Annotated in this window: 68 protein-coding genes (1 of these 68 running past the window's edge); 41 read left to right on the top strand and 27 right to left on the bottom strand. The window is 73.9% G+C overall.

Annotated elements, in window-relative coordinates:
- A protein-coding gene (locus ACIO5D_RS29205; protein ID WP_363604972.1) for a hypothetical protein crosses the window boundary here: on the bottom strand, positions 1-196 show its 5' portion. Its footprint begins 38 nt before the window's first position; 196 of the gene's 234 nt are visible here — the first part of the coding sequence; the start codon lies at positions 194-196; its stop codon lies beyond the left edge, outside the window.
- 139 nt (positions 197-335) lie between these two features.
- On the opposite strand from ACIO5D_RS29205, the gene ACIO5D_RS29200 reads away from it, so the two are divergent.
- Together ACIO5D_RS29200 and ACIO5D_RS29195 are read left to right on the top strand one after the other, a co-directional pair.
- Positions 336-1331, top strand: a complete 996-nt coding sequence (locus tag ACIO5D_RS29200) for a Ku protein (protein WP_400650454.1) — start codon at positions 336-338, stop codon at positions 1329-1331.
- A gap of 42 nt (positions 1332-1373) precedes the next feature.
- Positions 1374-1655 (top strand): hypothetical protein, encoded by a 282-nt coding sequence (locus tag ACIO5D_RS29195; RefSeq protein WP_363604970.1) that lies wholly within the window; start codon positions 1374-1376, stop codon positions 1653-1655.
- A gap of 61 nt (positions 1656-1716) precedes the next feature.
- Here the strand turns inward: ACIO5D_RS29195 and ACIO5D_RS29190 are convergent, their stop codons facing one another.
- Together ACIO5D_RS29190 and ACIO5D_RS29185 are read right to left on the bottom strand one after the other, a co-directional pair.
- On the bottom strand, positions 1717-3105 hold the full coding sequence (locus ACIO5D_RS29190; RefSeq protein ID WP_400650451.1) for an NADP-dependent succinic semialdehyde dehydrogenase: 1389 nt from the start codon (positions 3103-3105) through the stop codon (positions 1717-1719).
- Positions 3106-3232: 127 nt separating this feature from the next.
- Positions 3233-3514: a DUF6158 family protein gene (locus tag ACIO5D_RS29185; RefSeq protein ID WP_363604966.1), complete on the bottom strand. Its 282-nt coding sequence runs from the start codon at positions 3512-3514 to the stop codon at positions 3233-3235.
- A 182-nt stretch (positions 3515-3696) separates the two neighbouring features.
- On the opposite strand from ACIO5D_RS29185, the gene ACIO5D_RS29180 reads away from it, so the two are divergent.
- Entirely contained in the window at positions 3697-4695 is a 999-nt protein-coding gene (locus tag ACIO5D_RS29180; RefSeq protein ID WP_363604965.1) for an adenosine deaminase, read from the top strand.
- A gap of 82 nt (positions 4696-4777) precedes the next feature.
- On the opposite strand, the gene ACIO5D_RS29175 is transcribed toward ACIO5D_RS29180, so the two are convergent.
- The 4 genes from ACIO5D_RS29175 to ACIO5D_RS29160 form a co-directional block, all read right to left on the bottom strand.
- A complete protein-coding gene (locus ACIO5D_RS29175) occupies positions 4778-5401 on the bottom strand; it encodes a vitamin K epoxide reductase family protein (protein ID WP_400650447.1) in 624 nt (207 codons plus the stop codon).
- Positions 5398-6231, bottom strand: coding sequence for a thioredoxin domain-containing protein (locus ACIO5D_RS29170; RefSeq protein WP_363604962.1), 834 nt, complete (start codon positions 6229-6231; stop codon positions 5398-5400). The genes ACIO5D_RS29175 and ACIO5D_RS29170 overlap by 4 nt, the downstream gene beginning before the upstream one ends.
- A gap of 92 nt (positions 6232-6323) precedes the next feature.
- On the bottom strand, positions 6324-6983 hold the full coding sequence (locus ACIO5D_RS29165; RefSeq protein ID WP_400798867.1) for a hypothetical protein: 660 nt from the start codon (positions 6981-6983) through the stop codon (positions 6324-6326).
- An 87-nt stretch (positions 6984-7070) separates the two neighbouring features.
- Entirely contained in the window at positions 7071-7511 is a 441-nt protein-coding gene (locus tag ACIO5D_RS29160) for an SRPBCC family protein (RefSeq protein ID WP_400798865.1), read from the bottom strand.
- 100 nt (positions 7512-7611) lie between these two features.
- Between ACIO5D_RS29160 and ACIO5D_RS29155 the strand changes: the two genes are divergently transcribed.
- Positions 7612-8481: a DNA-formamidopyrimidine glycosylase family protein gene (locus ACIO5D_RS29155; protein ID WP_363604957.1), complete on the top strand. Its 870-nt coding sequence runs from the start codon at positions 7612-7614 to the stop codon at positions 8479-8481.
- Between the two features lie 70 nt (positions 8482-8551).
- Here the strand turns inward: ACIO5D_RS29155 and ACIO5D_RS29150 are convergent, their stop codons facing one another.
- Positions 8552-9406, bottom strand: a complete 855-nt coding sequence (locus tag ACIO5D_RS29150) for an SAM-dependent methyltransferase (RefSeq protein ID WP_363604955.1) — start codon at positions 9404-9406, stop codon at positions 8552-8554.
- 228 nt (positions 9407-9634) lie between these two features.
- Between ACIO5D_RS29150 and ACIO5D_RS29145 the strand changes: the two genes are divergently transcribed.
- From ACIO5D_RS29145 to ACIO5D_RS29125, 5 genes are all read left to right on the top strand, one after another.
- Positions 9635-10486: a polysaccharide deacetylase family protein gene (locus ACIO5D_RS29145; RefSeq protein ID WP_400798862.1), complete on the top strand. Its 852-nt coding sequence runs from the start codon at positions 9635-9637 to the stop codon at positions 10484-10486.
- A gap of 179 nt (positions 10487-10665) precedes the next feature.
- Positions 10666-11001, top strand: a complete 336-nt coding sequence (locus ACIO5D_RS29140; RefSeq protein ID WP_363604953.1) for a hypothetical protein — start codon at positions 10666-10668, stop codon at positions 10999-11001.
- A gap of 139 nt (positions 11002-11140) precedes the next feature.
- On the top strand, positions 11141-12865 hold the full coding sequence (locus ACIO5D_RS29135; RefSeq protein WP_400798857.1) for a family 20 glycosylhydrolase: 1725 nt from the start codon (positions 11141-11143) through the stop codon (positions 12863-12865).
- Between the two features lie 149 nt (positions 12866-13014).
- On the top strand, positions 13015-13887 hold the full coding sequence (locus ACIO5D_RS29130; RefSeq protein WP_363604949.1) for a sulfurtransferase: 873 nt from the start codon (positions 13015-13017) through the stop codon (positions 13885-13887).
- A gap of 160 nt (positions 13888-14047) precedes the next feature.
- Complete coding sequence (locus ACIO5D_RS29125; protein ID WP_400798854.1) at positions 14048-15580, top strand: M1 family metallopeptidase; 1533 nt, start codon at positions 14048-14050, stop codon at positions 15578-15580.
- 94 nt (positions 15581-15674) lie between these two features.
- Here the strand turns inward: ACIO5D_RS29125 and ACIO5D_RS29120 are convergent, their stop codons facing one another.
- Positions 15675-16625, bottom strand: coding sequence for an NAD-dependent epimerase/dehydratase family protein (locus ACIO5D_RS29120; RefSeq protein WP_400798851.1), 951 nt, complete (start codon positions 16623-16625; stop codon positions 15675-15677).
- A gap of 165 nt (positions 16626-16790) precedes the next feature.
- Here ACIO5D_RS29120 and ACIO5D_RS29115 point away from each other — a divergent pair, with 165 nt between their 5' ends.
- The 5 genes from ACIO5D_RS29115 (at position 16791) to ACIO5D_RS29095 (ending at position 21576) form a co-directional block, all read left to right on the top strand.
- A complete protein-coding gene (locus tag ACIO5D_RS29115; protein ID WP_400650429.1) occupies positions 16791-17786 on the top strand; it encodes a DUF4129 domain-containing protein in 996 nt (331 codons plus the stop codon).
- Positions 17783-18334, top strand: a complete 552-nt coding sequence (locus tag ACIO5D_RS29110; protein WP_400798848.1) for a hypothetical protein — start codon at positions 17783-17785, stop codon at positions 18332-18334. The genes ACIO5D_RS29115 and ACIO5D_RS29110 overlap by 4 nt, the downstream gene beginning before the upstream one ends.
- 64 nt (positions 18335-18398) lie before the next feature.
- On the top strand, positions 18399-19484 hold the full coding sequence (locus ACIO5D_RS29105; protein WP_363604933.1) for a MoxR family ATPase: 1086 nt from the start codon (positions 18399-18401) through the stop codon (positions 19482-19484).
- Complete coding sequence (locus tag ACIO5D_RS29100; RefSeq protein WP_400798845.1) at positions 19481-20989, top strand: DUF58 domain-containing protein; 1509 nt, start codon at positions 19481-19483, stop codon at positions 20987-20989. The genes ACIO5D_RS29105 and ACIO5D_RS29100 overlap by 4 nt, the downstream gene beginning before the upstream one ends.
- On the top strand, positions 20986-21576 hold the full coding sequence (locus ACIO5D_RS29095; protein ID WP_363604931.1) for a hypothetical protein: 591 nt from the start codon (positions 20986-20988) through the stop codon (positions 21574-21576). Before ACIO5D_RS29100 ends, ACIO5D_RS29095 begins: the two co-directional genes overlap by 4 nt.
- Positions 21577-21659: 83 nt before the next feature.
- Here the strand turns inward: ACIO5D_RS29095 and ACIO5D_RS29090 are convergent, their stop codons facing one another.
- Both ACIO5D_RS29090 and ACIO5D_RS29085 read right to left on the bottom strand, forming a co-directional pair.
- Complete coding sequence (locus ACIO5D_RS29090; protein WP_400650420.1) at positions 21660-23042, bottom strand: condensation domain-containing protein; 1383 nt, start codon at positions 23040-23042, stop codon at positions 21660-21662.
- A gap of 207 nt (positions 23043-23249) precedes the next feature.
- Positions 23250-24059, bottom strand: a complete 810-nt coding sequence (locus tag ACIO5D_RS29085) for a class I SAM-dependent methyltransferase (protein WP_363604928.1) — start codon at positions 24057-24059, stop codon at positions 23250-23252.
- A gap of 408 nt (positions 24060-24467) precedes the next feature.
- Here ACIO5D_RS29085 and ACIO5D_RS29080 point away from each other — a divergent pair, with 408 nt between their 5' ends.
- The 3 genes from ACIO5D_RS29080 (at position 24468) to ACIO5D_RS29070 (ending at position 26476) form a co-directional block, all read left to right on the top strand.
- On the top strand, positions 24468-25685 hold the full coding sequence (locus ACIO5D_RS29080) for a cytochrome P450 (RefSeq protein ID WP_400798842.1): 1218 nt from the start codon (positions 24468-24470) through the stop codon (positions 25683-25685).
- 7 nt (positions 25686-25692) lie between these two features.
- The gene (locus tag ACIO5D_RS29075) at positions 25693-25899 is read left to right on the top strand and encodes a ferredoxin (protein ID WP_400650417.1); all 207 of its coding nucleotides are present in this window, start codon (positions 25693-25695) and stop codon (positions 25897-25899) included.
- Between the two features lie 139 nt (positions 25900-26038).
- The gene (locus tag ACIO5D_RS29070; RefSeq protein WP_400798839.1) at positions 26039-26476 is read left to right on the top strand and encodes a hypothetical protein; all 438 of its coding nucleotides are present in this window, start codon (positions 26039-26041) and stop codon (positions 26474-26476) included.
- Here the strand turns inward: ACIO5D_RS29070 and ACIO5D_RS29065 are convergent.
- The gene (locus tag ACIO5D_RS29065; RefSeq protein WP_400798836.1) at positions 26465-29239 is read right to left on the bottom strand and encodes a BTAD domain-containing putative transcriptional regulator; all 2775 of its coding nucleotides are present in this window, start codon (positions 29237-29239) and stop codon (positions 26465-26467) included. The genes ACIO5D_RS29070 and ACIO5D_RS29065 overlap by 12 nt on opposite strands.
- Before the next feature lie 311 nt (positions 29240-29550).
- Entirely contained in the window at positions 29551-29784 is a 234-nt protein-coding gene (locus ACIO5D_RS29060; RefSeq protein WP_363604922.1) for a hypothetical protein, read from the bottom strand.
- Positions 29785-30265: 481 nt separating this feature from the next.
- Here ACIO5D_RS29060 and ACIO5D_RS29055 point away from each other — a divergent pair, with 481 nt between their 5' ends.
- Positions 30266-31039, top strand: a complete 774-nt coding sequence (locus ACIO5D_RS29055; protein ID WP_400798834.1) for a hypothetical protein — start codon at positions 30266-30268, stop codon at positions 31037-31039.
- Positions 31040-31136: 97 nt separating this feature from the next.
- Here ACIO5D_RS29055 and ACIO5D_RS29050 read toward each other — a convergent pair whose 3' ends face one another.
- Entirely contained in the window at positions 31137-33956 is a 2820-nt protein-coding gene (locus ACIO5D_RS29050) for an AfsR/SARP family transcriptional regulator (RefSeq protein WP_400757100.1), read from the bottom strand.
- Positions 33957-34342: 386 nt separating this feature from the next.
- Between ACIO5D_RS29050 and ACIO5D_RS29045 the strand changes: the two genes are divergently transcribed.
- On the top strand, positions 34343-34912 hold the full coding sequence (locus tag ACIO5D_RS29045) for a hypothetical protein (protein WP_400650409.1): 570 nt from the start codon (positions 34343-34345) through the stop codon (positions 34910-34912).
- Between the two features lie 46 nt (positions 34913-34958).
- Here ACIO5D_RS29045 and ACIO5D_RS29040 read toward each other — a convergent pair whose 3' ends face one another.
- The 3 genes from ACIO5D_RS29040 to eccCa form a co-directional block, all read right to left on the bottom strand.
- Positions 34959-35945 (bottom strand): chitosanase, encoded by a 987-nt coding sequence (locus tag ACIO5D_RS29040; RefSeq protein WP_363604916.1) that lies wholly within the window; start codon positions 35943-35945, stop codon positions 34959-34961.
- Positions 35946-36056: 111 nt separating this feature from the next.
- Positions 36057-39179 carry a hypothetical protein gene (locus ACIO5D_RS29035; protein WP_400798831.1) on the bottom strand — a complete coding sequence of 1041 codons (3123 nt, stop codon included), beginning with the start codon at positions 39177-39179 and terminating at the stop codon, positions 36057-36059.
- Between the two features lie 34 nt (positions 39180-39213).
- Positions 39214-43299 (bottom strand): type VII secretion protein EccCa, encoded by a 4086-nt coding sequence (gene eccCa / locus ACIO5D_RS29030; RefSeq protein WP_400757231.1) that lies wholly within the window; start codon positions 43297-43299, stop codon positions 39214-39216.
- A 282-nt stretch (positions 43300-43581) separates the two neighbouring features.
- On the opposite strand from eccCa, the gene eccD reads away from it, so the two are divergent.
- From eccD to ACIO5D_RS28960, 14 genes are all read left to right on the top strand, one after another.
- Positions 43582-44955 (top strand): type VII secretion integral membrane protein EccD, encoded by a 1374-nt coding sequence (gene eccD, locus ACIO5D_RS29025; protein ID WP_400798829.1) that lies wholly within the window; start codon positions 43582-43584, stop codon positions 44953-44955.
- Between the two features lie 80 nt (positions 44956-45035).
- Positions 45036-46490, top strand: a complete 1455-nt coding sequence (gene eccB, locus ACIO5D_RS29020; protein ID WP_400798826.1) for a type VII secretion protein EccB — start codon at positions 45036-45038, stop codon at positions 46488-46490.
- A 132-nt stretch (positions 46491-46622) separates the two neighbouring features.
- A complete protein-coding gene (locus tag ACIO5D_RS29015; protein ID WP_363611122.1) occupies positions 46623-46967 on the top strand; it encodes a hypothetical protein in 345 nt (114 codons plus the stop codon).
- Positions 46968-47064: 97 nt separating this feature from the next.
- Positions 47065-47358 carry a hypothetical protein gene (locus tag ACIO5D_RS29010; RefSeq protein WP_363611120.1) on the top strand — a complete coding sequence of 98 codons (294 nt, stop codon included), beginning with the start codon at positions 47065-47067 and terminating at the stop codon, positions 47356-47358.
- Between the two features lie 6 nt (positions 47359-47364).
- A complete protein-coding gene (locus ACIO5D_RS29005) occupies positions 47365-47772 on the top strand; it encodes a hypothetical protein (protein ID WP_400798823.1) in 408 nt (135 codons plus the stop codon).
- Positions 47773-47868: 96 nt separating this feature from the next.
- Positions 47869-50004: a hypothetical protein gene (locus ACIO5D_RS29000; protein ID WP_400798821.1), complete on the top strand. Its 2136-nt coding sequence runs from the start codon at positions 47869-47871 to the stop codon at positions 50002-50004.
- Between the two features lie 75 nt (positions 50005-50079).
- On the top strand, positions 50080-50520 hold the full coding sequence (locus tag ACIO5D_RS28995; RefSeq protein ID WP_363611114.1) for a YbaB/EbfC family nucleoid-associated protein: 441 nt from the start codon (positions 50080-50082) through the stop codon (positions 50518-50520).
- Entirely contained in the window at positions 50513-50827 is a 315-nt protein-coding gene (locus tag ACIO5D_RS28990) for a hypothetical protein (RefSeq protein ID WP_363611112.1), read from the top strand. The genes ACIO5D_RS28995 and ACIO5D_RS28990 overlap by 8 nt, the downstream gene beginning before the upstream one ends.
- Before the next feature lie 204 nt (positions 50828-51031).
- On the top strand, positions 51032-86671 hold the full coding sequence (locus tag ACIO5D_RS28985; protein WP_400798818.1) for an EndoU domain-containing protein: 35640 nt from the start codon (positions 51032-51034) through the stop codon (positions 86669-86671).
- 145 nt (positions 86672-86816) lie between these two features.
- Positions 86817-88271, top strand: a complete 1455-nt coding sequence (locus ACIO5D_RS28980; protein WP_400757090.1) for a hypothetical protein — start codon at positions 86817-86819, stop codon at positions 88269-88271.
- Between the two features lie 91 nt (positions 88272-88362).
- Positions 88363-91797 (top strand): right-handed parallel beta-helix repeat-containing protein, encoded by a 3435-nt coding sequence (locus ACIO5D_RS28975; protein WP_363611106.1) that lies wholly within the window; start codon positions 88363-88365, stop codon positions 91795-91797.
- Positions 91798-91832: 35 nt separating this feature from the next.
- Complete coding sequence (locus ACIO5D_RS28970) at positions 91833-93035, top strand: S8 family serine peptidase (protein WP_400798815.1); 1203 nt, start codon at positions 91833-91835, stop codon at positions 93033-93035.
- A 226-nt stretch (positions 93036-93261) separates the two neighbouring features.
- A complete protein-coding gene (locus ACIO5D_RS28965) occupies positions 93262-93840 on the top strand; it encodes a sigma-70 family RNA polymerase sigma factor (RefSeq protein WP_363611102.1) in 579 nt (192 codons plus the stop codon).
- Positions 93841-94256: 416 nt separating this feature from the next.
- Entirely contained in the window at positions 94257-95861 is a 1605-nt protein-coding gene (locus ACIO5D_RS28960; protein ID WP_400798812.1) for a glycosyl hydrolase family 18 protein, read from the top strand.
- 58 nt (positions 95862-95919) lie between these two features.
- Here the strand turns inward: ACIO5D_RS28960 and ACIO5D_RS28955 are convergent, their stop codons facing one another.
- Both ACIO5D_RS28955 and ACIO5D_RS28950 read right to left on the bottom strand, forming a co-directional pair.
- A complete protein-coding gene (locus ACIO5D_RS28955; protein WP_400798809.1) occupies positions 95920-96420 on the bottom strand; it encodes a hypothetical protein in 501 nt (166 codons plus the stop codon).
- Positions 96421-96554: 134 nt separating this feature from the next.
- Complete coding sequence (locus ACIO5D_RS28950) at positions 96555-98162, bottom strand: CehA/McbA family metallohydrolase (protein WP_400798806.1); 1608 nt, start codon at positions 98160-98162, stop codon at positions 96555-96557.
- A 239-nt stretch (positions 98163-98401) separates the two neighbouring features.
- Here ACIO5D_RS28950 and ACIO5D_RS28945 point away from each other — a divergent pair, with 239 nt between their 5' ends.
- The 3 genes from ACIO5D_RS28945 to ACIO5D_RS28935 all read left to right on the top strand — a co-directional run bounded on the left by ACIO5D_RS28945 (position 98402) and on the right by ACIO5D_RS28935 (position 101610).
- Positions 98402-98911 (top strand): GNAT family N-acetyltransferase, encoded by a 510-nt coding sequence (locus tag ACIO5D_RS28945; RefSeq protein WP_400798803.1) that lies wholly within the window; start codon positions 98402-98404, stop codon positions 98909-98911.
- A 3-nt stretch (positions 98912-98914) separates the two neighbouring features.
- Positions 98915-100348, top strand: coding sequence for a serine hydrolase domain-containing protein (locus tag ACIO5D_RS28940; protein WP_400798801.1), 1434 nt, complete (start codon positions 98915-98917; stop codon positions 100346-100348).
- 335 nt (positions 100349-100683) lie between these two features.
- Positions 100684-101610, top strand: a complete 927-nt coding sequence (locus ACIO5D_RS28935) for a polysaccharide deacetylase family protein (protein ID WP_400798799.1) — start codon at positions 100684-100686, stop codon at positions 101608-101610.
- A gap of 274 nt (positions 101611-101884) precedes the next feature.
- Here the strand turns inward: ACIO5D_RS28935 and ACIO5D_RS28930 are convergent, their stop codons facing one another.
- From ACIO5D_RS28930 to ACIO5D_RS28905, 6 genes are all read right to left on the bottom strand, one after another.
- Positions 101885-103240 (bottom strand): serine hydrolase domain-containing protein, encoded by a 1356-nt coding sequence (locus ACIO5D_RS28930; RefSeq protein WP_363611082.1) that lies wholly within the window; start codon positions 103238-103240, stop codon positions 101885-101887.
- 81 nt (positions 103241-103321) lie between these two features.
- Positions 103322-104233: an ABC transporter permease gene (locus tag ACIO5D_RS28925; RefSeq protein ID WP_363611080.1), complete on the bottom strand. Its 912-nt coding sequence runs from the start codon at positions 104231-104233 to the stop codon at positions 103322-103324.
- A gap of 15 nt (positions 104234-104248) precedes the next feature.
- On the bottom strand, positions 104249-105196 hold the full coding sequence (locus tag ACIO5D_RS28920) for an ABC transporter permease (RefSeq protein ID WP_400798796.1): 948 nt from the start codon (positions 105194-105196) through the stop codon (positions 104249-104251).
- Positions 105193-106236, bottom strand: a complete 1044-nt coding sequence (locus ACIO5D_RS28915) for an oligopeptide/dipeptide ABC transporter ATP-binding protein (RefSeq protein WP_400798793.1) — start codon at positions 106234-106236, stop codon at positions 105193-105195. Before ACIO5D_RS28915 ends, ACIO5D_RS28920 begins: the two co-directional genes overlap by 4 nt.
- Positions 106233-107108 (bottom strand): ABC transporter ATP-binding protein, encoded by an 876-nt coding sequence (locus tag ACIO5D_RS28910; protein ID WP_400798791.1) that lies wholly within the window; start codon positions 107106-107108, stop codon positions 106233-106235. The genes ACIO5D_RS28915 and ACIO5D_RS28910 overlap by 4 nt, the downstream gene beginning before the upstream one ends.
- Positions 107101-108630 carry an ABC transporter substrate-binding protein gene (locus ACIO5D_RS28905; protein ID WP_400798788.1) on the bottom strand — a complete coding sequence of 510 codons (1530 nt, stop codon included), beginning with the start codon at positions 108628-108630 and terminating at the stop codon, positions 107101-107103. The genes ACIO5D_RS28910 and ACIO5D_RS28905 overlap by 8 nt, the downstream gene beginning before the upstream one ends.
- A gap of 628 nt (positions 108631-109258) precedes the next feature.
- On the opposite strand from ACIO5D_RS28905, the gene ACIO5D_RS28900 reads away from it, so the two are divergent.
- From ACIO5D_RS28900 to ACIO5D_RS28885, 4 genes are all read left to right on the top strand, one after another.
- Positions 109259-110050 carry an IclR family transcriptional regulator gene (locus ACIO5D_RS28900; RefSeq protein ID WP_363611069.1) on the top strand — a complete coding sequence of 264 codons (792 nt, stop codon included), beginning with the start codon at positions 109259-109261 and terminating at the stop codon, positions 110048-110050.
- 606 nt (positions 110051-110656) lie between these two features.
- The gene (locus ACIO5D_RS28895; protein WP_366695747.1) at positions 110657-111010 is read left to right on the top strand and encodes a metalloregulator ArsR/SmtB family transcription factor; all 354 of its coding nucleotides are present in this window, start codon (positions 110657-110659) and stop codon (positions 111008-111010) included.
- On the top strand, positions 111007-111468 hold the full coding sequence (locus ACIO5D_RS28890; protein WP_400650364.1) for an SRPBCC family protein: 462 nt from the start codon (positions 111007-111009) through the stop codon (positions 111466-111468). Before ACIO5D_RS28895 ends, ACIO5D_RS28890 begins: the two co-directional genes overlap by 4 nt.
- Positions 111468-112931 carry an MFS transporter gene (locus ACIO5D_RS28885; protein ID WP_400798785.1) on the top strand — a complete coding sequence of 488 codons (1464 nt, stop codon included), beginning with the start codon at positions 111468-111470 and terminating at the stop codon, positions 112929-112931. The genes ACIO5D_RS28890 and ACIO5D_RS28885 overlap by 1 nt, the downstream gene beginning before the upstream one ends.
- Here ACIO5D_RS28885 and ACIO5D_RS28880 read toward each other — a convergent pair.
- The gene (locus ACIO5D_RS28880) at positions 112923-113195 is read right to left on the bottom strand and encodes a hypothetical protein (protein ID WP_400798916.1); all 273 of its coding nucleotides are present in this window, start codon (positions 113193-113195) and stop codon (positions 112923-112925) included. The two genes, ACIO5D_RS28885 and ACIO5D_RS28880, sit on opposite strands and share 9 nt — an antisense overlap.
- 179 nt (positions 113196-113374) lie before the next feature.
- Positions 113375-114040 (bottom strand): 4'-phosphopantetheinyl transferase superfamily protein, encoded by a 666-nt coding sequence (locus ACIO5D_RS28875; protein ID WP_363615059.1) that lies wholly within the window; start codon positions 114038-114040, stop codon positions 113375-113377.
- 508 nt (positions 114041-114548) lie between these two features.
- On the opposite strand from ACIO5D_RS28875, the gene ACIO5D_RS28870 reads away from it, so the two are divergent.
- On the top strand, positions 114549-114992 hold the full coding sequence (locus tag ACIO5D_RS28870; protein WP_363615056.1) for a hypothetical protein: 444 nt from the start codon (positions 114549-114551) through the stop codon (positions 114990-114992).
- Positions 114993-115343: the final 351 nt, after the last annotated feature.

Below are 115343 nucleotides of genomic sequence, written 5' to 3'. Positions count from 1 at the left end.
CGTCCGCCGGCCGCCCGGTGAGACGGGCGGCCAGGATCCGCGGGATGTCGCGCTCCTGCGAGTACCCGGGCAGCACGGTGACGTCCGCCCGCCGCACCCCGGCCCGGCCGGCCACCGTGTACGTCACGCGGTAGACCGTCCGCTCCGGTGGCGGGGGCGGGCAGCCGGGCCGCTCCACGCCGCGCACCGCGTCCACCTCCTCGCGCCGCCGCCCATTCTCCGCCCGGACGGGCCCGGCGGCGATCCTGTGGCCGATCGGGGTAAAGGCGGGCAGAGTGGGAATCTCCGGAGCGGGATGCTCCGATGAGCGGGAACCTCCGGGAAGGGGCGACCCCATGCAGACCACCTGGAAGGGGACGATCAGCTTCGGGCTGGTCAGCATCCCCGTTCACCTGTACTCCGCCACCCAGGAGCACGACGTCCCGCTGCACCAGGTGCACGCCAGGGACGGGGGCCGGGTGCGGATGAAGCGGTACTGCGAGCGGGAGGAGAAGGAGGTCCCGTACGCGGAGATCGCCAAGGGCTACGAGTCGCCCGACGGGCGGACCGTCACGCTCACCGACGAGGACCTCGCCGACCTGCCGCTGCCCAGCAAGAAGATCATCGACGTGCTGGCCTTCGTCGACGCCGCCGAGATCGACCCGCTGATGTTCTCCAAGGCGTACTACGTCGGCGTCGCCGACCAGGCCGCCGCCAAGCCGTACGCCCTGCTGCGCGACGCGCTCACCGAGTCCGGTCGGATCGCGGTCACCAAGATCGCGCTGCGGACCAGGGAGTCGCCGGCCGTCCTGCGGGTGCACGACGGGACACTGGTGCTCCAGACCTGCATCTGGCCCGACGAGGTCCGCTCGGCGGCCGGCATCGCCCCCGAGGAGGACATCGCCGTCCGGCCGCAGGAGCTCAGGATGGCGCGCTCGCTGATGGACACCCTCTCCGAGGGCTTCGACCTCTCCCAGCTCCACGACGACTACCAGCAGGCGCTCCAGCAGGTCGTCGAGGCCCGGATCCAGGGGGTGGAGGTGCCGCACGAGGAGGAGCCGGGCGAGGCGCCGGACAACGTCATCGACCTGATGGAGGCGTTGCGCAGCAGCCTCCGGCAGGCCAGGGGCGGGCACCGGGGGCGGGCAGCCGAGGCGCCGCCCGACGCGGAGGCGGCAGCCGGGGAGCCGGAGTCGGAGGCGGCGGCGCCACGCAAGCGCGCCCCCGCGAAGAAGCCCGCCGCCGGGACCCGGACCGCGAAGGAGGCGTCCGTGAAGAGCGCGTCAGTGAAGAGCACAACCGCGAAGAAGACCACCACCAGGAAGTCCGCAGCTCCCCGCAAGGCCTCGTGAGCTGCTCACCGGCAGTCCCCCCGACGTCCGGAGGCGATCCAGATGGACCTGTTGACCTACAAGGAACTCGACACCGGCCCCGAAGCCCCGCAGCATCCGAGCCGGGCGCACCGGGCCTGGCACGCCCTGCTCGGCCTCAGCCCGACAGCGGTCGTGTTCATGGTCGCGCTCTCGCTCGGGCTCGGCGCGATCGGAGCGCAGGTGAGCTGGCTCCCGATGCTGGTGATCTTCAGCATCGTGTGGGGCCTGACCCTGATCGCGCTGGGCGGCGTGGTCGCGCGCTGGCTGACGCCCGGCCGGGGCAGGCACCGCATGGCGGGCTGACCCGGCCGGGGACGCCGACCGGAGGGGCGGGTCGGGGGCCGGTCGGCGGGTGTGCCGGGGTTCAGGCGAGCCACACCGTGGTGACGTTGCAGAACTCCCGGATCCCGTGCCCGGACAGCTCCCGCCCGAACCCCGAGCGCTTGACGCCGCCGAACGGCAGCGCCGGGTGCGAGGCCGTCATGCCGTTGAAGAACACCCCACCCGCCTGGATGTCCCGGACGAAGCGCTCCTGCTCGGCCGGGTCGTCGGTCCAGACGTTGGAGCTGAGCCCGAACGGCGTGTCGTTGGCCAGGGCCACCGCCTCGTCCAGGTCCGCCGCCCGGTAGACGGTGGCGACCGGCCCGAAGGTCTCCTCCTGGTGGACGCGCATCGCCGGGGTGATGCCGGTCAGGACGGTCGGCTCGTAGAACCAGCCGTCGTCCCACCCCTCGGGGCGACGGCCGCCGCACTCCACCCGGGCGCCGTGCGCGCGGGCGTCCTCGACCAGTTCCTCCAGGTCGGCGCGGCCCTGGCGGCTGGCCAGCGGGCCGACGTCCGTCGCCTCGTCCAGCGGGTCGCCGACCGTCAGCGCCCGCATCGCCTCGGTGAACGCGGCGGTGAACCGCTCGTAGACGTCCGTGTGCACGATGAAGCGCTTGGCGGCGATGCAGGACTGCCCGTTGTTCTGCGCCCGGGCGCGGACGGCGGTGCGCACGGCGGCGTCCAGGTCGGCGCTCGGCAGCACCACGAACGGGTCGCTGCCGCCCAGCTCCAGCACGGCCTTCTTCACCTCGTCCGCGGCCGTCGCGGCGACCGCCCGCCCGGCCGGCTCGCTGCCGGTGAGCGTGACCGCGGCCACCCGGCGGTCGCGGATCACGTCTTCGACGGCGTCCGAGCCGATCAGCAGCGTCTGGAAGCAGCCCTCGGGGAAGCCGGCCCGGCGGAACAGCTCCTCCAGGGCCAGCGCGGTGCGGGGCACGTTGGACGCGTGCTTGAGCAGGCCGACATTGCCCGCCATCAGCGCGGGCGCGGCGAACCGGACGACCTGCCAGAGGGGGAAGTTCCAGGGCATCACGGCCAGCACCACGCCGAGCGGACGGTAGCGGACGTAGGCGCGGGCGGCGCCGGAGTCGGCGACGTCGGCCTGGTCCGGGTGCTCGTCGGCGAGCAGTTCCTCGGCGTGCTCGGCGTACCAGCGCATCGCCTTGGCGCACTTGGCGGTCTCGGCGCGGGCGGCCGTCAGCGGTTTGCCCATCTCCTCGGTCATCGTGCGGGAGACGGCCTCCTGGTCCTCGTCCAGCAGGTCGGCGGCGCGGCGCAGCAGTTCGGCGCGGTGGGCGAAGGAGGTGAGGCGGTGGGCGCCGAAGGCGGCCTCGGCGCGGGCCAGCCGCTGCTCGACACCGGCGGCGTCGAGCGGTTCGAAGGTCTCCAGGGTCTTGCCGGTCGCGGGGTTGACGCTGGCGATGGGCATCGGGGGCTCCCAGAGGGTCGCGGTCCGTGGGGTCTGATCCTCCACCCTCGCCGACGTCCCACCCCGGGCCCGCCACCGCCGCCCGGCGTGTCCCGCCGGGCGGCGGCCGGTCCGGCGCAGCCCGCCCCTACTCCGGCAGCGACTCCACCCGGGCCGCCGCCTCCCGGGCCCGGGCCCCGGCCCTGGTCCGGGCCGCGGTGACCTGCCGGTTGGGGAACCGGCGCAGGAACTCCGCCTCCAGCTCACCGGTTCGCAGGGTGTGCCGGTTCAGCGCCTCCTCCGAGCCGTACAGGAAGGTCTCGTGGCGGGTGCGGTGCAGCTGCTCCAGCTCGTGCAGCAGCGTGTCGTTCCCCAGGGCGTGCGCGGAGATGCCCGCGGGTCTGGGGTGCGGAGCGTCGGGGTGCCGCATGTCCGTTTACCTCCTCGGCGGAGCCGCGCAGGACCAACCCCCTCTGGCGTTACTCGTTCCCCGCCCGGCGCCCGGGATAACTCGATCGGATCATAGGATGGTTCTTTACGCCTGTTTGTCCCTCTGTACGTCCCGCCGCGCCCTCCTTCGATCCCCTCCCCGTCGACCGAAACGAATCACGCATGCCCCTCCCCAAGGCCGAACTCCACCTGCACATCGAAGGCACCCTGGAGCCCGAGCTCGCCTTCGCCCTCGCCGCCCGCAACGGCATCACCCTCCCGTACGCGGACACCGAGGAGCTGCGCCGCGCGTACTCCTTCAGCGACCTGCAGTCCTTCCTCGACCTGTACTACGCGCTGATGGCCGTCCTGCGGACCGAGGACGACTTCGCCGACCTCGCCGACGCCTACCTGGCCAGGGCCGCCGAGCAGGGTGTCCGGCACGCCGAGATCTTCTTCGACCCGCAGGCGCACACGGCACGCGGCGTCCCGCTCGGCACCGTGGTCCAGGGGCTCACCCGCGCCCTCGCCCGCGCCGAGGAGCGGTACGGCATCAGCACCCGGCTGATCATGTGCTTCCTGCGCGACCAGTCCGCCGAGTCGGCCCTGGAGACCTTCGAGGCCGCCCGCCCCTACTTCGACCGGATCTCCGGCATCGGCCTGGACTCGGCCGAGGTCGGCAACCCGCCGGCCAAGTTCCGCGAGGTCTACCGCCGTGCCGCCGAGGCCGGGCTGCGCCGCGTCGCCCACGCCGGCGAGGAGGGCCCGGCCGGCTACATCACCGAGGCCCTGGACGTCCTCGGCGTCGAGCGCATCGACCACGGTCTGCGCTGCCTGGAGGACGCCGACCTGGTCGACCGCCTCGTCCGCGAGCAGATCCCGCTCACCCTCTGCCCGCTCTCCAACGTCCGGCTGCGCTGCATCGACACCCTCGCCGACCACCCGCTGCGCACCATGCTCGCGGCCGGCCTGCTGGTCACCGTCAACTCCGACGACCCGGCGTACTTCGGCGGCTACGTCGACGACAACTTCCGCGCCGTCGAGGCCGCGCTCGACCTCGACCCCGAGACGCTGCGCCTGCTGGCCGCGAACTCCTTCCGCGCGTCCTTCCTGGACGACGAGCGCCGCGCCCTCCTGCTCGCCGAGGTCGCCGCGTACGAGTTCGGGCGCACCGTGGCCTGACGCCCGTCAGGAGACCGGGGTCCTCCCGTCCGTCCAGGCCCCGCGGTGGTCCGGGGCGGGCGGGAGGACGCGGCCGGGGGACTCAGAGCAGAGTGCTCCAGTAGTACCAGAACCGGTTGAGGATCAGCAGCGCGATCACCGCGTACCAGAGCGCCGGCACCACCCAGTGGTAGCGGGCGGCCTCCCGGACCACCGGGCGCAGCGCGCGCGGGGCCGGGATGACACCGGACCGCAGGTTGTGCAGGGTGGTGTACCAGAACAGCGGGATCATCGCCGCCCAGACCACCATGCAGTACGGGCAGAGCGCGCCGATCCGGTACAGCGCCTGGTACATCAGCCAGGTCACGAAGCCGATGCCGAAGACCGTCCCGGCCTGGAGGCCGAGCCAGAACCAGCGGCGGTACGTCGCCCCGGCCAGCAGACCGGCGCCGATCGCGATGACGACGGCGAAGCCGATCAGGCCGAGCAGCGAGTTGGGGAAGCCGAAGGCCTCGGCCTGGTCGCTGCGCATGACCGAGCCGCAGCTGATGATCGGGTTGATGTTGCAGTTGGGGACGTACGACGGGTCCTCGAGGAGCCGGATCTTGTCCAGGGTGAGGACGGCGGAGGCGAACAGCCCGATCGCCCCGCCGATCAGCAGCAGCAACGCGAAGGGCCGGCCCGCGCCGTACGTCCGGGGGGCGGTGGCGGGGGTGGCGGCCGTCATCCGGTCACCTGCTTGACCATGGCGGTGAACTGCTCGGGGCCGACCGGCCCGTTGCCTCCGAAGACCTCCAGCTTCCTGCCGTCCAGCTTGACCGTCGGGGTGCCGGTGACGCCGCTCTTGTCGAACGACTTGTTCACCTCGTTGGCCCACGGTGCGTAGGTGCCGTCCTGGACGGCCTTCACGAAGGCGTCCGTCTTCAGCCCCGGCACCTGGCCGGCCAGGTCGAGCAGGTGGTTGACGTCGGCGAAGGCGTCCTGGCGCTCGTCCGGCTGGTTGGCGTAGAGCACGTCGTGGAACTGCTTGAACTTGTCCACGCCCTCGTTCAGCGCGGCGCCGGCGGCGGCCAGCGCGGTGCGCGAGCCCTTGCCGCCCAGGCCCTTGTCCAGAAACGTCGCCAGGTGGTACTCGATCTTGTACGTACCGTCGTCGGCGAGCTGCTGGATGGTCTTGCCGTTGGTGGTCTCCAACTGCTCGCAGTACGGGCAGCGGAAGTCCTCGTAGATCTCCAGGGTGTGCGGGGCGTCGGCCTTGCCGTAGGTGATCACGGTGCCGTCGGCGCCGCTCGCGTTGGCGGGGGTGACCAGCGGGCCGTTCGCCGCCGCGTCGCCGGGGCCGGAGGAGCCGCCGACGGCGAAGGCCACGCCCGCGGCCAGGGCGAGCACCGCGGCGGAGGCGGCGCCGACGATCGTCCGGCGGCGGATCTTCGCGGACCGCTCGGCGCGCAGGCGCTCCTCGCGCATCCGCTCGGTGGCGGCTCGGCGGGCGGCGGCCTTGGCGCCCCCGGCGTTCTGCGGGCGGGCGTTCTGCGGCTTCTTCGGGGTGTTGCTCATGGCGGGGTGTCGTCCTGTGCTCTCGGTCGGGAGGGATGCGGGCGCGCGAGGGCGCGGCGAGAGACCGGCGGAGGACCGCGGAAGGGAGGTGCTCAGCAGGCCGGGGCGAGCGCCGGCGGACCACGCCGGACGGCCGGGCGGGCCACCACGTCCTCGACCGGGACACGGACCCGGCTGGCATGCGGGAACGGCACCCGGGCCACCGGCCGGGCCGGGACGGGCGCGGCGAGCAGCAGCCGCCAGTGGGCGGCCGCCGGGAGGAAGTGCCGCAGGAAGTCGCCCAGCGTCCGGGCGGCCTGCGCCAGCCCGGTCAGCGCGGCGTCGGCACGGCGCAGCCAGAAGGCGCCGGTCAGCGCGATCGCGGTGTGCAGCAGAAGGAGCAGCGGCACCCCGGCCGACTCCGGGACGCCGTGGCCCAGCAGGAAGCCGCCGAGCGAGCCGCCGCCGCAGAGCAGCGGCTCGAAGCCGCGTGCGGTGCCGGGCGGCAGCGAGGGACAGGTGGTCTGGGCGAGGCCGAACAGGGCGCTCAGGCCCAGTTGCAGCGGCAGGAAGACCGCCGCGATCGCCGGGTAGCGGCGCTCGGAGCCGGCCAGGGCGAACGCCACCGCGAAGACGGCGACGCCGGCCGGTGCCAGCGTGCCCAGCGGCAGCGGACGGCCGGTGACCAGCACCTGACCGAGCCCGGCGAGCAGCACGACCAGCGCGGCGAAGACCGCCGCGCGGAGCGTCCTGGAGACCGGGCTGATGTCCATGGCATCCGAGTCTGCCACAGGTTGAAACGTGGACCACCGGGCCGAAGGTCCGCTGTGAAGATCCTCACCGCCCGTTCTGAGCTGGGCTTATGCGGCCCCTACCCGGGCTTCGACCAGATCGCGGAACAGCTTCAGGTCGGTCCGCACCGCCCGTTCGATCGCCCCGGCCTGGGCGAAGCCGTGCGGACCGCCGAACGCCTCGTGCACCGCCTCCGGGTCGTACTCGACGCGGATCTGCAGCCGGGTGTGGCCCGGGTCGAGCGGGAGCAGTGCGAAGGCGCCCCGCAACGGCAGGCCGGCCAGCGTCCGCCAGGACATCACCCGGCCCCGGCCCCGGTCGGTGATCTCGGTCTCCACGTCCTGTTCGGCGCCGTCGATCTCCACCCCGAGATGGGCCAGGTTCCGGCCGTGCGGGGAGGCGCTGCGCACCCCGGCGACGAACCGCGGATAGTCGTGGACCCGGTGCAGCTGCTCCCAGGCGGCCAGTACCGGGGCGTCGATGTCGATCTCTTCCTCGAGCATGCTCATGCGGGGCGGACCTCCTTCTGCCCGGCCCTCCGGGCACCTCCAGCCTGCGCCCGTCGGCCGCCGGCGGGCAATGCGGGCGCGGCCGCGCGAGACTGGGCCCATGCCGGAGCTGCCCGAGGTCGAGGCCCTCAGCGCCTTTCTGTCCGAGCGACTGACCGGGCGCGTCGTCGCCCGGGTGCAGCCGGTGGCGATCAGCGTCCTCAAGACCTACGACCCGCCGGTGACGGCGCTGGAGGGGCGGACGGTCGGCCCGGTGACCCGGCACGGCAAGTTCCTGGACATCGAGGCGGGCGGCCTGCACCTGGTGGTCCACCTCGCCCGGGCCGGCTGGCTGCGCTGGAAGGACAGCCTGCCCGCCGAGCCCCCGCGCCCCGGCCCGAAGAACCCGCTCGCCCTGCGGGTCCGCCTGGCCGGACCGGCCGGCGACGGCTTCGACCTCACCGAGGCGGGCACCAGGAAGGGCCTGGCGGTGTACGTGGTGCAGGACCCGGCCGAGGTGCCCGGTGTCGCCCGGCTCGGCCCGGACCCGCTGGACCTGGCCTTCACCCTGGAGGCCTTCACGGCCCTGCTGAGCGGCGAGCGGCGCCGGCTCAAGGGCGTCCTGCGCGACCAGAGCGTGCTGGCGGGCGTGGGCAACGCCTACTCGGACGAGGTGCTGCACGCGGCACGGATGTCGCCGTACAAACTGGCGTCGAGCCTGACGCCGGAGGAGACGGCCCGGCTGTACGAGGCGCTCGGGTCGACCCTGCGCGAGGCGGTGGAGCGGTCGCGCGGGCTGGCGGCGGGGGAGCTGAAGGCGGAGAAGAAACTCGGCCTGCGGGTGCACGGCCGGGCCGGTCAGCCCTGCCCGGTCTGCGGGGACACCGTGCGCGAGGTGTCGTTCGCCGACTCCGCACTGCAGTACTGCCCGACCTGCCAGACCGGCGGCAGACCGCTCGCGGACCGGCGGCTGTCGCGGCTGCTGAAGTAGCGGGCCGGGCGGGCGGCGGGCCGGGGTGGGCCCGGCGCAGGCGGGGTGCCTGGGCCGGGCCGGACGCGCCCTACCTCTTCCGGGCGACCCCGCCCCAGTAGTAGGCGGCGGTCGGGTCGGCCGGCGGCTCGCCGTCCGGGCGCCAGGCCATGACGGGGGCGACGCCGGGCTCGATCAGCTCCCAGCCGTCGAAGAACCGGGCGACCTCGTCGCGGGTGCGCGGGACGAGGGTCATGCCGCCCTGGCGGGCCGCGGCGGCGACCTTGGCCACGCTCTCCGGGTCGAAGTCCTGGGTGGGGTGGGTGAGCGCGAGGCAGCTGCCGGACGGCAGGGCGTCGCGCAGCTCGGCGACCTTGCCCCACGGGTCGTCCTCGTCGGCGACCAGCATCAGGACGGCGATCATCAGCAGCCCGACCGGCTGGTCGAGGTCCAGCGTCGCGGTCAGCGCCGAGTCGGCGAACAGCTCGGTGGGCTTGCCCAGGTCGGCGTGGATGTACGTGGTGCGGCTGGCCGGGGTGCTGACCATCAGCGCCCGGGCGTGGGCCAGCACGATCGGGTCGTTGTCGACGTAGACCACACGGGTGCCGGGGCTGACCGACTCGGCGATCTCGTGGGTGTTGGGCGAGGTGGGGATGCCCGTCCCGAGGTCGAGGAACTGGCGGATGCCCTGCTCCCGGGCCAGGTAGCGGACGGCGCGGCCCTGAAAGGCCCGGTTCTCCTTGGCCATCGCCTTGACGCTCGGAACCGCCTGCTCGATGGCCTGGCCCATGGCGCGGTCCGGCGGGAAGTTGGTCTTGCCGCCCAGCCAGTAGTCGTAGACGCGTGCGGAGTGCGGGGCGTTGGTGTCGACGCCGAAACGTTCCCACTGGCTCAGCTCGGCGGGGTCATTGTCGCGCTGGTCGGAGAAGTCCTGACTTGTCGTCATGGCCACGTCCTCTGAAGACAGATCATCACACTGGGAGAGGTCAGCGTAGCGGTCCCGATGTGCCCGGGGTCACGCGGTCTGCGGATCGGTACGCGCTTGGGCCGTCGGGGTGGTGCTGAGGGCCGTCGGGGTTGCCCGTGGGAGGTGGGGCGGTTCGCGGGGGAAGCATTCAGCATGTTGTCTGATCGTCATACTATTTCGCGCAGATTGTTACTGGCCGCGGCGGGAATGTCGCTGGTCGAGGTCGCCGGCTGCCGTGGCCCGCTGGACGGCGACGGGGCCGCCGCGCCGAGTACCGGGGCCGCCGGGGCGGCCGCTCCTCCCGCGCGGGTGGCCGGGGTGGGCGGGGCGCCGGGCGCGTCCCCGCCGCCCACCGGTGCTCCACCCGACGGGGGTTCGGCCGCCCTCGCCCCGCCCGAGCTCGCCCCGCCCGGACTCGTCCCACCCGCCCTCGCCCCGGCCGCCGGACAGGTGCTCACGGCGGCGGAACAGCGGCCGGTGTTCGAACTCGGCCCGGAGCGGAGGGTGGTCGCCCTCACCATCGACGACGGCCCGCACCCGCGCCACACGCCGGCCGTGCTGGCGCTGCTGCAGCAGTACGGGATCAGGGCCACGTTCTTCCTGATCGGCGAGAACGCGGCGGAAAACCCCGGACTGGTACAGGAGACCGTCGCCCGGGGTCACCACATCGGCAACCACACCTGGACCCACCCCGACCTGCGGCACCTGTCGGAGGAGAAGGTGCGCGACGAGTTGGGGCGCACCTCCGACCTGATCCACCGGATCACCGGCAAGGCGCCGACCTGGTTCCGCGCCCCCGGCGGGGACTGGGCGCCGGTCACGCTCAAGGTCAGTGCGGAACTGGGGATGCGGTCGATGGCCTGGACCGTGGACCCGACGGACTGGGCCGAGCCGGGAGCGGACGTGATCACCAGCCGGGTGCTGAAGGGTGTCCGGCCGGGCGCGATCGTGCTCAACCACGACGGTGGCGGGGACCGTTCGCAGACGGTGGCGGCGCTGAAGGCGTATCTGCCGGCGCTGATCGACTCCGGGTACTCCTTCACCGCACCGGCGGGCTGAGGTGCGGTTTCTCGTCGGAATGGGGTGCGAGTACGGAGACGCCCAGTAGCGGCTTTTGGGCTTGAACCACCCGAAAGAGTGGATAGGCAGGATCGTTTCCGCAGTTTTTGGGCCCCTAGGGTGATAACGCATCAATTCCCCAGGTACCGCCGAGTACCGCCCTGAAAGGGCCACCCCACATGCGTCTCCGCAACGCCGTGCTCGCCGCCGCCAGCGCGCTCGCCCTCGTTCTCGCCGTCCCCGTCTCCGCCGACGCCGCGGGCGGCGAGTTCCGCTACAAGTACCGGAACGCCCTGGGCGAGCAGCTCGGCGCGCTGTTCGACCCGCGCAGCGGCGAGTGCGTCAAGGTGCCGGAGGCCACCGAGGAGGAGGCGGCGTACACGCCCAGCAACCGCACCAACGCGGCGGCGACCGTCTACGCCGGCTTCGACTGCCGGGGTGGCGAATCGTACGTTCTGCGGCCGGGCGGGCAGGCGGGGAGCCGGCTGCTGGTCCGCTCGGTCAGGTTCTCGTAAGCGGCGCCGGCGATCGCCGGATCCGTCGGGTCGTCAATTCGTACGAAGCTCACGACAATGCGGCGATTGGTTGAGACCATTCCGGTGAACCGCCCGTGAACGCGGGCAGGTCGCGTGCACGACGACACCGGGAGCGGCCTTGCCGATTCGAACATCCGGGCTCGCCGCCCGGACCCGCAGACTGCTGGTCATCGCCGCCGTCCTGGCGCTGGCGGCCGCCGGTTTCGGCGTGCACCGCGCCATCGGCGGTGCCGGCCGTGACGGTGACGCGGACGGGGGCGCGGCGGCGCCCGCCGCGGCGCGCGGCCCGCGTACCGGTGACCGGATCATCCCCGCGCCGCTGTCCGTCGCGGCCGGTTCGGGCCCGGCCTTCAGGATCTCCGAGCGGACCGTCGTCCGGGTGGGGGCCGCCGGCGGTTCCGGCGGCGCCGAGGAGCAGGCCGTACGGGTGCGGGCCGTCGCCGAGCAACTGGCCGAGGCGCTGCGCCGGCCGACCGGCTTCCCGCTGACGGTGGAGGCCGGGGCGGGCGCCGCTCCGGCGGGGGCGGCCGAGGGCATCCGGCTCGAACTCGACCCCGCGATGCCGGAGGAGACCGGCGACGAGGGCTACCGGCTGACGGCCGACTCCGCGGCCGTCCGGATCGCCGCCCGTACCCCGGCCGGGCTCTACCGGGGTACCCAGACGCTCCGCCAACTGCTGCCCCCGCAGGTCGAGAGCCGGTCACGGGTGACCGACGGGACGGACTGGACGGTCGCCTCCGTCGACATCGACGACCACCCGCGCTACGCCTACCGGGGCGCCATGCTCGACGTGGCGCGGCACTTCTTCACCCCGGACGAGGTCAAGGGGTACATCGACCGGCTGGCCCTGTACAAGGTCAACCACCTGCATCTGCACCTGACCGACGACCAGGGCTGGCGGATCGCGGTCCCCGCCCGGCCCGCCCTCACCGAGATCGGGGCGAGCAGCGAGGTCGGCGGCACGCCCGGCGGCTTCTACACCGCGGCCGACTACCAGGAGATCGTCCGCTACGCGCAGGAGCGCTTCCTCACCGTCGTCCCCGAGATCGACCTGCCCGGGCACAGCAACGCGGTGCTCGCCTCCTACCCCGAGCTGGACTGCACCCGCAGCGCGCGGCCCTGGCCGTACACCGGGATCGAGGTCGGCTTCAGCACGGTCTGCCCCACCGGGGACGCGGTCTTCGCCTTCACCGGCGACGTGGTCGCCGAGCTCGCCCGGCTCACCCCCGGCCCGTATCTGCACATCGGTGGCGACGAGGTGAAGAAGCTGGCGCCCGCCGACTACCAGGAGTTCGTCCGCCGGGTGAGCGCCCAGGTGGTCGCGGCCGGGAAGATCCCGGTCGGCTGGAACCAGACCGCGGCGGCCGCCGGTCCCGCCGGGGTCGGGCTGCTGCAGTACTGGGACGCCAACGGCGGCCACGAGCAGGAGGTCAGGGAGGCGGCCGGCCGCGGCGCCAAGGTGATCATGTCCCCGGCGGGCCGGACCTATCTGGACATGAAGTACGACAGCTCGTACCCGCTGGGGCTGCGCTGGGCCGGGACGGTCGACGTCTGGTCCGCCTACTCCTGGGATCCGGACACCCTGAACGCCGCCCTGCCGGCCGGTTCCGTCGTGGGCGTCGAGGCCCCGCTGTGGACGGAGACCCTGAGCAGCCCCGCCGAGCTGGACCTGATGCTGCTGCCGCGGCTGCCCGCCATCGCCGAGCTGGGCTGGTCCCCGAAGACCGCCCACGACTGGGAGCGGTTCCGGCAGCGGCTCGCCGAGGAGGGCGCGCGCTGGGAGGCGGCCGGTTTCGGGTACGAGAAGCGCTCGGAGGTGCCCTGGCCGGTGACCGCGCGGTAGGCGTGGGCGGTGCGGCGGCGTTCAGGGCGTTTCGGGGCGGGTGGCCGGGGCGGACGGTCGGACGTAGGTTCGAAGTGTCCGGCCCGGTCGCGTGGCGGAGCACGCCGGCGCCCGGCCGTGCCGTGGGCGCAGAGTGAAGGAGGGCGGCGATGACCGGCAACGGCTACGCACACCCCGAGGCGCTGGTCGGCACCGAGTGGCTGGCGCACCACCTGGACGACGGGACGATCCGCGTCGTCGAGGTGGACGAGGACACCACCGCGTACGACCGGGACCACATCCCCGGTGCGGTCGGCTGGAACTGGACCACCGACCTGCACAGCCGGGTCGGCCGCGACTACGCCGACCGCGAGGCCGTGCAGGCGCTGCTGCGCGCGGCCGGCGTGGAGGACGACACCACCGTGGTGCTGTACGGCGGCAACAACAACTGGTTCGCCGCGTACGCCTACTGGCTGCTGCGCCTGCGCGGCTTCGGACCGGTGCGGCTGCTGGACGGCGGGCGCAAGAAGTGGGAGCTGGAGGGGCGCGAGCGCACCCAGGAGGTCATGGACTACCAGCACACCGGCTACCGGCTGGCCGGCCCGGAGCGCCCCGAGCTGCGGGCGCTGCGCGACGAGGTGCTGACCAAGGCGGAGGTGTTCGCCAAGCCCGGTTCGGACGTCGTGCTGGTGGACGTCCGCTCGCCCGCCGAGTACCGGGGCGAGCTGCTGGCGCCGGCGCACCTGCCGCAGGAGCAGGCGCAGGTGCCCGGACACATCCCCGGCGCGGTGAACATCCCGTGGTCGCAGGCGGCCAACGACGACGGCACCTTCCGCTCGGCGGACGAACTGCGCGCCCTGTACGGGGGGAAGGGCGTGGAGGAGGAGCGCGAGGTGATCGCGTACTGCCGGATCGGCGAGCGGTCGGCGCACACCTGGTTCGCGCTGACCGAGCTGCTGGGCTACCCGCACGTCAAGAACTACGACGGCTCGTGGACGGAGTACGGCTCCCTGGTCCGGGCACCGGTGACACTGGGCGGGTGAGCCGGGTACGAGGCCCGGGCGGCGCGACGGGGTGCCGGCCGACTGGGGAGCGTTTCGGCTCGTTTCTTCTTATGAAAATCTCATAACTTAGGCGTGAGCGGGGGTCCGCTGGGACAGGGTTCGATCCAACCCACTGTCCCAGTAACCCTGGAGGACCATCGTGCGCAAGAGGCTGATCGTCTCTGCTGCCAGCGCTCTCGCTCTGCTCCTGGCCGTTCCCGCGTCGGCCGCGACGCCCTCGCCGGGGGCGGCGGGGGTCGGGGATCCGTACTACCCGACGTACGGCAACGGCGGATATGACGTCTCGCACTACGACATCCGGCTGAAATACCAGCCCGCCACCGACCTGCTGGAGGGCACCACCACGATTCTGGCCACGGCCACGCAGGACCTCTCCCGGTTCAACCTGGACTTCGTGCTCGACGTCCAGCAGGTGCTGGTGAACGGGCGGGCGGCCAGGTTCGCCAGCACCGGTGAGGCGGAGCTGGAGATCACCCCGGACCGGCCGATCGCCAAGGGGAGCCCGGTGACGGTGGTCGTCCGGTACTCCGGGGTGCCGGGGGAGGTGGAGCGGGACGGGTACTCGGCCTGGCTGCGGACGCCGGACGGGGGCGTCGCGGCGAACGAGCCGGTGGCCGCCTGGTGGTGGTTCCCGAGCAACGACCACCCGACCGACAAGGCCACCTTCGATGTGTCGGTCCTGGTGCCGGACGGTACCCAGGTGATCAGCAACGGCCTCTCCACCGGGCAGAGTTCGCGGGCCGGCTGGACCCGGTACAACTGGCGCCAGACCAAGCCGCAGGCCACCTATCTGGCCACCCTGGCGATCGGCCGGTTCGATGTCAGGACCGACACCACACCGAGCGGACTGCCCGTCATCACCGCGTACAGCAAGGACCTCGGCGAGAACGACGGGGCGGCGCGGGCCAGTGTCGAGCGCACCGGCGAACTGGTGGACTGGCTGAGCGGCTACTTCGGCGAGTACCCGTTCACCTCGGTCGGCGGGTACGTGCCCAACGTGCCCACCGGCTACGCGCTGGAGACCCAGACCCAGATCTTCTACAGCCCCGCGCAGTTCGCGCGCGGTGCCAACACCTCGGTCGTCGTCCACGAGCTGGCCCACCAGTGGTACGGGGACAGCGTCTCCGTCCAGCGGTGGAGCGACATCTGGCTCAACGAGGGCTTCGCACGGTACTCGCAGTGGCTCTGGTCGGAGCACGAGAACGAGGGCACGGCGCAGGAGATCGCCGACTACGTGTACTCCTACTACCCGGCGAACGACGCGTTCTGGACCGTCAAGCCGGGCGACCCGGGCGCGGACCACCAGTTCTCCAGCGCCGTCTACGACCGGGGCGCGGTGGCCGTCCAGGCGCTGCGGAACACCGTCGGCGACGAGAAGTTCTTCCAGATCCTCAAGGGCTGGCCGACCGAGCGCCGCTACGGCAACGCCACCGTCCAGCAGTTCCAGGCGTACGCGGAGCGGATCTCCGGGAAGAAGCTCGGGGACCTCTTCACCACCTGGCTGTTCACGCCCTCCAAGCCGGCGGTCCCGTCGGCGGGGGCTCCGGCGAAGGCGGCGGCCGGGCCGGCGTCCGCCGCGGCGGCGCTGCCGCAGGAGCCCAGGTCGTGGAAGAAGATCCAGGAGACCAACTCGCTGCACGACAACGGGAGCGGCCACGGCCACGGCCGCTGACCGGCTGTGGATGATGTGACGGGCACAGTCCGGCCGGACCGTGCCCGTCACGACGGGGTGGTGCCGAGGTACGACCAGGCGGGGCGCGCGCCGGTCAGCCGCGGGCGAGGAGGCGGGCCTCGTCCTCGGGGGAGAAGCCGTGGCCGAGGGGCGGCTCGCCGAGGGCACGGTCCCAGGCCAGGACGTCGGCGGCGGTCACGGCGAGCGGGGTGGCGGGCAGGCCGGCGGCGCGGGCGCGGGCCGGGCTGCGCCGCTGGGCCGGCCAGAGCGGTTCGGCGTGGACGAGCGGGAAGAACGGGGGCGCGGTGTCGGCCGGGACGGGGACGATCTCGACCTGGGCGCCCGCCACCTCGGCGCAGGTGGTGATCAGCCCGGCCAGGGTGGTCGGTTCGGCCGGGCCGACGGCGTGGAAGGCCCCGGGGCGGTCGTCCTCCAGCAGACGGACCACCAGCCGGGCGAGGTCGCGGGAGTCGACGAGCTGGACCGGCTGCTCGGGCCGGCCGGGCAGCGCGACCCGGCCACCGCGCGCGGCCCGCCGCACCCAGTAGGTGAGCCCGGACTGCGGGTCGTGGGGGCCGGCGACCTTGCCGGGCCGCACGATCGTCGCCCGGCCGCCGTACCGGGCGGTCACGTCGTCCTCGCAGGCCGCCTTGAGCGGGCCGTAGGTGTCCTCGCTCAGCTCCTCGGTGTCGCGCACCGGGGCGCGGCGCGGGGTGGACTCGTCCGAGCCCGGACCGGTGCGGGTGTACACCGCCTGGCTGGAGATGAACAGGTACCGGCCGACCCGGTCGCCGAGCGCGTCCATCGCCTGCCCGACGTGGCGCGGCAGATACCCGCTCACGTCGACCACGGCGTCCCAGCGGCCGGTGCCCAGGGCCGCGTAGTCGCCGGTGTCGCGGTCGCCGATCAGCCGGGCGGCGGCGGGGAACAGGTCGCGGCCGGTCCGGCCCCGGGTGAACAGGGTGACCTCGGCGCCGGTGCGCAGGGCGTCGTCGACGATCGCGCGGCCGACGAAGGAGGTGCCGCCCAGGACGAGGATTCGCATGGCGCCGACGGTAGCGGCACCGGCGCGGCCGTGTCGACGCGTCCGGCGGTCCGGCCGCTACCCGGAAAGTCGTACGCCGCGGGAAGGATGACAGGGCGAAAGTCGGTGTGCGACGCTGCACCGGCGCGTGATCAAGCGTGTGGCGGAGGGGACCGGGGGCACCGCATGAACGACGACGTACCGCCGAGCACGCCCCGGCGGTCCCGGCGTGGCGGCCACCGGCAGGGGAGCGCGCGGGTGCCGGGCGTCCTGCTGGTCGTCGTCGGCCTGGTGGTCGCCGCCTCGGCGCTCCGGCCGGACGGCGGACTGCTGGGGACGGGCACCGAACCGCCGCTCGGCAGCATCGGGTTCGTCGTCCTGCTCGCCCTCGGCTGGGTGATCGTCGTCGGCCGCTTCGCCTCCGGCCTCCGCGAGGAGGTCCGCCGGCTGACCGGGCCGACGCCATGGGCCGAACGCCTGCGGACGGCCGCCGTCGTGCTGCTGGCGGGCGGGACCGTCGCCGTGCCGGTGCTGCTGTTCGTCTTCCACAACCGGACCACCACCGGCGGGCCGGTCGCCGATGCGCCCCTGACCGGCCTGGGGCCCTGGACGGCCACGCCGGTACCGACGCCGCCACCGCCGCCGGCGCCCGAGGCGTCGGGCACGGTGAACCTGGCCGTCGTCCTGCTGGTCGTCCTGGCCGCGGTGGTGGCGGCCGTGCTGGTGGCCGCCCTGGTGCGGGGGTGGCGGCGGCTGCGCCTCCCCGGGCCCGGGTCGCGGACCGCGCCGGCCGTCGGCCCGGCGCGCGCCGAGGACGTCCTCGCCGAGGCCGTCGCCACCGGACGGCGCGCGTTGCGCGGCGGCGACGCCCGGGCCGCGGTGATCGCCTGCTACGCCGCGATGGAGGGCTCGCTGGCGGCCTCCGGTGTCGCCCGCCACGCCTCCGACAGCCCGACCGAGCTGCTGGAACGGGCGGTGGCGGACGACCGGGTCGACCCGGTCCAGGCACGCGCCCTCACCGCGCTGTTCCACGAGGCCAGGTACTCGACCCACCCGATGGACGACAGCCAGGTACGCCGGGCCAGGACGGCCCTCGACACCATCGCCGACCGCCTGGCGGACCGGCCGGCCGCCGGTACGGCCGGCGCGGGCCCCACCGACCCGACCGGGAGCCGTCGATGAGCACAGATCCCGCCCGGAGCGCCGGTCCCGCCCGGCCGGGGGACGGCCCGGACCACGACGGCCTGGCCGCACCCGGTTCCGTCCGGCACAGCCTGATCGAGCTGGGGCTCGTCGCCGTCGCGGCCGAGATCCTGTTCGCCCTGGTCGGCGGGGTGGCCGCGGCCGGCGCCGGAGCGGTGCTGATGGCCGTCGCCGCCCTGGTGACCGGCCGGTACGTCGCCGGGGCGGGCTTCCTGGACGTGGGCCCGCGCAGCCGTCAGCGGGTGATGGACGCGCGGGAGCCCGGGCTCGGCGACTGGCACTGGACCGTCCGCCACGGGCTCGACCCGCAGGGCGACGGCGGGCCGTTGCGCGGCCGGCTCCAACGGCTGTTCGCCGCCCGGCTGTCGGAGCGGCACGGGCTCTCACTCACAGACGACCGCGACCGGGCCGCCGCGCTGATCGGCGCCGGGCTCTGGCCCTGGATCGATCCGAGCCGCCCGGCACCGGCCGAGATCTTCCCCGAACCGGTCGTCCGCGCCCTGGTCGACCGTCTCGAATCCCTGTAGCCACCGCGCAGTCGCCGCACCCCCGGCGGCCGCCCGCACCGACCCATCGCCCCTCAGGAGAGCCATGACCGCCGTTCCCCAGGCCCCCGTCGACCCGGGCGCCGACCACGCCCCGGACAGCCCCGCCGGCCGGCCCGCGCTGACGCCGCAGCAGGCCGGGAAGCGCGCCAACGCGGTGGTGGCGGAGATCGAACGGGCCGTGGTCGGCAAGCCCGAGGCGCTCCGACTGGTCATGCTCGGGGTGCTGGCCGGCGGACACGTCCTGATCGAGGACCTGCCCGGGCTCGGCAAGACCCTGCTGGCGCGCTCCTTCGCGACCACCCTCGGCCTCGACTTCCGCCGGATCCAGTTCACCCCCGACCTGCTGCCCTCGGACGTCTCCGGTGCGCCGTTCTACGACCGGAGCAGCGGTGAGATGGTCTTCCGGCCGGGCCCGCTCTTCACCCAGCTGCTGCTGGCCGACGAGATCAACCGCACGCCGCCGAAGACCCAGGCCGCGCTGCTGGAGGCGATGGCCGAGGGACAGGTCTCCGTCGACGGCGCCACCCGCCGGCTGCCGGAACCGTTCGTGGTGATCGCCACCGCCAACCCGATCGAGTACGAGGGCACCTACAGCCTGCCGGAGGCCCAGCTCGACCGCTTCCTGCTGCGGGTGCGGATGGGATACCTCTCCACCGGCCTGGAGGCCGCGATGCTGCGGGCCCGGCTGGACCGGGCGGCCCCCGAGCCGGTGCTGGAGACCATCGGCTCCGCCGCCGAACTGCTCGCCATGCGGGCCGCGCTGGAGCAGGTCGAGGTCGACGACGACCTGGTCGAGTACGTGGTCGCGCTGATCGACGCCACCCGCAACGACCAGCAGATCCAGGTCGGCGCCTCGCCGCGCGGGGGTCTCGCGCTGGTGCAGCTGGCCCGGGCCCGCGCGATGCTGGAGGGCCGTGACTTCCTGACCCCGGAGGACGTCAAGGCGGTCGCCGTCCCCGCCCTCGCCCACCGCATCACGCTCAAGCCCGAACTGTGGGTGCGCCAGATCGAGGCGGACGACGTCCTGGCCCGCCTGGTCGCGTCCGTTCCGGCCCCGCAGACCCTGCCGCGCGCGGCCGGGAGCGCGGACACCCGGTCGTCGGATCGGCTGCCGGACGGGCCGCGGTGAGCGCCGGGCGCCCCGTCCGCCGACTCGCCGCGCCGGCGGAGGGAGGTCCACCGGGCCCCGGCGCCCGGCGCACCGGCTTCCGCACCGGCCTCCGGTCCCGCCTCCGCACCGGCCTCCGCCCAGGCCGCCGCCTCGAACCGCGCGGCGACCGCCGGACCGGCCGGGACGCCGACCGGGACGCCGACCTGCGTACCGCCCGGATCCTGGCCCGGAGCGCCGAGGCGGCGCCGGCCGGCCTGCCGAGCACCCCGCCCTCCCCGCACTGGCGGGCCGGTGAGCGGACCCTGCGCCTGCTCACCGTGGCCGCCGTCGCGGCCGCCGCCGCGCTGGCCACCGGACACGCCTGGCTGCTGGCCCTCGCGGCCGGTCCCGCCGTGCTGCTCGCCCTGGCGGCCCCCGGGCGCGACAGGCCGACCCGGCTCGCCACCGTGGGCACGGCCGAGCCGCGCCGCTGCTTCGAGGGCGAGCGGATCACCGTCCGGATCACCGTGGAGCACGACGGGGAGATCGGCCCGCTCGACCCCACCGTCGCCCTCGGTCCGGGGCTGACCCTGGAGTCCGTGGCCGTCGGCCGCGCCGGGGTCGACCTCGGCCTGCGGGCCGACCGCTGGGGCCGCTGGACGCTGGGCAGCGTCGACCTCGACGTCTACGACACCGGGGGCCTGACCCGGCGGACCGTCCGGACCGAGCTCGGCGCGGTGGACGTCTTCCCGGTGCCCGGTGCGGCCCGGCTCACCCCCGTCCCGGTCCGCCTCCCGGAGCGGATCGGCGAGCACACCACGGCGCACGACGGCACCGGCGTCGAGGTGATCGGCGTCCGCCCGTACGTCCCGGGCGAGCGCCAGCGGCGCATCCACTGGCCGTCCACCACCCGCCGCGACAGCATCCAGATCAACCAGTTCGCCGCCGAGCGGGCCGCGGACGCGGTCGTCCTGCTGGACGCGCTGAGCGACTTCCGCGACCCGGCCACCGGTCTGTCGAGCCTGGACGAGACCCTGCGCGCGGCCGCCGGGCTGACCCGCGCCTACCTGAGCCGCCACGACCGGGTCGGGCTGATCGCGGTCGGCGGCCGGCTGCGCTGGCTCGCCGCGGGCAGCGGGGACCGGCACTTCTACCGGATGGTCGAGGCCGTGCTGGAGGTCCGCCAGGACCGCCGCCGGCGCGGACCCGCCCTCCCGCGGCTCCCGCTGCCCGCACTGCCGGGCCACGCCCTGGTGTACGCGTTCACCTCGCTCGCCGACCAGCGGATCCTGGAGGTGCTCGGCCGGGTCAGCGACCGCGGCAACCCGCTCGTCGTGGTGGAGATCCCGGCGGGCGAGCCGACGGTGGAGCCCGGGGACGAGGTCGGCGCCCTGGCCCTGCGGCTCTGGCACGCCGAGCGCGAGGCGATGCGCTCCGCCCTGCGCGGCCGGGGCATTCCGGTGGCCCGGTACACCCCGGGCGAGGCGCTCGACCTGGCGCTCGCCCCACTGCTGCGCCGCCGGATCCGAGGAGGGGCCCGATGACCGAGACCACCGCCGACGCCGGGCTCGCCCCCGGGGTACGGCCCTCGCCCTCGTGGGCCCCGTGGATCGAGCAGACCGCCCTGCGCTGCACCGGCGCCGCCCTGGCGGTCGCCGCCTGCGGAGTGGACGGCGCCCCGGGCGGCGTACTGGACCGGGGCGGGCCCGCCGCCGTGGCGGCCGCCGCCGTTCTCGCCGTCTGGGCCGCCGCACCGCCCGCCGGCCCGGCGCGCCCGGCGACCACCTGGCCCGCCCGGTTCGCCGGGCAGCGCACCACCGTGCTCGCGGTCGGGTCCGTCCTGCTGGCGTGCTCCGGCGAACCGTCGCTCTGGCCGGCCGTGGCGGTGACCGTCCTGCTCACCGGCTATCTGCTGCTCGTCGACGCCTTCGGCCCGGACCGCCGCGGCCCCCGGCCGGCGCACGCCCTCACGGCGGTCGCCGCGTCCGCCCTGGTCCTGCCGGCCGCGTTCGTCCCGACCACCGCGGGCGAGTGGTCGCGCCCCTTCGCGCTGCTCGGCCTGCTGGCCGCCGCCATCGGCACCGGTCTGGCACTGCGGCCCCGTACGGCGGGGACCCCGCCGCCGGAGTGACCTGGCCCGCCGCCCCGGACCGGCCGGCCAGATTGACCGGGCGGAACGGGCGGGACGCTCCAGGGGGCGGCGGCGGGCCGGTCTCAGTCGTGGCCGAGGGCGGCGGCCTCGGTGAGGATCAGGTCCTCGATGCCGCGCAGGAAGCGCTCCATCGTGGGACGGGGGAGGACCGAGGCGTCCGCCGTCATCGCGAGTCGCAGGGCGTCCGCGGTCCGGAGGGCGTCCAGGGCGTAGGAGAGGCCGGGGCGCGGCTCGAACTCGACCGGCCAGTCGAGGGTGGTGCGGGCCCTGGCCAGGGCGAGCGGTTCCGGGGCGGCCGGTGGGGCGGCCTCGCCGCCGGCGGGCGCGGGCGGGGCCAGCTCGCGGGTGTCGTTGAAGACGCAGGAGCGGTCGGCCGTCGGGCCGTGCTCGGCGCGGAGGCGGGCGATGTCCTCGTCCCGCAGGGTCTGGTCGTAGTAGGCGTGCCGGTAGGTGGCGATCGACGCGGCGTGGGTGCGTCGGACGACATCCCCGAACTCCTTTCCGGCGTCCGCGAGATGGAACAGGCTCTCGCCCGCCACCGTGCTCACCGCCTGGGTCAGCCCGGGCAGGAAGCGGTTGCTGACCACCACCTGGAGCGTGGCGTCCGGCAGGCCCGAGAGCCGGGACGTCATCGCGGCGGCGGCCGCCAGCAGCACCGAGGAGGAGCTCACCCGGTGGGCGGCGGCGACCAGTTCGACGGCGCGCAGCAGCGCCGGGGAGCTGAGCACGGCGTTCGGGAACGGGCGCGGCTCCCCGGCCGGGGCGGGGAACTGCCGCGGCGGGCCGAGCCGCAGCTTGCGCAGGAAGTGCTGCCGGGCGTTGGCATCACGCCGCCGGCCGCGCTCGGAGGCCTGGAACGCGGCCTCCTCCAGGGGCTGTTGGGTGGCCGCCCGGCGCTCGGCCATCGCCTCCACCGGTTCGCCCAGGGCGAGCGCGGACAGGTCCATCACCACCTGGCTCATGCCCGAGCCGTCCACCGCCGTGTGCGAGAGGACCAGGCTCATGTGGCGGACCAGACCGCCCGATTCGACCAGGCCGACGCGGATCGGCCACTCGGTCGCGCAGTCGAACGGCCGCCCCGCCAGCTCGTCGTGCAACAGGCGCCCGGTTTCGGCGAGTTCGGCCGCGTCGCCGTCGCTGTGGCGGGTGTGCACGGACAGCCGCCCCGCCGGGTCGACGGTCTGCCGCAGCCGGCCGTCGTCGTCCCGCAGCAGCCGGGTGTGCAGCCCGTCGTGCAGGTGGAGCAGGTGGGTGAGCGCGTCGAGGACCACCGGCACCGGAACTCCCGGGTCCAGCGGGGAGGAGGCCGTGACGTTGTACCTCGGCGCGTCCGCCGGGGTCAGTTTGCCGACGGCGTCCCAGATGGCCTGCTGGCCCCAGGTGGCCGGTCCGGTGCCGGACCGGCCCGACGAGAAGGTGATCTCCAGCTGTTGACTCGTGGTCACCGTGTGGCTCTCCGATGTGCGGTTCTGGGCTCGGTGCTTGCTGCGTGGTGCCAGGGAAACGCGGGTGGTGCCAGGGCAAGAGTGTGGCGCACCGCCCTCCCCGCGTCGAGCCTCGGAACGCGCACGGGAGCCGCCGGGGTCACCGGCTGCCGGTGGTTCGGCGGGCCGAACCACCGGCCGGCGGGCGTCGGGAGCCGTCCGCTGTGGTCAGGCCCGGTCGGCGGTGACCAGGTGGTAGTCGAGCAGGCCGCTGCGCCAGGCGGGGAGGAAGTTGCGTGACCAGTGGCTGGGCGGGACGGTGCCCTCCAGATAGCGGTCGAAGCCCGGCCAGACCGCCGCTCCGATCGATTCGGCGGACACGCCGGTGAAGCCGGCCGCGGCGAGGTCCGCGGTGAAGCCGGTGATCGGGTGGGCCACGTCCAGGCCCTCGGCGAAGCTGGCGAGCATGATGCTCAACCGCTCGGCGACCTCCGGGCCGGAACTGAAGAAGGTGGTGACCACCAGCCGGCCGCCGGGCCGCAGCACCCGGGCCGCCTCGTGCGCGAAGCCCGTCAGCCCGCGGAAGTGCTGGGCCGCCTCGACCGAGTAGACGCCGTCCAGCGAGCCGTTCGGGAACGGCAGCTTGTCGGCCGAGCCGAGGGCGTAGGCGAGCCGGTCCGGGAAGACGGCCATGGCCTTGGCGTTGACCGTACGGGCGCGCTCGATCTGGTCCGGGTGGATGTCCACCCCGGTCACCGCCGCGAAGCGGAACTCGCGCAGGGCGAGTGTCGCACCCAGCCCCCGCCCGCAGCCGACCTCGGCCAGCCGCAGCCGCTCGGTCGGTGCCGGGAAGGCCCGCAACACCCGGCGGTACAACTCCTCCTGACTGTGCACCCGGTCCTCGGTGGTCGGTGATGCGGTGTCGATTCCGCTCCAGTCACCGAAGTTGATGAAGCCCCCCGCGAAGCTGGCCGCTCGTGCGAGATCGTCCGCGCCGTATGTCCGTCGTACGGTCGGGGGAATGTGGTTCTGATCCATCGGTGCCCAGTCTCCTCGCGCCTTGCCGCCCGGCCCTCGGGCGCGCTGAGGTACGTACCCAAACCGGTATGCGTCCGAACGCGCAGGGTGACGGATGGGGTGCGCCAAGTACGGTGGTTGACGAGGCGTCAACCATACTCCTGGAACGGGGGGTCGTGGTGGCCGTCGAGCGTTCCGGCCCGCCTTCCGGTGCCGTCCCCGGGCCGTCTCTCCCGGGAGAAGGAGCGATAGCCGCCGCCGGGGACGCCGTGCGCGCCCGTGCCGATGCACGTGCCGGTGCGGGACGAGGGCCCCCGGGCACGGGGAGGCGCCGGGGCCGGGCGGGGGCGAGACCTCCCGGACGGAGGGGAGTCGTACTACCCTGCGAGTGGGGGCGCAACAGAATGGCTGGAGAAGGGAATACCTTCCATGAGTACAGCCCAGCCCACGGCGATGACGCTGCCGATGCACCGCACCTGCCCGTTCGATCCGCCGCCGGAGTACCAGCACCTGCGCGCGCACGATCCGGTCGCCCGGCTGTCCTTCCCCGACGGAAAGACCGGCTGGCTGCTGACCCGGCACGAGGACGTCCGCGCCCTGCTGGCGGACGACCGGTTCAGCTCGGACCGGCTGCGGGCCTCCTCCCCGGTACGCCGGATCCCGGTCCGGCCCGAGGACGTCGGAGCCCGCTCCGGCCTGCTCATCACCATGGACCCGCCGGAGCACACCCACTACCGGCGGATGCTCACCCGCTACTTCACCGTGCGCCGCATGCGCGCCCTGGCACCCCGGATCGCACAGATCACCGCCGACCACCTGGACGCGATGGAGCGCGCCGGGCCCCCGGTGGACCTGGTGCGGACGTTCGCCCTGCCGATCCCCTCCCTGGTCATCTGCGAACTGCTCGGCGTGCCCTACGACGACCGCGACAGGTTCCAGCGCTGGACCTCGACCCTGCTCAACCTGGAGGTGGACGAGGACACCGCGCTGGCGGCCCGGGACGCCCTGCGCGACTACATGCTCGACCTGGCGGCCCGGAAGCGGAAGCACCCCGACGACGCCCTGCTCAGCGCCCTGCTGGCGGACGACGGCCCGGAGTCCGGGCTCACCGACGAGGAACTGGCGGGGATCGGCCGTCTGCTGCTGGTCGCCGGCCACGAGACCACGGCGAACATGCTGGCACTGGGCACCTTCACCCTGCTGACCCACCCCGGGCAACTGCGCGACCTGCGGGAACACCCGGAGCTCACCGGCCACGCGATCGAGGAACTGCTGCGCTACCTGACCATCGTGCAGTTCGGCACGGTGCGGGTCGCCACCGAGGACGTGGACATCGCCGGCCACCACGTCCGCGCCGGGGAGACCGTGGTCGCCTCGCTGGCCGCGGCCAACCGGGACCCGGAGCACTTCCGGAGCCCCGACCGGCTGGACCTCACCCGCGAGCTCTCCCAGCACGTCGCCTTCGGACACGGGATCCACCAGTGCCTGGGCCAGCAACTGGCCCGGGTGGAGATGGAGGTGGCCTTCCCCGCGCTCTTCCGGCGCTTCCCGACGCTGCGCCTGGCGGTACTGCCGGAGCAGGTGCCGATGCGCCACGACATGGCCATCTACGGCGTCCACGCGCTTCCGCTCACCTGGGACGGGTGACCGCACCATGAAGATCCGGATCGACATCGACCACGACCGCTGCCGTGGCGCCGGGCAGTGTGTGCTCACCGCGCCCGAGCTCTTCGACCAGTCGGAGGACGACGGCACCGTCGTGCTGCTGGAGAAGCACCCGCCGCCGGAGCTGCACCGCGCCGCCCGGCTGGCCGCGGCGCTCTGCCCCAACGCCGTCATCCGCGTCGTCGAGGACCCGTGAGCCGCGGAGGTGCCCAGGGGCGGGTCTCGGACATTTCCCGTCGGGCGCGCGTCACCGGTGAACGCCGGGCGGGGTGACAGCCGTTCTCGTTCACATGACGGTGATGATGATGGAGCGGGGCGCTGGCATGCTTGCGGGCATGGAGGACATCACGGGGGAGCGGGAGGCCCGGGAGCTGATCGCGGGCTGGCTCGCCGAGGAGCCGGCGGCCGGGTCGGCCGCGGACCGGGGCGAGCCGGACGATCCGGGCGTCCCGGGTGCCCCGGACGGTGCGGACGGCCTGGACTTCCCGGTCGGCGGTGGGCTCGCGGTGCCGTCGGCGAGCGGGTACGAGGTCGCGCGGGCGGCCCGGGTGCTGGCCGTGCGGGGGCTCGGCAGAACCAGGCTGCCCCTGGTGCCGGACGGGCTGCGGCTGGTCGCCGAGGCGCTGGTGGTGGACGAGCACCCGTCCGTGGCCACCTGGACCCCGCTGGAGCGGGCGGAGGCGGTGGAATGGGTCGCGCTCCTGGTGCACCGTTTCGGCGAGGACGGGGTGCAGTCGCTGCTGGCGGAGCTGGTGAACCCGTCACTGCCGTAAGGCGGGTCTGAGTGCGGCCAGCCGCTCCTCCAACTGCCGGACCACGGTGGTGTCGCCGAGTCCGGCGGACAGGCCGGCGGCGGTGCGCAGGTGCCGGGCGGCCTCGGCGGGGCGGCCGGAGTCGAGCAGGAAGTCCGCGAAGTGGCGCTCGGCCACGGCGTGCAGATGGACGGTGCCGGCCGCGCGGCAGAGCTCCAGCGTGTGCTGCCAGGCCCGGGCCGCCTCGGCCGGGCGGTCGAGCAGTTGCAGCGCGTGCGCCTCGTTGACCATCGCGGAGAGCTGGAAGGTGGCCTCCGGGTGGTCGGCGAGCAGGGTGCGGGCCTGCCTGGCCCGCCGCAGGGCCTGTCCGGCATCGCCGGCGAAGCCGTGCAGGGCGGCGGTGTTGCTGAGGGTGAACGGTGCATGCTCGGTCAGGCCGTGCTCCTCGGTGAGGGCGACCGCCTGTTCGCCGAGCCGGACGGCCTCGCCGAACTCGCCGCGGGCCGCGGTGGCGACGGCGAGCACGGTGAGGGCGTGCACATGGACGTTCCCGCCCGTGTCGGCGGTCCGGGCGACCGCCCGGGCGGCCAGCCGGTGGGCCTCTTCGGCGCGGCCGGTGCCGCTGAGGGCGCGGGCGGCCGAAGCCTCCATCAGCGCGACGGCGGTCGGGTCGCCGGTCAGCAGCGCGGAGCGCAGCCCGGCCCGCAGGCAGCTCACCCGGTCCGTGCGGCGGCCGGTGCCGTAGTACAGGCAGTTGGCCAGGTAGGCCAGGCGCCAGGCGCGGTCGTGGTCGCCGAGGTCGGCGGCGGAGGTGACCAGGCCGCGGATGGTCGGCTCCTCGGCCCGGAACCAGTCCAGCGCCGACCGGACGGTGGACAGCCGCGGCCCGGACGGCGAGGGGAGGGCGGGCGGCGGGCCGAAGCAGTCGATGCCCGGCTGGAGCAGGGCGGCGCCGTGCGCTGCGACCGTGAGGTAGTGGTCGACCAGCGCCCGGGTGGCGGCGGTGCGCTCGGACTCGGGCCGCTCGGCGAGGAGTTCGGCGCCGTAGAGCCGGATCAGGTCGTGCCGGCCGTAGCGGCCGGGGGTGCCCTCGGCGAGCAGGTGGTGGGCGGCGAGCGAGGAGAGCGCGCGGCGGGCCTCGGCGGGGTCGGTGCCCAGCAGGGCCGCGGCGGCGTGCGCGTCGACCTCGGGCCCGGGGTGGACGGCCAGCAGGGCGAGCAGGTTCTGTGCCGTGAAGGAGAGGTGACGTATTGTCAGGCCGAGCGCGGTGCGCACGCTGATCGTGCCCTGGGTGTCCAGGGCCTGCAACCGGGTGCGCTCGTCGGCGAGTTCGGGGACGAGGTCGGCGATCCCCCAGCCGGGCTGGGCGGCGAGCCGGGCGGCGGCGATCCGCAGGGCCAGCGGGAGCCGGTCGCACAGCTCGGCGACCTGGGCGACGGCCGCGGGCTCGGCGCGCACCCGGGCCGGGGTGAGCAGGTGCTCCAGCAGGCTGAAGGCGTCGTCGGCGGGCAGTGCGCCGAGCCGCAGCAGGGCGGCGCCCTCGGTCACCACCAGGTCCTCCAGCGAACTGCGGCTGGTGATCACGGTGGCGCAGTCCGGTCCGGCCGGCAGCAGGTCGGCCACCTCCTCGGCGTCGCGGACGTTGTCCAGGACGACCAGCAGCCGGCGCCGGCCGGTGAGCGAGCGGTAGAGCGCGGCCCGGGCGGGGAGGTCCTCGGGGAGCTCGCTCTCCTGGGCGCCCAGTGCGCCCAGGAACCGGCCCAGGACGTCGGCCGGCTGGGCGCGGTGGCCGGGGCCGAAACCGTTCAGGTCGGCGAAGAGCCGCCCGTCGGGGAAGGCGTCGGCCGCGTCGTGCGCCCACTGCACCACGGTGGCGGTCTTGCCGGCGCCCGCCGGGCCCACCACGACGGCCAGGCTGCCGCTGCGGCGGCCGGCTCCGCACTCGGCGTCCAGCCAGCGCCGCTCGGCCGCCCGGCCGACGAAGCCGGCGGCCCGGCGGGGGAGCTGGCGGGCCGCCGACGGGCCGGAGTCCGGCCGGACGCGGCCCCGGCCGGGCTCCCGGGGGTCGGCCGCGAGGACGTCGTCGACGGCGGACTGGAGGGTCCGGCCGGGGGAGACCCCGAGTTCGGCGGTGAGCCGGCGACGGGCCCGGCGGTAGGCGGCGAGCGCGTCCGAGAGCCGGCCGGCCTGGTGCAGACAGCGGACCAGCAGGGCGCAGAGCGGCTCGCGCAGCCCGTCGGCCTCCACCGCGCGGTCGAGGTCGGGGATCGCGTCGGCGCCCCGGCCGAGCCGGAGCAGACGCTCCGCCCAGGACTCCAGCGCCCGGGCGCGGCCCTCGTCGAGGCGGTCGGCGAGGGCGTGGCGCAGCGTGGTGTCGGGCAGGTTGGCCAGGGCCGCGCCGTGCCAGAGGTCGAGGGCCTGGCGGAGCAGCCCGGCGGCGCGCTCGTCGCCGTCCGGGGCCTCCTCCCCGGCGGCCCGGGCGCAGAGGTGTTCGAAGAGCAGCGCGTCCACCGAGTCGGCCGGGCCGTCGAGGCGGTAGCCGGGTGTGCGGGTCAGCAGGGTGAGCGGGGAGCCGGCGATCAGCTTGCGCAGCGCGGCGATGTGGCCCTGGAGCGCGGCCCGGGCCTGGGCGGGCGGCTCGTCGCCCCAGAGCAGCTCGAAGAACCGTTCCACCGGGACGGTCCGGCCGAGGTCGAGCGCCAGCAGGGCCAGGACCCCGCACCGCTTCGCGCCGGGCGGGGTGAGGGTACGGCCGTCCGCCGTCCTCAGCTCAACCGCCCCCATGAGCCGAACAAACACAGTTCCCCCAGGTCAGAGCCCCCGCTTCTGGTCCTCGTCGAGAGGCAGGCCGCAGTCTAACCACGCCTGACATCCCGTCCGGTCGGCCGGTGGGACGGGTCGTTGGGCCCTGGGCCCCGCCGTTGCACGGTCGGGGCGGAATCCGGCGCGCGCTACGTCACCCGATGTACGCCCGCAATTCGCCGTGCGTTCTCCGGCGCCGCGCCCGGTGTTCACGGCCGGTGCGGGGCCGGAGGGCCGCGGACGGGGTCGGGGGCCGGGGCCGGGGCCGGGGGAGCGGGCGGTGCTCCGCCCGGTCAGCGGACCTGGCGGGAGAGGTCCACCCGGACGCCGGAGCGGGAGACGCCGGCGGCGGAGCGCTCCGCGGCCGGGCGCTCTTCTGCGTGGTGCGTGGACGCGTGGTGCGTGGATGCGTGCCGCGCGGTGGTCTGTGGCGGGCGTTCGGTGACCGACGGGTCCGGTCCGGCCCGGTGCGGTCCGGAGACGGCGGCGAGGGCGAGGACCACGAGGACCAGCAGGGGCGTGCGCACGGTCGGGGCCTCCTTGTCGGGTCCGGTGGGTCGGGTCGGGTCGGGTCGGGTCTGGCGGGCCGGGGACGGCAGGCGCACGGTCGGTCCGCCGGGTGCGGTCGCACCCGGCGGTGTCCGGCCGGCCGTGAGCGGGCGGCCGTCGGACACCCCGTCCGTGCTCCGGGAGGCCCACCGCGTCAGGGGCGACGGCGGGCGGCCCGGTGGTGGCCGTCCGGCGCCCGGACCGTGTTCACTCCGGACCGGGTGCCGACCTGTTCCACGGCCTCCGCCCTGGTCAACGGCGCGTCGGCGGTCGCCGGTTCACCACCCGGTGGACCGGCCGGACGTCGCCGGCGCGGCGGCGGCGGAGGGGACGGGCGGAGGCGTCCGGGGGCGCCGCGGACTGAACCGCAGGGCGGTTCGGTCCCGTAGACGACAGTGGCGGGACCGGTGACCACCGGCCCCGGGGACTGCGTCCTGCGGGACCTGAAGGAGATGCGCGATGAAACATGTTCGAGCCGTCGTCGTGACCGGCTGCGCGGTCGGGGCGCTCGCGGTGGCCGGCTCCGGGACGGCGTTCGCCTGGCATCCGAGCGACGCCTCACTGACCGTCGGCTGCCGAACCGAGGCCGGCCGGGTGGACCTGGTCCTGGGCAACAACTACCGCTCCTCGGGCGAGTACACGCTCACCCGGGCCGGCAGTGACGAGCGGTACCGCGGCACCGTCGAGGGCCACGGCTCGGTGAAGGTCACGGTGAGCTACTCGGGCAAGGGTGACACCTGGCGCTACCAGCTCGCCGACACCCAGATCGAGAAGCGGATCGCCGACGTGCCGCTCTGCGTCACGCCGACGCCCACGCCGACCCCCACCCCCACCCCGACGGCCACGCCGACGCCCACCCCGACGGCGACGCCCACGCCGACCGCCACCCCCACGCCGACCACGACGCCCACGACGCCCACGCCCACCGGCACTCCGACGCCGACCGCCACGCACACCCCGAGCCGGACGCCCACGCCCACCGGGACGTCCAGCCGGACGCCGGGACCGTCGGCCAGTCCGACGCCGTCCGGCAGCGCGTCGCCCTCGCCGTCCGTGAGCCCGAGCGTCCCGGCGCCGCCGTCCGAGAGCGCCGGGCCCGTCCCCGGGGGCCTCGCGCACACCGGCGGTGGCGGCGACGGCGCCCTGATCGCGGGTGTCGGCGGCGGCGCGGTGCTGATCGGCGCGGGTGTGCTGGTCGCCGCGCGGCACCAGCACCGGCGTCGCACCGCCTGAACCTCCGCTCCACCGGGCCGAACCGCCGCTACGGCGGCCCGTCGGCGGGGTGCGGGCCGAGTGGCGTCGCCCCCGCCGGCCGCTCAGGTGTGAGCGGTCAGCGGCACAGATCGGCCGCCCGCCGGTCCGACTGCCGGACCACCGTGGTGCCACCGGGCCGGCCGGACGGGGCGACCGCGCCGTGCGGCTGCCCGGCGCCCCCGGCCGGGCGGCCCGAGGCGGCCAGGAAGTCCGCGAAGCGGCGTTCGGCCGCGGCGTGGAGGCGGACGGTGCCCGCGTCCCGGCACCGCTCCACCGTCTCCCGCCAGGCCCGCTCGGCCTCGGCCGGGCGGTCGAGCAGGGACAGGGCGTGGGCCTCGGCGGCCATCGCGGTGAGGTGGCCGGCGGCCTCGGGGTGGTCGGCGAGCAGCCGGCGGGCCTTGCGGGCGTGGCGCAGCGCGGCCGGGCCGTCGCCCACGAGGCCGTACAGGTCGGCCGTGCGGGCATGGGCGAACGGCGCGTACCCGGCCGGACCGTGGGTGCGGGCCAGGGCGACCGCCTGCTCGCCCAGCCGGATGCCCTCGGCGATCCCGCCGCGCCCGGCGGTCGCGACCGCGAGGACGGTCAGCGCGCGGACCCGGATCTCGCCTCCGGTGGCGGCGCCGCGGGCGACGGCCTCGATGGCGAGCGCCTGGGCCTCGTCGGTGCGGCCGGCGCCGCCCAGGGCCTCGGCGAGGCCGCACTCCAGCGACGCGACGGCGGTCTGCTCACCGGTCCGCCGGGCGGACCGGAGCCCGGCACGCAGGCAGGTCACCCGGTCGACGGGGCGCCCGGCGGGCTCGTAGAGCCGGTCGGCCAGGTCGGCGAGCCGCCAGGCGCGATCGTGGTCGCCGGTCTCGGCGGCCCGGGCGACCAGGGCGCGCACGGTGGGCTCCTCGGCCTGGAACCAGGCCAGCGCGGTGCGGACCCCGGTGAACCGGGGGCCGGGCCGGCCGTTCGGTCCGGGAAGGGGGCCGGACGGCGGTCCGACGGCGGCCAGGCCGGGCTGGAGCAGGGCGGCGCCCTGGGCGGTGGCGGCCAGACAGTGGTCGAGCAGCGAGGTGACGGCGAGCGTCCTGGTGTACTCGGTGCGCTCGGCCAGCAGATCGGCGCTGTACAGACGGATCAGCTCAGGCCGGCGGTAGCGGCCCGGGCTGCTCTCGGTGAGCAGATGGTGCGCGGCCAGCGCACCGAGCGCGCGGCGGGCGGTGCCGGTGTCGGAGCCCAGCAGCGCGGCCGCCCCGTGGGCGTCGGTCTCCGGGCCGGGGTGGGCGGCGAGCAGCGCGAGCAGGCCCTCGGCGACGGACGGCAGCCGGCGCACCGTCCGGTCGAGGGCCGTGCGCAGGCCGACCGTGCCCCGGGTCTCCAGGGCCCGCAACCGGGTCGACTCGTCGGTGAGTTCGGGCAGCAGCTCGGCGATCGCCCAGCCGGGCTGGGCGGCGAGCCGGGTGGCGGCGATCCGGAGGGCGAGCGGGAGCCGGTCGCAGAGCTCCACCAGCCGGGCGGCGGCCTCCGGTTCGGCGCGGACCCGGGCCGGGGTGAGGGCGTGCTCCAGGAGCAGCAGCGCGTCGGCGGCGGGCAGCGGGCCGAGCCGGAGCGGAGCGGCGCCCTCGGTGACCACGAGATCCTCCAGCGAGTTGCGGCTGGTGACGACGGTGGCGCAGCCCGGTCCGGCCGGCAGCAGATCGGCGATGGACTCGGCGGCCCGGACGTTGTCCAGGACGACCAGCAGCCGGCGCTGCCGGGTCAGCGACCGGTAGAGCGCGGCCCGGGACGGCGCGTCCGGCGGCAGTTCGTGCTCCGGGGTGCCGAGCGCCCGCAGGAACCGGTCCAGGACGTCGGCCGGCCGGGCGTCGTGGTCGGGGCCGAAGCCCTGAAGGTCCGCGAAGAGCTGGCCGTCCGGGAACGCGTCGGCGCCGCGGTGCGCCCACTCGACCACGGTGGCCGTCTTGCCGGCGCCCGCCGGGCCGGCCACCACGGCCAGGCTGCCGCGGCGGTCCGGCCCGCACTCCGTGTCCAGCCATCGCAGTTCCGCCGTGCGGCCGACGAACCGGCCGAAGCGGCGTGGCAGCAGGCGGGCCACCTGGCCGTCGTCGGCCGCCGGCCGCGTGCCGTCGGCGGGGGCGGTCGCCGGGCCGGGCCGCCCGGCCGCCGCCGCGGAGGCGTCGTCGGCCAGGATGTCGTCGACGGCGGACTGCAGCGTCCGCCCGGGCGGGATGCCCAGCTCTGCGGCGAGCCGGCGGCGGGCCCGGTGGTAGACGGCGAGCGCGTCCGGGAAGCGTCCGGCCTGGTACAGGCAGCGCACCAGCAGGGCGGCGACCGGTTCGTGCAACTCGTCGGCGTGGACGCTCCGTTCGAGCTCCGGTATCGCGTCCGCACCCCGGCCGGCCCGCAGCCGGTACGCCGACCAGCTCTCCAGGGCGCGGGTGCGGGCACCGTGCAGCTGGCCGGCGAGGGAGCGGCGCAGCGGGGTCTCGGGGAGGTTGGCCAGGGCGGTGCCGCGCCAGAGGCCGAGCGCCTCGCGGAGCAGCCTGTCCACCTGCTCGCACTGCTCCGGTCCGCTCTCCTCGGCGGCCTGCGCGCACAGCCGGGTGAAGTGCAGGGCGTCCACGAGCCGGGCCTCGCCGTCGAGCCGGTAGCCCGGCGCGCGGGTGGCGAGCGTGAACGGTGATCCGGCGAAGAGCTTGCGCAGCGCGGCGATGTGGCCCTGGAGCGCGGCCCGCGCCTGGGCCGGTGGTTCGTCGCCCCAGAGCAGCTCGAAGAACCGCTCCACCGGGACGGTCCGCCCCAGCTCCATGGCCAGCAGGGCGAGTACGGCGCAGCGCTTGGCTCCGGCGGGTTCGAGGACGCGGCCGTCGGCGGTCCGCAGCTCGACCGGCCCCAATAGGCGAACGAACACCTCAGCCTCCCCCGCCCGGATCTCCCCGATTGACCCTCTTCTGACCCTCTTCGGGCAGTTGCAGCGGCAGTCTAGCCAGGTCGGAGCCGGTGTCAGGGGGGCCTGTCGGACCGGGCGGTGGCGGGAATACCCGGACTTTCCCGTCGTGGGGCGGGGAGTCGGGCGGCTCGTGGACACCGGGTGAACGCCCGGCCGTTACCGGAAATTCTTCGACGGTAGGTCGATTCGTTACATGAACGCGACAGGCGGGCTCCGGAGGTGGGCCCGGCGCGGCCGGTGCGGGGCGGCCGGGGCGGCCGCGCGGGTGAACCGGAGCCGGGGAGTGGTCCGTCGAGGGAGGTACGGGGCCGATCGGCACTCGTGCGCCGACGCTTGGGAGGACAGCCGTGCTGCGTATGAACGGGCCGTGGAGGGTCACGGTGATCGGCAAGGACGCCGACTATGACCAGCGGGTGGTGATCCGCAGCCCGTACGGCACCAATGTGCTGGCCGGCCGGGTGGGCGCGTGGTTCGACGTCCGGGACGACGAGTGGACGCTGGCGCTGGAACACAGCTGGGGCGCCGGCTGGCGGCCCAACGTCCGGGTGATTCCCGGCCCGGTCTCGGCGGGGGAGGGCGGGCTCCGCAGCCGGATCGTCCGCAGCAAGGACGTCGACTGGCCGGGCGGTGACCCCACCGAGCGGAACTTCGTGCTGCGGCTGGACGCCCTGGAGTCGGCCACGGTCCTGACCGACGCGGTGCGCAGGACCGCCGGGGTGGTGACGGATCAGCGCGCCTCGGCCGGCCGGGCCGCGTTGGGGCCGGCGTCGGCGTCGCGGATCAGGACCAGTTCGGACCCGGGCCCCGGCACCGTCGGCGGGCAGAGCACGCGTCCGGTGGAGACGGGGCGCGAGGTCGGGCGCGAGGCGGTCCGCGGCGTCCCGGCCGAGCGGACGGCGCCGGCCCGGCCCTGGTGACCGCGGGTGGGGCGGGGCTGCCGGTCCCGGCGGCCCCGCCCCGCGCCTACTTGTCGATCCGGAACGTCTCGCCGTAGACCTTCCACACCAGCGGGGTGTGCAGATCGAGGTTGCCGGCCTGGAGGAAGACCCGCTGGGCGGTGTCGACCCGGCTGGTGTCGTCGTGGGCCGCCTCGGTGCGCATGGCGGCGGCGCGGGCGTCGAGGAACGCGGCGATGTACGCCTTCTCGTCGCCGCCCTGGGCGGGCGTCTTCGCCTTCTTCAGCGCGGCGGCCCTGATGCCCCCGAAGCTGTCCGCGCTGTTGCCCGGGCCGTGCATCACGATGGCGTCGTAGTAGGCGAGTTGGCCGAGCGCGTGCAGACCGTCCGTCTTCGCCTGGGAGACCGCCGGGTTGAAGTAGACCCGGTCGCGCATGTCCTCCTGGGCCTGGCGGAACGCCGGGTCGGCGGCGGCCTTCTTCCAGGCGGACGCGAAGTCCGGGTCCAGCCCGGAGTGCGAGGCGGAGCCGTTCACCTTCTCCAGGGCGGGCAGGTACTCGGCCAGTGGGTTGCCGGGCTTCAACTCGCGGTAGTGGCGGACGAGATCGAGCATGTCCCCGGTGCCGGAGCAGAAGCCGACGATGCCGCCGGTGTAGCCGCGGCCGTCCTTGATGTCCTCGAGGTAGGCGAACTGGGCCTTCCAGTCGAGCGAGGAGTTCTCGGCAGTGGAGACGAACTGCTGGGCGATGTCCTTGAGCCGGGGGTCGGTGAGGTCGCCGGAGCCGGTGGCGGGACCGGACGGTGAGCCGGACGGGTGGCCGGAGGGCGACGGAGAGCCGGACGGGTGGCCGGAGGGGGTGCCGGACGGCTGGGTGGTCCGGTGGGGCCGGCCGGTCGCGGGCGGCTTCGGAGTATTGGACTTGGCCGTGGGGCTCGACGTGGGGCCCGGCGCCGCGGCGGCGGGCAGGGCCGGGAGGACGCCGGTCACGAGCAGGGCCGTGAGGGCGACGCGCAGGGACGCCGGCCGGATCGGCCGGACAGGCTGGGACCGCATGGGGACTCCGTGGTGGTCTTCGTCCGCCGGGCTCCACCGGCAGGGGGCTTCGGGGTCCGCAGGCGTCCGCGTGTCCCCGCTCTGGACAACGGGCCGGTGCGGGACGGCGGTTCAGTTCGGCTCGGTCGGCTCCGCAGGGGAGTCCGGTTCGGCCGGCTCAGGTGGCTCGGTCGGCTCGGTCGGCGGAAGCCCGATGCCCGGGGTGAGCCGGAACCGCTCCGGGCGCCTGACCTGGCGGCGGTCCGCCGGGGCCGTCCGGTCGCGGCGGGTCAGCCAGGCGCGCACCCGGCCCCGCGCGCCGGCGTTCCGTTCGGCGGGATCGCCCGTCAGCGCGCCGCCCGCCTCGCGCAGCAGGACCCGGGCGGGGCGGCCGGCCTCCTCGTCGGCGGCCTCCACGTCGACCACGATGAAGCCGGTGCCCGGCGCGAACACCGCCTGCGGTTCCTCGCCGGCCGAGTCGAAGGCGGAAGTCCGCCGGGCGGTGACCGACAGCACGGCGAACTCCACCGTGACCGGGCCGAGTTCGACGGCGGGCGAGGTCAGCCCGGCCAGCGGTGCGGGCTCCAGCAGCTCGCGGCCGACCGGATAGGCCGCCAGCAGGTCCGCCACCTGCTCGACGTGCGCGCCGAGCAGCACCACACCCTGGTGGCTCGGCAACCGCCGCAGGCCGGAACCGAGGCAGTTCAGGAACGCGAGGTGCGGGCCGGTGCCCCCGGCACGGGCCTCGGCGGCCAGTTCGGTCCGGCTCACCGGGACACCGGTGTCGGCGTGGTGCAGCAGGACGGCCGCCAGATCGGCCTTGATGTCGTCCTTGGTGGTGGAGCGCAGACCCGGCAGCCGGGTCGCGGCCTCCTCGACCCGGCCGACGCAGCGCTGGTAGTGGCTGCCGAGCAGCGCCCGGACGGCCTCCCGGTCGGCGGGGCTGCTGACGGCCACGGGCACGGTGAACTCCTCGGCCCGGAAGGCCCGGAAGACGTGCACGGCGAGGGGCTCCGGGTCGGGCCCGGGGGCGGAGGGCTCCGGTTCCCCGGGGCCGGGCTCGGGGCCGGGGTCCGGTCCGGGGGCCGGCCCCGGCCCCGGCTCCGTTCCCGTTCCCGTTCGCGGAAGCGGGTCCGGAGGCGGGAACGGCAACGGAGCCGGTTCGGCCTCCGGCGCGGCCGTGGTGGGGGGTTCGGTCCCGGCCGGGGTCCGGAGCCCCGTGGCGGGCTCGTCCGCGCCGCCGGTGCCCGCCGTGGCGGAGGCGGCGGGACGGTCGGGCCCGGGCGGTTGCGGTACGGCGCCGGGGGCGTCTCCGCTGCTGCTGGTGGCCACCCGGGGGATGTCGGGGATGCCGGGGGCGCCGGCCGGGCCGGGCGCCTCCGGTCCGCCACGGGGGGCCTCGCCGGTGCCGCCGGTGGACACCAGCGGACCGGAGGAGGTCCGCGTCGGGGCAGGGGGCTCCGGTACGGCGGTGGGGAACTCCGCAGGGGGGACCTGCGAGGCGGGGAACCCCGTGGTGGCGAACTCCGCCGTGGGGAACTCCGCGGTGGGGAACTCCGCCGTGGGGGACTGCCCGGCGGTGAGTTCCGCGGCGGGCGGTTCCGACGCGGCGCCGAGGGGCGCGACCCGGCCGGTGGTGATGACGGGCCGGGGCGCGGTGAGCGGGTCCGGCTCGGCGGCCAGGGCCGGCCGGGCGGACACCGGCGCGGGGGCCGGGCCGGGGACGGGCCCGAGGCCGTACGAGACCGCCTCGGCGCCCGCCGCCGCATCGCCGGGCTGGTCGGAGCCCAGCCACTCCAGGCCGTGCAGCCGGGCGATGAAGCGGGCGGTCCGCTCGGAGCCCGGCTCCAGGATGCCGTGGGCCAGCAGGCCGAAGTTCTGCGCCCCGGCGGCCGGGAGCCGGTCGAGCAGGCTGCTCAGCTCCTCCCACACCTCGGCGCCGACCGGGCGGTCCCGCTCGCCGACGATGAGCAGCGGGCGGCCCGGGTCGGCCCGGCGGAAGCGCGGGGCGCACAGGTGCGGCGGGTCGGGGCGCAGCCAGAGCCCGGCGGGCACGGCCTCCAGGGACCAGTACGGGAAGGCCTGGAACAGCGCGGGCCCGGCGGGCTGCCAGGACGCGCCGCCGTTGCGCCAGGCGGACGGGACGGTGGGGCGCCCGGCCGAGGCGGTGAGCCGCAGCAGGTAGGGCTCCCAGCCGGCGTGGCCGCGGGCGTCGACCGTCCGGGAGGTGGGGCCGCCGGGGCCGTGCACGGGCAGGCCGACGGCGGCCTGGACGGGGCGGCCGAGACGGGCGGCCAGGGTGCCGGTGAGCGCGGAGAGTTCGTCGGGGGCCGCCCACGGCGCGCTGAGCAGCAGGGCGGCGCCGCCGAGGGGAAGGGTCCGGACGGTCTCGGCGAGGTCTTCGGGCAGCAGCACCGGCTGGCCGGGGGTGCCGACCAGCAGCACCAGCGCGCCGGGCGGGGCGGCGAGGAGGCCGAGCGCCGGGAACGGCCCGCCGGGCTGGGCGCTCAGATGGGTGAGCCAGTATCCGGCGGGCAGCCGGGCCACCCGGACCGCCGCCGGGTGCTGCGGGTGCGGCGCGGGTTCGGGCGTCGGCGGGGGTGCCGGGAGCGCGGCGGGGGCGGCGCGCCCGGCACCCCCGCCGACGGTCTCGCGCAGGCGGCGCGGCGCGGTGCCGGGTGCGCAGAGCCACCAGGTGGCGGTCTCCGCCGAGCCGTCGGGGGCGGCGACCTTGAGGTTGCCGTCGGGGGTGATCTCCACCAGACCGTCGGGGGCGATCACCGGGACGCCGGCGCGGTCGGCGACCACCTCGGCGGGGCGGCGGCCGTTGGGGGCGAGCGCGGCGAGACCGGAGGCGGCGAGGACCAGCGTGCCCGCGCCGCGCGAGCGGGCGATGACGCCGAGGTCGGCCATCCGGTCGCGCAGCACGGGGGCCGAGTCGGGGGCGGCGGCGACCACGACGAGGCTGTCCGGCACCGGGCGCAGCGCGCCGACCGCGGCGGACAGCTCGTCCTCGCCGGCGGTCGCGGGGGCGATGACGAAGTGCGGCCCGACCGGGCGCAGCACGGACCGCACCGCGGGCGACGCGGCCGGGGCCGACGGGGCGGCGGCCGAGGGCGCGGCGGCGGCCGGGGCGGTCGGAGGCGCGACGGCCGCCACCGGACCGCCGGACCCGCGCAGGCGCGGGAACCGGCGGCGGGGCGCGGCGGGTGGTGCGGGGTCGCCGGCGGGCGGACCGGTGCGGGAAAGACTCATCGTCCGGGTATACGGACGCCGCCCGGCCCCCGGTTCACGCCCCGGACCCGTCGCCGCCCTCCTCCGGCTCCGCGAGCAGGCCGGTCTGCACCTGGACCACCCGCCGCCGGGTGATGTGCAGGGCGCGCCCGGGCGGCAGCACCCGCGGCTTGACGCTGCCGAACAGCGTGCCCTCGCTCGGCGGGCAGGAGAGCAGGGTGACCGGGGTGTTGACGTCCTGGAGCCGGCGCAGCAGCTGGTCCGTGTACGCGCGCCCGATGCCGTTCGCCGAGCGGGCGACGATCAGGTGCAGGCCGAGTTCGGTGCCCTGGGCGAGGTGGTCGAGGACCGGGGCGAACGGGTTGGCGCCCGACTGGCTCGGGATGAGGTCGTAGTCGTCGACGATGATGAACAGCTCCGGCCCGGTCCACCAGTCGCGCAGCCGCAGCCGGGCCGGGGTGATCTCCTCCCCGGGCAGCCGGGCCTCCATGGCGCGGGCCGCTCCGTTGACGACCTGCCGGAGGACGTCCACGGCGACGGCGTAGCCGAGCCGGTACTCCTCCGGGACGCTGTCGTAGAGCCCGCGCCGGAAGTCGACGAGCATGATCCGGGCCTCGGCGGGCGTGTAGGCGGAGGTGATGGCGGAGACCATCAGGCGCAGCAGGTTGGTCTTGCCGCTCTCGCTGTCGCCGACCACCAGCAGGTGGGGCGACTCCTCGAAGTCGTGCCAGAGCGGGGAGATCGCGGTGTCCTCCAGGCCGATGGGGACCCGCAGCCGGCCCTCGGGCGCGGGCAGCGTGGCGGCGTCGAGCCGCAGCGGCAGCATCCGCACCTCGGGTGCGCCCGGGCCCGTCCAGTGGTCGTTGACGGCGTCGACCAGGTCCTCGACGCCGTCCGTGAGGCTCTCGCTGTCGCCGAGGCCGTCGATGCGGGGGAGCGCGGTGAGGAAGTGCAGCCGGTCCTGGGTCAGGCCGCGGCCTGGGACGCGGGGGACGGTCTCGGCGGCCCGCATGTTGATCATGGAGTCGATCGGGTCGCCGAGCCGCAGTTCGAAGCGGGTGCCGAGCTGGTCGCGCAGCCCGCTGGAGAGCTCGCCCCAGCGGGCGGCGGTGACCACCAGGTGCACGCCGTAGTTGAGGCCGCGTCCGGCGATCAGGGTGAGCACGGGCAGGTAGTCCATGAACTCCTGGCGCATGGTGTTCCAGCCGTCGACCACCAGGAACACGTCGCCGTGGCGGTCGTCCGCCAGCGCCGGGTCCCCGGCCGCCCGGCGGCGGCGGAAGGTGGCCATCGAGTCGATGCCCAGCTGGGCGAAGGACTGCTCGCGGCGGGCGATGACGGTGTTGATCTCGGCCAGGGTGCGCCCGACCCGCTCGGGGTCGTGCCGGCCGGTGACCCCGCCGACGTGCGGCAGCCCGCGCAGCGCGGAGAGCGTGCCGCCGCCGAAGTCCAGGCAGTAGAACTGGACTTCGCGCGGGGTGTGGGTGAGCGCCAGGCCGGCGATCAGGGTGCGCAGCATGGTGCTCTTGCCGCTCTGCGGGCCGCCCGCGATGCCGACGTGGCCGCCGGCGGCCGAGAGGTCGGCGGTGAGCAGTTCGCGCATCTGCTGGAACGGGCGGTCCACCACGCCCACCGGGACGGTCAGGGTACCGACCGCCGGGCGGCCGTCGGGCGCCAGGCCGTGGTGCGGGGACGGCGCGAGCGGCGGCAGCAGTTCGTCCAGGGTGGGCGGCGTCTCCAGGGGCGGCAGCCAGACCGTGTGGGCGGGCGGGCCGACGTCGAGCATCCGCTCGGCGGCCAGGTCCAGCAGGGTGGCGGTGCTCTCCTCCTCCGCGGCCAGGCGGGCCGCCTCGGCCGCCACGACCTCCGGGTCGGGCCGGCGCGGCGCGGTGTACTCGGTGCCGTAGGGGACGATCTGGCCGGCCGCCGCGGCCTGCTGGGCCGCTCCGCGCCGGCGCCGGTACGGGCCGGAGACGTACGCCGCCTTGAACCGGGTGAGGGTGGCGATGTCGCTGCGCAGGATGCCGTTGCCGGGCTGGGAGGGCAGTTGGTAGGCGTCCGGCACACCGAGCACGCCGCGGCTCTCCATCGCGGAGAAGGTGCGCAGGCCGATCCGGTACGACAGATGGGACTCCAGGGCGTGCATCCGGCCCTCGTCGAGGCGCTGCGAGGCGAGCAGCAGGTGGACGCCGAGCGAGCGGCCGAGCCGCCCGATCATGATGAACAGGTCCATGAAGTCGCGGTGCGCGGAGAGCAGTTCGCTGAACTCGTCGACCACGATGAAGAGCGTCGGCAGCGGGTCGAGCTGGGCGCCGCCGGCCCGGGCGGTCTCGTAGTCCAGCAGCGAGCTGTAGTTGCCGGCCGAGCGGAGCAACTCCTGGCGGCGGTTCAGCTCGCCGTGCAGGGCGTCGCGCATCCGGTCGACCAGGGCGGCCTCGTCCGCCAGGTTGGTGATCACCGCAGAGGTGTGCGGGAGTTCGTCCAGACCGAGGAAGGTGGCGCCGCCCTTGAAGTCCACCAGGACGAAGTTGAGCGTCTCGGAGGAGTGGGTGAGCGCGAGCGCCAGCACCAGGGTGCGCAGCAGCTCGGACTTGCCGGAGCCGGTGGCACCGATCAGCATCCCGTGCGGGCCCATGCCGCCCTGCGCGGACTCCTTGAGGTCCAGTTCGACGGGGTTGCCGTCCGCGCCGACGCCGATCGGCACCCGCAGCCGCTGTCCGCGCGGGCGGTCCGCCCAGCTGCGGGCGACGTCGTGCTGGTACAGGTCGTTGACGCCCAGCAGCGAGGTGAGGTCGAAGTCGGTGCTGAGCGGCTCGGAGGCGTCGCGCGAGTCGCCCAGCCGGTACGGGGACATCACCGTGGCGAAGCGGCGGGCGGCCGGGAGGAGCAGCGCGTCCGCGCGGCCGAGCGGGGTGACCTCGTCGCGCCGGTTGCGGTCGGCGGCGACCAGGTCCAGCCGGCCGCCGCTGATCCGCAGCCGCAGCCGGAACGGCGCGTGCTGCCACTCGACGGCCCCGGAGAGGTCCAGCAGGACGGCGTTGCGGTAGCCGGCCAGCAGGGCCCGGCTGCCGGCGGGCAGCTTGACCCCGTCCAGGACGATCAGCGTGAACGGCTCGTCCCGGCCCGGCTGCGCGTCCGGTTCGTAGGGCGGGCGGTCGGTGAACTCCGGGCCCAGCAGCTGCTCCAGCTCCAGCATCGAGTCGGCGACCAGGCGCACCGGGCCGGCGCCGTCCGTCTCGGTGGGGTGCAGGGCGTGCGGCAGCCACTTCAGCCAGGCCCAGTCCTCGCGCAGCTCGGGGGAGACGGCGGCGGCGACGCGCAGCTCGTCCGGGGCGTGGAAGAAGGCGAGCTGGGCGATCATCGCGCGGGCCAGGGCGCGGGCCGGCCCGGGATCGGCCGGCGCTCCGGCGGCGTCCGGGTCGGCGGCGGGCGCGCCGATCGTGGCGCCGACCAGGCCGCCGGGGCCTGCCTGGTCCGGTTCGCCGGAGGAGGCCGCACCGGCCGGGGCGCCCTCCTCCCCGGGGTGCTCGCAGCGCAGCAGGATGTGGGCGTAACCGCGCACGTGGACGGCGATCGGCTGGTCCGCGATCGAGCCGTACGCGTGGATGAACCGGCGCAGCGCGTGCGCGCACAGCGGTTCCAGGTCCTCCACCGGCTGGGTGGCCAGCGGCGCCAGCCTGACCGCCAGCCGCTGGGCGCCGGTGGCGATCCGCACGTCGCCGAAGTCCGGGTGGGCCGCGCGCCGCTCCCACAGCCGCGAGGTGCGGACCAGCGAGCCGAGCACGGCCGGGTCGGGGTGGCGCCAGGCGAGCGCCTGCCGCTGGTTGACGATGTGGCGGCGGACCTGGCGGCGCATCTGGGAGAGGTAGCGCAGGTAGTCCCGGCGTTCGCCGCGCAGCTGGCGCTTGCGGTCGCTGGCGCCGCGGATCAGCTGGGTCACCAGCATGCCGACGGCGGACAGGCCCATCATGCCCATCGCCACGTAGGTGAGCGGCCCGCCGTTGGACTGCGGGTTGAGGAAGATCATCACCATCGAGAGCGAGCTGAGCGCCATCGGCGCCATGGCGATCATGTTGGACATGCCGCTCTGCTGCTCCGGCAGGACCGGCGGCTCCTGCAACTGGAGCTCGCCGTCCGGCATCGCCGGTCCGGGGCGCCGGGGCGGACGGTCGACCACGACCACGCTCAACGGGGGTTCTCCTCTCGCGGCGCCGGTGACGCCGCTGGGTGGCGGTGGGCCCGGAGGCTCGGACAAGCCCTGAGGCCGGGCCGCACTCAGGCGTACGGCCCGCGGGGCCCCGGCGGTTCACCGGGGGTGCGCGCGGAACCGGGGGCCGGTGCCGGTGAACCGTCCGCCCCGCGCCGCCCGTAGTTGTTCAACGGGAGACCGGGCAGGCCGGGGCTCCACGGGAGGGCGCGACAGGTGAGCGGTACCACGGTGGCGGCAGGGCTGGTCCGGCTGAGGTTCCGCGCCCCCGAGGCCGCGTTCGAACTCGCCCTCCCCGGCGACGTCGTCCTCGCCGACCTGCTGCCCGCCGTCCTCGGCTACGCCGGCTCCGCCGTCGAGGAGGGCGGCACCGAGCACTCCGGCTGGGTGCTCCAGCGCGCCGGCGGCCCGCCGCTGGACGAGGAGCGCACCCTGGAGGGGCTCGGACTGCACGACGGCGAGGAGCTCTTCCTCCGCCCGGGCCAGGAAGCACTGCCCGAGGTGCACTTCGACGACCTGGTGGACGGCGTCCGGGCCGGCACCATCGCCCGCGGCGACTCCTGGCGGCCCGCCGCCACCCACCACTTCGCGCTGGCCCTCGCCCTGGTCGCGCTGGCCGGCGGCCTGCTGCTGCTCGCCCAGCCAGGACCGGACGGCCCCCGCTGCGCCGCGGCCGCCGTCACCGCCGTGCTGCTGCTCGCCGCCGGCGGCGCGGCGACCAGACTGGTCGGCGACGCTCCGGCCGGTACCGCGCTCGGCGCCACCGGCATCGCCTACGCGGCCGCGGCCGCCGCGCTGCTGCCCGGGGTCACCGGCCCGGCCCGGCTGCTCGCGGGCGGCTCGGTGGCGGTCGGCGCCACCGTGCTGGCGCTCGCCCTGGTCGGGGCCGGTCCGTTCTTCGCCGGGCTGCTGGTGGCGGCCGCGCTTGCCCTGGGCGCGGGCGCGCTGGCCACCAACGGCATTCCGACGACCCACTCCGCCGCCGTGATCGCCGCCACCGCCGTGCTGTTCGGCGCGTTCGTGCCGGGGCTGGCGTTCAAGCTGTCCGGCCTGCGGCTGCCCGCGCTGCCCCGCAACGCCGACGAGCTCCAGGAGGAGATCGAGCCCTTCGAGGCCGAGGACGTGCTCGCCCGCAGCCTCGTCGCCGACAGCTACCTGGCCGGCTTCTTCATCGCCGCCGGCACGGTGTGCGCGAGCGCCCTCGCCCTGCTCGCCACCGCCCGGGACGGCGGCTGGGGCGCGACCGCGATGTCCGTCGACCTGTCGGTGCTGCTCCTGCTGCACGCCCGGGACATCGGGGGCATCCGGCAGCGGCTCGCCGTGCTGCTGCCGGGCGCGCTGGGCATCGCCCTGCTGGCCGCGCGGTTCGGGCAGGACACCGACCAGTCCGGCCGGTTCGGCCTGTTCGCCGTGCTGCTGCTCGCCGCGGCCGCGCTCGCCGTGACCGCCTGGACGGTGCCCGGCCGGCGGCTGCTGCCCTACTGGGGCCGGGCCGGCGACCTGCTGCACTCGCTCGCCGCGCTCGCCCTGCTGCCGCTCGCGCTCCAGGTGCTCGGCTTCTACCAGATGATGCGCGGGCTGGCGGGCTGAACCGGGCACCACCGCCCGGGCGCGCGAGCGACCGCGCCGCGCTCCCCGCCCCTGAACCCCGCACCGAGGAGGACCACCGCATGCAGTCCCGACGCGACCAGGTCCAGGCCCACCTGTTCGTGATGAGCCGGGTCGCCGCAGGCGTGCTCCGCGCCGAGCCGGACGCCCCCGACACCCCCGTCGGCCGCACCAACCGCGGCGCCGCGATCGGTCTGGCCGTCGCCCTGCTGATCGGCGCCGGCGCCGGCGTCTACGGCATGATCAAGCCCGGCGGCGCGACCGGCTGGCAGAAGCCCGGCACCCTGGTGGTGGTCAAGGAGACCGGCGCCCGGTACGTCTTCGCCGGCGGCCTGCTCCACCCCGTGCTCAACGAGGCCAGCGCCAAACTGCTCGCCGGCGACCAGCTGAAGGTCGACCAGGTCTCCGCCCGCTCGCTGGAGAGCGCCGAGCGCGGCACCCCGATCGGCATCGTCGGCGCCCCCGACGGGCTGCCCGGGCCGGCCGCCGTCGGCGGCGCCGACTGGCTCGTCTGCACCGTCCAGACCGCGGGCTCCGCGGCCGCCCGGTCCACCCCCCAGCTGTCCGTCGCCGTCGGCACCCGCCAGTCCGGCCGGAGCGCCGGCGACCGGGGCGTCCTGGTCGGCGCACCCGACGGCGGCGTCCATCTCCTCTGGCACGGCCGCCGGTTCGCCCTCGACACCGGCGGCGGGGCCGTCCGGGCCCTCGGCTACACCGCCGCCGCGCCCGTCCCGGTCACCGCCGCGTTCCTCGCCGCCTTCCCGGCCGGACCGGACCTGCGCGCCCCCGACCTGCCCGACCGGGGGAAGGCCGGTCCCACGCTGGCCGGGCACGCCACCCGGATCGGCCAGCTGTTCAGCGGTACCGGCGACGAGCGGTACGTGCTCGCCGAGCAGGGCCTCGTCCCCGTCACCGCCACTCAACTCGCCCTGCTCCAGGGCGATCTGCGCACCCAGCGGGACGCCTACGGCAGTGGCCAGGTGGTGACCTCCCCCGTTGGCGCGGAGGACCTCGCCGCGCACTCCGCACCGCCCGCCGCCACCGCCGCGCTCAACCCGGCCGAGCTGCCCGCCCGGCCCCCGGCGCTGCTGTCGCCGACCGGCGGCCAGGCCGTCTGCGGGGCCCTGAACCCGGCGGCCGACGGCGGGGACCTCACCGTCGTCGTCCCGGACGCGGCCACCGTGCTCGGCCTGCCGCCGGCCCTCCAGCCCGGCGTCATCCCCAGTTGCACGCCCGCCGACCGGATCGCGGTGCGCCCCGGTGGCGGCGCCCTGGTGCGGGCCCTGTCCGGCGGGGGCTTCGGCACCACCCTCTACCTGGTCACCGACACGGGCGTGAAGTACCCGCTCGCCTCCGCCGCGGTGGCCGAACGCCTCGGCTACGCCGGGGCCACCCCGAGCGCGGTGCCCGGGCGCCTGCTCTCACTGCTGCCCACCGGGCCGAGCCTCGACCCGGCGCCGCTCGCCGGCGGCATCGTGCAGCCCCCGGCCGCCGCCGAGGGCCGCTGCGCGCGGTGAGCCGCGGCGCCGCCGGCGGCCGGTGAACCGTCCGGCGGCGGCGTTCCGTTCACCCTGGCGGGCCGGTCCTGCCGGCCCGTGGCACACCTTGCCGGCCGGGTGCGGCCGGCACTCATGGAGGAGGTACTCGCGGTGGCTCAGCAGACGACGGTCGACCAGAAGGTCCTGGCCGAAATCAGGACCATGGTCGAGGCGCGGTACACGGAGATGTCGACGACCGCGGCCTACATCGAGGACATCAACACGGCCGTCCGGGACAGCTTCTCCGGCGCGGCCAGCACCGCGTTCCAGAACCAGATCAACGCCTGGCTGGAGCAGTACGCGCTGGTCAAGAAGGACTACGACGCCTTCCACATGAAGCTCGGCGACGGTGGTCAGATCTTCAACGCGGCCGACGAGCACACGGTGGGCCTCGCCAACTTCTCCGGTGGCGGCGGCGCCGGACAGCACGTCGAGGACGTCCTGAACCCCCGCTAGGCCTTGCCGACGTCGTGCACGGCTGCCGCGGAAGGCGGTGGCCGATGCCCGCTCCCCGTACCAGAACTCCGTTTGAAGGGATCGCACCATGGGCAACATGTCGCTCCACTACGCCGGCATCGACAGCGCCATCGATGACCTCGAAGCCCACGCGAAGACGATGCACGACGCGATGACCAACCTGAAGTCGTACCTCGACACCAAGATCAACGTCGAGCTGGTGGGTGACTTCGCGCTGGCGGCCGGGAACCTCTCGAACACGCTGCACCTCGCCGACGAGGAGATGGGCAAGAAGATCGTCGCGGCCCACATGGCCCTCACCGAGATCCGCAACGTCATCAAGGACGCGGACATGCGGGCGGGCAGCCACTTCGACCACGTCGGGGGCTGATCGACCGTGGCAGACGATGACGAGGGCGACAGCGGGCACGGCGGCGATGTCAAGATCACCGACGGTTATCTGAGCACGTTCGCCACGGACAACCTCCAACGCTTCATCAAGGACATCAACGAGTCCGTGCCGGTGCAGCAGCTCAGGGGATACGCGACGGGTTCGACCCCGATCCTCGTGGGCAACGACTCCGCCAATTTCAAGAGCCCCGGCACGCTGGCCGCCGCGCTCAAGGCCTACACCGGTTCGGTCAACTCGCTTCTGACCACCGTCGTCGATCAGCTGAACACGCTGATCACCGACCTTCAGCTCGCCGACCTCCGCCTGAACAACGCGATGGACGAGACCCTCGACTACGCGCAGTTCATGCAGCTGGCCGAACGAACCCTGAACCCGGGGGCGGGAGCCAAGTAGCTCGTCGGTGAATTCCGGTCAGCACTGCGGAGCCGGCCCGATCCTGGGCCGGCCCCGTCTCATGTTCGGTCGCGCTCGGCCGCAGAAGGGTCTGTCATGGTTTACAAGTGGGAAGACGCGCTCACCTTTCTCGCAGCGTCGAACGACACGGCGCCGACCAGCCGGGACACGGTTCACGACGACGACAAGCCGTGGATCAACAAGGACAACACGGTCGCCGACGACTACTCGGGCTGGCAGGGACAGGAGACGGGAGGTACTGGTCAGAATCTGGACTCCTGGGTGGCCTGGTTCTTCAAATACACCACCCCGGGTGGTTACACCTACAACGCCAGCTATGTGGTCGGCGCCCACATCCTGTATCCCAACCTCGACGGCCCGGGCGCCAAGCTGGCGGGGTTCACGGGCAGCGTGGCGCCGCTGAAGCGCATGTACAACGCCGTCCCGCGCGTCACTGACTCGTTCAACGTCCTGGTGTTCGGCGACGTGGCGAACGCCCTGACGGAGGTGACCCACTTCCTCGACGGCTGGGTCGAGGAGATCGGCAAATGGGCGAACACCGTCGCCTCGAAGGACAGTGACTGGCAGGGAAGTGCGGCGGGGGCCTTCCGTGCCGTCCTGCTCGCGTTCAGGAACGAAATCGACGCCGACCGGCGCAATATGGCCCGCACCAATGTGCAGAGCTACCTGACGGCCGGCCCCACGTCCTGCGACGCCGTTTTCAGGACGGCGATGGAGACGCTCATGACCGGGTGGAACGAATGGTGGGCCTCGCCCAACGCCTGGCCGACGAACGCCGTGACCTCGGCCCTCACGGAGGGGCTCAAGGACGCGACGCTGGAGGTGACGCAGGTCGCCCAGAACGTCTCGTTCGGCCAGAAGATCCCCGAGACCACCGGAACGCTCAAGGACACGACCTCCGGCACACTGGACCTGAAATTCACCCTGAAGGGCGCGACGTTCGGCGATCCCAAAACGACCGACTTCTGGACGAAGGTGGAGGCCAGGGCGCGGGCGATCTGGGTGGAGAACATCGTTTCCATCCTGGACAAGGCGGCCGAGACGGCGCTCGGCGAGATCGCCAAGGCCTACGGGACCACCTCGGGTGCGGCCACGCCGCTCAAGCCCTTCCCGCTCATCATGCCCACGCCGAAGAAGGACGAGACCGACCCCACCAAGGACGACAAGACCAGCGACATCGGCAACCCGAAGATCGACGACCCCACCCTCAAGACCTCCGGCGACGGTGGCGGCGGGCCCGATCTGAAGAACATGGGCGGCCCGGACCTCAAGAACATGGGCGGCCCGGACCTCAAGAACCCGGGTGGCCCGGACCTCAAGCTGGAGGGGAACGGGACCAGCGGCGGCGGGCCGAGCCTGACGAACCTCGGTCTCGGTTCGGTCGGCACCGGCAGCGGGAACGGCACCGGCAGCGGGAACGGCACCGGCAGCGGGAACGGCACCGGCAGCGGCAGCGGCACGGGCCTCGACCTCATCGGCAACCCCAGCCCCGGCGGCGGGCTCCTGCCCGACGACCTCCTGCTGGGCGGCGGCGGATCGAGCCGGCCCGTCACCGTGCCGCCCGGCTCCGTGATCACCAAGGACGGGCGGATCGTCGACGAGAACGGCAATCCCGTGCTCGACTCCAGCGGCAACCCCATGGTGGCCGGCCCGAACTACACCATCGGGCCGGACGGCACTCTGCGCGACGACAAGGGCAACACCGTCTCGCAGTACCGGCAGCTGCTCGCCGACCGGTACTCCGGTGGCGGTGGTGGCGGGGACGACCTGCTGACGCCCAGTAACTTCGGCCCCGGCGGCTTCTCCTACGGCACGGGCGGCCTCGGCGGCCTGTCCGGTTCGGGTTCGGGGGGTCTGCTCACCCCCGGTGGCGGCCCGATGATCACCGGAATGGGCGGTGGCCTGAGCTCCCGGGCGCTCGCCTCCGGTGGCGACCCGAACGCCATGAAGGTCGCGGTCGACCAGGCCAACGCCGAGCGGATGGCCGCCGAGAAGGCCGCCCGGGCCGCCGCCCAGGAGCAGGCCCTGCTGACCGGCCGGCAGACCGCCACCAGCTCCGGCGGCATGCCGCCGATGATGCCGCCCGGTGGCGGCATGGGCGGCCAGGGCGGTCCCAACGACAAGGACCGCCGGCGCACCACCTGGCTGGCGGAGGACGAAGAGACCTGGGGCACCGAGACCGGTGCCGTGCACGGCGTCATCGGACGCTGACGCAACTGGGGTGCCGGGCCCGCCCTCGGGTGGGCCCGGCGGCCCGGCCTTTGACGACAAGACAGGAAGCAGCACATGAGCAACCCGTTCGCGGAACAGATCGCCCAGGCGATGGCTGACATGCAGAGCGAGCTGGCCAAGGCCGAGGCGATGCAGAAGGAGATGAACGAGCTCACCGCCTCGGTCACCTCCAAGGACCGGATGGTCACCGTCAAGGTCGGCTCGCAGGGGCAGGTCGTCTCGATGACCTTCCACACCAACGGCTACCGCGAGATGGCCCCCGCCGAACTGGCGAAGGTCCTCACCGACTCGCTCAACGAGGCCCGCGCGGCCGTGGGCGAGCAGGTCGCCGAACGGATCGGCCGGTTCGACGGCCTCGGCGACACCCTGCGGCTCTCCATGACCGGCGGCACCGAGCTCGACGAGATCCTCGAACCGCTCTGGGCGATGCGCCCGGGCTACGAGGCGCCGGACCGGAAGAAGAAGGCGGACCGTCAGGAGGAGTTCCATGGCTAGCCATGGCACCACGGCCAAGACCGCGATGCTCAAGCAGAGCTTCGCCGAGTTCTTCGAGCTGAAGAAGCTGACCGCGAAGGTCCTGGCGGACGCGGAGTTCATCAACGAAACGAACCTGACGGTCGGCGGCCACGACGAGATCGGCCAGCAGTACCACGCGCAGGTCGACGAGGGCACCACGAACCTGTACCAGCTGATCCTCAAGATCAACGGCACGATGGGTTCGGTCGGCGAGAACGGTGAGGTGCTGGCCGAGACGCTCGACAGGGCCGACGACCACTCCCTCGACCTCGCCAACGGCCTCTGAGCCCGGGCTTCCGACCCCAACCCTCCGACCCCAGCCCTCTGAAGCCCTCCCCGGACCGGCGGACAACCCGGCCGTAGGACCCCCGACAAGCGGTGACGGCGCGCGGGCGCCCCCTGGAACGACCGGAACGGCAGGCAGCACGTGCCCCACTCCTCGATCGAGGTCAATGCCTCGACAGCGCGCTTCTTCACGATCATCACCGGCATGCCCTGGCCGGAGGTGAAGGAGGGAGACCTGCGCGAGGTGCGGGACGCCTACGAGCGGTTGGCTCAGGAACTGCCCGAACTGCACGACCTGATCGCCAAGGTGGCGAAGCACTGCAAGGACCAGTTCGAGGGCGAGGCCGCCACGAAGTTCGCCTGGCAGCTGAACTCGTTCATCGGCAAGGCCGGCGGGAACGGGGAGGACTACGTGTCGGCGGCGGCCAAGACCGCCAAGGCGCTGGCGGACTGCGCCGGCGACGTGGCCAACTCGGTCGAGTACACCAAGTGGATGGCGATCGCCCAGCTGGTGCAGCTGATGATCGAGATCGCGCTGGCGATCTTCTGGGCGCCGTTCAGCTTCGGCGCCAGCCTGTCCGGGCTGGTGCTCAGGAAGCTGCTCACCAAGGTCGCGCTCCAGGCGCTGATGAAGTACCTGCTCAAGACCATCGCGATGCACACGTTCTCGGGCATCGTGGGTGGTCTGCTGATGGACGGCATCATCCAGAACCTCCAGATCGGGCAGGGCAACCGCGACCACATCGACAAGGAGTACACCAAGCAGGCGCTCCTCTTCGGCGTCATCGGCGGTGTGCTCGGCGGCCCGCTGGAACTCTTCGGGCTGGGGCTCGGCAAGCTGCTCGGGAAGCTGCTCGGCAAGAGCGGCGGCCGGCTGCTGGCCGACCAGCTGAGCAACTACCTGGTGCACGGCGACATCCAGGGCCTCAAGGCCCTGCTGGAGTCGGCCACCAAGGCGGCCGAGAAGGACGCGTTGAAGGGGCCGCTGGGTTCGGTGGGCAAGGGGCTCGCGAAGTCGGGGGAGAAGGTCGCGGGAGAGACCTTCACCAAGGCCGAGGCCAAGGCCTTCGCGCGCGAGCTCGGCAGCCTGATGGAGGCGGCCACCGAGCAACTGCAGCACGGCTTCGGGAAGAAGGGGACCGACGCCCTCTCCGGGATGTTCGTCAAGGAGATGGAGAAGGTCTTCACGAAGCACCTCGGCAAGGAACTCGGCGGGGCCGCGGCCGCCAAGGCGCTCGGCAAGGAGTTCGGCGAGGCCTTCGCCTCCAAGTGGGGGGCCAAGGGCGCGGAGCGGCTCGAAGGCGTCAAGGGCGCGCTCGAAGGGGCCCTCTCGCACGAGAGCGCGGAGAAGCTCTCCGCGCGCCAGGTGAAGATGCTGACCCAGGAACTGCCCGCGCTCGCCGAGCAGATGGGGAGCGGGAACAGGGCCTACGGCCTCGGGGTGGCGGTCGGCGGGTACATCCAGGCCGGTGTGCAGAACGTCCTCACCGAGGGCTTCTACAACCTCATCTTCGGGGAGAACCACGAGTTCACCGTCACCGGGGGAAGCTTCCTCGGCGGGATGCTGACCGGCATGATGGGCCACGTCATGCACGTCGGCGCCGGCCCGCTGATGCACAGGTACGTCGACTGGGTCCAGACGACCCAGAACGCGGCGGTGGAAGCCGGGGCGTCCTCGCACTTCCCGCTCTACCACCCGATCAACTTCGCCGCCCTGGCCTGCCTCGCGTCCGGCAAGGTGGTGCCGTTCCCGGTGCCCCGGATGGGGCACAGCCATGACTTCGAGGCCGCCAGCCTGCGGCACATCAACTCGCTGGAGGACGTGGCCGAGAACATCGGGCACGCCTCGGGGCTCAAGATCAACTCCCCGAAGGCCGACCCGGAGGTCGCCGAGTGGATGCAGTCGCTGTTGCAGTACGCGGACTTCGTGGCCGACGAGCGCTCCGCGCACGAGCCGGTGGGCCTGGCCGGCCTGCACTTCCTCGGTGACCTCGGCAGCCTCGACGCCCCCGCCACGCCTCCGCCGGCGCGGCCGTCGCGGACCTCCGGCACGGACGAGCACCTGGCGCCGAACGCCAAGCCGGCCACCTCGACCACCGCCGGGCCGGCCACCACCCCGCCCGTCCGGGTGCAGTCGCACGACGACCCGGCGACCGGCCCGAAGCCGGACGCGCCGAGGTCCGAGACGCCGAAGCAGGACGCCCCGAAGACCGGTGCGCCCGGCAGGCCGACCCCCCGGACCACCCAGTCCGTCACCGACCTGCCGCCGGTCCAGCCCAACCGGACCGAGGAGTCGAACCAGCACACGCCGCAGCAGACGCAGCAGACCGCCACGGCGACGACCGCCCCCGCGAACGGCACCGTCGGCAGGCCGGCGCCCGTCCCCACCGCCTCCTCCGACCACCCGGGTCCGAACCCTGCGCCGCCCACCACGCCGCGCCCGCCGGCGGGCACCGACCCCAACGGGCGCCACCTGGCGCAGGAGCCGCGCACTGGGACCGAGCGGCCGACCGAGAGCATCGCGTCGATCCTGCTGGGCCAGGACACCGGCCGGCCCGGCCGTACCCAGGGCGACGAGCCGCCGGTGCCGACGCCGCCCCAGCTGCTGACCGACGACCCCGGCCAGACCCCGAAGTCCGGGAAGCCGCAGGCGGACACCGCGCGGGACTCGACGACCGAGCTGCCGCCGCTGACCCCGCGGGCGCCCACCCGGTCCACCGAATCCACCGAATCCGCCGAGCTCGCCGGCCAGTCGGCCGTGACGCCGCCGCTCACGCCGGTCGACCACCCCGTGGTGCCCGGGGACAGCACCGACCCGCTGACGCCCACGGTGGTCCCGCCGCACGGTGGCGAGGACCAGAACGTCGTGCCCGTGCCGCCCGGCTCGTACCTGGCGGCGGACTACACCTCGGCGGACGTCCGGCGGCCCGCCGGGACCCAGGACACCGCCGTGGCAAAGCCGTTCGAGGCGCGGCGCGGCACCCTGCCGGACGGCACCCGGGCGACCGAACTCGTCCTGCGGACGCACCTGGACGCCTCCGCGCTCCCGGCGGGCTCCGAGCCGGCCGTGGAGGCCGTGCGCGGGCGCGCCCTGACCGCCGTGGCGGACGCCTACAACAACGGCCACAAGCTGCCGGACGGCAGCGTGCTGCGGGTCCGGGTCGAGTTCGTCGACGCGCCCGACGCCGCCCACCACACGGTGAAGCTGCACGCCGGCACCGTCCGCCAGGACGGGGCCAACTGGGGCCTGCGGGTGAGCCGCGACGTGCTCGCCCACGAGCTCGGCCACGCCCTCGGCCTGCGGGACGACCACCGTGAGACGCACGGTGAGACCGCCCCCGGTGCGCGCCGGAGCGTGCAGGGACCGGTCACGCGCGGGCTGCGTGAGGTGGGCACCGCCGTCGACGGCGCCTTCTCCCCGGTGACCGGGCCGGAGGGCGCCGCTCCCGCACCGCGCCCCACCGTCGCGCCCCAGGTCCGCGACGCCGCGCTGTACGGGCCGGACGGCCGTCTGCTGACGCCCGCCCTCCGGGAGGCCGGCCCGGGCGGGACGTACCACGAGAACCCCAACCGCACCCTGCGGCTGGAGACGACGACGGGCGACGCCGTGCAGGAGCGGACGCTCTTCCCCACGCACTGGACGGCGGACGAGGCCGTGTACGCGGCCGAGCAGGCCCACCTCGACGCCGTGAGCCGGGGGCTGCCGCCGACCGCCCGCCGGTGGGTGGGCGAGTACGCGGGGGTGCGGTTCAGCGGGGAGCAGCGCGACGGCCTGATCACCTCCTTCCAGCCCTCGGGGAACCAGGAGGGGCTGACCGCTCCGGCCTACGCACCGGACCGGCCCGCACCGGCGCACGCCGCAGGGCTCGGCCGCGGCTCCGACTACGGGGACCGGCGGACCATGACCGGCGTCCACCACAACGTCGATCCCTGGGCGGCGAACGCGAACGGCCTCCAGGTCGCCCCCGTGGACCCGGCGACCCTGCACGCCAACGGCACCGCCCGCGGGGAGGTCTGGTTCCTGGACCCGGCCCTGCCGACGGACTCGCCGCTGGCCGAGCTCCCGAGCCGCTGGCACCGCCCGGCCGACGGGCCGGCGCCGATGCGCTACCCGGAGCACTGGACGGCCGAGCAGACCGGGTGGGCGGCGCAGGACGCTGCCGCCGGCCCGACGCGGCGGGTGCCGCTGGCCGACGGCCGGACGGAGCACTGGGTCGGCGAGGCCTACGGCGTCCGGATCGAGGGACTCAGCCGGGACGGCCGGATCCTCGTCCACCGGCCGGCCGGGACGCAGCCGAACCCGCGCGCCCCTTACGGCCGCTGGGACGCGGCCGGCGAGGTCGGCGGCTCGGCGCCCGTCACCGTCAGGCTGGGGGTGGGGCAGAACGCCCCGGTGACCCTGCGGCGGGTCCTGTTCGACAGCGGCCAGGAGGGCATCCAGCTCACCGCGCGGATCCATCTGGAGGCGGACGGCGCGATGACGCCCGCCCAGGTGACCGAGGCACGACAGCGACTCCAGACACAGGCCGACGAGTACATCGCCCAGCAGTTCCCCGACGAGGTCCTGCTCGACCTGCGGCTGGAGTTCACGGACAGCCCGGACGGCAGCCACTCCAGCCACCCGGTCACCGCCGGTACGGCGCCCGAGCTGCGCAACCACCTCGCCCCCCTGCTGGAGGCGGGTGGTCAGCACACTCTGATGCTCATGGCGGAGCGCTCCGCCCCGAACTCGGCGGCCCTGGACGGCCTCCGGGTGGGCGCCCTCCCGGAGCCGGTGCCCGGCAGCCTGCGCGAGCCCGGCACGGTCCACCCGGGCGAGCCGCTGCCCCGGACCACGGACGCCATGACGCCGCTGCTGCCCGGCCTGCGGAAGTCCTTCACCGAGGAGGCCTGGGACAAGCCGCACCGGGGGCTTCCGCCGGAGTGGACCGCCGAGGAGGCCCGGTTCGCGGCCGACCAGGTCGCGCGGTCCACGCTGGGCGGTCGGCCGGACCTCCTGGCCACCGGAGCGGCGGCCCCGCCGGTGCGCCTGAGGACCATCGCGGGCGTCGAGATCGGCGTTCAGGTGGCGAACGGCCGGATCACCGACTTCTGGGGCGTCCGCACGGACGACGGGACCTCGCGGCACACCGTGGAGACCGGCCCGCGCCGCGTCCTCGCCACCGCCGAGGTCCGCCCGCCGGTGGACGCCTTCGAACGCGGGCTGTCGGGCCGCCGCTGGCAGTCCTTCGAGGCCGCGCGCGTCGGACTCCCCGACGGGGACACCCAGACCGTGCTGACGCTGCGGCTGCACCTGGACACCTCGGGGCTGGAGTCCACGGCCGGAGCGGGTCTGGACGAGCCCACCCGTACCGGGCTGGCCGAGCTGCGGGACAGGGCGAGGCGCGGCGTCGGCGAGCAGTTCAACCGGGACCAGCGGCTCCCCAACGGCGATCTGCTGCGGGTCCAGGTGGAGTTCGTGGACCACGCGGAGGAGGCCCATCACACCGCCGTCATCCACCGCAGCAGCGAGCGGGAGTCCCTGACGGAGTGGAGCCTCGGCACCGACGAGCGGACGCTCGCCCACGAGCTCGGCCACGCGCTGGGCCTGCCCGACGAGTACCGCGAGGCCCGGTTCGGCCCGCGGGCCGTGTACGAGGACGGCGCACTCATGGCCTCCAACGAGCTGAACCGGTCCGGTCTGTTCTCGGTGGACCAGGACCACCAGCTCGTCGTCGACGGCCAACGGGCCCCGCTCGGCCTGCCGCCGCGCTACCTGCGGGACCTCGGTGCCGTCGTCGACTCGGCGCTCGACGTGCCGGTCCGGCCGCAGACCCCCGGCGGACCGCCGCCGCGGGCGGGCTTCGACGAGCAGGCCCGCCGTACGGCGCTGTACGGCGGCGAGGACGGCACCGGCGGCCACCTGTACCCGGGCCCGGGATCGGACCGGCCCCGCCCGGAGCGGGCGAACGAGCCGGTGAACCGCAACGGCACCTTCCGGGTCGAGACCCCGCCCGTCGAGCCGCCGCGGGTGGTCACCAGCGCGTCGGCCGGCGATCTCGCGGTGACGCCCCGTCCGGCGCCCGCCGACGGGCCGCAGGGCGGCAAGCGGACGATGTTCCCCGAGCACTGGACGGCGGACGACGCCGTGTACGCGGCCGAGCAGGCCTACCACACGGCCCGCCGCACCGGCCGGGTCACCGAGAACGGTGCCGCGTACCACTGGGTCGGCGAGTACGGCGGCGTGCGGATCGAGGGCGAACTGACCAACGGTCACTTCGGCACCTTCCGGCCCTCCGAGGACCAGACCGGGCTGGTCACCCCGACCCACGAACCGATGCGACCCGCGAACCGGGTCTTCGGTCTGGGCACGGAGGTGCACACCCGCTTCGGCGACCGGCAGACCCTCACCGGCGTCCACCACGCACCGACCCCGGCGGCCGCCCAGGTCCACGGCATCAAGGTGGAGCGGTCGTCGTCCCCGGCCCACGACAACGGCACCTACCGGGCGGACGTCTGGTTCCTCGACCCGACCGTGGCCCCCGGCTCCCCGATGGAGAACTTCCCGTCACGCTGGCACCGCCGCGCCGACGGCGAGACGCACACGCTGTACCCCGAGAACTGGTCGCCGGGCGACGTCCTGGACGCCGCCCGGGACGCGTACGCGGCGCGGAGCAGCTCCCGGCGCACGGACTCCGGTGCGGTGCACTGGGTGGGCGAGGCACGCGGCGTGCGGATCGAGGGGATCACCCGGGACGGGCTCCACCTGGTCCACCGGCCGACCACCGAGCAGCCGCTCACCCACTGGCGCCAGGAGAGTGTGGTCGAGCTGTCCGCGCCGACCTCCGTGAGGGTCGGCGCCGGCGGCCACGAGGTGACCGTCCGGCACGCCCGGTTCGACAGCGGGCAGGAGGGCATCGAACTCACCGCCAAGGTGCACCTGAGCTTCGAGGAGGGCATGCGGCCCGGCCCGGTCGCGGAGTTCCCGAAGGCGCTCCAGAAGGCCACCGACGCCTACGTCCGCGCACAGCGGACGGCGGGCGATCCGCCGGTGAAGCTGAGGATCGAGTTCACCGAGAACGCCCAGGACGCCCACTTCAGGGCCACGGTCCGCAGCGACACCGACCCGGACGTCCTCGACCTGCGGACGTTCCTGCCCGAGTTGACCGACGCCCCGACCCCCTTCCCGGAGCTGGTCCGCTCGCTCGGTGACGGCGCCCCGGGGGCCGGCTGGACGGACAGCGGGCCCCCGCGCCCGGTGGCGCCCCCGCTGCGCGAGCCCGGTACACCCGGGACGGGTGAACGCCCGCCCACCGTCAGCCGGATGACGGAGGCGGAGCCGTTCCTCACACGGGCCTTCGCCGCGTCGCTCGCCCCGGACGCCGGCCGCGGCCTGCCCCGCGAGTGGACCCCGGCCGAAGCCAGGTACGCGGCGGCCAACGCGACCCTGGTCTCCAGCCGGGTGGATCCGGACAACCCGAACCAGCGGATCACCGAGCGCCGGTACGGCGGGATCGGGATGGAGATCCGGACCGAGGGCGGCCGGATCGTGGACTTCAGCGGTCTGCCGGACCAGACGTTCCCGCCCCAGCGCACCCACCCCCTTCCCGAGCCGAGCGGCGCGCCGCTGACGTCCTCCTCTTCCTCCTCCTCTTCCTCGTCGTCGGCGGCCGGTGCCGTTCCGCACGCGGCTCCAGACCCGGCAACCGAGCTGCGGCCGGGCCACACCTCGGCCGAGGTCACGCCGGCCGGCGGTCCACAGCGCCGGTTCGAGCTGCGGAGGGGCACCTTGCGGCAGGGCGGGGAGGACGCCACGGTCCTCGTCCTGCGGACCCACCTGGACCGCTCGGTCCTGCCGACCCACGACGCGCAGGGCCGGCCGGTCGACCGGACGGCCGCGGTGAACGCGCTGGAGGCGCGGGTCAGGGCCGGGGCCGAGCAGTTCAGCACCGGCCACCGGCTGCCCGACGGCAGCCTGCTGCGGGTACGGGTGGAGTTCGTGGAGAACGCGGCCGACGCCCACCGCACGGTGCGCCTGCACGACGGCAGCGCCCGTCAGAACGACCGGAACTGGCACCTGGGGATCTCCCAGGAGGAGCTGGTCCACCAGCTGGGCCGCGCCTTCGACCTGCCGGTCGAGGTGCACACGGGCGGCGGAGCGGGCCGGGTCGTCCCGGCGCTGACACCGGAGCGGCTGAACGCGCTGGGCGGCGTCGCGGACCAGGTGTCTGGCGGGCCCTTCCGGACCGACTCCTCCCCCCTGCCGACCAGGGCGGTGTTCGACGAGGCGGTCCGCACCAGGGCGCTGACCGGAGGCCCCGGGACGGCGGGCCACCTGCCGGCCGGCCTCCATCCGGAGGCGATCGGCCCGGACCGGGTGATGTGGCGCCACGCCAACGGCACCGTGCTGGTCCGGACGGAGACGGGCGGGGAGAGCACCCTGTTCCCGGCCCGCTGGACCGCCGAGGGCGCGGTGTACGCGGCCGAGCAGGCGTACCTCCACGCACGCCGCAACGGCGGGGTCGAGGATACCGAGACCGGCCGCCACTGGCAGGGCGAGTACGCGGGCGTCCGGATCGAGGGCGAGCTGGACGGCGCGGGCGGGTTCGTCTCGTTCCGCCCGTCCGCCGACCAGGACGGCCTGACGGCGGCCGGGTTCTCCCCGGACCTGCCCACCCACGGCGGCGGCCTGCCGGGTGCGGGGCGCCGGGGCGTGCGGTTCTCGGACGGGATGGAGGAGACCGACTACGGCGCCCGTCAGGCGGATGTCCGGGAGCTCGACCCGGCCGTGGCCCCGGGCGCGCCGTTGGCGCAGTTCCCGTCACGCTGGCAGCGGTCGCCGGACCCGCGCGGGCACCTGCTCTACCCCGAGCACTGGACGCCCGAGCAGGCCGCCCATGCGGCCGCCACGGTGGCGGCCGACCCCCAGACCCTCCGCGTCGGCCTGAGGGACGGCCGGACCCGCTGGCTCGGCGGCTTCGACGAGCTGCCGATCGCCGGGATCTCGCAGGACGGCCGGGTCGTGGCGCACGGACCGGCCGAGGACCGGCCCGACCCCAACCCGTACTGGAGGCAGAGCCGCGAGCTCTTCCTGTCGGACGAGAGGGAGGTGCGGTTCCAGGGCCAGGCCATGGGCGGACGGTGGCTCCTCCGCGACAGCGGCCACGAGGTCCACCTGGTCACCCTCAGGATCCAGCTGAGGCCGGCCGTCGGGATGACGCCCGAGCAGGTCCACCAGGTGCAGGAGCAGCTGGCCCGCCGGGCCGGCCGGCACTTCGACGACTACCGTGGTCGCTCGAACCCCGACGACCCCTTCGAGAACCGGCGCCTGGCGCTGTCGCTGGAGTTCACCGCGGACCCGCGGGACGCCGACTGGAGCACCGCCGTCCACCCCGGGGACGGCCCGAACCTCACGGACCTCCTGCCGCAGGCGCTCCGGCCGGAGCGGGCCGCCGAGCTGGTCGACGCCGTGTCCGACGCCACCCGTCGCGCGCGGAGGGACATGAACCCCGACTTCGCGCCACTGCTCCGCCTGCGCGACCCCGCCGAGGACCACGAGGCGTCGCTCGACACCGTCGTTGTGCCGCCCCCGGCCCCGGAGCGTGTCCTGGGCCCGTTCGCCCCCACCGCCCGGGACAACGGCGGCTTCGGCCTGCCTCCGGAGTGGACACGTGACGAGGCCCGCCACGCCGCCCACCAGGTCTTCCAGGATCTTCGGGGCAGCGGCCGGGGCCGCCCGCAACCGGAGATCCTCACCGGTGAGTTCGCCGGTGTCGGCCTCAGGCTGCTGGTCGACCGCGGGATGATCACGGACTTCTGGGCCGCGCCCGGCCAGCGCCTCGGCGACCAGGCCTTGGCGGCCCCGGCGCCGGCGCCCGTGCGGGTGCTGGCCACGGCGGAGGTCCGGCCGCCCACCGATCCGTTCCTCGCCGGCCTGCAGGCCCAGTTCATCCAGTCCTACGAGGCCCGGCGGGTGGCGGAGCCCGGCGGGGACACCAGGACCGTCCTGACCGTCCGGATCCACCCGCGCCCGATCGACCTGGGGACGAGCCCGACAGAGATCGCGCGGAACCTCGACCGGATGCTGCTCACCGCCGAGGCGGGCGTCCGGGACGTCTTCGACCAGGGCCAGCGGCTGCCCAACGGAGACCTGCTGGAGGTCGCGGTCCAGTTCGTCGACCGTCCGGAGGACGCCCACCACGTCGTCGACGTCCAGCTCGACCAGACGCAGGAGGACGCGCAGAGCTGGGGCGTGCACTCCGCCCCGAGGGTGATCGGCCACGAGGTGGGCCACCTGCTCGGCCTCGGGGACGAGTACCGGCGTGCGGAGGCCGGCCCCCGGCCGGTCTACCCGGAGCCCGGCCTCATGACCGCTCCCACGCTCGACCAGCGCGGCCGGGTCTGGTACGACGCGGACCACCCCCTCATGGAGCACGACAGGACCGCCAACCCCCCGGTGGCGCTGCGGCCCCACAACCTGGACGAGCTGGGCGCGGTGCTCGACCGGGCCTTCGGGACCGCCCCCCGGCAGCCCGACCCCGGCGAGCTCCCGGCCCGGGCGTCCTTCGGTGAGGACACCCGGCGGGCCGCGCTCCACGACGGGCCGGACGGCCGGGGCGGGCACCTGGCCCCGCCGGCGGCCTCCGAGCGTCCCCGGCCGGAGCCGTTGCCCAGGACCCTCAACCACAACGGCACCTACCTGGTGGCAGGCGCCGAGGTCCCCGGCGACCGGCTGGCGGGCGCGCCGGACGCGCGCCTCGATTCCCGGTCGCTGCGGATGATGTTCCCCGAGCACTGGACGGCCGACGACGCGGTGTACGCGGCGAAGCAGGCCTACCTGGACGCCCGCCGGACCGGTGGCGTCACCGAGACCGGCCCCGTCTCGTACCGCTGGACCGGCGAGTACGCCGGGGTGCGCATCGAGGGCGAGATCCGGGGGGACGACTTCACCTCGTTCCGGCCCTCGCTCGACCAGAGCGGGCTCGACACACCGCCCTGGCTGCCGCCCAGGGAGGCGCAGCTCTTCGGCCACCGGGTCGAGGACCTGGCCCGCTACGGCGACCGGCACACCCTCACCGGCGTCCACCACCACGGGCGGCGTATGACGCCCGCCCACCACGGCCTGCGCATCGACCCGCCCCAGCCGGCGAACGCCAACGGCACCTACCGGGCGACCGTCTGGTACCTGGACCCGGCGGTCTCGCCGCACGCGCCGCTGAGCGACTTCCCGTCCCGGCAGTACCGCCGCGCCGACGAGCCGAGCCAGATGTTCTACCCCAGGGAATGGGGGCCCGAGCAGCTCCTCGACCAGGTGGACCAGGCCTACCGGGCCAGGCTGCACGAGACGGAGCTGGCCGACGGGAGCCTGCACTGGATCGGGACGTCCCAGGGCGTCCGGATCGAGGGCATCTTCCGCGACGGTCAGCACCTCGCCCACCGGCCGACCACCTGGCAGCCGTTCCGCCACGGTGACGGCGGCAGGGTGGTGACCACCTTCGTGGCGCACCCGTTGCAGCAGGACGGTGACCACATCGGCGTCACCTTCCGCCGCGACCTGCTCGGCAACGGCGAGTTGCGCAGCGAGCTGGTCGTCCAGGTGCGGGCGGGCGAGACGACTCCCGAGCAGCGGAGGGCGCTCCAGGGGATCGCGGACACCTACACCCGGCAGTCGCTCCAGCCCGGCGACCCGTCGGTCCGGGTGAGGCTCGACTTCGTCCGGCCCGAGGCTGTCACTCCGGGGCTCCCACCACTGTCGCCGGCCATCGATTTCGTATTCGAGACGAATCTCCGTTCGCGCCTCTGGAATCTCCGCGGGCTCGTCACCGAACTCGACGGAGCGCATCCGGTCACCTGGGCCCACCGCCTCCACCTGGACGACGTGGCGCCGGCGGCGCCGCTGCGCCCGCCGGTGACCCCCGGCACCGGTGAGCGCCCGCAGACCGTGACCCGGCTGGAGACGGACGCACGCCTGGACGCGGGCGCCGGGCCGGCCATCGCGGCGGGTCTCGCCGCCGGTGCGGGCCGCGGCCTGCCCCCCGAGTGGACGGTCGTGGAACAGCGCCACGCGGCGCGGAGGGTCGCGGACCTGGCCGGGGTCGCCCCGGGCTCGTCGGAGACCGTCGTCGGGCGCTTCGCCGGTGCCGAGCTCCGGGTCGAGCTGACGAACGGTGAGATCACCGACTTCCACGGGACGCCGGACCAGGTCTTCGAGCCCCAGCACCGGCCCCGCCCCCGCGCGGAGCGGCCGGACCTGCAGATGCTGCACGCGCCGGCGCCGGTCGCGCACACCGCGGCGCAGCACGCGGCCGCGCCCGACCCGAGGTCGGCGCTGCTGACCGGCCACGCGTCGGTCGAGATCCCGCTGGTGCCGCAGCCCGGCCACCTGGCGGCAGCCGCGCCCGGCGCCGGCCCGCAGCGGCCGTTCGAGGTGCGGCGCGGCACCCTGGGCGAGGGCGGGGAGGAGGCCACCGTCCTCGTCCTGCGCACCCACCTGGACGTGTCGGCCGCGCAGCCGTGGGAGCGCGCCGGCTGGAACCGCACGGCGGAGGACCTGAAGGTCACGGCCAGGGAGGCCGCAGAGGCCTTCAACACCGGCCACCGGCTGCCCGACGGCCGGGTGCTTCGTGTTCGAATCGAGTTCGTCGACGCCCCCGGAACCGCTCATCACACCGTCCGGCTGAACCCCACGACGGCGGCCGGCGACGAGGCCTCCTGGGGTGTGACGACCTCGCGGGAGACGATGGTCCACCACCTGGGGCGCCTGCTCGGCCTGCCGGTGGAGAACCACCTGGCCGGCGGCACCGACCGGGCCGTCCCCGTCCCGTCCGCGGAGCGGCTGCGCGAGCTGGGGGCCGAGGTCGACCAGGCGTTCGGCCTGCCCGCCGGAGCCGGCCACGGGGCCGAAAACCCGCCGGCCAGGGCGACGTTCGGAGCGGACGTCCGGAGGGAGGTGCTGCGCGAAGCGGCCCTGGGCGAGGTGGTCCACCGCCATGCCAACGGCACCTTGCGGACCCGGAGCGACGAGGCCGGCGCGGGCCGGGAGCACACCCGCTTCCCGGCGCACTGGACCGAGGAGCAGGCCGTGTACGCGGCCGAGCAGGCCTACCTCGACGCCCGCCGCAACGGCGGAGTCGTCGGGACGGGGACCGGTCACCACTGGCAGGGCGAGTACGCCGGTGTCCGGATCGAGGGCGAGCTGGGGGAGAACGGCGAGTTCCTCTCCTTCCGTCCCTCCGCCGACCAGCGGGGCCTGACGCCGCCACCGTACGAGGTGCTCCGCCCCGCGCCCCGCACCGCCGGGGAACCGACGGTCCGTCGGGGCTGGTGGAGTTCCGCCGAGATCCACACCCGTCCCACGCCCGAGGAACTGCAGGCCAGGGGCGTGGACCTGGTGGATCTTCCTCCGGCGAACGTGCGCGATTTCCAACGCGTGCGCGTGTGGACGCTGGACGAGGCCGTGGAGCCGGGGGCGCCGATGGCCGCCTTCGGCTCCCGTTGGCACACGTCGGCCGACGACCGTGGGCACCTGCTCTACCCGGAGTGGGTCCCGCCCGAGATCATGGCGGAGGTGGCCCAGCAGGCCTTCGAGAGCCGGAGCAGGGAGCTGTCCACGGACGGTGGCCGCACCGTCCGGTGGCTGGGGGACTACATCAGCCTGATGCCGGTCGTGGGTATCTCCCGGGACGGCCGGATCGTGGCCCACGGCCCGGCGGAGACGACGCCGCACGCCCCGTACGACCGCTGGGACCCGCGCGGCGTGGCGGACCGCTCCGAGCCGGCGGACGTGGCGGTCGGCGCACTGACCCTGACCGGTCGGCGCCACCTGCTCGACAGCGGCCAGGAGGCCGTCCGGTTCTCCGTCAAGGTCCACCTGCAGGGGGAGGCGGGGGCGACGCCCCAGCAGTTGGCCGGGGCCAGGGACCAGCTGCGACGGCAGGCCGACGATCATGTCGTCGTCCGGGCCGACGGCCGGCTGGTGACCGTGGATCTGGAGTTCACCGAGGATCCGGCCGCCGCCCAGCTGACCCGCACCGTTTCGGCCGACACCCTCCTGGTGCTGCTGGCCGACCACCTGCCGGCGGAGCTCGTCGCCGACGGGCCGGGCCTGACCGCCGCGCTGGACCGGCTCACCGAGCAGGCGCCACGGCTGGCCACGCGAGAAGACCTCCCGCTGCTCCACCTGCGCGAGCCGGGCTTGCCGGCTGCCGACGAGCCGGTGCCCGCCCTGCTCGACGGGTTCGGGGGGACCGTCGAGGGCGACCGGTTGTTGTTCAGCGGGCCGGCCTGGGAGTCCCGTCGCGGCCTGCCGGCGGAATGGACGGCGGACGAGGTCCGCCGGGCCGCCGCCGACATCTACCGGGCCCGCAGGGACCTTCTCGACCAGGGCCACTACCCACTGGCGGGCGACGTGGTCGGCGGTCCGGGCGCCGACGGCAGGCCGCCGGTCGTGCTCCGTGACGAGTTCGCCGGCGTCCGGATCAACGTGCGCCACGAGAACGGGCTCATCACGGACGTCTGGGGCGAGCCCGGACAGCGGTTCGGGCAACGGCTGTTCGATTCTTCGCCCGAGCCGGTGCGATTGCTGGCCACGGCCGCCATCCAGGAGCGCACGGGGTTGCGCTTCGAGGCCCGACGGGTCGCCTTGCCCGATGGCGACACGCAGACCGTCCTGTCGGTGAATCTGCACCTCAGGGTGGGGCAGGAGGCGGACCCGAACGCGGAGCCCTACGCGACGGAGCTGCCGCTCCTTCGGGGCCGGGTCGAGGAGGCGGTCAGCCAGGCTTTCGACCGGGGCCAGCGGCTGCCCAACGGGGACCTGCTGAAGGTCGAGGTCCGCTTCGCCGACCGCCCGTCGGAGGCCGCCCACACGATCACGGTGCGGCAGCCCCACGAACGCCGGCAGCCGGGTGACTGGGGACTGCACGATCCGTGGTCCGTCCAGGCTCAGAAGATCGGCTACATGATCGGCCTGGACGACGAGCGCCGTGCCGCGTCGGTGGGCCCGCGGCCGGTGTACGCGGACGCCGGGCTGATGGGAGGCGGCTTCAAGGACACCGTCGGCCGCTACGCGGTCGACTGGGACTACCGGACGCTGCAGAGCGAGGAGTTCGGCGGCGCGAACCAGCTGATGCCACGCAACCTGATCCAGCTGGGTGAGGTGCTCGACCGGGCCTTCGGGACGACCCCGCGGAAGCCGAACGGGTTCGAGCCGCCGGAGCGGGCGGTGTTCCCCGAGGCCGTGCGGCGGGCCGCGCTCTTCGACGGCCCGGACGGCCGGGGCGGGCACCTGACCCCGCCGGCGGCCTCCGAGCGGCGCCGCCTGTCGCCGTTGCCGCGTGACATCAACCGCGAGGGCCCGAACCTCGGCGAGGAACGTGACGTCAACCCCAATGGCGCGCTCCTCGGCGAGAACGGTGCGGTCAACCGCAACGGCACGTTCCTCGCCGACGCCGGTGAGGCGCCGGGCGGCCGGGTGGCGGACGACACGGCCCTCTCGGGGCCCGGGCGGGTCCGGATGATGTTCCCCGAGCACTGGACGGCCGACGACGCGGTGTACGCGGCGCAGCAGGCCTACCTGCACGCCCGCCGGACCGGCGATGTCACCGAGACCGGGCCGGTCTCGTACCGCTGGACCGGCGAGTACGCCGGGGTGCGGATCGAGGGTGAGATCCGGGGAGCCGACTTCACCTCGTTCCGGCCCTCGCGCGACCAGAGCGGGCTCGACACGCCTGCCTACGTGCCGTGGAGCGCCACCGACGGGTTGTTCGGGCAGCGGGTGTCGGACGTCGTCCGCTACGGCGACCGGCAGACCTTCACGGGCGCCCACCACCCGCCGGAGGCCGGGGTCGCCGAGAAGCACGGTCTCCGGGTCGATCCGCCGGTACACGGTGGCCGGCACCCCAACGGCACCTACCAGGGGAGGGTCTGGTTCCTGGATCCCGTGATCTCCCCGTCCTCGCCGGCGTCCCGGTTCCCGACCCGCTGGCAGAGCCGGGCGGACGGGGAAGCGCACACGTTCTACCCGAAGCACTGGACGTCCGAGCGGCTTCTCGCCGCGGTGGAGCGTGCTGCCGAGACGCCGGAGCACAGCTTCGTGCGCGCCGACGGGAGCACCTACTGGGTCGGTGCCGCAGAGGGCGTCCGGATCGAGGGCGTCACCAGGAACGGGCAGCACGTCGTCCATCGCCCGGCCGGTCTGCAGTACGAGCAGGGCAGTTGGGACCGGGATGCCGTGGAGGCGCGCACGCCGCGGCACGTGGAGGGGATCGGAGCGGACAACGACCGCGAGGTCGCCGTGCAGCGGGTCCGCTTCAACAACGCCGAGTTCGGCGTCGAGTTCGTCGTTCCGGTCCGGCTGCGGTTCGACGGACTCGATGCGGGCGAACAGTCGGCCTACGTGCGGCGGGTGCAGCTCGCCGCGAACGCCTACGCCGAGAACCACGGGGTGCCGGGCTTCAGCCTGACCCGGATCACCGTCCGACTTGTCGGGTCACCGGAGGGTGCGCACTCCGACACCCGGATCACGCCGGAGAACCATGAGGCCGACGTCGATCTGACGACCTTGCTTCCGGACTTCACCGGCCTGGCCGACGGGGACCTCGCCGAGCTGGCGGCCAGGGCGCCGAGCACGCGATGGCTGCCCGAGCCCCAGGTGCGGATGTCGGATCTGATCGAGCCCGGGACCAGTCGGCGGCCGCAGGTCCAGACCCAGGTGACGCCGCAGGAAATGAGCCTGATCGAGCCGGCGTTCGCCCCTGAGTTCGTCTCGCGCGAGGGGCATCTGCCGGGCGGTTGGACGGCCCACGACGCCATGTACGCGGTGACGAAGGGGACGACGGAACCCGAACGGGTGCTCCCGGGCGACCCGGACCGGGTGACCGGCCGGGTGACGTTCGAGAACGTCGCCATGACGTACGTGCGCCGGATGGACGACTGGCTGATCATCGACGTCCGCCCGGAGACCGGGATCGACGGGAAGGCCGTTGAGCCGCCGCCCGGTGTCGCGGTGCGGCCGTTCGTCCCGAAGGCCGGTGGGTCCTGGCACGTGATGGGCGCTCCGGACCTGGTACGGCCGGACGCCTGGCCGGCCGGCGGGCACACGACCGACCGCAACGGCGTGGTGCGCGTTCACGAGTGGTCGCCGGTCCCGGGGGTCGAGCCGGGATCGGCCGAGGCGGGCCTGCCGTCCAATCTCCGCCGGGCCGAGGACGCGCCGAGCAAGGGCACGTACTATCCGCGGGACTGGACGGCGCAGAGCACCGAACAGCGGGTTCAGGAGGCCTTCGGGAACCGTTCCCGTGAAGACCGCCTGCCGGACCGCGCGCTGTACTGGGCCGACGGCCCGGAGGGTCCGGTGCCCGCCGAGCTTCCCCAGGGCCGGGCCGTGCACTGGGTGGGCGAGGTCGACGGGGTACGGATCGAGGGCGTCGCGGTGGACGACCGGGTGGTCGTCCACAGCCCGGCGGCCGACCAGTGGTCCGGGGCGTGGCCCGCGGACCGCATGGTTCGGGAGGGCGCGTCCGGGCCCGTGGCCGACGGCATGTTCGAGGTGCCGCTGCGCGCTCGGCGGGTGCTGTTCGAGAACGGTCGGGAGGGTCTGGAGGTGTCCCCCCGGATCCGACTGGCGCAGGACGCCGGGACGGACGCGGCTGCCGTTGACGCGGTGAAGCGCCAACTGCAGGAGCAGGCCGACCACCTGGTCGCCATGGCCGGGAACCGCGGGGACACGCTGTTCCGGCTGCGGCTGGAGTTCCTCGACGTGCCCGGCGACGGCGATGCCGATGTCGTCGTCGGAGGCGGCCGGGGTCCGAGGACTTTGGAGGAGATCGTGCCGTCCCTGTGGGACAGGACGATCGGTGACCTCGACGGACTTCGGGCGGACTTGCGGACCGACGCACCGGAACTCCCGCCCGGGGCGTGGATCCCGGCCCCGGCGCACGACATCGGCGGCCGGTTCCACCCCGGAGTCGACGCCGCGACGCGACGCGGCCTGCCCGCGGACTGGGCACCGGAGACCAGGGAGTACGCCGCCCACTGGGTCATGACGCACAGCGAGGGCCTGCCGGACCACGCGATGCCGGCCAGGGGTGAGCGGGGCTACGAGGTACCGGTCGAGGGCACTCCTGGCCATGCGACCCCGGCCGCCGACACCCCGGTCGCGATGGTTCACCGCGGCACCTTCGGTGGTGTCCGGCTCAACGTGCTGGTCAGGGACGGTCTGATCACCGACTTCTGGGGCGAGCCACTCGCACGACGGGTCTCCGCCGCCGAGGACCTGGGGAACCGTCTGACAACGGTGGGGCCACCGGAGGTCGAGTTCGTCCGGGGGATGCAGACCCGCCACGGGCAGCGGTTCGAGGTCCATCGGGTCGACCTGCCCGACGGTGACCGCGAGACCGTGCTGACGATGCGGCTCCACCTGGACACCAGCCCCCTGGATCTGCGGAACCCGGAGGTCCGCAAGGCGCTGGACGCGATGAAGGGGCGGGCCGCGGAGGGCGTCGACCGGGCGTACAACCTCGGCCAGCGGCTGCCCAACGGCGACCAGTTGCGGATCCGGGTCGAGTTCCTCGATACGGCCGGGCCGCGTGCCCAGACCATCGTGATCAACCCCGAGCCGGGGCGCGCGCACCACGTGGCGTGGCACCTGGGCCTTGAGTCGTACGTCCTCGCGCACGAACTCGGCCACCACCTCGGGCTCCCCGACGAGTACCGCGAGGCGAAGCCCGGCTGGGGCCACCGCGCGGTGTACCCGGACGGCGGTCTGATGGGAGGCCAGACCGTGATCCGCGGCGGCCGCTTCGACGTCGAGAGCGACAACCCCTACGGGTGGCCGGAGCGCCGCGCGGCCGACCAGGTCCTTCAGCCGCGCAATCTGCGGCAGCTGGGGACGGGGATCGACCGGGTCCTCGGCCGGCCCGAGGCGGGTTTCACGGCCGACGGGCTGCCGACGCGGGTCGGCCTGCGCGGCGAGGTCATCGAGACCGCGCTGCGCGGCAACCCGGACGGCCGGGGCGGGCACCTGTATCCGCTGCCGGGCTCGGGGCGGCCACGGCAGGCCGAGGTGGCCGGGTCGCTGAACCGCAACGGGACCTTCCAGGTGGAGAGCACGACCGCCGAGCGGGCGACGCACAGCGGTCGGCTGGCGGGCGACATCGAGGAGATCCGGCCCGGCCGGACGACGCGGACGATGTTCCCGAAGCACTGGACGACGGAGCAGGCCGTGTACGCGGCCGAGCAGGCGCACCTCGCCGCCCGCCGGGCGGGCGACGTCCCGCCGCTCGTCCCCTCGGCGGGTGCCGGGCTGCTCGACGGCCCGCGCCCCGGTGAGCACCCGCTCAGTGCCCGCCGGACGGTGGGCATCGAGCGCTCGGGCGAGCTGACCTACCACTTCCTGGGTGAGTACGCCGGCGTGCGGATCGAGGGCGAGGTGCGGGGCGAGCAGATCGTCTCGTTCCGTCCCTCGACCTGGCAGGACGGGCTGGACAAGCCCGCGCACCTGCCCTGGCGTTCCACCGAGGGCGCGTTCGGCCAGGCGACCGAGGACCACGTCCGCTACGGCAACCGCCACACGCTCGACGGTGTGCACCACCAGCCGACGGCGGAGTCCGGCGAGTTCTTCGGCATTCGGGTCAACGAGCCGTGGATGAGGAACGACAACGGCACCTACCGGGCCGGGGTGTGGTTCCTCAAGCCGGGCATCAACCCGGACTCCCCCGAGGCCAGGCACCCGGACTCCTGGCGCCGGCGGGACGACTGGCAGGCCCACACGTTCTACCCCAGGAACTGGACGCCCTCCACGGTCGAGCACGCGGTCTCGGAGGCGTACGCGAACCGTCGTCAGCAGAGCCCGCCCGGTGCCGGGCCCGAGCACTGGATCGGCACGGCACTCGGCGTCCGGATCGAGGGGATCACCCTGGACGGCCGGCACCTCACCCACCGCCCGACCCTCGACCAACCGCACCGGTTGTGGAACGACTCCACCATCGTCGCGGAGTCGCCCCAGAACACCGTCTCGCTCGCGCCGGGCCGCCAAGGGAGGCTGCGCGCAGTCCAGTTCGCCGGCGACCAGACGGGGACCGAGCTGACCGTTCCGGTCCACCTGAGTCCGGACGAGGTGGCGACCGACCCAGCCGGGCTCCAGGCCAGGCTGCAGTACCAGGTGGACAGGTACCTCGGCCAGGGAGGTGACCTGGCGCGGCTTCGGCTGGCCTTCACCGACGACCCGGCGGCCGCGCACAGTCGTGGGGGGAATGCCGGGGATGTGGTGTCCTGGCTCGGACGCCTGGAGAGCCCGAACGCGAGCCGGAACGATGCTCGTGGCCTCATCTACGCCCTGACGTCGGACGTCTATGTCCTCTCGGAGCATCAGGGGCAGTTCCTCGGGGAGTACATCCACTCGCTGGCCGGGCAGCATCCTGTGGGGGCCCTTGTCCCGCTCCCGCGCGCCCCTCAGGCGGTCGAGGCGGCGCCACTTCGCGCGCCCGGTCTGCCCGGGACGGTCGAACCCCTGGTCATACACCCCGATCCGGAGGAGGTCGGGCCCGGGAACCCGCCGGCGGGGGACGGTCCGGAGGCGTCGCCGCCGGGGGGCGTGTACGACGAGCACATGGGCGGGATGGTGGACGGTCTGGCGAGTCTGCTGGCGGGGGACGGTCCGGAGGCGTCGCCGCCGGGGGGCGTGTACGACGAGCACATGGCCGGGATGGTGGACGGTCTGGCGAGTCTGCTGACGGGGGGCCCGGGGGACCTCCCGCAGCACTTCGCACCGGGCACCACGGACGGCGGCCCGCTGCACAGCGGCATCGTCGGGGCCGTGGGGCCGGACACCCTGTCGGTCGGCAATCCCGCCGGCGCCGGCGCCGGCGGCCCGGCCCGGGCCCGCACCGTTCCCCCCGCCGGCGGGGTCTGGCACCCCGCGACGAACCTCGACGGGACGCCGACCGAACCGGTGCGCCCCTCCGCCTGGCCGGCCGACAGCCACAGCACGGACCACAACGGTGTCGTGCGGGTGTACGACTGGTCGCCGGTCGACGGAGTCGCCCCGGGGTCGCCGGAGGCGGCCCTCCCGCAGAACCTGCGCCGGCCGGCGCAGGCCGCGGGCAGGGGGGCGTACTACCCGCGGGACTGGACGGCGCAGACCACCGCGCAGCATGCCGTCGAGGCGTTCGTCAACAGGTTCCGGACGGAGAACATGCCGGCGGACTCCCTGCACTGGGTGGAGGGGCCGCAGGGCCGACGCCTTGAGCAGCTGCCCAACGGCACTGCCCAGTACTGGGTCGGTGAGGCGGGCGGTGTGCGGATCGAGGGCATCGCCGTCGACGGCCGGATCGTCCTGCACAGCCCGACCCTGCACCAGCCGCACGCGCCGCATGCCGGCTGGCCCGGTGAGGACCACGTGGCCCACGTCGGCGACGCCCACGTGCCGGTCGCCGTGGCCCTCGGACCACCGCTGACCGTCCGGCGGGTGCTGTTCGACAGCGGCCAGGAAGGCCTGGAGGTCACCGCCGAGTTCGAGCTGCGGCACCCCGGAGGCCTCGAACACCCTGAGGCCCAGGCGATGATGGAGCACCTGCAGGGGCTCGCCGACGCCTACGTCCAGGACGCCGTGCTCCGGTCGCCCGGTGCCCCGCCGGTCCGGCTCCGGCTGGAGTTCGACGACGTGTCGGAGGGCCGCCCGCGCATCGACATGCGGGAAGACACCGTGACCGGCTTCGACGAGCTGGCGCCCGCGTTGGCCATGGAGGTCGAGCAGGCCGGGCTGCACGGTCTGCTGGACCAGCTCGTCGACGGGATGCCGCCGCTGGACCCGGGGGCCCGGCTGCACGCCGTGTCGGTCCCGTCGCCGCACGACGGCACCGGGACCGGGCCGGGCGACGGCTGGGTCCACGGCCGGGCGGAGGACGTCGCGTCGTCGTTCGCGTCCGACCTCGCCACCGACGCCGGCCGGCGTCTGCCGCAGGACTGGCCGGCGGACGCGCGGCGGTATGCCGCGCACGTGGTCCGGACGAACAACGCGGGCACGCCCCTCGCCGACGCCGTCGGCGGGGCGGCGGTCCCGATGGTTCACCGCGGTTCCTTCGGCGGCCTCCGGATCAACGTCCGGACCGAGAACGGTCTGATCACCGACTTCTGGGGCGAGGCACACCACCGCAACGTCTCCGTCACGGAGGACCTGGGGCGGCCCCTCACCACCGTGGGACCGCCGGAGTGGGAGTTCGTCCGAGGACTGGAGGCACGTGATGCCCAGGGGTTCGAGGTGCACCGGCGCGACCTGCCGGGAGGGGACCACGAGAGTGTGGTGACGGTCCGGCTCCACCTGGACACCCGCGGCCTCGACCTGAGGGATCCCGGAATCCGGCAGGCGCTGGACGAGCTCAGGGCCCGGATGGCGGAGGGCGTCGATCGGACCTACAACCTCGGTCAGCGGCTGCCCAACGGCGATCTGCTGAGGGTCCGGGCCCAACTCCTCGAAACCCCCGGTCCGGCCGCCCGGACCGTGGCGATCACCGCCAGGGACGGGCGTGAGCACCATCAGCAGTGGCACCTGGGCACCGACGCGACGACGCTCGCCCACGAGCTCGGGCACCACCTCGGGCTGCCCGACGAGTACGCCGAGGCGAGGCCCGGTCGTGGACGCCGCCCCGTGTATCCGGACGGGGGCCTGATGGGATCCCTGCGCACGGAGCCCGACGGCCGGGCTTCGATCGGCGCGGACCACCTCGGCGGGGGGCCGGTCCGCATCATGACCGACGGGGTCCTGCAGCCGCGCAACCTGCGCCAGCTGGGTGCGGGTATCGACCGGACCCTCGACGGGGTCACCCAGGGCTACACGGCCGACGGGCTGCCGAAGCGGGCCAAGCTCGGAGCCGACGTCATCCGCGCCGCGCTGCACGGCGAGGACGGACCGCGCGGCCGGGGCGGCCACCTGCTCCCCTCGTCGAGCGGGGACCGGGAGCAGCCGCGTGTGGTGGCCGGTTCCCTGAACCGCAACGGCACCTTCGAGGTGGCGGGGGAGGCCGTCGAACGGACGGTCCGGACCAGCACCCTGGCCGGCGACATCGAGGTGCCCCGCTCCGCTCCGACGACGCGGACGATGTTCCCCAGGCACTGGACGGTGGAGCAGGCCGCCTACGCGGCCGAGCAGGCCCACCACGCCGCCCTCCGGGCGGGCGAACGGCCGTCGGACGGCGGCATGCCGGACGGCGGCAACCCGCTCACGGCCCGCCGGGAGGAGGGGTACCAGCGCAGTCGGGCGACCGCGGAGAGCAGCGCGCGGGAGCGGGGGGCGGACAGCACGTACCACTGGCTGGGCGAGTACGGCGGCGTGCGGATCGAGGGCGAGGTCCGGGGCGACCGGATCGTCTCGTTCAGGCCGTCCGAGTGGCAGGACGGCCTGGACGCGGCCGCCCACCTGCCGTACCGCTCCGCCGGCACGTTCACCACCGCCGCCGACCGGTTCCAGCACTACGGGGACCGGCGGGAGCTCACCGGTGTCCACCACCACCGGAACCCCGTCGCCGCCCGGTTCCACGGCGTGCGGGTCGACCCGTACCCGCGGTCGGCGATGAACGAGAACGGCACCTACCGGGCCACCGTGTGGTACCTCAGGCCCGGGATCCACCCGGACTCGGTCGAGGCCCGGCTCCCCGCCAACTGGGAACGCCGGCAGACCGGCGAGGAGGGCCACACGTTCTACCCCGAGCGGTGGACGCGCGACCGGATCGAGGCCGCGGTGGCGGAGGCCTACCAGCAGCGGAGGGGCCCGGGGGAGCTCCTGCCCGACGGCTCGGAGCGGTGGAGGGGTCTCGGCGACGGCGTGCTCATCGAAGGCATCACCACCCAGGACGGCCGGCACCTGGTGCACCGGCCGGCGACCTCGCAGCCGCACAGCCGGTGGAGCCCCAACCAGCTGTGGCGCTCCGAAGGCCTGCCGGTGGACCTCGCCCCCGGGCGGCGTCTGACCGCCCGCCACTTCATCTTTCCCAGCGGACAGACCGGCGTCACGATCGACGTCCCCGTCCACGTGTCCAACGAGGTCACTCCGCAGGAGCGGACGCGGCTGCAGAACCGGATCAACGACTACCTCACCGAACCTGCGGGGCCGACGTTGGCCCGGGTGCGGCTGGTCTTCGTCGACGACCCCGCGCAGGCCCGCAGCCTCGCGCTGAACCCCATGGTCTTCATCGGCGAGTCGGAGAGCCGGGCCCTGGGGGCGCCGGAGCAGGACCGGGCCGCCATCCTCGGCGGGGGCCGGCGTGACGCCCTGATCGCCCTGATGCCCGACGTCATGAACATCACGCACATCACCGGCCGCAGCCTGCCCGATGTCGTTCGGGGCCTCGCCGGGCAGATGCCGACGCACCTGGGCCGGACCACGTACGACCCCCCGCAGACGCAGCCGCTGCGTACGCCGGACCTGCCCGGGACGGCGAGGCGTCCGGCGGATCTTCAACTGGTCGACATGGCGGCGTCGGTCGCCGCGCGGGTGAGCGACCAGGCCATGCCCGGTCTCGCGGCGGGGGCGGGGCACGGAATGCCCGCACACTGGTCGCAGGCGGACCGCAGGAACGTGGCCCTCGAAGTCCTGGAGGAGTTCCGGCAGCGGCGCGCGCAGCAGGGCGGGGCTCTCCCCCGGGTGGGGACCGTCATGCACGAATTCCCGAGCCATCGGGTGACGGTCAGTTTCGTGGACGGTCTCATCACCGATTTCTGGGCCGAACCGAACCCCGCGGCCGGGCACCAGGCAGGCCCCGGGGCGCCGCTGCACACGCCGCTGCACACCACGGACGAGCACACGCCGGTGCACACCACGGACGAGGACGTGTACCCGGACAGCCAGATACTCCTGGACGGGGACGCCGAGCCGGCGCTGCTGCACACCGCCTCGGTCCACGGAGCGGGGTCCGCCGACGCGGCCGGCTCGGCGCGCACGCCGATCGGGCAGCCGGCCGGCGGGGTCTGGCACCGGCGCACCCCGGGCGGCGCGCCGCCCGAGCCGGTGCGGCCGAGTGCCTGGCCGGCCCCGAACCACACGGTGGACCACAACGGTGTCGTGCGCGTCCACGACTGGTCGCCGGTCCCGGGGGTCACGCCCGGATCGGTGGAGGCGGGCCTGCCCTGGAACCTGCGCCGCGCGGCCGACGCGCCGGGCAAGGAGGCGTACTACCCGCTGGACTGGACGGCGCAGATCACCGACCAGCGGGTCCAGGAGGCCTTCGCCAACAGGATCTACGCCGATCGCGAGACCCCCGGCACCCTGCACTGGGTCGAGACACCGCTGGGCCGCCACCTCCAGCCGCTGGGGGCAGGCGAGGTCCTGCGCTGGGTGGGCGAGGCGGGCGGCGTGCGGATCGAGGGCATTTCCGTGGACGGCCGGGTGGTCTTCCACAGCCCGACCCTGAACCAGCCGCACGCTCCCCACTCCGCCTGGTCGGAGAACCATGTCGCCCACCGTGGTCAGTTCCACGAGGCACAGGGTGAGGACTACGGCATGCGGGTCGACGTCCGACGGGTGCTGTTCGACAGCGGCCAGGAGGGCGTGGAGCTCGTCACCGACATCGAGCTGCTGCACCCCGACGGGATGGACGCCCCGCAGGTCCAGGCCATGAGGGAGCACCTGCAGCAGCTCGTCGACACCCACCTCCACGACGCCCCGCGGGTGCCGGGCGCCACCGGTCTGGTCAGGATGCGGCTCAACTTCGTCACCGGCTCCGAGGACGCGCCGCAGGTCGACGTCGCCCACGAGACCATCACCTCGTTCGATGAGCTGTTCCCGGACCTCGCGGAGGCCATGGGCACCTCCGGGCTGGACGCCCTGGTGCGCGAATTCATGGCCGGCGCACCGCCGTTGGCCCCGGGCGCGCGACTGCTGGCCGTGGCGCAGCAGCAGCAGCCTTCGGCCGGCGGCTGGGTGCACGGGGAGGCCGGGGACATCGCGCAGCGGTTCGCCCCGGTCCTCGCCGACGGCGCCGGCCGCAGCCTGCCCACCACGTGGTCGCAGGACACGAGGCGGTACGCCGCCCACTGGATCGTGACGCACAGCGAGGGCGCACCGGCCCACGAGGCCCCGGCCGGTGGACCCCCGGCTCCGGTGGTGCACCGCGGCAGCTTCGGCGACGTCCGGATCAACGTGCGGACCGAGAACGGCCGGATCACCGACTTCTGGGGCGAGCCGCTCGCCCGACGGGTCTCCGTCGATGAGCAGTTGGGGGCCCCGCTGGCAACGGTGCGGCCGCCGACGGACGCCTTCGTCCGGGGGATGGAGGAACGCGCCGGCCAGCGCTTCGAGGTCCACCGGCGAGACCTGCCCGGAGGGGACCGCGAGACGGTACTGACGGTCCGGCTCCACCTGGACACCAGTCGGCTGGATCTTCGGATCCCGGAAATCCGTGCGGCACTGGAGGCGATGAAGGGGCGGCTGGCGGAAGGCGTCGACCAGGCGTACAACCTCGGCCAGCGGCTGCCCAACGGCGACCTGCTGCGAATCCGCGCCGGCCTCGTCCACACCGCCGGTCCGGCCGCCCAGACCGTCGTGATCCACCCCGAGTCGATGCGCGAGCACCACCGGGCCTGGCACCTGGGCACTCCGGCATTCGTCCTCGCGCACGAGCTCGGCCACCATCTCGGGCTCCCCGACGAGTACCGCGAGGCGAAGCCCGGCAACGGGCGCCGCGCCCAGTACACGGACGGCGGAATGATGGGATCCCAGATCCTGATCCCCGACGGCCGCTTCGACCTCGACAACGACAACCGCTACCGGGCGGCGCCGGCCCTCGCGACCGACCTGGTCATGCAGCCGCGCAACCTGCGGCAGCTGGGGACGGGGATCGACCGGGTCCTCGGCCGGCCCGAGGCGACCTTCACGCCCGACGGGCTGCCGACGCGGGTCGGCCTGCGCGGCGAGGTCATCGAGACCGCGCTGCGCGGCACCCGGAACGGTGACGGCGGCCACCTGTACCCGCCGCTGGGCTCGGGTCGGCCGCGGCCGACCGAGGTGGCGGGGTCCTTGAACCCCAACGGCACCTTCCAGGTGGGGGCCACGACCACCGAGCGGGCGACGCACAGCGGTCGGCTGGCGGGCGACATCGAGGAGATCCGGCCCGGCCGGACGACGCGGACGATGTTCCCGAAGCACTGGACGACGGAGCAGGCCGTGTACGCGGCCGAGCAGGCGCACCTCGCCGCCCGGCGGGCCGGTGACGCCCCGCCGCTCGTCCCCTCGGCGGGTGCCGGGCTGCTCGACGGCCCGCGCCCCGGTGAGCACCCGCTCAGTGCCCGCCGGACCGTCGGGATCGAGCGGTCGGGTGAGGTGAGCTACCACTTCCTGGGTGAGTACGCCGGGGTGCGGATCGAGGGCGAGGTGCGGGGCGAGGAGATCGTCTCGTTCCGCCCCTCGAACTGGCAGGACGGGCTGGACATGCCCGCGCACCTGCCCTGGCGTCGTACGGACAGCACGTTCACCCAGGCGACCGAGGACCACGTCCGCTACGGCAACCGCCACCTGCTCGACGGTGTGCACCACCAGCAGAACCCGGTGGCCGCCACGTTCCGCGGCATCCGGGTCGACGAACCGTGGAAGGTGAACGACAACGGCACCTACCGGTCCTCGGTCTGGTTCCTCGACCCCAAGGTCCACCCGGACTCCCCGGAGGCCAGGTTCCCGGAGTCCTGGCACCGGCGCGCCGACTGGCAGACGCACACGCTCTACCCCAAGAACTGGACGCCCGCCCAGGTCGAGCAGGCGGTGGCGCACGCGTACGCGAACGCGCAGCTGAGGACCCCGCCCGGGGTCACGCCCGAGCGCTGGATCGGGATGGCCGGCGGCGTGCGGATCGAGGGGATCACCCTGGACGGCCGGCACCTCACCCACCGCCCGACCGACGTTCAACCGCACCAGCGGTGGAGCGCCGACGACGTGGTCGCACAGTCCACCCCCTGGGTGGGGCAGCTTGCCCCGGGGGTGCCGGCGACGTTCCGTCATGTGCGCTTCGACAGCGGCCGGGCCGGCGTCGAACTCTCGCTCAACATCCACCTCGGCGCCGGGGACTCGGCCCCCGCCCGGGCCGACCTGCAGCGCCGGGTGGACGAGTACCTCGGCCGCAGCGCCGGACCGTCGCTGGTCCGCCTGAGGCTGGACTTCGTCCAGGACCCGGCGCAGGCCCTGCGCACCACCGGCCACGACGCCGTCACCCTGCTCGCGGCGACGGACCACCAGGCCCGTCAGCTGGAGCCCCAGCAAGCGGCAGCGATCCGCAACGGGGCCCTCCAGTCGGCGCTCGACATCCTGCTGCCCGACGTCCGGGCGATGGCCAACGGCGACCTCCCGGGGTACATCCGCTGGCTGGCGGAGAACAACCCCGGCCAGTTGCACCAGCTGGCTCCGACGACCCCGCCGCCGCCTCCGCTGCGGGCGCCGGGAGAGCCCGGGACGGGCGTCCGTCCGCAGGCCGTCACCAGCATGACGGAGACCTACACCCCGAGGGTGGACGCGGCGATGCCCAACCCCGCCGCCGACGCGGGCCGGGGCATGCCCGACCACTGGTCGGAGCCGAACCGGCGAAGCCTCGCCCTCCACGTGCTGGAGAACGCGCAGAACCAGCTCGCCCGGACGCGGCTCCAGACACCCGGCGCGGTGCTGGCCCCGGTCATCGGGCACTCGTTCCCGACCCACCGGGTGTTCATCCGCCAGGAGAACGGACTGATCACCGACTTCTGGGCCAGGCCCGTGACGCAGGGCGGCGCCACCACGCACCCCGTCCTGCAGCACACCATGTCCCCGGGCGGGGCGGACGGCACCCCGCAGTCGAGCCGCAGGCCCGGCGACGTGGAGGAGTTCGAACCGGCCGGGCCCCGGGTGAAGGTGGCGGGCGACGGCCTCTGCCTGCTGCGGGCGGTCTCCGTGAGCGCACCCGACCTGGTCGAGCGGTGGACGGCGCGATCCACCGACCCGATCGAGGGCCTTCGGCGTCAGGTCGAGGACCACTACCGGCAGTTGGACGCGGCGGAATTCCCGGCCGAGGTCGTGTCCGCCCTCCGCTGGCAGCGGCTCGGCAGCTTCGACGCGTTGAGTGACAGTGAGCTGCTCCTGCGCATTCCGGCCGAATCCCGGGACGCGTATGTGGGACTGAGCCGACACGAACTGGTGGACTTCGCCGCGCAGCACGTCATCGCGGCCACCGAGCCGGTATCGCCCCACGAACGCGCGGCACTGCTCCGGACCATCCGGAACTGGCGGGGCGAATGGTCGTCGGACGCGGGAGAGATGCTTCCGCCGGCACTGGCCCATGCGCTGGGTGTCCGTCTCCGGTTGATGAACCACGACGGCGTCCACGACTTCGGCGGCTACGGGCCGGCGGACGGGCGACGGGTCGCGGTCTACTACGACGTGCGCGGTAGGCATTACGACGGCAGCAAGCCGATCGAGCCGCCCGTGCTCATGGAGCGAACCTCGGGCGGGGAGTCGTCGCAGCAGAAGTCCGATTCGTCGGCGGCGCGCAGGCTTGCCGAGGAGGAGACGGCGGCGCTCAAGCTTGCGGAGGAGCAGGAGGCGGCAGCGCGGAAGGCTGCCGAGCAGGAGGCGGTGCGCAAGGCGGCGGAGGAGCAGGAGGCGGCCGCGCGGAAGGCTGCCGAGCAGGAGGCGGTGCGCAAGGCGGCGGAGGAGCAGGAGGCCGCGCGCAAGGCTGCCGAGCAGGAGGCCGCGCGCAAGGCGGCGGAGGAGCAGGAGGCCGCGCACAAGGCTGCCGAGCAGGAAGCGGCGCACAAGGCGGCGGCGGAGGAGCAGGAGGCGCGCAGGCTTGCCGATGACGAGCGGCTTCCGTCACAGGTCGGGGCACCCTTGCCGGTCGGTGGGGAGGACGTCCTCAGCCTTCTGGAATCGGTCACGAGCACCGCGCCCGAGATGGTCCGGCGCATCCTCGGCTACTCGCCGACGCAGGTGCTGCCGGACCGGCTGGCGACGCTCCTGCGGGAGTCTGTTTGGGAGTGGGTGAACACCGAGTACCGCCCGATGCCGAGGGAGATCGCGAACCTCGTCGACATCGGCCACCGGCCGGGGCTGAGGGAGGAACTGCGGCACGTGCTCGTCCGGAACCGGCTGAGGTCCATGGTCGACGACTGGGCGGTCACGGCGGCCGGACCGGAGGCGGCCGTGCTGCCGGCCGTGCTGGCGCATGCGCTCCGTATCCGGCTCCAGGTGGTGCGCGAGAGCGCCGGCGGGGTGGAGCTCGTCGCGGAGCTCGGGCCCAGGGACGGTGAGATCGTGTCGGTCTATCACCGCGACGGCAGCCGCTACGACGCCAGCACCTCCATCCCCCGGGAGTCCCGGTCCGCCGAGTCGGAGGGGCTCAGGAGGGAGGCGTCGGAGGAGCCGAAGCCGGAGGAGCCGAAGGAGTCGAACCAGGACAAGTCGGAGGAGCCGAAGCAGGACGAGTCGGAAGAGCCGAAGCAGGACGACTCGAAGCAGGACGACTCGAACCAGGACAAGTCGGAGGAGCCGAAGCAGGACGAGTCGAAGCAGCCGAAGCAGGACGAGTCGGAGGAGCCGAAGGAGCCGAAGCAGGAGGAGCAGGACGAGACCGACTCCCGCCGGGACGACCTGTCGCCGGAGAACAAGCCGACGGACCAGAACCCCATCGAGCCGGCCGAGCAGCGGGCTCCTGCGCAGAGCGAGATCGTCGAGGAGCCGTTGCCGACGATGCCCGAGCCGGAGAAGCCGCCGGTGCCGGTGGGCCCCGCCAAGGGCGGGCACATCGCGGGCACGGACCTCCTGATCGGCCTGACCGACCACGAGGCGGCGGCGCGGAACAAGGTCGTCGCCGTGATCAAGCGGATCATGGCGGGCGACGAAATGGCGGCCCGGGCCTTCGCCGACGCCTACTTCGGTCCGGCGACGCTGCGCCCGATGCTCTCCGCGCTCTCCCGGGGCGAGGTGTGGGTGGCTCCCTTCGACGGCAACGGCTGGAGCGGGAGCATCGCGCTGCGTGCCACGGTCGAGAAGTCGACGTTCCTGCGTCAGGAGAAGATCGAGGTCGAGAACGGCGCGGACCGGTCGGTCATGACCGGGACGCGTGGTGATGTGCGCTGGCAGTACAACCTCGGCTTCCAGGCCAAGCATTCGAGCAGCTCCGGTGACCTCGCCGAGCTCGCCGGCTACTTCCACGACCGCGGCCACGGCGAGGTCAGTCTGGACAGCGGAGGGATGGTGGCGCGTTCGAAGACCTCCGAACCCGCCAACGTGTTCACGTCGGAGATCAGCCTGGAGATCGACTACAGCAAGCTCCGGCACGAGGGTTCCACGGTTCGCACCGAGCAGGGCCACACCACGGAGAAGGTGGAGATCGGCGTGACCGTGGCCGTCCCGGTGCGCGAACCGCTTGCGCCGGGCACGCCGGAGCAGACACCTCCGCAGCGTCTCCAGGACGGTCGGGTCGGCGGCCAGGACATCGTGCTGGACCTCTCGCCCCGTGGCGAGCGCCAGGGCCGACGGCCGGTGGAGGTGCTGCTGGACCATGTGGAGAAGGTCCTGCTGAAGCCGCTGGAGGAGTCCCGGCTGAAGCCTGTGGAGGAGGGCCGGCAGGAATCCGCGGAGGCGAGGACGAGGAGGCTGGAACAGGAGGAGGCCGCCGCCCACTGGCCCGAGCTGCGGCAGAAGATCCTGGCCGAGGTCGACTTCGCCCGTCTCCAGCGGGACTTGAAGAGCATGACGGCGGGTGAGCCGCTCACGGTCGTGCTGACCGACCGCTCGGGCCGGACGGTCGCCGCGGCCGAGATCACCGCCAGGGTCGACGGCCTGCATCAGGTCGGCGCCACCAAGGAGACCGAGTTCAACATCGGAACCACCGTCCAGCAGGTGCGCAGCAGCCTGACGAACCGTGGCCACGCGGGTCAGCTGCCGATCGTGCCCACCTTCGGTCCGAAGCTGGACGGTCCCGTGGCCGGCGCCGGAGCCACGGGGCGGCTGGGGCGGGAGTTCGTCGAGGTCTCGGGGCAGAGCCGGGTGTCCCAGCTCACCAGCAAGTCCAAGGTGCCCGGCGTGATCTACGACGGCAGCGTCGAATTCCAGGTGACCTTCAAGGACATGACCACGGGGTATGCGGCGGGCGACGCCGGTGTTCGGATCCTCGTCGACAAGGCGGACACGAAGACGCCGGAGCCGGCGTCGGATTCGGCCGGCGGCTCCCAGCAGACCGTCGTGCCGCCGACGTACGACGTCATCAGGCCTCCGGACAGCGTCTGGCCCACCGGGGCCGGATCGCACGGGCTGGGCGAGTCCGTCGTCCTCCGGGACCTGGAGGGCACCGCCGAGCTGCGCCAGGCGGTGGACAAGAGCGGCGCGGCGAAGTTCCCGGGCGGGTGGAACTCGGTCAGGGAGGAGGTCATGCACCTGCTCAGCCAGCCGAAGCTGGCGTCCAGGCTCACCGCGATGACCCGGGGCGAGCCGCTGGAACTGAAGCTGCACGGCAAGGACGGCATCGTGGTCACCGCCTTCGCGAAGGTCGAGAAGATGACCCTGGTGCGGGAGGACGGCAAGGCCGAGCTGAACCCGGTGAACGAGACCGGCGCCTTCGCCGCCGAGCGCCGGCTGCGCGCGCGCACCTACGCCGCCCAGGGGCAACTCGGTGGCAGCGGTGCGAGGGAGGCGCTGGGCGGTGAGGGCGTCCTCACCGGCGGCACCCAGCAGCGGGACCGCTTCGCCTGGCGCGGCCGTGACGCCGACCGGGTGTACGCCAACGGCAAGTACCCGGTCGCGCAGGTCATCTACCGCGCCGAGCTGATGGTGGACATCCATCTGGGCAAGGTCGGCGACGAGCCCGACGTCTCGGCACCCGTGCATGTCGAGGTGGGCCTGGATGCCCGGGAGACCCTCAAGGAGGGGACGTCCGACAAGGTGACCGTCTTCGAGGGACCCAAGGAGACCGACACCGGTGCCGGCGACGGCGGGACGATCTCCAGCGCGGGTGGCAGCAGCCGGGGGAGCGACGGCCACCCCACGGAGACGTCGACCAGCAGCTCCCACCGGAGCGAGGACCAGACCGACAAGTACGTCGCGCCGCGCAGGATGAGTGAGAACCATGAGCTGAACGCCTCCTACGTCGTCCACGGTCTGAGCGACGCCGGCAAGGTGCGCAGCACCATCGAGGAGGCCGTGCGGTCGAAGTACGGTGAGCCGTCCGACGAGGTGAAGCGGCGGATCGGTGAGACCTTCGACCGGGTCGCGCTCAGGACCCAGCTCTCCCAGCTCACCCGGGGCGGCAGGATCACCGAGACCGTCGCCGGCCGGCTGTGGAGCGCCGAGATCACGGTCACGGCCAAACTGGGAGACGCCAAGTACCACTCCATGGCGGGGAAGTACGAGTTCGAGTCCGGCACCCAGTCGTCGAGCGGCCAGGGCTATGCGTGGGACCGCCTCAACCGCCACCAGGGCGGATTCCTGGGCAAGTTCAAGTCCAAGTTCGTCGATGTCACCGGCGGTTACACCTACCGGCTGGACCGTACCTACGGCGATGCCACGGACACCGTCGGATCCGTCTCGAACCGGGGCAAGCACACCGAGGCGGCCGCGTTCTTCGACGTCGCCGCGAAGTACGACGTCGAGGTCAGGTACAAGTGGCTGAACGTGCACGACGGCTCGTACACCGATCACGTGACGGCGACCGCGAGGGTGGCCGTCCCGCTGCGTGATGCGGAACCCCTGCACGCGTCGTCGGAGCGGTCCACCGAGAAGCAGCCCTCGGGCTTCCTGGACGGCCGCCGGCTGGATTCCTCGGCGATCGTCAGCGATGTCTTCCCGGTCCGGGAGACCGGCGGGACGAAGGAAACGGCGACGGGCGGGACGACGGCCAAGGCCAAGCACCTGCTGGGCGACTCGATCCTGGACCAGCTGGAGTCGAAGCCCTGGCCGCATCCGGACCGGAAGCCGGAGTCGGCGTCGGCGTCGGCGTCGGCGAAGTCGGGGAGCAACCCCTTCAGGAGCGACTGGGACGGCATCCGGCGGAAGCTGGTGGAGGAGCTCACCCCGGGCAGGCTCCAGGCGAGGCTCAAGGCCATGACGGCCGGTGACGAGATCGTCGTGCGGCACGGGCGGACCACCGTGCGCGTCAGCGCCGTGCTCCGCGACAGGATGGTCCACCTGGGCGAGTCCGGGGTCACCGAGTTCAACGCCGGTACCCAGGTGCAGCGCACCTTCGCCAGCTCCGACGGCGTCACCAACTTCGGTGCCGGCCAGGGCCACAACGTCACCGCCGGGGTGACGGGCACCATCCCGGTGGCGGGGGCGGTGCCGGTGACGGTCGGGCTGTCGGGCAACTTCGGCTGGGGCAAGGACCACATGGACCTCCTGAGCCGGACCACCGCGGCCGGCTCCGCCACCAAGGCCAAGGTGGCGGGAAGCGCCTTCGAGGGCGAGGCGGAGCTGCAGTTCGAGATCGTCCGGCGGCCTCTGTTCGGGGCCTCCGTGCACATGATGCGCACCGCGAGGATCGGCTTCGAGACCATCGTCGAGTCGGGTGAGACCCGGCCGGTGCCCCCGTCCAGGGAGAACGCCGCACCCAACACGGGGATCAAGCCGACGCGGACCCTCCCGGCGGAACCGCCCGCGCCGGTCACCGCCACGGTCCCGCCGGACCGGGTCTGGACGACCGGACTGCGCGACACCGACGTGCTGCGCTGGCTCGGCGACGTCGGAGGCGTTCAGGACCTGGTGCGGCTGCGCGGGCGGAAGTACTTCGGCACGGGGACGTGGCGCCGGATCGGCCACCTGGTCGGCAGCATCACCTCCCACAGCCACCTGTCGGCGCTGTTCGGTACCGCGAGCCAGGGCATGGAGATCGCCACGGCGTCACCGGGCCGATGGCTGCTGGGCCAGGACAAGGGCGTGGAGGTCCGGGTGAAGCTCGTCGAGCTCCGACACCGGGAGAACGACAGCGCCGTCGAGCTGAGCCCGTCGAACGGGACCTCCTTCGGCTCCGTACTGACCGAGCTGTCCGCGAAGCAGGCGGGCCTCCAGGGCCAGGTCGGCCTCAAGGTCCCCGGCGACATCACCAACACCCCGGGTCTCACCGGCGGAGCCCAGCGGGTGTGGCGCGACGGCGGCATGCTGGGCGACGCGGGCCAGGTGATCTCGAACGGCAAGTTCCCGACCCCGATGGCCCGCTACGCCGGGGCCGCCGAGATCGAGGTGACGTTCTTCGACGGAAACCGCGAAAAGGTCACCGAGAAGGGGGTCGTCCCGTTCACGGTCGACATTCCGCTGGCGGAAACGGTCAAGCGGGACGTGCCGGACGACACCTACGCCACCTTCACCGGCGAGCAGCGGCGAGGTGAGCTGCGTTTCGTCGAGAGTCCGACGGCCCTGCGTGAGATCCACCTGGCCCTGGAGACTCCGAGGGCGGAGCGGGAGGGCGGGAAGCCGAGGCAGCAGAGCGAGCTGACGGACCCCGAGATCGACCAGCTCCTGGGGACGTTCCGGGTCGGGAGGACGGCCTACGACGGGAAGTTCACGAGCACGAACGAGGACGGTCTCAAGCACATCCGCGCGACCCACCGGCTGGTCGAGCTGGCCGGCGGCTCCTCGACCGCCGCGGCCCGCCTGGTGCGGGAGCTGCTCGAATGGCCGCCCCGGGCGTCGTTGCGGGCCGAGGTGCTGCGGAGGGTGATCGGATTCATCGAAGAGCGGACCGCCGACGGGGGCACCGTCACGCTCGATGACCTCAGGGCCTGGGCCGCGACCCCGGTGGAGCCGGTTCCCGTGCCGGCGCCGGCGCCGGGTGCCGCGCCGACGCACCCGGGCCCGGACGTGGCACCGAACCTGCTGAACGACGTCGGTCCCTCGCTGGCCGACGACATCTTCAGGGCGCTGAACGGGTAGGCCGGCGCGGCCGGGCCCGGAGGTCCGCCGACGGCAGGTGAACCGTCGGGCCCGGCCGGGCCGTGACTACGGAGTGGAAGCGTCCGTGGCCCTGTCGGCCGGGCGGTTCCGCCGACAGGACTGCATGCGGAGCCGAGGAGCTGCGGTGGGCACGAGCACAAGTGGAAACGGGGCTCAGGGCGGGGCGGCGAGCATTCAGCTGCCCTCGGTGGCCTGGGAGATGGAGGAGAGCGGCGGAGCGGGGCCGGTCGCGGTGGCGAGCGCGACGCCGCCCGCCGGGGAGACGGCCGCCCCGGTGGCCGCTGCCCCGGTGGCCGCAGCCGTGGCCGCCCCGGCCACCGTGCCGCACTACGGGCGGGTCGCCGCCGTGCCGCCGATGGCCCCGCCGGGCCCGGCTCCCGCACCCCCGGCGCCCCCGATGACGCCGCACGCCGTCGGCCCCGGCCCGGTCGAGGCGCCCGCCGGGCCAGAGCCGGCCGAACAGCCGGGCCGCCGGGCACGGTTGAAGCGACCGGTGTTCGTGGCCGCCGCCACCGCGGGCGTGGTGCTGATGGGCCTGCCGTTCCTGATGGCCGGCAGCGGCCGGGACGGTGACAAAACAGTGGACGGCGCCGGGCTGAGCCAGGCGGACCAGCCGCTGGCCGAGGGCCCCGAGCTCGGCGACCCCACGGTCTCCGCGTCACCCACCGATCCGGCCGATCCCACCGCGCCCGGTACCCCGGGCGCCGAGGCGCCCACCGACCCGGCGCCGGCCCAGGACCCGGCCCCCGGGACCACCGCGCCGCAGGGGACGGAGGGCGGGACCGCGACGGTGCCCGGCACGACTCCCGGCACGACGCCAGGTACGGCGCCCGGCGCGGCATCCGGCACGAACCTGAACTCGCTCGCCCGGCCCGCCAACCCGCCCGCCCAGGGCGCAAAGCCGCCGACGACCGGTGGCACACCCGGCGGATCGGCCCCGCAGCAGCCCGCGCCCGGCCAGCCCGCCCCGCAGCAGCCGGCGCCGCAGCAGCCCGCCCCCGGCCAGCCCGCGCCCCAGCAGCCCGCGCCCGGCCAGCCGGCGCCGCCGAAGCCCCCGGCCGCGCCGAGCTTCAGCGCCGTCAACTGCGGCAACTCCGCCGCCGGCTACGCCCAGTACGGCTGGTGGGAGCAGGGCACCACCGGCTGGACGATCAACTCGGCCGGCGGGTACTCCGGTTCGGGCTGCAACGGCAAGTACGCGGCACTCCCGATGTCCGGCTCGGCGACCAAGGACGACGGCAACTCGGTGGTGTGGACCTTCACCACGGCCCCGGTCACCAGCGGCACCTGCCGGATCTCCGTCTACGTCCCGAACAACAGCGACCGCAAGGCCGTCGGCGGCAAGCCCGCCTACTACACCGTCCAGAACAGCTCCTCGCCCAACAGCGGAACGATCGGCTCGTTCAGCGTCGACCAGACCGCGAACCGGGGCGGCTGGGTCACCGCGAGCGGCACCTTCCCGGTGAGCGGCGGCCGGATCGCCGTGATGCTGCACTCCAGGGGCATCGACTGGGGCGGCGGCGGCGCCGACAAGGCGCACCTCGCGGCCTCCGCCGTCCGCGCGGACTGCACCGGCTGACCGCTCCGCCACCCCGGCCGCCGTGCGGCCGGGGCACCGGCGGGACGCCGCCGACCACCACCACTGGAGCAACGGAAAGGAAGGCCACGCCATGTCGCGCCACGTGCTGACGGTGTGCCCGGAGCAGCGGGACGGCCCGTACCGCACGATCGGCGACGCCCTGACGGCGGCCCGCAGCGGGGCGGTGATCTCGGTACGCCCCGGCCGGTACGAGGAGAACCTGGTGATCAGCAAGCTGGTCACCATCACCGCCGCGGAGGCCCGGGGCAGCGTCCGGATCACCGCCCGGCGCGGCTGCGTGGTCCAGGTCACCGCCGAGGCGGTGCAGCTGACCGGCCTGATCCTGCAAGGGCAGGACGAGGAGATGCCCGCCATCGACGTGCCGCGCGGGCAGGCCGCCGTCCAGGACTGCGAAGTGGTCGGCAGCTCCTGGACGGCCCTGCTCACCCGCGGGGACGGCACCCTGGCGATGCGCGGATGCCGCGTCACCAACCCGGCGGGCGCCGGCATCGTCGAGACCTCCAGCGGCACCAGCATCATCGAGGACTGCGTGATCGAACACCTCGGCAGCTCCGCGGTGGTGATCGGCGAGCGCGCCAACCCGCTGCTGCGCAACTGCGTGCTGCGCGATGCGCGCGGCAACGGCATCTGCGCCAACGGCGACGCCCGGGGCACCTTCGAGGGCTGCGAGATCTCGGTCACCGACAAGCCCGGCATCGCCCTGGAGGAGCGCAGCACCACGCGGTTGGTGCGCACCGCCGTCCGCGACACCACGATCGGCATCTACATCAGCTCCTCCGCCCAGGTCGTCCTGGAGGACTGCACCGTCACCGCCACTTCCGGCCACGGCATCGCGCTCGCCGCCGGCACCGACCCGCTGCTGCGCCGCTGCCGCGCCTCCCGCACGGCGGGCCACGGCATCCACGTCACGGCCCGCTCGCGTGGCACCTTCGAGGACTGCGAGGTGGACGGCGCGCAGGGCACCGGCATCTGGGTGGGCGAGTCGTCCGGCCCGACGCTGGCCCGCACCGTCGTCCGGGACTGTGGCACCGACGGGGTGGAACTGACCGGCGACAGCTCCGCCGACTTCGACCGGCTGGAGGTGCGGGACGTCGCCGGCACCGGCGTGCTGATCACCGACGGCGCCAACCCGCGCCTGCGCCGGGTCGCCGTCCACCGCGCGAAGGGCGACGGCATGACCGTGCTCCGGGACGGACGCGGGCAGTTGGAGAACTGCGAGGTGCTGGACGCGGGCCGGGCCGGGCTCCGGTTCGCCGAGGGTGCGGACACCCGGGTCGGCGCCACCGTGGTGCGCGGCGCCGGTGGGTCCGGTGTGCTGCTCGGCCGGGTCGGCACGGCGACGCTGCGCGACTGCGAGGTGTCCGGATCGGCCGAGGACGGCATCACGGCCGAGGACGGCGCCGAACTGACCTGCACCAGGGTCCGGGTGACCGGCAACCGCCGCCACGGCGTCCGGATCGGGGCCGGGGCGCGGGCCGTGCTGGCCCAGCTCACGGCGGCGGAGAACATCGGCGACGGCGTGCGGACCGACTCCACCGAGGCGGTCCGGCTGACCGGCTGCACGCTCTCCCGCAACCGGGGCTCCGGCCTGCGCCAGAGCGAGCCGAGCGAGCGGCTCGCCCTGGAGGAGCTGGTCAGCGAGGAGAACGGCCTGCCGGACGCGCACGGCACCGCCACCGCCGGCTCGGCGCCCGCCCACCGGGCGGCGCAGCCGGCCGGAGCCGCCCCCGGCCCCGGCCACGGACCCGCCGGGGAGCCCGCCGCCGAGAGCGCGCCCGCGCAGTCGGCCGCCGCGGCCGGCCCGCTGGAGGTGCTGGAGTCGCTGGTCGGTCTGGCCGGCGTCAAGGAGCAGGTCGCCACCCTGGTCAACCTCAACAAGCTCGCCCGGCGCCGGGAACTGGCCGGCATGCCCGCGCTGCCGATGAGCCGCCACCTGGTCTTCGCCGGGCCGCCCGGCACCGGCAAGACCACCGTCGCCCGCCTCTACGGGAGCATCCTCGCCGAGCTGGGCGTGCTGCGCAGCGGCCACCTCACCGAGGTGGCCCGCGCCGACCTGGTCGCCTCGATCATCGGCGGCACCGCGATCAAGACCACCGAGGTGTTCAAGGAGGCGCTCGGCGGGGTACTCTTCCTCGACGAGGCCTACACCCTCTCGGCGGGTTCGGGCGGCAGCGGCCCGGACTTCGGCCGGGAGGCGATCGACACCCTGGTCAAGCTGATGGAGGACCACCGCGACGACATCGTGGTGATCGTGGCCGGCTACTCCGGCGAGATGACCGACTTCCTGGCCTCCAACCCGGGCCTGGCCTCCCGCTTCAGCCGCACCGTGGAGTTCGCCAACTACGAGGTGGACGAGCTGGTCACCATCGTCGAGCGGGCCGCCGTCGGGCACGGCTACGAACTGGCGGACGGCGCCCACGACTCCCTCACCACGCTCTTCGAACGGATGCCCAGGGGAGAGGACTTCGGCAACGGCCGGGCGGCCCGCAAGGTGTTCGAGGAGATGGTCGACCGCCAGGCGACCAGGCTCGCGACCCAGCCCGAGATCTCCGACGAGGACCTGGCGCTGCTGCTGCCCGAGGACGTCGCCGCCGAGGACACCGCCCCGCCCGAGGCCAAGCGGGACGGCACCGAACTGCTCGCCGAACTGCGCGCCATGGTCGGCCTGCCCGCCGCCAAGGAGCAGGTCGAGGACCTGGTCAACCTGATCCGCCAGGTCCGCCGCCGCGAGGAGGCCGGGCTGCCCACCGCCACCATCAGCCACCACCTGGTCTTCGCCGGGCCGCCCGGCACCGGTAAGACCACCGTCGCCCGGCTGTACGGGCAACTGCTCGCCGAACTGGGCGTGCTGCCGGGCGGCCAGCTGATCGAGACCGCCCGCTCCGACCTGGTCGGCCGCTACGTCGGCCACACCGCCCAGCTCACCAAGGAGGCCTTCGACCGGGCGCGCGGCGGTGTGCTGTTCATCGACGAGGCGTACACCCTGACGCCCCGGCACGGCGGTGGTGGCGACTTCGGCCAGGAGGCGGTGGACACCCTGATGAAGCTGATGGAGGACCACCGCGACGAGGTGGTGGTGATCGTCGCGGGCTACGACGACGAGATGCGCCACTTCCTCGCCTCCAACCCGGGCCTGGCCTCCCGCTTCTCCCGGCAGGTCGACTTCGGCCACTACAGCGACGCCGAACTCGTCACCATCGTCGGCCGGCACGCCGACTCGGCCGGCTACACCTGCGCGCCCGAGACCCTGGCGGCGCTGGAGCAACTGTTCGCGGCCGTCCCGCGGGACCGCACCTTCGGCAACGGGCGCTTCGCCCGGCAGACGCTGGAGGGCATGATCACCCGCCAGGCCGGCCGGCTCGGCCGGCTCGACTTCGCCGACGTCTCCGAGCTCAGCCTGCTCCTGCCGCAGGACATCGCGGTGGACCGGCTCGGCGTCACCGGCGGGCCCGGCGGCGCGGAGCGCCCGGACAGCGGCCCGCAGTGGCCCGGCAGCGGCGGATGACCCGCCCGGCCCGCGCAGGCGGTCCGGCGACGGCGGTGTCCTCGGCCCTGGCGCTGTCGGCGGCGGTGGCCCTGCTCGGCCCGCCGGCGCCCGCCCGGGCCGAGACCCCGGCCCCGGACGATCAGGCGGCGGTCACCCAGACCCTCCCCGACTTCCGGCAGAGCGGCTGCCGCAAGCCCTCCGCCCGGGCCGCCCAGGGGACTCCCTGGGCCCAGGTCTACCTGCGGCCCGAGGCCGTCTGGCCGTTCGGCCGGGGCGCCGGGGTGACCGTCGCCGTGATCGCCTCCGGCGTGGACAACGGCTCCGGCATGCTGGCCGACCGGCTCCGGCTCGGGCCCCGGCTGCACGGCCAGGGCGACGCGGGCCGCGACTGCGTGGGCCACGGCACCTTCCTGGCCGGACTGATCGCCGGCCGGCGTACGCCCGACGGTGGCCCGTCCGGCCTGGCCCCCGAGGCGAGGGTGCTGGCCGTGGCCGTCACCGACGACGCCGGGAGCACCACCCCCGAACTGCTCGCCCAGGGCATCCGGGCGGCGGCCGACGGCGGCGCCCGGGTGGCCGTGGTCGGGGTGCCCGTGGCGGCCCCGAACCCGGCACTGGCCGAGGCCGTCGCCTACGCGGCCACCAAGGGCCTGCTGCTGGTCGCCCCCGCCGGGCCCGACGGCCAGAGCACCAACGGCGCGGTGTACCCGGCCGGCTACCCCGGCGTGCTCGCGGTGACCGGCGTCGGCGCGGACGGCGCCGTGGCCTCCGGGGCGGCCACCGGCCCGGGGGTGACCGCCACCCGTGGCGGGCGGGTGGACCTGGCCGCGCCCGGCGGCGCCGTCGGCGGCTTCGGGCTGGGCGGCGGCTACGCCACCGGCTCCGGGCCCAGCTATGCCGCCGCCCTCGTCGCCGGCGCGGCGGCGCTGCTGCTCTCCCGCACCCCGGACCTGACGGTCGACCAGCTCGTCCAACGGCTGGAGTCCACGGCTTACCAGCCCGGTTCGGCCCTGCCGGACCCGGCCCTCGGCTGGGGCACCCTGGACGTGGTGGCCGCCGTCACCGCCCTGCCCGGCGGCGGTGGGGGCCAATCGCCGGTTTCGGCCGATCCGGTCACGGTGCCCCCGCCCGCGGACCCGACCTCCGTCGAACGGGCCTCGGCGCTCGCCGCGGCCGCCCTGGGGACGGCGGTGCTGGTCGGCCTGGGCGCGGTGGCCGTGGGGCTGGGCCGCCGGCGCGGCCGGTGCCCGGGGTGACCCCGGCGGGCGGGTGTGGAACCCGCTGGGCGGACCGGACCGCCGCCGGTCCTTCGTCCGGTCCAACGCCGCGCCCCCGGCCCGCCAACGCCGCGCCCTGATCTTCGTTGGCGAAGCGTTGGTCCGGTGTTGGCGGTGGCTGGAAACGTCTACCGGGCAAGGGGGTGGGCCCATGCGAACCACCCGCCCGCCGTACCGACGAACTGCTGCGAGGGGCTCAACAGCCGTGGCCATCGACGCTACCGCTCACGCCAAGGACACCGCCAGGCCCGACCGGCCGGAGCGCGCCACCCTGGACCACCACACCTTGGCGGAGCTGTACCGCCTGCACGGGGGCTACCTGCTGCGGGCGATGCTCCGCGTCACCAGCGGGGACCGGGGCAAGGCCGAGGACATCGTCCAGGAGACCCTGCTGCGCGCCTGGCAGAACCCGGCCGCCATCCACCGGGGGGCCGAGCACAGCCGCCCCTGGCTGTTCACCGTGGCCCGCCGGATCGCCATCGACCACTTCCGGATGCAGGCCGCCCGCGCCCAGGAGGTCGCCGACGACGCCCCCGAGGAGCACGCCGGCACCCACGACCCGTACGACGAGGTGCTCGCCGCCCGGGACATCGCGGTCGCGCTCGCCGAACTCCAGCCCCACCACCGCGACGTCCTCGTCGAACTCCACATGAACGGCCGCTCGATGGCCGAGGCCGCCGCCGTCCTCGGCGTGCCCGTCGGCACCGTCAAGTCCCGCAGCTTCTACGCCGTCCGCGCGCTGCGACCGATCCTCGAAGCCCGCGGCATGGCGTCCGCCGGCTGACCCGGCGAGAACTCTCCGGACCGCCCCGTGCCGCTCGCGTCCACCGGTCTGAACCGCGCGGCGGTCCCCGGCCGTAGAACGGGGTGGCGGTACCGCCGCCGGCGCCCGTCACCCCCGTGCGGGCGCCGGTTCCCCCGCCCGGAGCCGACAACTCGCGCTCCGGGCAAGGCGGCTGACGGACTGTCTCTCGCGGTCCGGTGAACCGGGCAGGCCCGTCCGTCCGTAGCTACAGCTGAAGGCCGCCGCTCGGACCAGGCCCTTGGCCCAGGAACTCCCGGCTTCCGCGCCCCGGCGGGATCCGGGCCCCCCGGCGCCCCGGCGGTGCCCTTGTGGGGCGCCGCCGGGGCGCTCCGCGTGTCGTGCGCCCCACACCGGGTCGGCCCGTCCGTTCCCGCCATCAGCCCAGGAGAGTCCCGATGCCCAAACACCGGCTCAGCCGCCGCCGACGGATCACGGTGGCCGCCACGGCGATCGCCGCCGGCGGCGTGCTCATCCTCGCGCAGAACGACGCCCCCGCCGCGACCGCCGACCCGCTCGGCCTCAACGCCGCCTCCGTCTACCTCGGCTGGGGCGACGCCCCGGACCCGGTCGCCGTCATGAAGGCCACCGGTCTGCGGCAGTTCGCCCTCTCCTACGTGCTCTCCGGCGGAGCGTGCGACCCGAAGTGGGACGGCTCCCGCGCGCTCACCGGCGGCACCGACGAGGCGAAGATCAAGCAGATCCGGGCCGCGGGCGGGGACGTCCTGGCCTCCTTCGGCGGCTGGGACGGTGCCAAGCTCGGCGAGCGGTGCACCACCGCCGCCGAACTCGCCGCCGCCTACCAGAAGGTGGTCGACGCCTACGGCCTGAAGGCCGTGGACATCGACATCGAGTCCACCGAGCTCAGCACCCCCGAGGTCCGCAAGCGGGTCGTCGACGCGCTGAAGACGCTCAAGGCCAAGAACACCGGCCTGCGGGTCTTCCTCTCCTTCGCGGTCGACCCGACCGGCCCCGACAAGGACGGCGCCGACCTGATCGCGCTGGCCGCCAAGGCGGGCCTGGAGGTGGACGGCTGGACGGCCATGCCGTTCGACTTCGCCGGTCACGACGGCACCATGGCGGCGGCCACCGCCACCGCCGTCACCGGCCTCCAGCAGGCCGTCGCCGCCGCCTACGGCTGGGACGCCGACAAGGCCTGGCGGCACACCGGCCTCTCGTCGATGAACGGCCGCACCGACCAGAAGGGGGAGCAGCTGAGCCCCGCCGACTTCCGCACCATCCGGGACTTCGCCGCCACCCACCACCTCGCCCGCTTCGGCTACTGGGCGGTCAACCGCGACCGCCCCTGCGCGGGGGGCGCGTACGACCCGGCGACGTGCAGCGGCGTCCAGCAGGCCGTGTACGACTTCACCCGGATCGTGGCCGGCTACCACACCGACTCCCGGCCGGGGGACGGCGGCACCTCCTGCCCCAGCCCGTCCGCCACCAGCCCCGCGCCCACCGGCACGAACCGCTCCAAGATCCCGATCCCGACGGTGAGCACCGCCCGCCCGGCCGACGAGACCGGCGGCCGGGGCACGCTGGAGCCCGACCCCGTGCGGGAGACCGGGAGCCCGTCCCCCTCGGCGTCCAGCCGCGTCCCGTCGCCCACCGGTACGTCCGGCCGGACGGACTGCGCGAGCCCGACCGGGCACCCGTCGGGCTCCGCGTCCGGCACGGCCTCCGGTACGGCCTCGCCCACGGCGTCCGGCACGGCCGTGCCGACCCCCGGCCGGAGCTCCACGGCGCCGGGCGCCCCGACGTCCGGGACCGCCACCGCGTCCGGCGGCGCCGCGCCGGACGAGCAGCCCACCGGCGGGCCGTCGCCCACCGAGGTCGTCGCCCCCGGCCCGGCGCCGACCGGCGGCTCGCTCGCCTCCACCGGGGCCAACGACGCCACCAACACCCTGCTCACCGTCTCGGGCGCCCTGCTGCTGCTCGGCGGCACCTTCGGTCTGATCGGCACCCGCCGGCGCGACCCGGAAGAGTCGGCGGCCGGCTGACCGCTGGTCACGGCAGGCGGCCCCGGTCCCGAGCAGGGACCGGGGCCGCCTGCCGGGCTCACCAGCCGAGGAGGTACGCGCCCCCGGGCAGCCCGTCGAGGACGGACTTGGTGGCCGTCTCCTCGTCCATCGCGGTGGTGTCCACGGCGTGCCGGTCCAGCGGTCCGGTGCCGGCCGGGCGGAGCGCGACGTAGTGCAGCGCCGCGCCGGTGGCACGGCTCTCCCGGCGGAAGGCGCCGAGGGCGGCCGGCTCGACCGCGCACTCGACCACCACCTGGTAGCCGGCCGTGGCGTACGCGAAGGCGGCCTGGGCGGTGGCGGCCAGCACGGTCTCGTTCTGGCGCCGGGCCTCCGGCAGGTGCGGTGGGACGAAGCCCTGACGGACCGCCCGCCGGAAGTCCTCGGCGCGCAGATGCACGCTCGGGTGCAGCGCGTCCGCCAGCAGGGGTGCGACCGCGCTGTTCCCGGCCTCGGCCCCGGCCGGGTCGGAGAGGACGACGACGCCGCCGGCGCCCCGGCCGCCGCCGATCTCCGGCCCACCTACGGTCGTACGGTTCACAGCTGCTGATCCCTTCGCGGGCCGGGGGCGGAACGGGTGCGCGGAGGCCGGGTGGCCGGAACGCGCGGGTCGGTCGGACCCGGTGCGGACCGTCGGCCGCCTCGTTCCTACGATTGAATGCTTTCGGGATCAACCTAGTCCACGGCGGTACCCCGAGTCCTCTCCAACCGCTCCTCGGACCCCAGCACGATCGGGTTGGTGAGCGCCGCCATCGGACCCCAGGGGAGGTCCGGGCCCATCGCGTTGCCCTTGCCGGGTGTCCCGTCCGCCCTCGGGTGCCTGACCTCGGCCCGGACGTACGCGGCGAGCGAGGCCGTCGTCCGCCAGACCACCGTGCCCGAACCGTCGGCGGGCAGTGACTCCTGGTGCAGCTGGCCCTCGTCGGTCAGCAGCCGGACCGTCCCGCCCGGCACCCCCGACACCGCCAGCCGCACGTCCACGGGCGCGTCCGGCGGGACGGTCAGCCGCTCGCCGATCCCCGCCTGGCGGCCGTGCCCGGTGGCGGTGAACTCCAGCTGGACGGCGGCCGATTCGGCCAGCCAGCTGCGCCCGGCCCGCAGCCCGTCCAGAACCGCGTCCCGGGTGAGGTCGTCGGCCCGGACCACGGTGTGCGGCGAGCCGATCACCTGCGGGGCGCTGTGCGCGTCGCTGTTGCCGACGGCCGGCAGCCAGGAGCGCCCCTCCCGCAGCGCGACGGCGAGCCGGGCGTCCCAGCCGTCCACCGCCGACTCGTCGTCGTACGTCCAGGGGCCGTTCCAGACCTCCACCGCGTCGGCGTCCTGATAGCCGAACTTCCACTGGCAGGCGACATACGGGCAGAACGGGTGGGCGGGCACCACCAGGCCGCCCTGGCGGCGGACCTGGCGGGCGAAGCGGGGGAACGCCTCGTCGCGCGAGCGGTACCGCCAGTCGACGAACCGGCCCGGCCGGAGGCCCAGCGCCAGCCAGTGGCCGTTGCGGGTGGTCACCTCCTCGCCCAGCACGATCAGCAGGTCGGGACCGGCCAGCGGCCCCCAGATCCCGTGCGAGGACGTGGTGTTGTGGTCGGTCGAGACGATGAAGTCCAGCCCGGCCGCCCGTGCCTCCGCCGCCACCTCGGCGGGCAGCCGGCGGCCGTCGGAGTGCACGGTGTGGAGGTGGCAGTCGCCCCGGTACCAGGAACGCCCCCGGCCCCGGGCCCGCTCCGGCGGGTAGGACGGGGTGAACTCCGGCCCGGGAGCGCCGAATCGGAGGGTCACCTGGACGCGGTAGTCGAGCCCCTGCGGCGCCACCTGGTACGGGCCGAGGACGACGTGCCAGGTGCCGGGGCGGATCGGCCCCGGCAGATAGCCGGGCGTCGCCCGGTCCCGGGCGATCGTGAACTCCGTCCGGAAGCCGCCCGACCAGCCGCGGAAGCCGTTCCCGCCGAGGTCGGTGCCGCGTTCGTCGAAGAGGCCGATGTCGCAGGAGTTGCCGGGGGTGCCGGCGGGGACGGAGGGCTTGTCGTAGCCGTAGGAGACGGCGATCTCCCGTACGCCGGAGGGGACGTCGAAGGGGAGGTGGACGAAGTCGGGTGCGCCGGTGGGCAGATGGCCGGTGAGGGTGAGGACGCGGTCGGGGGCGGGGGAGCCGGCGGCCTCGGCGGAGGTGGCGGCGGCCGTCCCGAGGGCGGTGACGGCGCCGGTGGCCAGGCCGCTCCGGAGCAGGCGCCGGCGGTCGAGGGCGGGCCGGCCGGTGCTGGAGTCGTGGTCGCGGTCGGACATCGGAGGGCCTCCGGGCTCGGGCGGACACCGGCGGCGGGCGGGCTCCCGGCCGGTACGCCCGCCTCCTACCCGGCCCGGTGAACCCCGGGTGAGCCACGCCCGGCCTGCGCCGGTCGGGCCGGTGAAGGAGCCCCGGGGCCGGTCCGTAGTTCCTGCTGGTGGAGCGTCCCGGCCGGTGGTGCTCTGAACTGCAGAAAAGCGGTTGCCGGGCGAATGGGGTGCGATTACCGTCGCCCGGCATGACCCCGACTCCGCGTACCGAGCGCCTGCTGCTCGGGCCGTACATCCCCGCGGACGAAGAAGACTTCGTGACGCTGTTCCAGGACACGAGGGTGTCCCGGTGGATGGGCGACGGTACGCAGTCCGAGGCCGAGGACCGGGCCCTGTTCGGTCGCATCTTCACGAAGGTGTACGCCTTGAACCGGTTCGACGTCTGGGCCGTCCGGCACAACGGTCGTTTCGTGGGTCACGCCGAGATCAAGCCCGCCGCGGAAGTCGAGGGCTTCGAGATCATCTATGCGCTGGCCGCGGAGGCGTGGGGCTGCGGTCTGGGCACCGAACTGGCGGACGCGATCGTCGACTACGGCTTCACCACCCTGGGACTGGCCGAGGTGCACGCGACGGTTGCCGAGTCGAACCTCGCCTCGCTGACACTGCTGGGCAAGATCGGCTTCCGGCACGTCCGTGACATCAAGGAGGACGACGGCAGTACGACCTGCCTGCTCACCCGGGGCCGCGCCGACGCTTGATCAATGCCCCTGGAGCGCATCCGGGCCGGGGACAACCACGACAAGAGGGTCTCGTTCGTCCAGGTTCACCAGGACGTCTACGCCTCACCCGGATACGGGTACGTGGTGATCGTCCGGAGGTGGATGAAGGTCGTGGAGCAGGAAGTCGGGCTCGCCGACCTCCTGCTCCGCCCGGAGGGCATCGCCGAGCACCGCTACCTCGAATCCCGGGCCGGCCTGGTGGCCGGGCGGCGCCGAGTAGTGCTGTGCAGATGTCGAGATCTCACCGTTGGTACCGACTCTCGGGTGAACGGTGCCCACAAGCGCCGCAGTCAGGGATCGAGAGGGACCATCATGCAGAAGCTTGTGCAACAGGCCATTGACCAACTGGTGGAGTCGGGCGCCGAGCTGGGTATCCAGGTCGCGGTGTACCGGCACGGTGAGCTGGTGGTGGACGCGGTGGCGGGTGTCGCCGATCCGGACAGCGGCCGTTCGGTCACCCCGGACACCCCGTTCTACAGCGCCTCCACCGGCAAGGGAGTGACTGCGACGGTGGTGCACGTCCTCGCGGACCGCGGCGCCCTCGACTATGACACGCCGATCGTGGAGCTCTGGCCCGAGTTCGGTGCCCACGGCAAGAACAGGGCGACCATCCGCCACGCGCTGACCCACTCCATCGGCGTCCCGGCAGTGCCGTCCGACCTCACGGTGCAGGACCTGGCCGATTGGGACAGGATGTGTGCCCTGATCGCCGGTTCCGAGCCCTGGTGGGAGCCCGGGACCAAGACCGGCTACCACGCGATGACCTGGGGTTTCGTGATGGGCGAAATCGTGCGCCGGGCCACCGGCAAGCCGATCTCGCAGGTACTCGGGCAGGAGGTGGCGGCTCCGCTGGGCATCTCCGACGAGCTGTTCTTCGGCGTCCCGGAGTCCGGGCTCGGCCGGCTCGCCCGACTCGACGAGGCGCCCGGTACCGCCGCGATGATGGCAGCGGTGCCCGCCGACATGCCGCTGCTCAAGGCCACGCCGCCCGCCGTGACCCCCAGCGCCGAGTACGGCAACAACCCCGTGGTGCTCACCTCGGACATTCCCTCGGGTGGCACGATGTCCGCCCGCGCGGCGGCCAGGATGTACGCCGCGCTGCTCGGTGAGGTGGACGGTGTCCGGCTGGTCTCGGACGGGCGGCTGCGTGCGGTCACGGCCCTGGCCACGGCCGATGTCGACCAGATGGTCGGTTTCCCGGTGCCGCGCGCGCTGGGCTACAACCTCGGCCGGCCCGGGGCCGACCCGCAGGAGACGCTGAGCGCTTTCGGCATGCCCGGCATGGGAGGCAGCGCGGCGTATGCCGACACCGCGACCGGCATTTCCTTCGCGCTGACCAAGAACCGGTTCTTCCCCGGCCCTTCCGCCGCGGTCAATCAGATCGGTGAACTGGTCGCGAAGGCCGCGACCGAATGAGACTTTCCGGTCGGGCCCGGCTGCGGCCAGGCGGTGCGGGCGCGGCCGGTCGGCTGTGGAGGGGTGGCGGAGCCTTTGCGCGTGCCGGTGCTATGCGGCGAGGGCGGTGACCAGTACGGCGCCGGACCCCTCCCGCCGGTCTCGGAGGGACGGGAAGTGCCGGTGAGGGGGGGCCGGCGGAGGGCGGCGCTCCCGGTACGGACGGGAACAACCACGCGCAGGCGGCCGGGGGACGGTGCGATCACGGAGGCCGCCCGGGCGGGGTTGCGGCGGGCGACGATCGGTCGGTTCATGGATATCGGTGGTCGTATGGTCCGATATTCATGGAGGCGGGTGTGTCGCTGAGTCGGCGGGCGCTACTGGTGGTGGCGGCCGGGAGTGTGCTGGCGGGGTGCCAGAAGGCCCGGGAGAACGGCGACCGGGGAGCGGCGACGGCCGTGCCGCCCGGCCCGGCGTCCGCCACGACGGCACCCGCCCCCGCTACGACACCCCCCGCGATATCCGCCGCCTCGCCGGCGCCCGCGGAGACCCCGGCGCCCACCGCCGCCGGGCCGAGGCCGGGCCGGGCCGAGGTGGTGGCCCGGTACGGCGGCGTGGCGCCGGAGGAGTGGGGGCTGGAGGTGTCCAGGGTGATCACCGGGCTGCCGGGCGGCGAGCGCACGACGGCCCTCACCTTCGACGCCTGCGGCGGCCCCGGCGGGAACGGTTACGACGCCGACCTGATCGACTTCCTGCGGGCCCACGACGTCCCCGCGACGCTCTTCCTCAACGCCCGCTGGATCGACGCCAACCCGGCGGAGTTCGACCGGCTGGCCGCCGACCCGCTGTTCGAGATCGGCAACCACGGCTCCGTCCACCGCCCGCTGTCGGTCCGCGGCCGCTCCGCGTACGGGATCGCGGGCACCCGCGACGTGGGCGAGGTCTACGACGAGGTGGCGGACAACGCCGAGAAGTTGACCGGGCTGCTCGGTCACCCGCCGGGCTTCTTCCGGTCCGGCACCGCCCACTACGACGACATCGCCACCCGCATCGTCGCCGACCTGGGCGAACGCGTCGCGGGCTTCACCGTCAACGGCGACGGCGGCGCGACCCTCGGCGCGAGCGAGGTCCGTCGGGAGGTCACAACCGCTCCGCCCGGTGCCATCGTGATCGCCCATATGAACCACCCGGGCGGCGGCACCGCCCCCGGCATCGCCGCCGCCGTCCCGGCGCTGCTGGCCTCGGGCCGGCGCTTCGTCCGGCTCTCCGAAGCCCTCGGCTGACGCCCGAGCGGGCCGTCCGGGCGGTCACTCCCGGCGAGACCCGTGGAAGGCGCCCCGGAGCCGGGGGCGGTGCCGGGCCGGGCCGGGGTGACCGTCCGCCACCGGGTGCGGTGAATCGGCAGCCCGTCCGGTGGGCAGGCGCGGCGCTTTCCGACGGACCGGCCCGGCCTGCGCTGGGCACCCCTGCCACGCCCTGCCCCCGCGGTGCGGCCGCCCCGAGCCGGTGCGAGTCGGAGCGGGCCGACCGGCGGGACCGGACCGACCGGACGGACCGTCAGGACACCCGGTGGGCGATCCGCTCGTGGTACCTCAGCGCCGACACGGTGCCGTCGGGCTCCCGGACGAAGGAGAGCGCGTCACCCAGCGGGCTGCCGTCCTCGGCCAGGGCGACGAGGGTGTCCGGCGGGGCCAGGACGAGCCGGCCCGGGGAGGCGAGCTCGACAAGGTACTGGTCCGGATCCACCGGGGCCTGGTCCGCGATGACGCCCATCTCGCCCTCGGCCGCGCCCCGGACCAGCGTGACGGTGCCGTAGAACCCGCAGTCATAGGTGCCCAGCAGGGCATCGGCCAGTTCGTCACCGATCGGACGCAACTCGCGCGAGGGCTGCTCGCCGAGCACCGCGGTGAGGATCAGCCGCTCGATCTCCTCGGCCACGGTGGCTCCCTCGATCGAGTTGGTCAGGACGGTGTAGCAGAGGCCCCGCGACGGCATGAGCACCAGGCGCGCCGCGTAACCGATGGTCAGCCCGTCGTGTGCCATCACCGGGCTGCCCGCACGCTCTTCCAGCATCCAGGCGAGCCCGACATCGCGCCCCGGGCTGCCCCGGTGCCCCTGCGGACGGAAGAGGCCGCCGGGTGCCTCCGGCGAGGTGACGTACGCCGCGTAGCGGATGAGGTCGCGCACCGAGCTGAGCACGCCGCCGCCCGGCACGTCCCAGCCCGGGAGCTGCCAGTGCCGCTGCCACCCCTGGTCGGTGAGCAGCGTCGCCCGGCCCTCGGGGTCGCGGCCGTGCGGCGCGGCGACCCGCCGGGTCACGACCTGGTCGGCGGTCGTGAAGGTCCCCGCCATGCCGGCCGGGTCGAGAACCTCGTCCTGGAGGACGTCCGCGTAGTGCCGGCCGGTGACGCGCTCCACCACCGCCGCGGCCAGCATGATGCCCGGGCCGCTGTAGGAGTAGTCCGTGCCCGGGGGGAAGAGCAGAGGACGGCGGACGAAATGGGCCAGCGACGCCTGGATGGAGTCGTCCGCGTGGTCGGCGAGCAGCCGCGGGGCGTCGGCGATCATGTTCTGGGCGTCGATGCCCGAGGTGTGCGTGATCACGTGCCGCAGGGTGATGCGCTCGTCGATGCCGGTTCCGGCCGGGAAGAGCGGAGCCACGGGAGCGTCCAGTTCCACGCGGCCCCGGTCGACCAGACGGCCGACGACGAACCCGAGCAGCGTCTTGGAGATCGAGCCGACCTGGAAGATCGTGTCGGGGTCGACCGGGAGGCTGTGGGCCACGTTGGTGACACCGTAGCCGAGCAGTGTCGTCCCGCCGTCGGCCAGGACGCCCACGGCGACGCCCGGAACGCCGTGGCGCGCGAGGATTTCGGGGACCTGGCTGTCGAGCAGGCCGGTGAGGTCGGACACGGTGATGTTCCTCCTGCGAGGCGAGGGGAGGCGAGGGAAGGGAGGGAAGGGAGGGGACGGGACAGCGGAGGCGAGCCGAGGTCAGGCGCCGGCCGCGGTGCGGGTGTGCGGGTCCAGCCGGTCACGCAGGATGTCGCCGAGCAGGTTGAACGCGAGGACCAGCAGGACGAACGCGATCGCGGGGAACGCGACCACCCAGGGATCGGTGAGCAGGTACTGCTGGGACGAGGAGATCATGCTGCCGTAGTCCGCGTCGGGCGGGCGGACACCGAACCCGAGGAAGCTCAGCGCGGCGTACGCCCCCTCGGCGGTCGACAGGTTGATCGCCGTCATGATCACGAGCGGCGAGGCGATGTTGGGCAGGATGTGCCGGAACATGATCCACGACCTGCCCCGCCCGCAGAGCCGCGCCGCGTCGACGAAGCTGCGCCGCGCGATCTCCAGCGTGGAGCCCCGGGCGATGCGCGCGAACCGCGGAATGCTCACGATGCCGATGGCCAGCGAGGCGTTGAGCAGGCCGCTGCCCATCACCGCGATCACGAGGATCGCCAGCAGGTACTCGGGGACGGCGAACAGCAGGTCGACGAGCCGGGAGAGGATTCCGTCCCACAGCCGGCCCAGGAACCCGGCCGCGATGCCGATCGACGTTCCGATCACCAGGGCGAACAGCACCGCGTACGTCGCCGACAGCAGGGCCGGCCGGGTGGCGGCGATCACGCGGGAGAGCTGGTCACGTCCGAGCGCGTCCGTCCCCAGCCAGTGTTCGGCCGAGGGGGCGGACAGCCGCGGGCCGGCGCCGACCTCGTTCGGGCCGTACGGCGCCAGGAAGGAGCCGAACACCGCCAGCAGGACGTACCCGACGATGAGGAGGACGGCGGTGTTGGCGACGAGCCCGCGCACCGGCCGGCGGCGGGCGCGCTTCGGCCCGGGGGACAGCGGGGCGGGAGGAGGCGGGGAGGTCGGAGGGGATGGGCGGGCGACGGTGTTGGTCACGCTGGCTCCCGTGTCCTATCGGTTGATGATGCGCCGGTCGACGAACGGCAGCGCGATGTCTACGAGCAGGTTGCCGAGGATGAACGCGGCGGCGATGACGAGAGCCTGGCCGGTGAGCTGGGAGAAGTCCCGGTTCGAGATCGAGGCGAGTACGCCGCGCCCGAGTCCGGGCAGGCTGAAGATCTCCTCGACGATGAACAGGCCGCCGACGAGGAAGCCGAAGATGAACCCGATCAGGGTCAGCACCGGCGGCAGCGCGGTGCGCAGGGCGTAGACGTACCTGATCCGCCACTCCGCGATGCCGTTCGTCCGCGCCGTGGTGATGTGGGGCTGGGCGAGGATCTCGATCATCGACGACCGGGTCATCTGGGCCACGAGCGGTGCGGTGGGAATCCCGACCGCCAGCGCCGGCATCAGCATGGTCTGGAGGTTGCCGATGCCGTTGTCGGAGAACGGGATGTAGCTCGCCGAGTACAGGTTGGTCAGGAAGTGCGCCGACAGGTACAGCGCGACCGAGCCCGACACGAACCCGGGGAAGGCGAAGACCACGAGCAGCGGAATGCGGATACCCCAGTCGAGGCCCTTGCCGGAGCGGGTCGCCGCGATCACGCCGACCGGAAGTCCGATCGCCACCGCGATGAGCAGCCCCATGAGCGCCAGTTCGAAGGAGACCGGCGCCTGTTGGGCGATCACCTGGAGGTTGTCCTGCCCGGAGAGGGGCGACACCCCGAAGTCGCCGTGCAGGGCGCCCGTCAGCCAGTCGAGGTACTGGCGGTAGAGCGGCTGGTCCAGTCCCAGCTTGTGCTCGATGGCGGCAAGCGTCTCGGGTGAGGCCTTGGCGCCGGCGATCACCGCCGCGGCGTTGCCCGGTACCAGCCCGCGACCGGCGAAGAACACCAGCGCGGAGAGGGCCAGCAGGACGCCGACGGCACTGGTCAGCTTCTTGGCCAGGTAGAGGATCAAGACTCTCCTCCCAGGTCCGCGACGGTCGTGGTGGCGGCCGTTGTCAGCGTGAGCCCGCCCGGCTTGTGGCAGCGCACGCGGTGATCTGTTGTCACGTCCACGAGTTCGGGCGCGACGCGGCGGCAGTGGTCGTCGGCGATCGGGCAGCGGGGCGCGAACCGGCAGCCGGCCGGCGGGTCGACCGCGCTCGGCGGCTCCCCGCGCAGCACGACCCGTTCGATGCGCGACCCGCCCTGGAAGATGCCGGGCTCGGTGGAACGGAGCGCGACCGCGTACGGGTGCAGCAGCCCCCGGTCGAAGGCCTCGGCCGGTGCCTCCTCGACGATCTGTCCCAGGTACATGACCGCCATCGCGTGGCTGATCCGGCGTACCGCCCGCAGGTCGTGCGAGATGAACACGTACGCGGTCCCGGTCTCGTGCTGCAGCCGTTCCAGCAGGTCCAGCACCTGGGCCTGGAGCGAGGCGTCCAGCGAGCTCACCGCCTCGTCGAGCAGGATGAGGTCCGGCCCGGCGACCAGGGCACGGGCGATGCAGACGCGCTGCTGCTGACCGCCCGACAGCTGGTGCGGATAGCGGGCTCCGAGCTCGGGCGGCAGACCGACGGCCGCGAGGGCTTCGTCGACGCGCCTCTCCCGCTCGGGCCTCGCAACGCCGCCCAGCGCCTCGGCGATGGCGGCGCGCACCGTCATACGGGGGTCCAGGGCGCTCGCCGGGTCCTGGAAGACGGCCTGCACCTTCCCGCCCGCACCCGCCGTGACGTCGTGCTGGTCCGCGCCGACCAGCACCGAGCCGGACGTCGGGGCATCGAGCCCGGTGATCAGCCGGCCCAGCGTCGACTTGCCGCATCCCGACTCCCCGACCAGGCCGAGGGTACGGCCCGCGCGGAGCCGGACGCTGATGCCGTCCACGGCGTGCACCTGCGGCCGCTTGCCCGTCAGGCTCGTCCGTCTCATGCGGAAGTGCTTGACCGAGTCCCGGACGTCGAGCACCAGGGGCCGGCGCTCCTCGGAGATCCCGGACGGCGTCTGCTCGCCGGTCATGCCACCTCCTCCTTGCGGCCGTCCACGTCGTCGAGGAGCCGGCCGTGGGCTGCGGCGAGCAGCGACCGGGTGTAGGGGTGCGTGGGGCGGGTCAGGACGTCGGATGCCGCCCCGTTCTCGACGATCCGCCCGCGGTACATCACCAGCACGGTCGTGCAGAGCTCGGAGACCACGCCCACGTCGTGCGAGATCAGCAGCAGCGTCATCCCCGCGTCGGCGACCCGTTCGCGCAACAGCTCGACGACCTGTGACTGGACGGTGACGTCCAGCGCCGTGGTGGGCTCGTCGGCGATCAGCAGATCGGGGTGGTTCAGCAGCGCCATGGCGATCATGACGCGCTGCCGCATCCCTCCCGACAGCTCGTGCGGGTAACTGCGCCGTTTGACCGCGGCGTCGCCGATGCCGACCCGGCGCAGCGCCTCCTCGACGGTCGCCGTGCGCTCGCGGCGGTCGAGCGGCCGGTGCGCGGAGAGTACGTCCGAGAGCTGGCGCCCGATCGTGAGAACGGGGTTGAGGTTCCCGAGCGGGTCCTGCGGAACGCGGGCCATCCGGGTGCTGCGCAGGGCCCTCAGCTCCGACGGCCCCAGGGTCGTCAGGTCCCGGCCGGCCAGACCGATGTGACCACTGACCGAGGCCGAGGGCGGAAGCAGCCGCAGTACGGCCGCCGCCAGTGTCGACTTGCCCGACCCGGACTCCCCGACCAGCCCGACCCGGTCACCGCGCGCGATGCTGAAGGAGACGTCCTCCACGGCGGGCCGCTCCGCGGACCCGTAGCGCACGGTGAGCCCGTCGACGGTGAGCAGCGGCTCCGGATCGCGCGGTGCCCGGACCGCGCCGGCCGGGGCGCGGTCCGTCTCCGGGGCGCTAGCCACGGCTCACCTGGGCCAGGAACGTGCGGCTCTGGCTCGGCGGCAGCTCCACCCCGGTCAGTCCCTTGCGGTACGCGACGACGGTGTTCGTCGCGAGCAGGGTGACGGTGGGGTACACGTTCTCGGCCTCCCACTTCTCGACGGCGATCAGCGCCGCCTGGTAGGCCGCCTGGTCACCGGCGCGCAGCGCGTCGTCGAGCAGCTTCTGCAACTCGGCCGGGACGGCCCCCTGACGGCCCTCGGCCGGCTGCACGTACTGGTAGGGGTTCGAGTAGTACGACTGCGCGTTCCAACTGAGCGGGTACTGCGCCTTGGTGAGCCTGTCGACCCAGGCGCCGCGTTCGAGCGGGTCGAGCTTGACCTTGATGCCGACCTTGGCGAGCTGGTCCTGGAGGGCCGCGGCCAGGTCGTTCGTCCCGGGGTCGTACCCGCTGATGTACATCAACGAGGTGGAGAAGCCGTCGGGGTAGCCGGCCTCCGCGAGGAGCGCCTTGGCCTTGGCGGTGTCCTGGGTCGAGAACGGCACCTCGGCCGGCTTGGGCGCCCAGGACTCGCCGTCGGGGATGTAGAGGCTGGCACGGGCGCCGCCACCGCTGTAGGCGTGCTCCGCGAGGCTGTCGCGGTCGAGCGCCAGGGCGAGGGCCTGGCGGACCTTCAGGTTGTCGAACGGTGCGGTGAGGTTGTTGATCTGAAGGAAGATCGTGGAGTCGGTGGGGACGGTCCCGACCTCGAGCCCGTCGGAGCCGGACAGCGTCCTGGCGCTCGACGTGCCGGTGAAGATCAGGTCGACCGCACCGGCCTGCAGATCGCTGACCTGCGTAGCGGAGCCGGGCACGTAGAGGACGCTGAGCCGCTCCGACTTGGTCTTCTGGCCCCAGTAGTCGTCGAACCGCTTGAGCTTCAACTCGCTGTTGGGGCGGTACGACTCCTGCACCCACGGGCCCGTGCCGACCATGCGGGTGGCCAGGTTCTCGGAGGCGGCGGCCTTCTTGCTCATCACCGCGCAGCCCCAGACCAGCGGGTTCGCCATGTTGTTGAGGAAGCCGGCGTCGGGGCGCTTGAGGTGGAACACGACGGTCGAGGCGCTGGTCGCCTCGGCCTTCTCGAAGGTGGGGAACAGCTCCTCGGATATCCCGTCCGGACTGCTCTTCAACCGGTCGAAGGTGAAGGCGACGTCCTCGGCCGTCAGCGTCTCACCGTTCTGGAACCTGACGCCCGGTCTGAGGTCGAAGGTGTAGGTGAGCCCGTCGTCGGAGCGCTGGTAGCCGGTGGCGAGTTCCGGCTCGATCTTCCCTCCGGGAGTGGTGGTCATCAGGCACTGGTAGGAGAGCTGCCAGGCGAACCGGTCGGCGTAGAGCGCCGAACCCTGAGGGTCGAGGGTCGAGGGCGCCGAGGTCTCGGCGACGGTGATGCCCGTCGCGGACGTGCTGCTGCCGGGCGGTGAGCACCCCACCGCGACGGCGACCATCGCACAGGCCGCGGCGCCCGCGGCGGACCGCAAGGAAAAGCCGTTCTGCTTCTTCATTCGGACCTCTTCGAGGGTGGGCCGGCGTTCCCTGCTCTGACTTCAGGGAGCCGGCAGGCCGCAAGGGGGAAAGGATTTGCAATGCAACTTCCCGCGAGGTTTGCATTGCAACTTTTTGGGATGTTTGCAATGCAATTCAGCGCAATGCATTGCAGAATGTTTACCGACGCGCCATAGTGCTGTCAAGACCCGAGCACGCGGAAGAAAGGCGCTGGCCACACCGGCCGCGGCCGACCGGTCGCCCGTACCCACGAGCCCCCCCTCACTGAAATTCATGAGCGGAACCTGTCAGCGACGGGCGGGTGTACCTGTCCGCCCCCGCGGCCGGTTCCACCTGCTACATCGGCGGTCGGCGGACGGCCGGTGCAGGGGAAAGCGCCGGCCGGGTGCCCCGGGCGGAAAACCCGCACACATTCGATTGCGGCCGAACCGGTCTGGACAAAAGGAGGGTTGAACAGCACCCTGATAGCCAGCCGCCCGACGGAATAGGGCGTGGCCCGTGCCGACCTGCGCAACAGCCGCACGGCCGGCGGGATCCGCATGCTCGCTCAAAGCGATTTCGTGCTCGGAAATGACAATTCATTGACACGGGCGCCCAGCGCGCTCCAGGCAGAGAGGGGCACCAAAAGTGAGCTCGGAGCTGAGCCCCACACCGGGGCTTCGCAACAACTCGGCTTCGCTGCGCCGCGCGATCTCCATCCTGCTGCAGCTCGGAGACGAGACCGACGGGACCGGGTACTCGATCGCCGAGCTCTGCGAACGGCTCGGCCTGAACAAGAGCACGCTGTTCCGCCTCATCCAGCCGCTCCTGGAGGCCCGTCTGGTCGAGCACCTTCCCTCGGGCCGCTACCGTCTGGGACGGCGCAACGCCCAGCTCGGCAACGTGTACCTGACCGGCCTGGACCTCCCGCGCAGCATGCACGATGTCATGCAGAACCTCGCCGCACAGACCCGCGAGACCGTCCACCTCGTCGTCGCCGACTTTCCGAACATCGTGTACATCCACAAGGTGGACAGCCCGCATTCGGTCCGCATGTTCTCCCGGATCGGAAACAGCGCACCCGTCTACTGCACCAGCGTCGGAAAGGCCATGCTGGCCCACGCCGCCCCGGCGACGGTCGACCTGGTGATCGAGAGCGGTATGCCCAGGCACACGCCTCGCACGATCACGACGGCCGAGGACCTGCGGGCCGCGCTGAGCGAGATCAGGCAGCGGGGCTACGCGATCGACGACATCGAACACGAGGAAGGCATCCGGTGTGTGGCGGCGCCCGTCTTCGACCACTCCAGAGCCTGTACCAGCGCGGTCAGCGTCTCGGCGCCCGCGGACCGCCTGCCGCGTGAGCGGGTGCCGGAGCTGGCGCCCCTGGTGATCGCCGCCGCGAACGAGATCTCCACTCGCCTGGGTGCCGTTCCGTGACCATCACCCGGGCTGCGTCGAAAACGGCCGGGCCGCCGCGGCGTGGGTGCCGCGGTGGCCCGGCCGGGTGCGGGGCGGGTGGGGCTTACTCCTCCGGTCCGAGCCGGCCGTCGACGAGGCGGAAGAGTTCGTCGTCGTCCGCCAGATCGAGCTCGGTGGGCGCGGCGGCGGCCGGGGCCGGACGGGCCAGGACGGCGGACGGGCGGCATCGGGCGCGGGCGTGCTGCCGGTCGTCGTGTCGAGGGTGCCGGAGGGGTGCCTGGTCCAGCCCTCGGAATCGGCCCGGCGGGCGTGCACGGCGAAGGCACGGGGGCCGTCGACCGCCTGGGCACCGAGGGCGAGTTGGAGCGCGACGTGCCGGTGGCGGGCAGGAGGGGCGGCGCCTCCAGGGTGCGGGTTTCGAGAGGACTTCTGCGAATGGCCACCTGGTGAAACGTGACCGCTTCCGGGCCTCTCGCGGAACTCTCACAGGTGACCATGTGTGAGAAGTGGGGCCCGGGCGCGTACTCCCGGACGAGACGTGTGCGAGGGAACGGCGCACCCCTGGCGGAAGAAAAGTTAACCAGATGCTTGACTATTCGCTGCCGGCATCGAATAGTTAGGCGCATGCTTAACCAAGCTGGTTCGTTGGACCGGGTGTTCCAAGCGCTGGCGGACGCGACTCGCCGGGACATCGTTGAGCGGTTGATCCGCGGGCCTGCCTCGGTCAGTGAGCTGGCCCGGCCGCTGGCCATGTCGCTGCCAGCGGTGATGCAGCACCTACAGGTACTGGAGGCGTGCGGACTGGTCCGGTCTGAGAAAGCCGGAAGGGTACGCACCTGCCACATCGAGCCGGGTGTGCTGCGAATGGCCGAGGACTGGATCGCTGCGCAGCGCACTGCCTGGGAACACCGCCTCGATCGCCTCGGCGACTACCTGACCGAACACTGCGACAGCCCAGATCAAGGGAGCACACAATGACCGATCACGTGGTCACGCATGCCACGTTCACTCTCGAACGCCTCTACACGGCCTCACCGGCCACGGTGTTCGCCGCGTGGGCCGTCCCCGAAGCAAAGGCCCGCTGGTTCGCCGGCCTCGACGCCGAGCACGAGCTTGATTTCCGCGTCGGTGGGCGGGAGGTCAACCGCGGCCGCTCTGGCGGTGGGCCGGTGCTGACTTTCGAGTCCTGGTACCGCGACATCGTCCAGGACGAGCGGATCGTCTACACCTCCACTCTGTCCGAGGGGCAAGACCTTGCGACAGTGTCGCTGACGACGGTGGAGTTCCTCCCCGAGGGTGGTGGCACCCGGCTGCTACTCACCGAGCAGAGCACCTTCCTCGACGGCCGCGAAGAACCAAGCTGGCGGGAGCAGGGCACCGGCAAGTGGCTTGACGCGCTCGCCGCCGAACTGCTGCGAAGCATCGAGCAACAGTGATGACCACGAGCGACCTTTCGCAGACTCGCCGTTGGCAGGTGCTGGCGCTGCTGGGCACGGCGTTCTTCATGACGATTCTGGACGGCACCAGCCTGCTCGCCGCTCTGCCCGCGATCGAAGGCCACCTTCGCCTGCACGGTCCTGCCATCCAATGGACCGTGACGGCCTACGCGCTGGCCTTCAGCGGGCTGCTGTTGTTATGCGGCCGCGCTGCGGATCTGCTGGGCCGTCGGCGTGTGTTCATCGCCGGGATGGTGCTGCGGGTCGTGGCCTCGCTGGCGTGCGGGCTCGCTCCGTCCATCCAGGCCCTGGTGGCCGCCCGGGCGGTGCAGGGCGTCTCGGCCGCGATCATCGCTCCGGCCGCGTTGTCGATGGTCATGAACACTTTCCCCGAAGGGATCGAGCGGAACAAGGCGCTCGGTATCTGGGGCGGCCTCGGCGGGTTCGGCGCCACCGCCGGTCTACTACTGGGCGGCATCATCACCGATATCTTCGGCTGGCAGTGGGTGTTCTGGGTCAACGTCCCGGTCGGGACCCTCGTGCTGGTGCTCGCCCCCGCCGTGCTGCGCGAAAGCCGGGACCGAGCACGCTCCCGTTCCTTCGACATCCCTGGTGCGCTGACCATCGCCCCAGCACTCGTTCTGCTCGTATACGTGATCACCCGGGTGCCGACATCCGGGTGGGCGAATGGACAGAGCATCGGGCTACTGGCCGCCGTGGCCGTGCTGGTCTGGATGTTCATCCTGGTAGAGAAGCGATCGGTGGCCCCGCTCGTTTCCTTTCAGTCGCTGCGCTCGCGCATGCTGATCGGCGGCAACCTCCTCCTGCTCATCGCCGGCATGACCGTCGACGGCATGCTCGTCACCCTCACCTCTTTCGTGCAGCAGGTGCTCGGCTGGCCGGCGGCGCAGTTCGGGCTGGCGGCCGCGATGATGACCGTCACCGCGGCCGCAGGCGCACTGCTGAGCCAACGGATCGTGCCCAGGTTCAGCCTGGGGCGGGTGGCTGCCGCCGGGACCGTCCTGCTCGGTTGTGGCTGCCTGCTGCTCACCCGCATACCGGCCGGTGGCCCGATGAGTCTTCTGCCGGCGGCCCTGTTCTTGTTCGGGGCGGGAATGGGCGCCGTCACGGTATGCGCACAGATCGCCGCGCTGACCGGCGTCACCGAAAAGGACTCAGGCCTGGCCGCCGGCCTCGCCGACACCTTCTTCGCCGTCGGCACCGCCGTCGGCGCTGCCGTCTGCACCAGCGTCGCCGCCGCCCGCACGTCCGCGATCGGTGGCCCGACACCGCTCGCACTCACCACCGGGCAGCATGCCGCGTTCGGGGCAGCTGGCGTCTTCGCCGCTCTCGCCTTGATCACCGCGTTGACGCTCCTCAGCAAGCGATCCGGCCTGTCCCGCAGTGTGTCGGCAGACGCAAGCGAGAACGTATCTACCAGGGCACCGTCAACCTCACCTTGATCTACGGGACACACCCTGGCTCCCCCCCGGCGTGATTCCTGTTCCGCATTCCATGGAGGCCGGACCCGAATCCGGCGACAAGGCCTCGACGCTGATCTTCGCGTCGGCGCCGGCCTCCTCCAGCCGCTCGGCCATCTGCTTCCACGCTGCGTCCAACACCGCGTCATCCAGGAAGAAGAACCGCTCCAGCTCAGGCTTCGTCGGCTCCTCAGCGAACTTTCCGTACGCCTCAGCCTGCTCATCAGATAAGAATTCGACCGCCATGCCCGGACCGTAGCCAGGCCCACCCATGATCGAGGATCTTTCCCTGAACCCGAGCACCGGACCGGATCACTGCGCCAGGCGACCAAGATCAACTGCTTGGCGCCAACGGCTGTACCGATGGTCCCCATGGCCGTTGCGGGAGTGTTGCGGCGCCTCGTCGGCGGCCGTCCGGCGACTCGCTACGGGCGCCCGGCGGGCAGGAGGGTGATCGCGGTGGCGAGCAGGCCGTGGCGCACCGCCCAGCGGCCGTCGAAGGCGTCGATCCGCCGCCCGTCCACGACCGGCCCCGGCACCAGCAGTTCGGCCCGGAAGGTGCCGTCCGGGTGGAACGTGAGGTCGGCCTCGTGGAAGTCCAGGAAGAGCCCGGTGAGTGGGAACCACGTCTTGTAGACGGACTCCTTGGCGCTGAACAGCAGCCGGTCCCAGGGAAGTTGGGGGTGGTCGGCGAGCAGCTTGGATATCCGGTCCTGCTCGCCCGGCAGTGCGACGGCCTCCAGCACGTCCGCGGGCAGCGGCTGTGCGGGCTCGGCGTCGATGCCGAGCGAGACCACGTCACGGGCCAGAGCCACGGCGGCGGCGCGGAACCCGGCGCAGTGCGTCAGGCTGCCGACCACCCCGGCGGGCCAGCTCGGTGCACCGCGCAGGCCCGGCACCAGTGGCCGGTACGGCACACCGAGGCGGCCGAGCGCGGTACGGGCGCAGTGGCGCACCGTGGCGAACTCCCGGCGCCGGGTCTCCACCGCCCTGGCGATCACCGCCTCCTCGGCGGGCTCCAGCCGGGCCTCCGGCGAGTCGTCGTACGCCACTTCGACCACCACCGGAACAGGCAGCAGTTCGCCGATCACGGGCTCCCCCTCTTCGTCCGCACCACGCGGCCCCGCGCCGCGCCGAACGAGCCTAGCCCAGCGGGCCCCGGACCGCCCGGGATGCTGTCGGCGACATGGCGTGTGGGTCCTCGACTCCGCCCCGCCGGATGTGATCCGGTGGGGCGAAGCGCTGCCAGGTGGGAGGTTCGGGTGCGGGCCCGGGGTGTGTCATGAACCAGGCGTGCGTCCCGTCCGTGGGCGGCTTCGCCGTGGTCCTGCGTGGAGGTGACGGACTTCAACGGGCCGTGCAGCGCGATGCCGTGATCCCGGTGGGCGGCGGCCGGCCGTGCCGTGGGCCTGGCCGGGGTGCCGATGACACGGCGCGGATTCGAGCCACCGGGGGGTCAAATCCGGTACTCATCCCGGCATTTGGGTCCGGTCAGGGGTGATGGGCGGGGTGTCATGGAAGCATGCGACATGTGAAGCGTGACATATCACATGCGTTTCCGACTCCTCTTGCTGTCGGTTTTCGAAGGAGAGAACTCTGATGAAGCGTTTCGTCGCGGTCCTCGCGGCCGGTGCCGCACTGTCCGGGCTCGGTGTCGCGGGCGCCGCCCAGGCCACCGCGCAGACCACGGGCACGGTCGCGACTCCGTCCGCGACCACCTGCGCCTACGGCCCGGTCGGCATCGTCCGGAACCAGGTCTGCGTCACGGTCGACGGCGGCCTCGTGTCCGCCGCCGGCTACTCGACACCTGCCCGTTCCGACTGGATCCCGCAGTCCGTCTCGTACAGCCTGAACCTCGGCATCACCGGCGGCGTCCCTCTCGAAACCGAGAACCTCACCGGCATCGTGCCCCGTGGCGGGCTCGCGGTCGGCTACGTCGCGAGCACCGTCCCGTGCGGCTCCAGCGTGACGGCCACCCTCCAGACCGTGAGGCAGGGCTGGCCGCCGGCGACCGCCACCGTAACGGTGCCGGTCACCTGCTGATTCCCCGGCAGCACGCATTTCGCCAACAGCATCCGCCCGGGTCGGGCGACGTCCCGGCCGCGCACGCCGTAGGGGAGTGTGTCTGGCCGGTCCTGAGCGAGGAGCGCCGCGTCGGCCTCGGTGACCGGCAGGCCCAACTCGTCCTGGATGAGCGCGATCAGGTCGCCACCGCCGCCCGCCCTGCCGGTGCCGGATGCCTGCCAGGGGTGCGGGCGGGGGATCCGGCACCGGCAGCCTGCGGCGGTCGGCCGAATCCGGCCTAGGCCCAATGCCGGTGACTTAATTCGTGTCTCGCTTGGTGATCGTGACGGTGGCTGGTTGGGGTGGTGGCCAGTTGCGGTGTTGGGCGCG

The organism is Kitasatospora sp. NPDC087315, assembly GCF_044744345.1.
GTDB lineage: Bacteria > Actinomycetota > Actinomycetes > Streptomycetales > Streptomycetaceae > Kitasatospora.
Note: the sequence above shows the minus strand (reverse complement) of the source record. Positions and strands in the feature narration are given on the sequence as shown.

What these genes read in the sequence shown, in the direction of transcription:
- ACIO5D_RS29170 (WP_363604962.1), bottom strand. Translation starts at nt 6,231, where the DNA reads ATGAGCAACACCCCGAAGAAGCCGCAGAACGCCCGCCCGCAGAACGCC.
- ACIO5D_RS29000 (WP_400798821.1), top strand. Translation starts at nt 47,869, where the DNA reads ATGGTTTACAAGTGGGAAGACGCGCTCACCTTTCTCGCAGCGTCGAAC.
- ACIO5D_RS28915 (WP_400798793.1), bottom strand. Translation starts at nt 106,236, where the DNA reads ATGACCGGCGAGCAGACGCCGTCCGGGATCTCCGAGGAGCGCCGGCCC.
- ACIO5D_RS29110 (WP_400798848.1), top strand. Translation starts at nt 17,783, where the DNA reads ATGAGCACAGATCCCGCCCGGAGCGCCGGTCCCGCCCGGCCGGGGGAC.
- ACIO5D_RS29040 (WP_363604916.1), bottom strand. Translation starts at nt 35,945, where the DNA reads ATGCGGTCCCAGCCTGTCCGGCCGATCCGGCCGGCGTCCCTGCGCGTC.
- eccB (WP_400798826.1), top strand. Translation starts at nt 45,036, where the DNA reads ATGCAGTCCCGACGCGACCAGGTCCAGGCCCACCTGTTCGTGATGAGC.
- ACIO5D_RS28870 (WP_363615056.1), top strand. Translation starts at nt 114,549, where the DNA reads ATGAAGCGTTTCGTCGCGGTCCTCGCGGCCGGTGCCGCACTGTCCGGG.
- ACIO5D_RS29085 (WP_363604928.1), bottom strand. Translation starts at nt 24,059, where the DNA reads ATGGATCAGAACCACATTCCCCCGACCGTACGACGGACATACGGCGCG.
- ACIO5D_RS29150 (WP_363604955.1), bottom strand. Translation starts at nt 9,406, where the DNA reads ATGACGACAAGTCAGGACTTCTCCGACCAGCGCGACAATGACCCCGCC.
- ACIO5D_RS29155 (WP_363604957.1), top strand. Translation starts at nt 7,612, where the DNA reads ATGCCGGAGCTGCCCGAGGTCGAGGCCCTCAGCGCCTTTCTGTCCGAG.
- ACIO5D_RS28985 (WP_400798818.1), top strand. Translation starts at nt 51,032, where the DNA reads ATGCCCTGGCCGGAGGTGAAGGAGGGAGACCTGCGCGAGGTGCGGGAC.
- ACIO5D_RS29105 (WP_363604933.1), top strand. Translation starts at nt 18,399, where the DNA reads ATGACCGCCGTTCCCCAGGCCCCCGTCGACCCGGGCGCCGACCACGCC.
- ACIO5D_RS28885 (WP_400798785.1), top strand. Translation starts at nt 111,468, where the DNA reads ATGACCACGAGCGACCTTTCGCAGACTCGCCGTTGGCAGGTGCTGGCG.
- ACIO5D_RS29065 (WP_400798836.1), bottom strand. Translation starts at nt 29,239, where the DNA reads ATGGGGGCGGTTGAGCTGAGGACGGCGGACGGCCGTACCCTCACCCCG.
- ACIO5D_RS29180 (WP_363604965.1), top strand. Translation starts at nt 3,697, where the DNA reads ATGCCCCTCCCCAAGGCCGAACTCCACCTGCACATCGAAGGCACCCTG.
- ACIO5D_RS29140 (WP_363604953.1), top strand. Translation starts at nt 10,666, where the DNA reads ATGCGTCTCCGCAACGCCGTGCTCGCCGCCGCCAGCGCGCTCGCCCTC.
- ACIO5D_RS28890 (WP_400650364.1), top strand. Translation starts at nt 111,007, where the DNA reads ATGACCGATCACGTGGTCACGCATGCCACGTTCACTCTCGAACGCCTC.
- ACIO5D_RS28960 (WP_400798812.1), top strand. Translation starts at nt 94,257, where the DNA reads ATGCCCAAACACCGGCTCAGCCGCCGCCGACGGATCACGGTGGCCGCC.
- ACIO5D_RS29055 (WP_400798834.1), top strand. Translation starts at nt 30,266, where the DNA reads ATGAAACATGTTCGAGCCGTCGTCGTGACCGGCTGCGCGGTCGGGGCG.
- ACIO5D_RS29010 (WP_363611120.1), top strand. Translation starts at nt 47,065, where the DNA reads ATGTCGCTCCACTACGCCGGCATCGACAGCGCCATCGATGACCTCGAA.
- ACIO5D_RS29175 (WP_400650447.1), bottom strand. Translation starts at nt 5,401, where the DNA reads ATGACGGCCGCCACCCCCGCCACCGCCCCCCGGACGTACGGCGCGGGC.
- ACIO5D_RS29070 (WP_400798839.1), top strand. Translation starts at nt 26,039, where the DNA reads ATGGAGGACATCACGGGGGAGCGGGAGGCCCGGGAGCTGATCGCGGGC.
- ACIO5D_RS29080 (WP_400798842.1), top strand. Translation starts at nt 24,468, where the DNA reads ATGAGTACAGCCCAGCCCACGGCGATGACGCTGCCGATGCACCGCACC.
- ACIO5D_RS29120 (WP_400798851.1), bottom strand. Translation starts at nt 16,625, where the DNA reads ATGCGAATCCTCGTCCTGGGCGGCACCTCCTTCGTCGGCCGCGCGATC.
- ACIO5D_RS28995 (WP_363611114.1), top strand. Translation starts at nt 50,080, where the DNA reads ATGAGCAACCCGTTCGCGGAACAGATCGCCCAGGCGATGGCTGACATG.
- ACIO5D_RS29165 (WP_400798867.1), bottom strand. Translation starts at nt 6,983, where the DNA reads ATGGACATCAGCCCGGTCTCCAGGACGCTCCGCGCGGCGGTCTTCGCC.
- ACIO5D_RS29145 (WP_400798862.1), top strand. Translation starts at nt 9,635, where the DNA reads ATGTCGCTGGTCGAGGTCGCCGGCTGCCGTGGCCCGCTGGACGGCGAC.
- ACIO5D_RS29160 (WP_400798865.1), bottom strand. Translation starts at nt 7,511, where the DNA reads ATGAGCATGCTCGAGGAAGAGATCGACATCGACGCCCCGGTACTGGCC.
- ACIO5D_RS29190 (WP_400650451.1), bottom strand. Translation starts at nt 3,105, where the DNA reads ATGCCCATCGCCAGCGTCAACCCCGCGACCGGCAAGACCCTGGAGACC.
- ACIO5D_RS28880 (WP_400798916.1), bottom strand. Translation starts at nt 113,195, where the DNA reads ATGGCGGTCGAATTCTTATCTGATGAGCAGGCTGAGGCGTACGGAAAG.
- ACIO5D_RS29200 (WP_400650454.1), top strand. Translation starts at nt 336, where the DNA reads ATGCAGACCACCTGGAAGGGGACGATCAGCTTCGGGCTGGTCAGCATC.
- eccCa (WP_400757231.1), bottom strand. Translation starts at nt 43,299, where the DNA reads ATGCCGGACGGCGAGCTCCAGTTGCAGGAGCCGCCGGTCCTGCCGGAG.
- ACIO5D_RS29095 (WP_363604931.1), top strand. Translation starts at nt 20,986, where the DNA reads ATGACCGAGACCACCGCCGACGCCGGGCTCGCCCCCGGGGTACGGCCC.
- ACIO5D_RS29195 (WP_363604970.1), top strand. Translation starts at nt 1,374, where the DNA reads ATGGACCTGTTGACCTACAAGGAACTCGACACCGGCCCCGAAGCCCCG.
- ACIO5D_RS28975 (WP_363611106.1), top strand. Translation starts at nt 88,363, where the DNA reads ATGTCGCGCCACGTGCTGACGGTGTGCCCGGAGCAGCGGGACGGCCCG.
- ACIO5D_RS28905 (WP_400798788.1), bottom strand. Translation starts at nt 108,630, where the DNA reads ATGAAGAAGCAGAACGGCTTTTCCTTGCGGTCCGCCGCGGGCGCCGCG.
- ACIO5D_RS28940 (WP_400798801.1), top strand. Translation starts at nt 98,915, where the DNA reads ATGCCCCTGGAGCGCATCCGGGCCGGGGACAACCACGACAAGAGGGTC.
- ACIO5D_RS29035 (WP_400798831.1), bottom strand. Translation starts at nt 39,179, where the DNA reads ATGAGTCTTTCCCGCACCGGTCCGCCCGCCGGCGACCCCGCACCACCC.
- ACIO5D_RS28950 (WP_400798806.1), bottom strand. Translation starts at nt 98,162, where the DNA reads ATGTCCGACCGCGACCACGACTCCAGCACCGGCCGGCCCGCCCTCGAC.
- ACIO5D_RS28990 (WP_363611112.1), top strand. Translation starts at nt 50,513, where the DNA reads ATGGCTAGCCATGGCACCACGGCCAAGACCGCGATGCTCAAGCAGAGC.
- ACIO5D_RS29130 (WP_363604949.1), top strand. Translation starts at nt 13,015, where the DNA reads ATGACCGGCAACGGCTACGCACACCCCGAGGCGCTGGTCGGCACCGAG.
- ACIO5D_RS28895 (WP_366695747.1), top strand. Translation starts at nt 110,657, where the DNA reads ATGCTTAACCAAGCTGGTTCGTTGGACCGGGTGTTCCAAGCGCTGGCG.
- ACIO5D_RS28945 (WP_400798803.1), top strand. Translation starts at nt 98,402, where the DNA reads ATGACCCCGACTCCGCGTACCGAGCGCCTGCTGCTCGGGCCGTACATC.
- ACIO5D_RS29075 (WP_400650417.1), top strand. Translation starts at nt 25,693, where the DNA reads ATGAAGATCCGGATCGACATCGACCACGACCGCTGCCGTGGCGCCGGG.
- ACIO5D_RS29115 (WP_400650429.1), top strand. Translation starts at nt 16,791, where the DNA reads ATGAACGACGACGTACCGCCGAGCACGCCCCGGCGGTCCCGGCGTGGC.
- ACIO5D_RS29185 (WP_363604966.1), bottom strand. Translation starts at nt 3,514, where the DNA reads ATGCGGCACCCCGACGCTCCGCACCCCAGACCCGCGGGCATCTCCGCG.